Source organism: Leuconostoc gasicomitatum LMG 18811, assembly GCF_000196855.1.
Classification (GTDB): Bacteria; Bacillota; Bacilli; order Lactobacillales; family Lactobacillaceae; genus Leuconostoc; species Leuconostoc gasicomitatum.
The window spans coordinates 1440532-1555874 of record NC_014319.1; the positions used below are offsets into that span (position 1 = coordinate 1440532).

Here is a 115343-nt window from a genome sequence, read left to right on the forward strand (position 1 = left end):
GGTAAATCATCTTTTACTGCAATTGCAGTTGCCGCAATAAGTGACATAATTTCTCCTTTACTTACTGATACGATTCAACGCCTCTGTTACCCATTCATCACGGAGACTTGCAATGGGCTCAAAACCATAATTAAGAACATTATTAGTCCAAAAATGTTTTCGTAAATTTGTACTTTTTTTAAGTATACCCTGTTTTAGCATTATATCATCTTGACGCAATGATAAACTGATTTTATTATTATACTGTTCAATATCTAAAACAGTTACTACCACTTTTTGACCAATTTTTAATTCGTTTTTCAATGCCCGTACAACACCTGTCTTACACTCTGAAATATGTATCAAACCTTGTACATGATCATCTAGCACAACAAAAGCGCCATATGGCTTAATCCCCGTAATATGCCCACTTACTTTTTGCCCAATATGATAATCCATCATTTAAGTTCCTCAATATCATTATAACAAAAAAGCAGACATTTAGTCTGCAATCTCAATTGTTTCAATTTTAACATCTTCTCGAGGCTTATCAGACATGTTGACACTTACCTTACCAATTTTATCAACAACATCGAGGCCCTTAATAACTTGTCCAAACACTGTATGTTTACCATTCAACCATGGCGTTTCTTTGGTTTGTACAATGAAAAATTGCGAACCATTAGTATTAGGTCCTGCATTAGCCATCGACAAAGCGCCACGAACGTTTAATAACTTATCTGAAAATTCATCCTCAAAGCTACCGCCCCAAATACTTTGGCCACCCATACCCGTACCATCTGGATCGCCACCTTGAATCATAAAATCACGAATAACACGATGGAAGATACCATTGTCGTAATAACCATTTTTAGCATGAGTCGTAAAGTTCTCTACTGTTTTTGGTGCAATATCAGCAAACAGTTTAACTTGAATTTCACCTTGACTTGTTTTAAATGTTGCTACCGGACCCACGTAATTTTCTGCGTCTTGTTGTGGATGATCTATCATTTCTACACTCCTATTTGTTGGACTTCATAAGCTTCACTGTTAAAGTAAAGACAAAATAATTGCTTTTTAGCTAATTAAAACTGTCATGTCGGCACTTTGAAATCGAAAAATCCAGTTTATACTTGATCTTCCATATCAGGATCAATAATCACATCACCATTTTCAATTTCTTCTAATGCTTGACCAACTGATTTATTAGAGTTAAATGTTTCCTGTGTGGCAGGTAAACCAGCATCTAATTCTCGAGCTCGTTTGGCACCTAATGCAATTAATTTGTAACGTGAATCAACTTTTTCTAGTAATTTATCAACTGATGGATAAAGTAACATAGCTATTCTCCTTATAATGTTTTTTCAAAAACACGTGCAACACGTAACCGTTCAGCTGTAATAATTGATTTAATTCGCTCAACGGCAAACACAACTTGATCATTTTCTACAGCATAATCGTAATTAATCATTTGTTTCAATTCATCGCGTGCGGCTGTTACACGTTTTTCAATGACCTCTTGTGAATCAGTGCCACGACCAACAAGCCTTTCGCGCAAATTAGTCAAGTCAGGCGGCGTTAAAAAAATATAAACTCCCTCAGGCATTTTTGATTTCACCTGCAATGCACCTTGGACATCAATCTCAAGAAAAACGTCACGCCCACTTGCTAGCGTTTCGTCAATGAAACTTTTTGGGGTACCGTAGTAATTGTTAACATACTGTGCATATTCCAGCATGTCACCATTCGAAATCTTTTCTTCAAATGCCTCACGCGATACAAAGAAATAATCTTCGCCGTTCACTTCGCCAATTCTTGGTTGACGAGTTGTAGCTGAAATAGAGTATTGAAAATCAATGCCATCTTCTTCAAAAATAGCTTTGCGCACTGTACCCTTACCAACGCCGGATGGGCCAGATAGCACAATTAATAAACCCCGCTGTGTCATCATTTATCCTCTTTATGTACTAATGAGAACATTATACCTACTTTTCACAACAGATACAATGGTAACATATAATTTCAAACAACTGAGAATATTTGTTCCCATGGACATATATTGTGGTTATCCACAATATCCACTGTTTTATCAACAATATGATCGAACAACTATTCAAGAAATGGTAAAGAGACTTTTAAAAATTTGCTTTTTTGAACATTTGTTCGTATGATATAGATAACGAATTATTCAAGGAGTATTCTGATGCAAAACTTTCTAACACAACATCCAATTGAATCTCACAGACAACAACTTATAAACTCAATTAAAAATTTTTCAACGCCAAAAAAGCGCTTCCCTGTAAAGCATCAACTCTCAGCTGATGAAATTATTGCTCGGTTAGAATTAGCATTAAACACCAATTCACCAGTAACGATGCAAATTAACAATTCATTATTGAGTGAAGATGTAGCTAATCTATTTGGTTTTATTTACCAAAATAACCAAGGACAAATTTTAGTGCAATCACCCAAAACACATAAGATGACAAGCGTATTACCAGGGACAATACGTCATCTCTCAATTTGATAACCCTTAAAATAACAATTAAACAAAGGATACGCTTAGGCTTTTAAAACCTTAGTGTATCCTTTTTAATTTGTTGTAGTTATTCATTTATGCCAAATTTTCAAGCCTTTCGGATGACATTTGCGCTAATAATTTATTTAACGCCGTAACGTCAATATAACGATCAATATCAGAGGTATCTGTTACCATTTTCCCTAAACCTTGAATCGCTTTTTTTTGACTCAAAAAATTTAAATAGGATTTGACTTCACCACCAATGCCATCTAAACTATCCCAAACTGGTGTCCAATACGACATTAAGTGCGACATAGCAAAAGAATTTAATGTATCTGCGTCCCATAACGTATGTGTTAAATTATATTCTTTTGCCATTCCTTCATGGAAAGCATACAACATGTTCATCACATTTTCACTAACAACCCCTTTTACAGAGGCTTCTTTAAACTGCTTTAAACTTTTATTAGCATATGACAATTCATCCGCTATCTCTGATGATGATAATTCATTTAATTCAAGAATTTTATTTTCAGTTTTTAATGGCTTAATTTTTACTGCTAACGCTTTAAATGTTTCAGCAATAATTGCTAAATTAAAATCATCATCTTTTTCATTTTCCGATAAAAATTTAAATTGCAGGTCATCTATCACTTGCGACGTTTTCATCATTTCAGCAACATCTTTACCCTGCCATTTGAAAAAATTAATTGCCATTACGGTTCTCATAATCATTCGCCAAAAATTAATATCGAATTTAGGCGCTTGTGCAACATAACGTGCGTTCACACTACCTTCTTTTACAATAAATTGCTGCATGTCATATAATACTGGTACTAACAAAACAAAGTAACGCCAATCTTTATCATCACTATTAACCAATGATGCCTGCATCACCTCATTTAACTTCACTACCGCACGTTCATTACTTGTAAATTTTGTGAAATTTTGGTTTACCATCATAGCAATAACATCATCCAAAAAAAATGATGCGACTTCAAAAGTCTCCTGATTGTACTTATCATTGTGCGTTAAGTAGTAACGTGCGCGTAAAAAACCAGCAAATTCATTATAATTGAATTCTGGTAATTTATTCTTAGAAATTAGTTTTTGCTTGCGTTGTACTTGCTTCATTTTTTTAATTTGCGCTGTTTTACCTTGCTTCATAAGTTATAAGTGTACAAAAAATGTACTTCTCCTCTCAAACAATTTATTAAATACTCAAATCTAAACTATACTTTCCATTACCAAATTCATGTAATCGGAATTGGAACACTTGTTCATCACGTTCTAAATTAGCTGTTTTAACAGTTGCCTGTTGTTTCCCCTCTAATTCCGCGATTTCAATTGCGCCATTAACTGCTGACATCACAGTAGCAAATTCTTTAGTATCGGCTGATACGTAAAAAACTTCTGCGTTACCATAAGTTGCTGATTTGCGTACTAGATTTACTGATACTTTATACCGATTCGCTTCAAATATGATATGATTAAAATTAAAATCGTGCGCGTAATGAAAGAGTGAAGATAAAAAAGCTGTTGCGTCAAACTTTTCTTTTGCCATGTTTACCGTGCGTTCTCTGTGGAACGTATTTCCTTTTAATTTAAATTTATTCTATACACCATTGTACCTATAAAAAAGACTTGTTACTACCGCTTTATTAAAAGTCGTGTCAATTATTCTTTAAAGTGAATAATCTAAAAAATAGCATTGCTATATCGTTACAGTAAAAAGATTTAAATTCGTTAGCAAAAAACTAATGAATTTAAATCTTTTGTTTTAAAATATATTTTTTGTATCGTCAATCTGATTTTTTACATCATCTGTTACTTTGTCAACCTTTTCTTCGGCAACGTCTTTCGCATCTTTAGCAGTTGTTGTAACCACTTCTGTTGCTGCTTGAGTCTCCTCTTTTGCCTCCTCGGACAAGTCTTGTAAAGCTTCTTCCAAAGTTAAATCATCTTGTGTCAATTCGATATCTTCATTACTAAACTTTTCACGTAAATCATCTAACGAGTTATGGGCCTTATCAACATAAGTTGTCGCAAAATCTTTGGCCTTATCAACATAGGGCAGCGCTTGATCAGTTAAATTTTTAACATGATCAGCCGCTATATCAATTTGATCCCCATATTTACTTTGACCTTTTGCCTTCAATTCAGAAGCTTTTTCTTTGGCCTTATCAGTAACGTCTCCCGCTAAATCAGCTGTTGCATATGCTACATCATATGCTTTATCACGCAAAGCTTCACCTGTTTGATTTGCTTTTAACTTCAATTCATTCTGCTTATCTTTTGGTAAGGCTTTAAAAGCTGCAATAGCAGCAGCTCCTGCTAAAATTCCTGCTAAAAATCCTTTTACTTTTGACATTTACTATTTCTCCCTCTTAGTTGATTTTTTATTTTTATACCTACCCATGGCAGTTTTTGTTGCCTGTTTAGCAACAGCTGCAGCAACGCCACTAACGCCAAAGCTTGTTGCTGCCTTTGCAGTTGCAAATTTATTGGTAACATTTTGAATAGTCGCATTTAATTGCGACACGGTCACTGACATGTCTGCCACTGCTTGGACTGTTGGATCCAACGTTTTGACTTTACCATTAACATCATTTAATAATGTATTCGCATTCCCAAGAATTTCATTACTTGATCGAGCAATACTATCCACATCTAAAGTAATAATATCTAAAGATCTTGTTAGTCTCAACAAGAAAAAACCAATGAACAATACTAACAATAGAAAGGCAACCGCAAAAATAATGAGCGCTAATTGTCCTGGTTCCATAAAATCCTCCTAATATTTAAACAGAAATTATTAAATTATATGAAAAAACAAACGAGTTTCATATAATCTAATTATAACAAAAAAGTTACTCAACGAGTAACTTTTTGATTAATGTGCATAATCAGTTGCACGTGTTTCACGAACGACTGTAATTTTCACATGACCCGGATATTCAAGTTTCTCTTCGACATCCGTTTTAATATCATGTGCCAAAACTGTTGCTTGTAAATCTGTTAATTTTGTTGGTTCAACAATAACACGTACTTCACGACCAGCTTGAATAGCAAATGATGTCTCAACGCCTTCGTATTGATTTGCAATTGCTTCCAAATCCTTCAAGCGTTGCACATAATTTTCAAGTGATTCGCTACGTGCCCCTGGTCTTGCTGCACTAATTGCATCAGCAGCAGCTACCAATTCTGAAATTGGTGAGGTTGTCTCAACATCCCCATGATGTGATGCAATAGCATTGATAACTACCGGTTTTTCGTTAAACTTCTCGGCTAATCGAACACCCAGCTCTACGTGAGAACCCTCTACTTCAGCGTCAACTGCCTTACCGATATCGTGTATTAATCCAGCGCGCTTCGCAAGCGCGACATCCATTTTAAGCTCTGCTGCCATCATTCCCGCAAGTTTTGCGACCTCGATTGAATGTTGTAGCACATTTTGACCATATGAAGTTCTATAATTCATTCGGCCGATCATTTTAATCAAATCTGGATGAAGACCACGCAATCCTAATTCAAAGACTGCTGCTTCCCCCTTTTCACGTATTGTTTCATCAATCTGTCGACGTGCTTTTTCAACCATTTCCTCTATTCGAGAAGGGTTAATACGACCATCTGCTACTAAGGCATCTAATGCCATTTTAGCGATTTCGCGTCGAACAGGATCAAATCCACTCAAAACGACTGATTCAGGTGTGTCATCAATAATCAGATCTATACCTGTCAATGATTCCAATGTACGAATATTTCGACCTTCGCGGCCAATAATGCGACCCTTCATGTCTTCGCTTGGTAAATGAACAACAGATACAGTAATATCTGCTACTGCATCTGCCGCCGAACGTTGAATTGCTTGCACAATAATGTTTCGTGCCCGTTTTTCAGCTTCACTAGTTGCATCTTCTTCAGCTTCTTTAACTAGCGCAGCACGTTGACGTACCAAACTTTGTTTCGTTTTGCTTAAAATTTGTTCTTTGGCATCAGTAGGCGTTAGTTGGGCAATTTCTTCCAATTTGTCCTTCTGATCCGTTACCAAATCATCTGCTAATTTTTGTTTTTGATTAGCATCATCCAACCGAAGTTGTACTTGGTTTTCTTTTTGAATCAATTGTACATCACGTTGATTCAAGGCCGCATCCTTTTTGTCGAGGTTCAAGACGCGGTCTTCAAGCCGTTGTTCCTGTTGCTGCAACTGTTTCTGACGATCCTTGAAATCAATGTCCACCTGATTACGGTAATCTTGGGCCAATTCTTTCGCGTCAGTTTTTGCTGCACGTGTTAAACTTTTAGCTTCATTGTTTGCTTGTTCAAGAATGTTATCTGCAATTTGTTTCGTTGTGGTGATTTGCTTTTTGTCCTGTGACAAATGTAAATAATAACCAACACCGACACCAATTACAATTGCGAAGAGCGCCGAAATGAGTGTCACTACCATGAGCTTCTTTCCTTTCAGCTTGTGAAATTTTAATACTTCACATATATTAAGTATATCTATAAAATGAGTTGAGGTCAAACAAAAAAAGCCGTTTGGCTCTTAATGTTTTAAACGTCTACCCAACTCACGCTCTTGATCACGCTTTTTGATATCTTCACGTTTATCATATTTCTTTTTTCCACGTCCTACACCAATTAATATTTTAGCAAAACCATGTTTCAAATAAACTTTTAATGGCACAATTGTTACTCCTGGTTCGATTGCAGCCTTGTTAAGCGAGACAATTTCACGTTTATGCAATAATAGCTGCCGTGGACGTAGCGGATCAACATTGAACTGGTTACCTTGTGTATAAGCTGCTATATTAACATTGGTCAGTATCGCATTGCCATTATGAATTGTAATAAAACCGTCACCAATCGTTATTTGGCCAGCACGTACAGATTTTATTTCTGTTCCTGTAAGGGATATACCAGCCTCAAAAGTTTCCTCAATCGCATAATTAAAACGTGCTTTTCGATTTTGAGCCAAATAATTACCAACATTTTTGTTTGTTTTGGCCATAATTTCCAACCTCCATGACTGAATTCAGCGTGACATTATTATTCGCATGATGTCATCAATACTTCGCTAAATGTCAATTAACACCTTGCCTTAAAAATTACGCTTCGAGTCACGTTTTTGACCCTGTTTAGCATCTAATGGACCACGTCTTTGTTTTGGTCCTTCTGATTTACCACGACGCTCATTTTTTCGTCGTTCATCACGATTACGTCCAACGCCAAATTTACCGTTTGACTTTGAGGCAACGCGAATTTCTGTTGTTGGTGCACTATCTGTGTCAATCAAGATAAAATCGACGGTTCTCTCTTCTTTGTTAACACGTAATACCTTAACTCGCACTTTTTGACCAATTTGGAAAATGCGATGTTTTGATCGCCCAATCAATGCAGCATGTGACTCATCATATTCATAATGATCATCAGTTAAATTAGAAATATGGACTAACCCTTCAACCGTATTTTCTAAACTAATGAATAGCCCAAATTTCAAGGCAGAATTAACAACCCCATTAAACTCCAAGCCAACTTTATCCAACATGTATTCAGCCTTTTTCAAAGCATCAACATCACGTTCAGTATCAACTGCACGACGTTCTTTTGTACTAGTATCCTCACCAATTTTTACTAATTTATCAGCATATTTTGCTTGTGATTCAGCACCATAACCATGCTTTTCATACCACTTAATTAAACGATGAACAGTTAGATCAGGATAACGACGAATTGGTGATGTGAAATGTGTATAATATTGCGCGCCTAGTCCAAAATGTCCAACAGGGTCCGAAGAATATTTAGCTTGTTTCATAGCACGAAGCATCATTGTTGAAATCATTTGCTCGGCAGGGTCACCAGCAACATCAGCCATCAATTTTTGCAACATACTTGGTGTCACTTTACTTGGATCACCATAAACTGGATGGCCTAACGCTTTTGAAAATTCAAAGAAAGACTTGGCACGCTCTTCATCTGGTGTTTCGTGAATACGATACAAAAATGGTACTTCTAATTTATCAAAATGTTCAGCAACCGTTTCATTAGCAGCTAACATAAAGGATTCAATCATGCGCTCTGCAGTCCCACGTTCACGCAACTTAATATCAATCGCTTTACCATCTTCATCAACAATAATTTGAGCTTCAGGTGCATCAAATTCTATCGCACCCCGTTCTTTGCGCATTTTGTACAAAATGTCATGAAGTTCACCCATGACTTTAAACATTGGTGTTAACTGTGCATATTCTTCTTGCACAAAGATATCACCTTCTAAAATTTTATTAACTGCATCATATGTCATCCGTGCATGCGATTTCATTACTGATGTGTGCAAGCGATGATTCACTATACGGCCTTGCGGATCAATTTCCATCTCAGCAGACATTGCCAAACGGACAACGTTTGGATTTAACGATGCAATACCATTTGAAATATTACGTGGCAACATTGGTATAACCCTATCTGTTAAATAAACAGAAGTCCCACGTGTATATGCTTCATTATCAATAGTTGAACCTTCAGTCACATAATGTGATACATCTGCAATATGCACACCTAAATGATAATTACCATTATCTAACTTCCAAGCAACCACTGCATCATCAATATCTTTTGTATCGGCTCCATCAATAGTCACAAGTGTTTGTTCAGTGATATCTTCACGTCCCGCCCACTCAGATTCTGGCACTTCTACTGGGATTTTTGCAGCATCATCCAAAACTTCTTTGGGAAAGTCACTTGGCACTTTTTTGGCATAAACAATTTGTAAAATGTCCATTCCTGGTTCATCTTTATACCCAAGCGTCTCTGTCACATGTGCAATGAGTTCACGCGGATGAATTTTGTCAGGGAATCGTGTGACTTCAGCAACCACAACTTGTCCATCATTTGGCATCAAACCATTCGAATTAATTAATACTTTAAAATTCATGGCTTTTTTGTCATTAATTCTAAGTTCACCTATCATCCCTTTGGCTTCAGAACCCATTGAGAACGTGCCAACAATACGCTCGTAGGCATGTTCAATAATTTCTTCAATTTTACCTTCAGGCCCACGATCAGGAGATGGGGATGGTTTGATGGTTGAAACAGATACTTTATCCCCTTGCATAGCTTGTAAAGTATTCTCGGGATTAATAAAGAAGTCAGGTAGTTCAGCATCATATTTTACAAAGCCAAAGCCCTTATCATTCGCCCGATAGTCCCCAATCGTGTGACCTGCATGATTACTATGTTTATATTGCCCATTATCATCAAGCACATCACCATCATGCACCAATGCATTCAATGCATTCACAACTTGTTGATATTGACTTGCTGAATTCATTCTTAGCCCGTCAGCCATATTTTGTGCAGTGAAATGCTGCAACTGATTGGCTTTCAAAAAGCCATTAATTTGAGATTTTAATTGTTCAATTTCCATTTATTTATTCTTTCTAAATTTTTTCAAAATAAAAAGTCAGTCTACAAAAAGAGCAAACTGACCATTGTATTTTTTAATGTGCTGATAAATACATCAACGCAAAACCAATAATAAACCACAGTCCACCTAAAATAGCAGTTGAACGGCGCATAACAGCTTCAAATCCACGTGACTTACGTTCCGCGAATAGATCACCAGCACCACCTGACAGTGCTGATAATGCATCTTGTTGTTTACTTGGTTGCATCATAACTGTCACGATGAGCAAAAAGCCCACGACAATCAAAGCAACAGTGAGTGTTTGTTCCACAGTTATATCCTCTACTCTAAATCGTTAAGTCCTATTATAGCAAAAAACCATATCTTTTGCACAATAGGCTTTTTATTCTAAAGACACCTCATAACACATACCTGTTGAATGTCTTATTTACTGTGACGTCATGTCCAATTTTTCTACTAATTTCCAGATGCTAAACTAAACATTAAAATACCACCAGCAATAGCCACATTCAAACTCTCAGCTTGACCTTGGATTGGAATATATAAATTAGCTGTTGTTTTGGCAGCTAATTCATCTGACATTCCTTGCCCCTCATTACCAACAATTAGAGCAAATTGTGTACTAGATTCAATTTCACGGTATGAGCGTGCCGACTCGTTAAGTTGCGAACCATAAACTGACAAATTATTAGCAGTTAAAGCGTCTGTCCATTCAACCAAATCACCAGTCAAAACTTCTAAATGAAATTGTGATCCTTGCATCGCACGGACAACTTTTGGAGAGTAAGCATCGGCTGTTCCTTCACCAAATACAACACCTTTGAAACCTGCGGCATCTGCTGTACGTACTAAAGTACCAACATTTCCAGGATCTTGAATTTTATCAAGCAACAACCAAGCGCCATCATGCACGTAACTTGGGTCGAATGTTTTATCTGGTAATGAAATTTCTGCAAAAATTCCCTGTGGGGTATTCGTACCTGCAATATGTTTAGCGACTTCCTCACTAATTTCAAAAGCTGGGACACCATGTGGTACATCAGGTAAATGTGTTTGCATCTGTTCTTCTGTAGCCATGACAGCGTGAAACTTAGCATTTGCCTTAACTGCTTCCTCAACTAAATGCCAACCATCTAACAAATACGTACGGTTTTCTTGACGTCCTTTTTTAGTTGCCAATTTGGCCCAAGCTTTTACACGATTATTTTGATTTGATAAAATACGATCCATTTTTTTAATTCTTCCTGTCCTGTTATTAGAACTGACAAAAGTACGTCAAACACTTTGACGTACTTAACCATTAACGTTTTTGTTTTCCAGCGTTACGCTGTTTCTTATTTTTGGTCTCACTAGATTGCACTATTTTCTGCTCACCATCAGTAGATGTCACTGTACTCTTCGTTTTTGAGCTCTCTTGCATTAAATCATCAGCCGTCTTTTTAATTTTGAATTCACGTACAACACGTTTTTCAAGACCTGGTCGCTGGTAATGTTGTATCAGTGTTTGAATAAGCGCAAACAATCCACCGACTACAAAATACAAACCAATTGCGCCACTGGCAATCATAGCAAAAACAAAAATCATTATTGGGCTAATAAACATCATCATTGCCGATGTTTTCTTTTGCTCTTCTGGCATATGCTGCATAGCTAACCATGCTTGAATCAGGTAAATAACACCAGCTGCAATAGCAAAAACAATTTGTGGTTTACCTAGGTTAAACCCTAAAAATTCAGCACCTTTCAGTGCTGGTGCATGTAAAATGGCTGAGTAAAGGCCAGAAAAAATAGGTAACTGCATAGCCATGGTTAAAAACGAAATACCACCAATAACGCTGACATCATTTTCCCGGTATAATGACATCATTGCCATACTAGCTTGCTGCTGTTCTTGTGTTGTCCCTGCTTTACGTGTCAACGCCTGTAATTTGTCAATTTCAGGTTTTAGCGTTTGCATTTTAATTTGGTTAATTGTGGTGTTAACCTGTTGATTCAAAAAGAAAGGTAACAGTATCAGACGTAAAATAGCCGTGATGATAATGATTGCCCAACCAATACCATTTACGCCACCAATGATATGTGCGATATCAGTCATACCATTAGCTAAAGGATGTCCAATCCAACGATACATTTTACTATGCTCGTCATAGCCACCAGTAATTAAAATAATGTCTAATATTACAAAAGCTGCTGTTAGAACCCGCTTTAATTGTTTCATAAGTTTGTTTTTTCTCCTGGTTATTACAGAAGTCCATTATACCAAGATTTCTTACTTAATAGCAAAATTATTCGATTCAAACGGCGCAACTGCATGTTTTAGTACTTTATCGACACGACTGTAATAGCCCGGTCCTTGATTAATGGCTTCAATGAAAGCCTTAACATTGGTTTCTTGTCCCTGTACTCTCATTTCAACAGAGCCGTTAGAATTATTACAAACCCACCCGACGAGGTGATATTTGTTTGCCGTTTGTTGTGCAAACCAACGAAAACCAACACCTTGCACAATACCATAGACATCAATTCGATAACTTTGTATCATTTGATTTTCCTTTATAGAGTGGCAAACGTATTGTAAAAGCTGATCCCGACCCCAGTGCACTCTCTATCGTAATTTCACCACCGTAGGCCTCAACAAGACGTTGCGCAATACTCAAGCCTAAACCATTACCACCCTTTGCGCGCGAACGTGCCTTATCCACACGATAGAAGCGATCAAACACACGCATCGCTTCTTCACTAGACAATCCTTCACCAAAATCTTGAATACCGATTTCGACGCGATTAGTCGTCTGTGACAGTGCAAAATGAATTTCTTTTCGGTCTAATGAATACTTCACCGCATTATCAGCTAGAATGATTAATATTTGTTCCATATGATCTTGACGTACCTTAACATTTGCATCTTGCATCAAATCATCATCAAACGTAAATATGAAATCCGGGTGTATCATCTTAAAATTATCAAAGACCCTGTGAACTAAACCACCAACCTCTGTAATGTCTTTAACATTTTCAATTGGAATTTGTTCTGCCCGGGTTAAATTAAGCATTTCATTAATTAAATTTTCCATACGTTGCATTTCAGATAAAGATGACACAATCGAATCATTCAAAACATCTGGTTCATCTTTTCCCCAACGATTCAGCAAATCCATGTGTCCTTTAACGATTGCTACCGGTGTACGTAATTCATGAGAAACATCTGACACGAACTGTTGTTGGGCAGCAATGAGGCTTTGTAAGCGATCAATCATGCGATTTAGCACACTAATCAAATCAGAAAACTCATCATTTGAGCGTGCTTTTTCTGCACGAATTGTTGTCATTGGATCATCTTCAAAAGCCTCTATTGTTGTTTCAATTGACTTCACTGGGCGTAAAATATAACGTGTTACAATGAATGTAAATATAAAAACGGCAATACCACCTAAAATAACAATAAGCCATAAGTATAGATATAGTTTATTTGGCAGATCACTATAGTAGTTTTTCACCAATTCAGTTACAACAATAGCAAAGACACCAAATATAACAAAAAAACCAGACGCCATCCCCAATGAAAGTTGCCAACTCAATGAGAAACGACGCGAGGCTTTTTTAATTGTTTTTATTTCTTTAGCCATAATATCCTATTAGCTACGCATGACATAGCCAGTACCACGAACTGTCTGGATATAAGATGCTTTACTTTCTGGATCATCAATCTTATTACGTAAGTATCTAATATAGACATCAACAACGTTCGTTTCGACCTCTGAATCAAAACCCCAAACTTCTTTTAGCAGTTGTTCACGTGATTGAACGATGTTAATGTTTTCTACCAATGTCAATAACAAATCATACTCACGTTTTGTTAAATTAATGATTTGATCATCACGACGGGCAATACGATTCTCTTTTTCAATACGCAAGTCTTTGAAATTAATAATTGAGCGATGCTTATCGTTAGACTCCGTCTCAATTGCAATACGACGGAGTAGTGACCGTATTCGTGCTAACAGTTCTTCAATAGCAAAGGGCTTAACCAAGTAATCATCCGCCCCATAATCTAATCCTGAAACGCGATCAATAACTGAATCACGTGCAGTCATCATGATGATTGGCGTTTTCTTAGATTCGCGCAAACGACGAGCAACCTCTAGCCCATTTAGTTCTGGCAACATTAAATCAAGCAAAATAACATCATAGTTATTCTCTAATGCTGCATCCAATCCCGAACGACCATCTAAAACTGTTTCAACTTCATAGCCTTCATGCTTTAATTCAAGGCCTACAAACTTTGCCAAGTTTTCTTCATCTTCAACAATCAATACTTTACTCATTATTTATCCTCAACATTTAGATCGGCGACTACCGAATAAATTTCTTATTACTTCTCTATAGTTTAGAGTAATTTTTGAATTTTTGCAAGTATTTTCTCATTCTTTGAAAAAATCATCTAATTTAGCAAATCTTGGATCAAAATTTGAATTATTATCATCTTTTTTCTCATTTTCAAACGTTTCTTCGCTAACAACATGCCAATCTTTCCCAGAAGGTAATTTATCATCTGCTATTTCTGCCGTTGTCAAAATTTGCAATGGCAATTCTGCAATAATATTATCAAGGATGGCCTCGTCAACATCTAGTGTATCGTTTTCTAATACAAAAACTGCCTCGGTTTCATCAAAATCTTTTAATCGTTGTTCATCTTCAATATAACGTTCGTCAATTATAAGATTAATATCACGAACAACAGGTAGCAATGATCGTGAAGAAGGTACAGTAATTTTTCCAGTAATTTCGGCGTGAAGGCTGAGATCCTCGTTATCATAATAACGAATATACCCTTTTACTTGTACTAACGACAAGGCCAAAACCGTAGTTGGAAAGCGTTTTTTTGCGTTTTCTTCTAGATTAAGTTTTTCATCAAAAGTCAAGGCATTTTGACGATATTTTTGCAATTGGTTTTTATTATATTTCATTTTTTCTCCTAAATATCGCCATTATAAAAATTCATTTATAATCTAAAATGACAGACATTGCAACTAAGTTTATTTTTTAGTGGCGACGTATATTGGTTTACGCGTCACATCTTGTTGCTGACCCGTACTATTTGCTAACATTTGCCATAATTTACCCGCCTTAAAATCTAAACGCAGATTAGTTTTGGTCAAATTTTGATCAACTTTACTAATTAATGGCAATGTAACTGTTTTTTTGATGCTATTTAAATATTGCTGACCAGCATCAGTAAATCCTAAAACACGTAAATACGGCTCTTGCATAGCAGACTGCATTTGATCCACTTTAACATTTAACAACGTGTATAGTAATGTGCGTTGCATCCGTGCAAATGTGTACCGCTTTGATTTCACTGATTTGATAAAATTTTGGTAGTTTTGTGGTCCCGGTTCACTTAATGCTACAGCTGCTAAACGATGTTCTAAGCCTTCACCCATTTGGTAAATTTGACTTAATTGTCCTACAGTATCTGTTATTAAACGGTACTTTAACAATGGCAAAAATTTTTGTTCAAAATTAATTGTATTATTCATTGATTGTACATTTTGTAAAGTGATGTCTGGCACAACACTTTGTATTTTTTCTAACTTATTTTTATGTAGCGCTAAACGAATGGCCGATGCTGAGGCAATTGTTTGCGTATCTGAAAACAGCGTGTCATGATAGCCAGCTGCAACTCTTTGAATAGCATGTAATTTAATATCTGCTGATAAATCTACAACGGCCTTAGCATATCCAAGTGCTAAAATATCGTTAGGATCTTCTAATTTAAAACCTGTTTCTGCTTCTAACAGATGGGCATATGCACTTGCAAAAGTTTGATTTTTATCTTGCAAATCTTTTCCCTGTGACACACTAGGTGCTTGTTTTGCCAAAGATAAAAAATCAACATCAGCATGTTCACTACCAAATACCATATCTTTCACTCCCAGCGCTGCCAATAATTTAACTGCCCCTTCGGCAAATAAATGGCTCGGCTGCACTGCATAAAATATTGGTAACTCAATAACCAAATCAACGCCGTTTTCTAATGCTGCTTGTGCACGTGTCCACTTGTCAAATAACGCTGGTTCCCCACGTTGAACAAAGTTACCCGACATAACAGCCACAACAACATCGGCCCCTGTTTCCTTTTTTGCTTGTTGTATATGGTAAATATGGCCATTATGAAAAGGATTATATTCTGTTACTATACCAACTGCCTTCATGCTTTCACCGCTCTGAAGAACCAACGTTCAGTCGTATCGTTAATATTTTGATTCCCGAAATCAGCTGACACAGATATATCTTCGAATCCAGCTAATTCTAATTCGCGTTGAAAAACAGACAAAGCATAAGTTTGCTCATGATGAATTTCACGTAAAATTCTAAAACCGTCAATATTTTCATCATAAACAAAAAATTTCAAATCATGATCAACGCTGTTAGGTGTTTCTCCTGGATAGCTTGTCCACATAAAAATATTTTCTTCGTCATCATCGTTGTTATAATAATAATTATTATATAATACATTGATTTGGTAAGGCGTAATAACATCAAATAAAAATTGGCCGCCCGCCTCAAGATGATCATATACCTGCCTGATAGTTGCTTTAAAATCAGCTAAATTGGGTAGATAGTTCAATGCATCGGCAAAGCTGACTATTGTTGGATAACGCAACTCCCAATCTGACCATTCTCGCATATCTGCCTGCAGTAATTTCACATCGACATCAGAATCAACTGCATGTTTTTGTGCAAGTGATAACATCTCAGTAGATATATCTAGGACATCAACACTATAATTTTGTTGCGATAGTAAAACGGCCAATCTTCCTGCTCCACCACCTAAGTCTAGTAGGCGACCTGGTTTTGTGTTATTGGCAACATAATTTGCCCATGAATAATACATCTCATCATTAAATAGCGTATCATATTTTTCAGCAAATGTTGAATAATTGTCTTGTATATTTTCATTAGTCATACTGTTTATTTTAACAGAAAAAGAGATGAGCTGCTGCTCATCTCTAATTTTTATCATTCAGTCACAAGGAATTTTGTTAAATCTACATAAGGTGCATCATTCCATAAACGTTCTAAATTATAAAATCCACGTTGTTCTGTAGAAAAAATATGGACAATGACATCCCCTAAGTCGATTAAAACCCAGTCCGCAGCTTGAAATCCTTCAATTAATTTAATTTCACCACCGGCAGCCTGCACTTGGTCTTTCACTTCTGTTACTATCGCCTGTACTTGACGATTAGATGCAGCATCTGCGATGACGAAATAATCAGCCATTAAGCTCACTTTTCGCATATCAAGTGCCACAATATGATTCGCTTGTTTATTATCAACTGCTACTACAGCTGTTTTAAGCAGTGTTGTTACATCTAATGCTGTTGTCAAAATTTTTTCCCATGCTTTCTTAATTCAATTTTTTAATTATGCTCTTGTTAACCAATAATTATACGTTGTAATACTTTTAGGATAGATAGCCATTTCCTTTTGAACAAGCCGCCGTACTGTATGTACAATTTGATACCTGACACCTGCTGCTAAAGATTGGTCTGTAATTTGGCGTGCAATATCAACGCCCGAAAAGTCACGACCTACCTCAAGGTAATCAGCCATAAACAAAACTTGTGATAGCACCGTCATCTCTGCTGCACCACCAGTTGTATGTTCGCGTACCGCATTTAAGATATCTAAATCCGTCACTCCAAGTTCATCACGAACCATTTCAGCACCAACGATGCCATGCCAAATATAATTGCCCCAATTAATTAAATCAGGATCCATATTTTTACGCGCAATAACAGTTAAAAAGTCATCATCTGACCGCTCTTTAGCATAATCATGAACCAACGCCGCAACTTCGGCCTTGTCAGTATCAACACCGTTTTTACGCGCTAGCTTGACTGCGTAATCTCGGACTCGTAGAATATGTTGAAATCGATAGTCCGTTAGTCCAGCTGCAACTTTTGTTTCTAATTCAGTAATACTACCATTAAAATATTTAGTCATATAAACCTCGATACAAATTATACTCTGCTATAAACAGGGCTTCACGCTCTGGTACAAGGTAATTAACACTTTGCTTCATTCGTATCTTTGTTCTGATTTCTGAAGACGTAATTCGAATATCTGGCACATCATACCACAGCATTGGATAAGGGGCTTGTTTTTTTTGATCACCATGAACACCCACTGCAAATTTTACTAAACGTGACAACTCCTCAATATGATCCCATGTTGGCAATTTTTCAATTTTCTCACCACCAATAATAAAATAGTAATCATTCTCAGGGTGCATCTCAACTAACTCACGCATCGTTTGATAAGTATATGACTTACCGCCATTGCGTACCTCAATAAGCTCAATATCAAAAAAAGGATTCCCCATAATTGCCGTTTTAACTAATTGCACACGATTTGATGGAGATATTGCGCTCGCATGCGTGCCATCAATTGGCTGTGCATTCGGCATCCAAAATACCTTTTCCAAACCAAGCTGTCTACCAATCGTTTCAGCCAATACTAACTGACCAATATGTGGTGGATTAAAGGTACCACCAAAAATACCAATTTTTCTTTTTTCTTGGTTGGGCCATACTTCTGATTGTGTTTGAGTTGAGATTGTGTACACACCATTCATTACAATGACCACCTTAAATTAAATTTTAGCTAATTCGACCGAAATTCTCTTATACTTATCTTCTTGTGCTGGTAAAAACAAAACCAATGTCCGTCCAATTGTTTGTGCCACTGTAATATCAGAATGTGATTGTATGAATTCTGCCACATCTTTAGCCGAGTCATCAGCACCTTGTTGTAAACTAATTTTAACTAGTTCTCGTTTTGAGATGGCAAGAACGAGTTCATTAACCCACAATTGCGTTAAACCATTTTTTCCTACCGAAAAAATGGGTGATAGCGTATTTGCTTTTGAACGCAAAAAGCGCTTTTGCTTACCTGTTAGTTGTAACATTAAATCATTGCCTTTCGAATGAGGACTGAAACGCCCTGTGGTGCCCAACCGGCTATTTTAATACCAGCAGGAATAGAAATCCAACCCAAGCCTGCAAAAACAATGTCACTTTTTTCAGTAATATTGAATTCGTGCCTAATTAGATTTGTTATCGTTGATTCTTGTGGAGAAGGTGTTAATAGTTCTCCTGCATGTTTATCATAAAAGTCGTCCGCGCCAATTAATTTAGTACGATGCAAAGATAAATTATTTTCAAAGTAAGCCGTAATGGGGGTACGTTCCCCTAACTCAAAATCAAAACGAGCTAAACCACCAATAAAAATTGTTTGCTCAGCATTCAATTGATAAGTACGTGGTTTAATTTCATTTTTCGGTAACGCATACTTTAAATCTTTATCAGCCAATACATGAGTAATTTGATCACGTTTAACGATTCCAGGTGTGTCAATAAGTTGCCTACCGTCAGCTAATGGGATTTCAATTCGATCTAGTGTAGTTCCCGGAAAACGTGACGTTGTAATCAAATCCTGAACACCTGTCCCAGACTTAATTATTTGATTAATCAACGTTGATTTACCAACATTGGTCACGCCTACGACATAAACATCACGGCCTTCACGATAATTATCAATTGTGTCTAATAAGTCATCAAGGTTTTTTGGATGCGTTGCAGACGTTAAGAAAATATCAACTGGTTTAATTCCTTGTGCCTTCAATTCCACTTGCAACCAATTTTTTAAACGATTTTTATTAAGCAACTTTGGCAATAAATCAACTTTGTTTGCGACCACCAAAATGGGATTATCTTGGCCAACAAAACGAGGCAAACCAGCTATTTCGGAACCTGTTACATCAAAAACATCTATGACATAAACTATCAAAGCTTTTGCATCTGAAATTTGATGTAATAAACGTGAAAAATCGTCATCTGTTAGTTCAACAGGTTGAATTTCATTATAGTGTCGTAATTTAAAACAGCGTTGGCACAATAGTTCCTCGCTATCAATTGATTTTTTTAGTGCACTCATCGGCAAATAACCCGCTTTTGATGAGTCTACTACTTGCATAACTGCCCCACAGCCAATGCAGCGTAATCCCTCATTTAATTGTTCTTGAACGTATTCGTCCGTTATTAATTCAGTTGTCACGAAGTGTTTTCTCCCATTTTAACTGTGGATGTGCTTTGAAAACAATTTTTTTCACTTGCTTTTCAATACTACGATTTATCCACGTTTGCCACATATCTGATTCAATTAAGCGTTGTACTAATACGCTTCTGACACCCGCACCATGTGCAGCCCAAATATCAGTTAACATTTGATCGCCAACCATGATAACTTCTTCTTGCTTCAAGTGATGCGTTCTCAGTACATAGAGAATACCCCGTGGCAGAGGCTTTAATGACCATGACACAAACTTAACCCCAAGTGGTTTGACAGCTTTCGCCACGCGTTTTGTCGTATTATTAGACACAACAATTACCTCAATATTACCGTCACACAAGTCAGTTAACCATTGTCTTAACTCAGGTGTCCCCTCTGGGTTGTTCCACGCAAGTAAGGTGTTATCTAAATCTGCTAACACCGTTTTTATGCCATGCTTTTTCAAATCTTCAACTGTTAAATCATATATTCGTTCAACCATATAGGTTGGCGTAAAGTGCTCTAAGCGCATTAAGACCATCATCCAATTTATTTATTCTATTTTATTATACACTACAATCACACAAAATTTAAAGTGACTCTTAATTTATCTGAAAAAATAAAAAAAGACCAACTATTGGCCTTCATATTATTTGTTAACATATCGCATTTATAATTCTTGTTGAAAGTCGGCTGGTACATATAATTTCAACAGTTTGCTAAAGATATATTGTGCAATAAGTCCTGCCACAATTGGCACAATCAACCAAGCCAGTACAGCAATCATAGGATTAATAAAATGATTCATAACAGTTGCAGGTACATTAGGGTCTTTTACCATTGATTGAATAGGTGAAACTAAACCAATATAACCAAACCCTGCTGTTATTGGTGTTCCTTGAATGTTAAACAAGGCAACTGGTATAGCAGAAATTGCTGCAGCCAATAAAAATGGCAACATCGTCACTGGTTTAGCAAAGACAGAAGGCATCATGCCCTTCATGGCACCTAATGCAATCGCGACCGTGACACCAGGCTTATTAACTCGCCATGAATTAATTAACAACACAATTGTCGTAGCGACAACACCCATAGCTGCAGCACCAGAACCAATGCCAGATAAGGAAATTGCTAAAGCAATTCCCACAGTTGAAACTGGCGTAATAATAATAATTGAAAAAGCCATAGCAATTAAGATTGCCATTGGTATTGGTGCAAATCTAGTAAATGTTTCTACAAGTTTACCTATCCAAGTAGTGACATCCCCAACATATGGTGCAATTGTTTTCCCAACTAAGCCTACGCCACCACCCACGATAATTGGGCTCAATATAATCGCAACAGAACCAAATCCTCGGAGATAACGAGATACCAACCATGTTACCAAGACTGCTATAGCAGAAACAATCATTGCATTAATGACATCTCCAGCACCACTGGCAATATAGATGTTAGCCGGTGCTAATGAACGTATTCCGGTCACTGGGTTCAAAAATCCAGTTGGTGCCTGTGCCCAACGAATTGAACCAGAAGCAACTGCCGTTGCAATTGCCACAACACCAACATCTAAGCTTTTCATTTTAAATTGGAGTGCAACTGCCATACCAATCAAAAATGGGATAAGTGATGTAAACAAAGTTAGAATAGCACTTAAATTTGAACCAAATGCTGTGGTTCCTAAACCAGAATACTGAATAATGTACTTCATGACTGCAGCAGGTAATACACCAATTAGTATTCCTTGCGCTGATCCTGACAATACTTTAAAGAAAAAATCTTTTAGCTTCAGTTCTGTTGTGCCATTAAATGTTACTGGCATGTTTTCTGACGCTTTGCGTGCATATTCTTCATTGCGCACAGCTTGTGACTCTTTTGTGGCCCATTTTTGACCATCTGCTTTAATACTCATAATTTTTCCTTATTGATCCTGCTTACATAGTTACCTAATTGTTTAACAATAATCAGCCATAATAAAGGTCGAATACATCTTACTATCAGTATTTAACAGCGATTGCAGGTGTTTCACCGTTAGCAAAAGCAACAGCAGCATCCATTGATTGATGAACCATCTCAAGAACAGCTTTCGTTGTATAAAAAGCCGTGTGGGGTGTAACCAAAACATTCTCACGTGAAATCAAATCAGCGATTTTGGCATCAGGAAAATCTTTACCTGACCAATCCTCATTGAACAAACCAACTTCTTCTTCATAAACATCCATACCAAAATCAGAAATTTTACCAGAATTTAAGCCATCGATAATAGCATCGATATCCATTAGGTTACCACGTGATGCGTTCATAATAACAACACCATCTTTCATCTTTGAAATGGCTGCTGCATCAATCATGTGGTGATTTTCAGGTACACCTGGTACGTATAGTGAAACCGCATCAGCTTGTGCATATAGTTCATCTAATGAGTCAACATACAAACCCTGTTCCGCAATTTCAGCATTTGGAAATTTGTCGTAGGCAACTACTTTTGCGCCAAAGCCTTGTAAAATTTTAATTGCAACACGACCAATGTTACCAGTGCCAATAACACCAACTGTTTGCATGCGCATTTCGCGACCAATTGTGGGTGCCCAACGTAGATCGTGCTTAGCAATCTTTGCATCAAGTGCTTTTGTACGACGTAATAAGCGTGATAATTGAATCATTGAGTGTTCCGCAATAGCATTTGGTGAATATACTGGAACGTTTGAGATGTTAAAATTAAATTCTTTTGCTGCTTCGAAATCAATATTATCAGTACCAACATTTCTTAATGACAAGTTAGTAACGCCCACCTCAGCCAAAGCTGTCAAAGCTTCACGTGTATAATCAAGTTGTTGATAGACCACAGCTGAAACTGAACCCTTAGCCAACGTTGCTGTTTCAGCTGTTAACAATTCTTGTGTATAGCCAACCTCAATATTTGGATGAGCTGACTTCCAATCTTCAAGTGATGGCTTTTCGTCGTCACGTATGCCGTAAGCAAAAATTTTCATAATATCCTCCATGTTTTATACTGCCATTTAATTTTACCTTATTTTGTGCAGTTTTGCACGTAAATAAACGAAATTATTAAGCTTTTGACATAGATATATTTTATAGTCAAAAAGCCCGGAATACAATCAAAGTATTCCGGGCTAAATAATTAAAATGAATCAATTAAGTTAAATATCACAATAATTTTCTACTGCGATTTATTTTGTGACTGGTTTTTCACCTGCTTTTGATAGAATACCATCAATAAAGCCATATGCTAACGTTTCCTCAGCACTCATCCAATTATCACGTTCTGTATCATGTGCAATTGTTTCCAAATCCTTATCAGATGCATCAGCTAAAATTTTGTTTAATTTAGCACGTGTCTTAGTCAACTGATCAGCAATAATAGCCATATCAGTTTGTTGTGTACCACCAACTGCACCACCCATAGGCTGATGAATCAAGTATTCGGCATTTGGTAACATAAAACGATGTCCTTTTTCACCAGAACTAGCAATGATTGTACCCATTGAAGCGGCTAAGCCCATAACAATTGTTGTCACTGGTGCTTTAATAAAGTTCATCGTGTCCGTAATTGAAAGGCCAGCCGTAACAGATCCACCTGGTGAATTAATATACATTGAAATTTCTTTTGTAGGATCTTGGGCTTCTAGAAATAGCAATTGTGCAACAATTGAAGTTGCCATACTATCTTCAACCTCACCTTGAACCAAAATAATACGATCTTTAAGCAACCGTGAAGGTAAATCATAACTTTCACGTCCGTTAGCTGTTTGTTCTATAACTCCTGGCCACATAGTTGTTAGGCTCCTTAATTTTTAAATTATTGTGTTGCCACATATGCTTACCTAAAATAAGCATATGTGCTTATTACCATTTTAGCACAAACGCGTATAGAGTGCTAAAATTTATTTTATAGTTTTGTTAAATCATATTGCATATCATTTTGAATCATTTGCGCAAGCTCTTTTATTTTACGCATTCGGTGATTAGCGCCAGATTTACTAATTTCTAAACGCTCACCTAACTCTGCTAAGGAATCATCAGGATATTCTAATCGCAATTTGGCAATATCACGTATTTTTTTTGGCAACAAATCTAAGTCGCCAATTTCATTTGCAATAAATAATATTTGCTGTACTTGTTTACTTGCTGCATCTGCAGTTTTTTGAATATTCGCCATTTCTGCATTGGTCATACGATTGACCGAATTACGCATATCACGCATCATACGTATATCTTCAAATCGTAACATTGTTTGCATGGCCCCAATAGTTGAAAGGAAATCAACTATTTTTTCTGCACGTTTAATATAGACAATAAAGCCACCTGAATGATCAGTTATTTTAGCCGGTAAATCAAACTCTTTCATGATATTTAGCAATTGTTCTGCCAATTCTTCATGTGTCGTAAAAATTTCCAAATGATAGTTTGCTTTTTCTGGAGAATTAACAGATCCAGCCGCTAAAAAAGCACCACGTAAAAACGAGCGTCGTTTATCTACTTGATTTAGAATACGTGCTGGAATTTCTGGGTGTAAACCAAATGGATCAACACCCAAATCAGCCATGACTTCAGTCACTTTATTTTTGAGTAACACACCATATGATTTATGTTGTGACATGTGATTATGATCCGCCACTCTAACTTCAACAATAATGTCCGCATAATTTTGTGTCAGTAATGTATATATCCGACGAGCAATGGCGGCATTTTCTGTTTGAACAGACACCGTTTGATCTATTCCTAATGTACTGACGCCATTCATTCGCATTAATGCAGACAGTTCTGCTTTGGCATTACCATTGTGAACCAATAAGCCCGTTAATTCTTTTTTAACATCTGCTGCGTATGACATTATTTTCGCTCCAAAATTTGTAATAATTCTTTCATTATTTTTTCGCCATCATGAAATGCCCCTGCATCACGCAATTGCAAGAAATCACCAGCTATCTGTCTGGCCCCCTGCACACTAACAGCAGCCTCATCCAGTTTAACTTGATTCGAAATTTCATCCCATTTTTGAAAATCAACAAAATCATTTGGCACAACAGCATTATTGGCAACAACATAATCTATTACAGGCGCGCCAATATGCGAATTCAAAGCTAATAAATGTTGTGCATCGGTATAGGCATCTGTTTCACCTTTTTGCGTCATTATATTAGAAATATAAACTTGTTTTGCTTTTGTAATACGCAGGGCCGCATTAACTTCAGGGACCACAACGTTAGGTAAAATAGAAGTGAATAGACTTCCTGGTCCATACACAATCATATCCGCACCTATAATTGCCTCAACAACTTCAGGTGCTGCTTTTGGTTCTTCGCCTGGTTCATCACCGGTTACCCAGACATGATCAATTGTTTTGTGCGCATGCGTAATTTCTGCTTCTCCTGCAATAATATCCCCATTTTTAAATTCAGCATGTAGCACTAAGGGTTCATTAGAAACTGGATAAATTCGACCGCGTACATTCATAAAACGAGCCAAATGTTGCACAGCATCAAAAATGTTACCATGCATTTCTGTCATAGCGGCAATGATTAAATTCCCAACTGCATGCTTAGCAAAAAAATCATCTTTAGCATCAAAACGGTACTGCATGACTTGTGTAATTTTGGGGTCAACATGAGACATTGCAACCAGAATGTTTCGAATGTCACCCGGTGGCACAATGTTAATATAATTTCGTAATAACCCACTAGATCCACCATCATCTGCAACCGTAACAATTGCAGTGAGATCGATATTTTTTTTAACTAGTGGTTTAATAATAACTGGCAAACCTGAGCCGCCACCAATAATAACAATTTTTGGTCTCTTTGGCATATTATTTAAGTGTTTAATTTTTTCAACCAGAACACGGTAAGAACTAATTTTTCTACCGTCATCATTATAAGTAGAAATAAAAACACATTTACTTTCTTAAAATTTCTTATTATTATTTTAACGCATATTTTAGAAGGATGTTTGCATTTTTTAAAAAAATAGGTATACTTATCTATTGTAAGTAAGATTGCTAGTGTTAATGTTGGCTGTATCAGCACATTAACACCGTCCCTATTTGCGAAAAAATCAAATTGGAGATCTCCTATCATGACAGAAAAGTTAGACATTGCTTCAGCGGCTCGGAAACTAAAGAGCCCAAACATCAAGACGCGCAAACGTGCATTGAAGGCTATTCATGATTTAGCCAAACAGGTTAAAATTTCCAAGTAATCAACATATTTATTTTAAAAGCATCTATGAGCAGTTTTATTGACTCATAGATGCTTTTTATATTATTTCAATGCCGCCGCACGTGATAAGTCACGTGCCATAATAGTCTGTAGATATTTTCCGGTATACGACACATCGTTTTTAACAATTTTTTCCGGTGTACCGGTCACCAAAACGTTTCCGCCACCTTCTCCGCCTTCGGGACCCATATCAATTACCCAGTCAGCAGATTTAATGACATCCAAGTTATGTTCTATCACTATAACTGTATTTCCCAAATCAACTAATCGCTGTAAAACCACAAGTAAACGAGAAATATCATCAACATGCAAACCAGTCGTAGGTTCATCCAGTATGTACATCGTTTTACCATTTGTGCGACGATGCAATTCTGATGCTAACTTCATACGTTGTGCCTCACCGCCCGACAAAGTTGTAGCTGATTGTCCTAATCTAATGTATCCTAATCCAACATCATTAATTGTTTGAAGTTTACGAGCAATTTTAGGAATGGGCGCAAAAAACTCTAATGCTCGAGAAGCTGACATATCTAAAATCTGAGAAATATTAAATCCTTTATACATCACTTCAAGGGTCTCAGAATTATAACGTGTCCCATTACAAACTTCACAGGTAACATATACATCTGGCAAAAAATTCATTTCAATTTTAATGACGCCATCACCACGACAGTTTTCACAACGGCCGCCTTTCGTATTAAATGAAAAACGTCCTTTATTATATCCTCTCATCTTAGCTTCATTTGTTTGCGCAAATAAATCACGAATATCATCAAATACGCCTGTATATGTCGCCGGATTAGAACGTGGTGTACGTCCAATTGGAGATTGATCAATGTCAACAACTTGCTCAATATTTTCAACGCCATCAATACTTTTGTACTTACCAGGCTTCTCGGAATTATTATTCAATTTCTGTTTCAAAGCACGTTTTAATATTTGATTGACGAGTGTTGATTTTCCTGAACCAGATACCCCAGTCACTGCTACAAATTTACCTAAAGGAAATTTAGCAGTCACATTTTTAAGATTGTTTTCTTTAGCCCCCTTGATTGTGATATAAGTACCATGGCCCTTACGTCGCTTAGTAGGCACTGGTATAAATTGCTTGCCAGATAGGTACTGCCCGGTTAATGATCTCTCATTACTAGCAACCTCCAATGGTGTTCCCGTAGCGACTATCTCACCCCCAAGTGTTCCTGCACCAGGTCCAACATCAATTAAGTAATCTGCAGCAAGCATTGTATCTTCATCATGCTCAACCACAACTAATGTATTGCCTAAATCACGCATATGTCGCATAGATTGAAGTAACATATCATTATCACGTTGATGCAAACCAATTGAAGGTTCATCCAACACATATAAAACACCAGATAAATTTGAACCAATTTGTGTCGCTAAACGAATACGTTGGGATTCACCACCAGAAAGTGTCCTTGCTGAACGTGACAACGTCAAATATTTTAACCCAACGCTTTCCAAAAATCCTAATCGATCTTTTATCTCTTTAAGTATTGGTTTAGCAATTATTGTATCCTGTTGTCCTAAAGTAATGTCATCAAAAAAAGTCAATTCTTTATCAACAGGCATTTCTGAGACTTCGCCGATATGATGCCCATTAATTTTAACTGAGAGCGCAGCTTCGTTTAAACGATAACCGTCACAGGCTTGGCAAGTTAATTCCGTCATATACTTAGACATTTGGTCACGTGTATAATCTGAATTTGTTTCATTAAACCGCCGTGAAACATTATTAAGGACACCTTCAAAGGGGATGTCTACATCGCGCACGCCACCAAAATCATTTTGATAATGAAAATGAAAATCATTAGTCCCTGAGCCATTGAGAAGCAACTCTTGGTGTGACTTTGGCAGTGCTTCAAACGGCGTATCCAAATCAATGTTATACTGTTCAGCAAACTGGCGCAACATTTCTGGATAGTAATTTGACGAGATTGGGTTCCACGGTGCTATTGTCCCTTCGCGTAGTGTTTTGGTGGCATCAGGCACAACTAAATCAATATCGACTTCACGTGTAACACCCAGTCCTTGACAAACTTGACACGCTCCAAGTGGTGCATTAAAACTAAACAATCTAGGCTCCAACCGGCCAACTCTAAAATCTCGCAATTGACCAAGGTAGTGATCGGAAAACCTTAAAGGTGCTATTTTCTGTTCGTCATCACGCGTGACAACGTCCAATTGAACTAAACCGCCTGTCAATCGGATAGCTGATTCTATTGAATCAAATAAACGCGAACGTGAATCGGCACGTAATACAATCCGATCAATCATCACATCAATGTCATGTGATTTATTTTTATTTAAATGCATATCTTGCGTATCAATTTCTACTATTTCGCCATCAACACGCGCACGAATATAACCTTGTTTTCGCATATTTTCGAAGGCTGTTTCATGTGATCCACGCTTGCCACTAATAATTGGTGCAAATATTAATAATCGCACACCAATCGTTAGCTGTTGGAAAACAGACGTAACCATTTGATCAATTGTTGTCATAACTTTGGTGCCGTCTTGTGGATCTTCTGGTCGCCCAACACGTGCATATAATAATCGGAAATAATCATTAATTTCAGTGACAGTTCCTACTGTTGATCTTGGATTATTAGATGTTGTTTTTTGATCAATTGAGATAGCTGGTGATAAGCCATCTATTGAATCAACATCAGGTTTATCCATTTGCCCCAAAAACTGACGTGCATAGGATGATAAACTTTCAACATAGCGACGTTGTCCCTCTGCGTAAAGCGTGTCAAATGCTAAAGAAGATTTTCCCGACCCAGACAAACCAGTAACTACTGTTAACTTGTCTTTTGGAATATCAACGTCAATATTTTTTAAATTTTGAGCACGCGCACCGCGTATTTCAATATTAGTTTTTGCCATGTATTTAAAGCGATTGTAATCGTATATCATTTTAAATATACTACAATTGCATTTCCTTATCTAAATTTTTTTGATACTAACGTCATTATAACAGTCCTAATAGCCTGCAAATTAAGTTGACTTATAATAATGCTTTTAACGTCATCACACTGTCGCGCAATTGTGCTGCTTCTTCAAAGTCCAAAGACTTAGCTGCAGCTTTCATTTGTCCTTCCATATTAGCAATAATATTTTTTTGTTCATCCTGAGGTAAATCTTTAAAAGCGACTTGAGTAAGATCAATCGTTGTTTTACCATCTGTTGATACTGAACGGACAGATATTAAATCACGTATTTCTTTTTTGATTGTTGTTGGTGTAATCCCATTTTCAGCATTATACTGCATCTGAACTTCACGACGTCTCGCTGTTTCATCGATCGCTTCTTGCATTGATCTAGTTACTTTATCAGCATACATAATCACATGTCCATTGGCATTACGTGCCGCACGTCCTATGGTTTGTATCAATGATCTAGGGTTACGTAAGAACCCTTCTTTATCAGCATCTAAAATAGCGACTAGAGACACCTCAGGCACATCAATACCCTCACGTAACAAATTAATACCAATTAATACATCATATTTACCTAAACGTAAATCTCGTAAAATTTCGGTGCGCTCAAGCGTTTTAATATCCGAATGCAAATATGCCACTTTGATCCCTACGTTTTTAAGATAATCTGTTAGATCTTCTGCCATACGTTTTGTCAGAGTCGTTATAAATACACGTTCATTTTTTTCTGAACGCGCATTAATTTCTCCTACTAAGTCATCAATTTGCCCCATAACGGGACGCACTTCAATTTCTGGGTCAAGCAACCCTGTTGGTCGTATAATTTGCTGAGCGACATGATTATCAGTCACACGCTCCAACTCATAATCACCCGGCGTAGCTGACATATAAATAATTTGATTAACATGTTTTTCGAACTCTGGCAATTTCAAAGGTCGATTATCCAAAGCTGAAGGTAATCGAAAACCATAATTCACTAAAGTCTCTTTTCGTGCACGATCGCCATTATACATCCCACGAATTTGTGGCATTGTGACATGACTTTCATCAGCTACAATTAAAAAATCATCTGGGAAAAAATCTAATAGGGTAAATGGTGGTTCGCCTGGATTTCTACCGTCCATCCAACGTGAGTAGTTTTCAATACCACCAACAAAGCCCATTTCTTCAAGCATGGCTAAATCATACTCAGTTCTTTGCTTGATACGTTGTGCCTCAATCAGCTTACCTTCTGTTTCAAAACGACTAACTTGCTCAGTCATTTCTTGTTTAATACCAGCAAGTGCAGTGCTCATCTGATCGTCGTCAGTCATAAAATGTTTGGCTGGATAAATTGAGACAAAATCACGTTCTGCTAACGTTTCACCTGTTAATGAATTAATATCACGAATACGATCGATTTCATCACCAAAAAATTCAACACGCAAGGCCAATTCATCTTCTGATGCTGGGAAAATTTCCATGACATCACCTCGTACACGAAAAGTACCACGATGAAAATCAATATCATTGCGTGTAAATTGAACATCAATTAAGTCACGCATTAATTGATCACGACCATACTCATTGCCAACACGCAAATTGATAACATGTTCTTCGTACTGATGCGGATCACCAAGCCCAAAAATTGAACTAACCGATGCCACAACTATAACGTCTTTTCGAGACAGAAGCGAACTAGTTGCAGAATTACGCAACTGATCAATTTCATCATTGACTGCTGAATCCTTTTCAATAAATGTATCAGAGCTAGGCACATATGCTTCTGGTTGGTAGTAATCGTAGTAGGACACAAAATATTCAACCGCATTATTTGGAAAAAATTCCTTTAATTCACTATACAGTTGTCCAGCCAGAGTCTTATTATGGCTGAGCACTAATGTTGGTTTTCTAACGGTTTTAACAACATTGGAAATCGTGAATGTTTTCCCCGTTCCTGTAGCACCAAGTAATATTTGTTCTTTGACACCAGCATTAATGCCTTTTACTAATTGACTGATTGCTTGTGGTTGATCTCCAGTTGGTTGATATTGAGAGACAACTTCAAATTCACGATTTGTAACATTTTCAGGCATAGTTTTTTCCTCAGTCTACTTTATTTCATTATACAATAAAACGAACAAACGTTCTATCGTTTGTTCGTTTTATTTTGATGATGTGTCTGCATCACTACTTTGATTGTCAGAAGTTGAAGAAGCATTAACTTCCGGTGCATCTGTTTTATACAAATTTGTTGTTGATTTATCTTTATTTTTAGCTAATATACTTGACGGATTTGTTTGTTGTGCAGCCTTTAATTTAGCCAAACCAGCACTTCTTTTGTAATCAAAATCTTTTTTATTGACTGTATGAAAATCAGAGCGTGATTCATCAAATCGCAATAAGTCACCTGTAATGACTGAATCTGAATAGGCCAAGACTTTATCCACATAATCTTGCGTCTGTGTGGCCATTTTTTTTAGAGCTGCATCTGATGACAAAGTTACTTGTTCACCTGTCTTCGTATTAAAATATTGATTATTATATTTCATATAAGTTGGTGTTACCCAATCACCATCACGAAATGGCACTACACCTTCATATTTCGAAGATAGCATGTCTTGTCCAAACATCGTCATGTTATCATCTGGCACACCAAGGAGATCTAATAATGTTGGTAGCATGTCTATCTCACCACCGTAAGTATGATCGACACCTCCCTTTAAACCGTTTGCATGAATCATAAATGGCACCTTCTGAAATTGTGCTAAATCATAATTTGTTACTTTTTCTTTACCAAGTAATTGTGCAATGGCAGGTTGATGGTTTTCCGAAATACCATAATGGTCCCCATATAATACAAAGACTGAATTATCATATAACCCGGCTTTTTTCAAATAATCAGTTAATTCACCAAATGCTTGGTCCAAATAATGGGCCGTTTGTACATATCCATCAACAGTTTTATCCCCAGTCGTAGTCGCTGGAAAATCAATATTTCCCTTATCTAATTCATACGGATAGTGATTTGTGACAGTCAACAGTTTGGCATAAAATGGTTGTGGTAATTGCTCTAAATAACGCGCGCTGTCCTGAAAAAATATTTTGTCTTTTAAACCATAACCCACATTAAAGCTTGGTTTATTAGCATTCGGATAATATGATTTCGAAAAGAAATAATCATAACCAAATGACTTGTAGGTATTATCACGATTCCAAAAGCTAGCAACATCCCCATGAAAAGCAGCAGTCGTGTAGCCACGTTGATTTAAGATTGCAGGTAATGATTCAAATGTATTATTTGTACCATATTTAACCATTGCAGAACCAGTTGAGAGACCATACAGTGAATTTTCTTGCATCATCTCTGCATCAGATGTTTTTCCCTGCCCAACCTGATGATAGAAATTATCAAAACTCAATGTACTTTGATCATGATAAAATTTGTTAAGATTTGGCGTTACTTCCCGACCTTCAACTTTGTAATCTATCAAAAATTGTTGAAAGGATTCCAAATGAATCATGAAAACATTTTTACCTTTTTGCGTACCGTAATACTGAATATTGTCTGGCATTTTCTGTGTCGAGACAAATTGCTTAATTTTAGCTAGATCAGCCGGTTTAGCACGCTTTCGACTCTCCGTCTGATTATATGTTTGCACCGCATTGAAAACAGCGTACTCGTTAAGTCCTAAATACTTAACAATGTAATTATTATCAAATGACCGTGTCAATAATCCTGTGCGATCAGTTGACGCAATACCATAATCCATTAACATTAAAATCACACCTAAAAGTGTTGTTAAAATCGCAAATCGTTTCTGCACACCTTTTTTGTCGATTGTTAATTGCTTAAACACCACAAGTGCAACAAGGATAATAAGATCAATAAAAACCATATAATCAGACCAGTGAATAATAGCAGCAATTGATTTACTTAAATTATTGCCAGTTGAGCTACCAGAACTCAATATACCCATGGACAGAAAATCAGAAAACTCACGATAATACAATATATTAGCAAATAACCATAAGGATTGAATAAAATTGAACAAAATTGCAATCCAATAACTTAACGCACCTCGAAAATACAACGCAACACTTAAAAATATAATAGCTGTAGGCAATGGATTTAAAAACAACAAAAACTGCTGCGTTGCACCATCAGCCCCAAGGTTAAAATTCATATGATAATTAACAAACGTTTTAAACCACACTAGGACAACGTTTAGGACAAAAAACCACACCAGTGGTGCTGACGTGTCCATTGTTTGTTTAATTTGTCGCCAAAAAAATTTGGGACTCGGGATTTTCTTTACGAGGTTCTTCATTTTATTTTCCTTCATAACATACTGACATTCAAAAACAATAAAGGAGATGCCATTCGTTATTTTATATTGTACATTTAGAATATTAATTTAAAATCATGTAAGACATCATATATTTCAATCGCAACCAAATCAATATTATCAAACTGGAATTGTCTGACTTCACGATGCTCATGGATTGTCCAAATTCCAGTCAATTGATCATAGTCAACTCGCAACGCTTCAATGCCAAATGCTTCAAATCGTCGTGATTGATATTGATTATCATTTGAATCAATCATAGCACGCAAGCGATTTAAGATTTGGTTTAAATCACTCATGCGTGATTCTTCAAGTACCATTTTAACGACCTTCCTTTATTTTTTTAGCAGGCAGCATATACGTAATAATTCCTGCAAATAAACCAAAGTAATATGTAATTAAACGCCACAATAGAATTACCAAAATCATTGTAGCTGGATTATTAACAAAGGGTGAAAAAAGCAGTTGAAAACTCAGCTCAGCCCCACCAACACCACCAGGAATTGGAAACAGTGAAATCACCATTACAATCATAATGTTCATAGTAACAATTAACCACGGATTCACATTTTCGTAACCAAAAGCACGAATGACAAAATACGGAATCATATAAAAAACAACCAATTGCAAAATAGTAAAAATACTCGCACCAACTAGAGATTCCCAGCTGCTAATAACACGACGTGATTCCTCATGAAAAGTATGGATCTTTTGTTTTATCCTCGTAATTAATCGGTCATGACGTTCAGATGACATCATTTTTTTAGTCAATGGTGAGATGATGTCAACTAATCGTAATGTCATTGCTGGCCAAAACATCACTAGTGCGATACCAAGAATAACAAAAGCATGAATTGCAATTGCAAATGGAATAAATTGTGCAAATGTTGGATCGACTTGCGCATAAATAAAATGTTCTGCTGAAAAATAGGCAATAATAAAAAACATAACCACAACAACCTGATATACTAAAAATTTCATAAGAATAACAGACAGTGCTCTACCAGATTCAATGCCAGCTCTTGTCATACCAAATAATTGTGCAGGTTGTCCACCAGTAGCAAATGGTGTGACGCCAGTACCTAAAAGATTCAGTAAAGGGACACGTAATAAAGACAGTACCGAGGTTTGCCTGCGGTCAGCCTTATTTAACATGGCATAAGTTGCTGCTGCTTCCAAAAAAATTGATAAAATCATCATTAACAAACCAAAAAATAACCAGCGCCAATCTAAATGTTTGAGTGCTGCTGCTAGCTGTTTACTTTTACCATGCAACTCATTTGTTAAAAAATAGACGACAACTGCAGTTAATACAACTACGATTATCGTTGAAATTTTATCGATTTTCGACATTATTCCCCCCACTTGTTGATTTACGCTAGCTCTCTAACACTGTTTCGTAAACATGTTGTAATTGTTGCCCAATTTCTGGCAAATCTCTGGCCACTGCCAGTTGATAGCCTGATTCAGTTAAATCAGGTAATTCATTATTTAGAATTTGAACCATTTTAGCGTCAAAATCCTCTAAATCATTGGCTTTATAACTGTTAACACCATCTTCTAGCCATTGATGGTAAACTGGAATATTTCTCACTAACACTTTTTGTTTTGATGCTAAGGCTTCTAGTACCACAATGCCCTCCGTTTCTTCATAAGAAGGATAGAGAAATAAATCAGCGCCCTGATAGGCGCCCTGAATGACATCACCTGTAATATAGCCTGGAAAAATGAGATTTCGTACGTGATTTTCCTTCACTAACTGTCTAATTTTTTTCGGTACTAATCTTAAATCTGTATATCCAAACCAAATGAACAAATATTCTGGATGCCTTTTAGCTAATGCAACAAAATCCAAAATACCCTTTCTTTCAAAAAAAAGACCAACACTCATAATAACTTTTTGATCATCAGATAGCTTAAAATAGGCGCGAAAAGTTGTCACTTTATCGCTATTTTTAGCATACTTTGCTAATGGGATCCCATTTGATATTGGTGTGATTGGCTGACTCAGTTGGTACCCTCGCAATAATTGTTTTGAATAGGGTGTCGGTGTAATTAATGCATCCGCTTTTTGATATAGCGATACCAGATAATATTTGAATAGTGGTGCGATTATATTTGATCCAGTAAATGAATTTCTGAAATCTTCGTACGTTGAGTGACCGTGATAGATAACTTTTTTACCCATTTTATGCGCTTTGTTCACCATATGTTTACTCATAATACCATAAGTATTAATATGCAATATATCATAATCAACACACTTGGGGTTAATTGTTACTTCAATATCAGTATATGCTAACGCTTGTTGTTGTAATTTCAAAGCACGGCCAATACCTGATTTAGCAATTAATTTTTGATTTTCGAAATAGAGTAAAACTTTCAATTAATTTCTCCTAAATGGATTTCGTAAAATACGTTTCATATAACCCACCTCATCAGGTGTTGGGTTTTCATCATCAGGTACATCTGTATCATGGTAATCAGCTAATACCGTCTCGTAAAAATCCAGTACACGATGTGCAAAGGTCGTTGCATCAACATCTTTCATTTTTGTAGCTCGCACGATTGTGTCTAATTCTGAGACCGGACGACGTAAATATTTTTCAATTCCAGCTAGCAATTCATCATAATCTGACACTAACGTCCCAATAGCTTCATGATCCACAAGATTATCTAAATAAGGCGAGTGTATGGCAACAAATGGTCGATTTGCAGCCATTGCTTCAATAAATGTCAGCCCTTGTGTCTCCGTATCTGAAGAACTAACAAACACATTACTCATTTGGTAATAATTAATAATGTCATCATGATTCACCATACCCGCAAATATAACTTGTTTTTCTAAAGCAAGTTCACTTACTTGTTCCTCTAGCGATTTTCTAGCAGGTCCATCTCCAGCAATGACTAGCCTTGCCTCTGGCCAAGTTTGTAATAATTCAGAAAAAACAGAGATTGTTAACGCGACATTTTTTTCAAAAGCTAAGCGACCAAGCGACAAAATAATAGGTTCTTCTGAAGAAAAGCCATATTTTTGTCGTAAATTTTGGTGAGCTACCCCTGTGTTTGGTAATGATACACCTGTTGGGATAATACGTATTGGTGCTTTAACACCATATCGTAGTAACGTTTCTTGAACGAGCTGTGATGGTGCAATGACACCAACCATTCCCGACATATAGGCCTTCATCAATGTACCAACACCCTTAGGCCCAATTAAAAAACCTCTAGCAACATAGTGGGTATAATCTTCATACATCGTGTGATATGTATGAAGCACTGGAATTTTAAGTTGACGCGCCACAAATTTCCCTAATAAACCCAAAGAAAATTCCGTTTGTGTATGTATAATATCAAGTTGCAGTGATTTTGCAATTTCAACAGCTTGAATTAATCCTCGAAATGCCAACCGCCTATCTTTAAATCCAGCGTAAGGTACACTAGAAAAACGATAAATATGCGATTCGAATTTATTTTTCGAAACTTTAGGGTCGGTTGATGTAAATATATATACTTGATGACCTTGCGCCTCTAGCGCTTCTTTTAACGTTTTAATCGAAGTAGCAACCCCACTAACTTGTGGGAAATACGTATCCGTAAAGAGACCAATATTCATTGTGTCCTCCAAAGTTTATATGAACATTAAAGAAAATCCATAATGACAATACTGCTATTATACCATAAATTTAAAAATGTCCCGTAGACGCAAAAAGCATGGTGCAACCCCAATTGATTTCGTTGCCCCATGCTTTTAATTTTCTGTTTAATCAAATACCATCTGATTATGATACAATTCAGAATAAAAGCCACCTTTGCTAAGTAATGCTTCGTGAGATCCTTGCTCTATGACCTTACCATCCTTGAGTACCACAATTTTATCAGCACCTAGAATCGTTTTCAAACGATGAGCAATCACAAAACTGGTCCTTCCAGCAATCACATTATCCATGGCTGCTTGGATACGTGCCTCAGTTACCGTATCAACGTTTGAAGTCGCTTCATCCAAAATCAAGAAAGCAGGATTTGTTAAAATTGTTCGTGCTATCGCAAGTAACTGCTTTTGTCCAGTCGAAAATACCGAATTTTCATCGTCCACTATCGTCTGATAACCTGCTGGTAGTGAGACAATAAATTCATGAATATTTGCCTGTTTTGCAGCATTTATCATATCTTCTTCCGTTGCCTTTGGCGCCCCAAATTTAATATTATCAGCAACAGTCCCACTAAACAAGACTGAATCTTGCAGTACAATACCGACATGATCACGTAATGATTTCAAATCCAAATGACGTATGTCAACTCCATCAAATTTAACTGCACCATCATCAACATCATAGAATCTATTCAATAAATTCATAACAGTCGTTTTACCGGATCCAGTTGGTCCAACTAAAGCGACCATTTCACCCTTGTCAACTTGAATTGACACACCATGTAAAATTTCTTTATCAGCTGTATAGCCAAAATGAATGTTTTCTAGTGTCACACCAGATTTTATGGAACTTAATTCTTGACCATCAGCTGGATTAATTTCTTCGTCTTGATCATGTACATCTGATAATCGACGTGCACCAGTGACAGCTAACTGTAACATGTTATAAATTGATGTAATTTGTGTAATTGGTTGGTAGTATTGCTGTGAATAGTTTACAAATACAACAATTAGTCCTAAACCAACTGCTTTATCCATGCCTTCAGAAACGATTAACCATGATCCAAAAAAAATCACAATTGCCAAATTCAGTAAAGATAATCCTTGCATCAAGGGAAATAGCATCCCAGAATATACTTGTCCTTTAAAAGTCGCTTGTTTCACTTTTTCATTGTGGGGCATAAATCCAGCAATTGATTCTTCCTGTAAGCCTTGGGTGATAATAATTTTTTCACCATTTATTTGTTCATTAATGTAGCCATTCATGCTGCCTGTTGCATCTTGTTGTGCATCAATAAAATGGCGTGCACGTGAAATAATCACCCAAGCAATAATAATGGCTACTGGTGTTGAAGCCATTGTGACCCATGCTAATTTAACATTCTGATCAAACATCATCCAAATAATACCAACAAATAAAGCAAATTGCGATAAAAGTTGGAAAATTGCCTGATTCATTGCATTGAAAATGTTATCTAAATCTGATGTAAATAAAGATAGTATTTCGCCATCGCGATGTGTATCAAAATATTTAATTGTCATTCTTTGCAGTTTAGCAAATAAACCAATACGCATACGCCCAGATGCTTGTGCCGACACACGAGAAGACAAAAAGCTCGAGATAAACATCGTAATTGCGGTCAGAATGAAGAACAACATCATCGATTCAAGTGCGTGGTAAAAGGGCGTTTTACTGGCAATTGCATGTGTAGTTGGATTCATATATTGACCAAGATAATTTGCTAACTCTGTAATTGCTTTGCCCATATACGATGGTGCTTTCACTTGAAAATAAGTTGAAACAATCGTTATTACCACAACAAATGTTAAACTGATCCAATATTGTTTCAAGTAACTAGCAAAATATTTAATGGCACGTTTTACATCAACCATGTTCAGTTACCCCTTTTGGCTTTCTGCGTTTCATAAATTTCAGTATAAATTGGTGATGACACTAACAATTCTTTATGTGAGCCAACACCAACCAATTTTCCACCGTCTAATACTAATATGCGATCTGCATGAATAACTGAGCTGATTTTTTCAGCAATGACAAAAGTTGTTGTTCCAGAAAGTTCATTGTCTAACGCCTCCTGAACAAGTTTTTCCGACCGTGCATCCAAAGCAGAGGTTGAATCGTCTAAAATTAAAATTTTTGGTGAACCGACAACACCACGTGCAATTGATAATCGTTGCTTCTGCCCGCCTGAAAAATTAGCTGAACGTTCTTCTACAAGATGCTCGAAACCATCATCATATTGATCAATAAATTCGGCTGCTTGTGCAATTTCGGCTGCTCTTTTTAAATCTTGATTGCTCGCTGCCTTTTTACCTTGACGTAAATTATCTGAAATATTGCCACTAAACAATATGGCTCGTTGTAAAACAAATGATACGGTAGCGCGTAATGATTTTTCGTTGACTTCTTTTAAGTTGACACCACCAACACGTACTTCACCATCAGTCGGGTCATATAATCGTGGAATAAGTTGTGCTAAAGTCGACTTCCCTGAACCAGTAGCCCCGACAATACCAATCATTTCTCCAGATTTAACATTAAATGATATATTTTTAAGAGCTGGTTGCTCATCTCCCGGATAAGTGAATGATACATTTTCAAACGATACATCACCAGACAACTTTTTTTCTGGTGCATCAGAATGATAAGTGAGATCAGCCTTTGTATCCAAAACTTCTTTTATACGACCAAGTGATACAAATCCACGTGAGGCAAACGTTGACATCATGCCTCCAATCATAATAGCAAAAAATATTTGCATCAAATATGAAATAAATGATGTAATCGCTGCTAAATCATCAGGATTTTGTACAATACCTCGACCGACAAATAAAACTGCCGCACCAATAGCTAAATAAGAAATTAACATAAACATCGGAATCATCGTGGAGAATAAATAACCAATGGTCGTTGTCACACCAGTTAAATTATTTGAATTTTCAGTAAAGCGTTGTTGCTCATTTGTCTCTTGATTAAATGATTTGACAACACGCACACCTTGCAAATTTTCTTTAGCTAATGTATTTGTCTTATCAATTAAATTTTGAATTTGAATAAAATACTTACCCATTTGTTTAAAAACAATTTGAGATGCCAATGCAATGAGAATGACCATTAAAACCACAATCCACCAAAGTTTTGGTAAAGTGATCAATGCCAAAATAAATGCCCCAATAAACAATATTGGAATACGCGTTAAAGATTGTAAAACCATCATAATCAATTGTTGCACTTGGTTAATATCATTTGTCATTCGCACAACTAAATTGCCCGCTGAAAAATTTTCAATATTACTAAATGAAAATGATTGAATTTTTTGATATTCATTTGCTCGTATATCAGCCGCAATACTTTGTGATATCTTGGCGGCAAAAATTGTATTAATGACACCAGCAATCAAACCAATTACTGCTAAAATAATTAACTGTACCCCATATACCATAACCTTGTGTTGATCATCAGCAATAATTGCTTTCATCACGCTTTGCAACAAACGTGGTTGCCATAAAGACGCACCCGCCATAATCACAACAGCAATAATCGAAAAAATGATATCTCGCAAATAAGGCCTCGCGTGTTCCTTTAAAATTTGCATTGTTAACTCCTCTTTAAATGATAATTTTTTAAATATTATAACATGTAATCATTATATCAAACCATTGTGTGACAGATATTTTTTGTAACAAAAAAGCCGCTTTTTATTAATGAATGGTTCAATTAACAAGCGACTAATTTTTTCAAGCACTATTTAATTCACAGATAAATTTAATTTATTAATGTTTAATCAGCAGCTAAAGCATCAATCGTATTTAGTTTTGCTGCTCGTCGTGATGGCACAAAACTGGCAATTAATGCAATTAATATCGAAATAACGACTGCAAAAATAACATTACCAACTGACACCTGTACAATACTGAAATGTATTAACCCATTTAATGCAGTATTCATTAAGATTTGTCCAATATAAGCTATCGTAATACCCACAACTGCTGATATGATTCCTATCAATAATGCTTCATTTGTAAACAGGCCTCGAATATCCTTAGAGCGAGCACCAAGTGCCCGAAGCACACCAATTTCACGTGTACGTTCGGAAACAGACATGTATGTTGTCACGATGATCATAATAGCTGAAACGAGCAATGAGATACCAGCAATCGCAGCCAACACATATGATGCTAAACTGGTAATTGTATTAATGGTACTTAAAATATCAGTCAATGATACACCAGCAAAACTTTGCATACCATTACTTTGTAGTTTATTAATACGTTTCATCGTTGCACTAACTGCTTTAGTATCTTTTATTTCAACTGCAGCATAGTTCGCTTCTGTTACTGCATTATTCTTTTTCAAATCATTTTGCATTGTTGACCAATTTTGAATAAACATTGCGCCTGATTGACCACCATCAGTCATACCAGCAATTTTTGCTGAAGTAGCAATGACAACTGGTCGATTTGATGAATCAAACGCCATATAGCTAAATGAGATTGTTTTCCCAATCAGTGCCTGATAGTTACTTTGAATTTTTTTAGCGTATGCCTGATCAATTAATACTTCACCAGATTTTGCTTGATGTCCAGCTTTAATTGTCTTTTTAGAAAATTGTGGTGACCATGATTGTATTTGCACTGGTTGTGACTTCACATTACCATACGTAAACACAGCATTACTAAACTGACCACCAGCATAAACCGCGTCAACGCCCTGCACATTGTCTAGACGGTTTAGCATAGCTTTATTCATTGTTGTAGACGAATAGTTTGTTGCCCTAGCTTGTGCAGTTGCTTGCATACGTTCTGCCGCACTAGCATCTTTATCCTTAGTCGTATTACGAACAACGGACTGATAATTTGGATTGACAAGAGCATCAACTTGATTGGTAATATATCCTTTAATACCATTACCTAATCCCAAAAAAATTATAACCGAAAATACGCCGATTGCTGAACCTAATATAATTAAAAAATTTTGAAGCTTTTTATACTTTAAATGATCAAATGCCATATCCCAAATTGAAGATGATTTCAAAGGTCGTGAAGTTAAGCGCTTTGTATTTTCCGGCACTAAAAATTTATCCTTCAAATACTTTTCTTCGTCAATCTTCCCATCGGCCATGTGTAGAATGCGTGTCCCGTATTCTGCAACTGACTGTGAATGGGTCACAACAATAACCAGTTTACCCTCTTCAGCAATTTGTTTTAGTAATTCAAGCACTTCAGTCGTATTAACAGAATCAAGTGCCCCAGTTGGTTCGTCGGCAATCATGATATCTGGGTCAGAAGCCAGTGCACGTGCAATAGCGACACGTTGTTTTTGACCACCTGATAATTGCGATGGGTATTTGTGAAGATGCTCGACCAAGCCAACTTTCGTTAACAGTGCTTTTGCCCGATCTTTACGTTCAGCAGCTGATAACGTTGTCATGTTCAAACTCGTCTCAACGTTTTCTAAATTAGTTTGATAATTAATTAAATTAAAGCTTTGAAAAATATAACCAATTGTTTCACGGCGATAAACGTCAAGCTTCTTTTCTTGCCTATGATCAAGTTTATCACCGTTGACTTCAACGATTCCTTCAAAATTACGATCTAGCCCACCAATAATGTTCATTAAAGTAGACTTTCCACCACCCGATTCACCAAGAATCGAAACAAATTCTCCTTTGTCAAACGACAAATCAATGCCATTTAGAACAGGAAATTCTTCCTTACCTAGGTAGTATGATTTTTTAATATTCTGGAGTTCTAAGAATGCCATATTTTTCTCTCTTTCAATTATGTTAAATTAAGTCATTCGCCATGTTCGCGAATCCAAGGTTTGTCACTAACTTCATTTTCTGTCAAAACACTATGTATGGTTTTTTGTGCCTGTGGCACAAACATTTTTGGCTCAGGAACAACAGAAACATATTCTAAATCAACTGTTTCTGTGCCATCCTTACATAAGGTACCACCAAGATATCGCATCTCAAAGCCAATACCAATGCTTTCTTGTGCATCACCCCATGAATTTTCATCTGTAATATTTGTAGACAAACCAAGCATACGTACAACCTCAACATCCAAGCCGGTTTCTTCTTTAAATTCTCGGATAACCGCTTGTGTTGGTGAATCACCATACTCAAGATACCCTCCCGGAAAGCCCCAGCCCTCGTCAGAGTCCCAACGTTTTTCAAGTAAAATTTTATCATGCTGTTCATTCCATAAAATACCATACGCTGACACAAAGATCATGCCTTCGTGCCCAATTTTTTCTCGCATACGTGCAATATAATTCTTTTTTAATACCATTGTTTCCCCACTAACTTATACATTGATATACAATCATTTTTTAATTTTCAACCCAGCATTTCGGTTATTTTTGAGAAGCAGCAAAATCTGGTAACAAACTTTTAGCCAAATCATATAATTGATTTTTACTAATGAAATCTTCCTCAAAAATATCTGGTAGGATGTCTGTAGCAATATATTTAACACTCGCCATATCTTGAAATTCAGCTAGTGCTTCTAAACTGCTCTGGAAAATATTAACAAACACAGGTTCAGGATTGAATTTTTCTAATTCACCATACGCTTCATACATTAAATCTACTTTATCAGATATAGACAAAATTCGTCCCTCAATACTGTCATCCTTTCCTTCCCCTAGACGTCGCATATAGACCGATTGAAATTGACGTGGTATTTCAGTTTTAATAAAATTTTCCGTCATTGAATCTTCTACATCTGCTAGCATAGATCGTAAAGTAGACGTTGCATATTTAACTGGTGTCTTAATATCACCAATAAAACGTTCAGTGTAATCATGGTTCAAAGCCTTCTCATAGACCAGTTGCCAATTAATAGTAGCCCCATTTTGTTCCTCAACGTCTGCTAAAAATTGTGCTACTTGTGCTACTTTCCATGAGTGTGCTGCAACATTATGTGGTTGATACTTAAAAAATCCTGGCGCGCGATTAATTAATTCTAATTGGGTCATCCCCATAAAAAATTCATGCATTGGCATAGTCAATTATCATATATGGCCAGCCGTCTCTCCACGAGATTAAACGGCTAATATATACTTTCCCTCCTCATATTTAAAAATTGTTATCTTTATCATACACGACTTTTATCTCAGGTGCACGTTTAACTCCCTTATTATCAATTTTCAACAAGCCAATCATTACCATCAAAATCCATGATTTTCTAGAATAGGCAATATACATCGGCACCCATTTTTTTGTAAATTTACTCTTATAATGATGTAAACCTTCAAATGAATACACCTTAGATCCAAATTGATAAACCAAATTAGCTAGGCGTTCTCGCCCAAAACTTTGACGGTGCTGTCCGACATTTGCCAATGGTGACATGCCAAGATTAAGTGTCATTAAACCCTGTGCTTTAGCATAAGCAATCGTATTAACAAACAAAACATCCATCACACCATTTGGTGATTTTTTGGTAAAGCGCATCAGATCAACCGCCATCTGCTGCTCTGTATGTGATGTTACAAGTGTTGCGTATGCTTCAATATGACTATTCTTCTCTAAAACAGCAATTGGATATCGTTGGATATATTGATCATCATAGAAACCTAACGAATAACCTTTTTCTTCTCGACCTGCAAGCCATTCATCACTAATTGTACGTAATTGCATCATGATATCTTGACTAAATGGCGGTTGTAATACATTGAACTCAAAACCACCACGCGTTGCTTGATGCATGACTGAACGTATATTTTGCATCTTTTTACCAGATGTTGAAAATTGGTCAAGTACGACGTGTGCCTCCTCACCGAGTTTGAAAAAATCATATCCAAACTCATGTGCCAGCATGGCAATACGTTCACTCACCTCATAGAATACTGGCATGTATCCTAATATATCAGCATCCTCAACAAATTGTTGCATGCCCTCAGCGTAGTAATTAGCATCACCAAATGGATCTCCCATCACCATCGCTTTATTATTAATAATTCTAAATTGTACGGCTAACACATCTTGATTATTGACCTGATAATAGTACAGTCGTTTGTCACCGAGAAACGCCAAATTTGTATAATGCGTGTCCCCAACTGCTAGCATGTTATTTAACCGTTCTTCATCAAAAATAAAACCTAACTGTTGCTGATGCGCATGTAAGTATCTTAATAATAAGACACTAAACACTGATACCATTAGAATAACTGCCACGCCCATAATCCACCAATGTAATGATGGCATAATGCCGGTATGGTTTAAATTATGAAATCGGTGTTGGACAAACGGTGCATGAATAACACCTAATAATAGGTAGCTTATAATTAAGGTCCCCCAGATCACACCATCGACCACTTGTTGTTCCCAAGAATGAATAAACTGCTGACGGTATAATGTTTTTTTACTCAGAATAAACGCAATTAGTAAGACAGCAACGAAAATCACTGGTGCTATATATTGATAACTAATTAATGTGTAAATAACAACTAAAACTAACACTAAAATTGTCGACTTATAGGCACGGATTACTTGATTAGCTACCCCACGTGCACTAATTAACAATAAAAAGCCTAATATAATATTTGGCAACTGATTAGCAATTGCATAAACACTTGGTAATATCCATAAGCGATTTAGGCCCATAACTTTCTGAGCAACATCCGGCATTGTACCAGATAATACCAGTAAAAAGCCTAATAAATAAAGTGTTACAGTAATGATGCGATGTGTTACCATTCCCGCTACATAGTGAGGAACACCACGATAATCTACATTTAATTTACGTGATAATCTATAAAAAAATAAGCCTAATGCACTAAATAACGGTAGTATGTTATAGAATACACGGTACAATATCAACCAAACTACTGCTCGATCTTGGGACACATCAACATTTGATAATAACAGTAACATAGCAACATCAAATGATCCCCAACTTCCAGGTGTCATTGATACAAAGGCAATCGTGCTCGCGATAACAAACAAGAACATCATCATGCTAACCTGAATTGACGATACGCCAATCGTAATGCCAGTAATGACAAACAAGCCCATTTGCAATAGCAAGGCTAAACACGAAATCCCTATAAATTTCTTTGCAATCGCGCGCTTCATACCCAGCCATAAATGTAATTTAGGAATCAATGATATCGTAACAATAATACTAGTTATAATTAAAATTGTAGCTAGCCATACCATAATATCGTCAAATGTCGGAATAATTTTTAAAAATAGTGCTAAAAAAGCGCAAACACTTGTCAATAATAACCCAGTCAAACTTAATACATACATTTGAAAATAAGGTTTTAATTGATTTGGTTTACTTTGGTCAAAAAAAAGTATACGCCTTAAAAGCACACTAACAGTACCTGCAAAACCAGCATTTATATTAAAAACATTGATTAACCATGCACGTTGATACAATTCAACTTTTCCAATACGATAATTTTGCCATTTTGCCAAAATAGTATCATTGAACGTGGTAACTAAAACAGCTAAAAAGCCAAATACTATCAATAACACAGCCTGCCACCAAGCCACGTCATTAATTGTTGATATAATCATTCGCCAGGTAATCTCCCGTGTCATAAAAATCAACTGTATGACTAAAATAATTGTTGTCGTTGGCACAATTAGTCGTGATAAAATATGTTTAATCTTTGTCATTAACTATCCCCTTAAGTAAAAATGGCATGACGAGTTGACTGAATTTTTTTGGATTGGTATATGTTACAAAATGGCTATGTCGCTGTATAACCATAATTTCTGAGTTTTTTATCGCATGTGCAATATAATCGATATGGTGCTTTTTAACTAAATCAAATTCACCAACTACTATCAGTGTAGGTGCTTTTACAAAAGCCAAATCTGTTGATGTGATTTCCAACGATTGACTCATGACATGCAACTGTTCATGACGCCTTCTTGCGTAAGTACTGACGTACGCAAGAAGCCCAGTAAAAAATTGCGCCATATCATCAACAACCCAGAGAATTTTATAAACACCATCTTTTGTTACATTAGGCGCATTTAATACCATTCTCGTGACATTTTTAGGATAAAGCGTTGCATATTTGATTGCAATATTTGCACCGTCACTATAACCCAATAAAAAAATGTGACTAACACCCAGTTTCAAACGTAAAGTATTAATATCTACTATAATATCAGTTATGTTAATGCTATCTTTTTCATTAGAAGATCGACCATGGCCACGTGTATCAATGGCTATCACATGAAATAACGTTTCGTATTGTGTTATTTGACGACGAAAATATCGCGCTGAACTACCGTTGCCATGTAATAAAAATAACGTTTGATGATTTAATTGACCATATTCATCATACACAATTTTAGTGTTATCATCCATAATTACTGATTTTGTTATCATTTTTATATTACCATCCAAAAAAAAGAGAGCATTCTGCTCTCTTAATTATACTGCTTATTTTTCTGAAGGCTTATCAGAATCAACCGTAATTTTTTCAGCAGAATCTTCAGAGGGCTTCAAATCTTCAACAGCTATCTTTGGTTCAGGCGCTTCAACTTTTGGCTTAATTGTTCGAATAGCGGCCATATCGAATGTTAAAATCACACCCTCAGCATCTAAATCAACTGTTTTGTTAGCAGTATCTACGCTACTAACAACCGCATGCAAACCACCAATTGTTACAATTTCTGATCCTTTTTCTAAGCTATTTTGACGTGCTTCTTGTGTCGCACGTTGCTTCTTTTGCTGACGGTTCATAAACCAAAACATACCAACAATTAGAATAACTGGGAAAATCAAACTCAAGTTCATATTAGTATTTCCTACTTTCTTAACTGTGTGAACTATTTACTAATCACACTATACATTAATTATATCAAACTCTGCGACTTTTTTTTAAAATAAACGCGCATTTGGCTTATTATAACCATATTCTTCCATTACAGTCGCTCTAAACGCTAATAATTCGTCATGTTCAATCGCTGTTCGCATATCTTCCATAAACTGTAATAAATAGCGTAAATTATGTTGTGATGCTAACTGTGCGCCTAAAATTTCGTTTGCGTTAAATAAATGATGTAAGTAAGAGCGTGTTAAATTTTGAAATGGATTGTAATTTGGATTATCAAACTGTCTTTGATTGCCAAATTGATTTGTTCGAATTGGATTGGCTGAATAATAACTCAAATCCGGATCTAACGGTGTAAAATCATTTTTATACTTTGAATTTTTAATAACCACACGTCCACGACGTGTCATTAATGTCCCTTTACGGGCAATACGTGTTGGCAACACCGAGTCAAACATATCTACCCCTCGTATGACCCCGTCTATCAAAGAATCCGGTGCAGCCACACCCATTAGGTACCGTGGCTTGTCTTCAGGCAATAATGGCATAGTAAAATCCAATACGCGATTCATTTCTAACTTTGATTCACCAACCGAAAGGCCACCAACTGCATATCCAGGCAAATCCATTCCCACTAAGCCATTCGCTGATTCTGTGCGTAATGCTTTAAATCCTGCCCCTTGAACAATACCAAATAGTCCTTGAGAATCTGTTTTTTTATGAGCTACTTGTGCACGTTCTGCCCAGCGAAGAGAACGTTGCATTGACTCCTTAATATAATCATAACTTTCAAAATAAGGAATTGCCTCGTCAAGTTGCATCATGACATCCGAACCTAAATTGTTTTGTATTCGCATAGCCACTTCAGGTGACAAAAACATTTTGTCACCATTCACATGATTTTGAAAAGTTACACCTTCTTCTTGTAACTTACGAGCATCTGACAATGAAAAAACTTGAAAGCCACCCGAATCTGTCAAAATAGCTTGATCCCAACCCATATACTGATGTAATCCGCCAGCTTGTGCTATCAATTCATCTCCTGGGCGTACCCATAAATGATAAGTATTACTTAAAATGAATTGTGATCCCATATCTTTTAGTTCACGTGTGCCTACACCTTTTACTGCTCCTTGTGTGCCAACAGGCATAAACATTGGTGTTTCAAAGGTACCATGTGGCGTATGAATACGACCGCGCCGTGCGCCTGTATGTTTTTCAGTATGAAGATGCTCATACCATACTGCTGGTTTCTTATTTGTCATTTTATCCTCGTTTATTACGCAATTTCAATCCATTCTATTCTACCAGTTTTATCGACACAAAAAAAGATTTTACCAAAAATAATAGCAAAACCCTTTGACACACAAGTTTTATACAATAATTTTCAATTGCGCATTTTCCGACATACTCCAATAACTATCACGCGTCACGATAAATGAATCTAACATTGGTACTGTCATTTGTTCCCCAAGCAACTTTAATCTTTGACTAAATTGCACATCAGCATCTGATGGTTTCAGATTACCACTAGGATGATTATGAACAATCATAAATCCAAGCGCATTAGCATGCAAAGCACGTTGAAAAATCTCACGCGGTGAGGCCTGCACATGCGTTAAACTACCAACAAAAATGGTCTCCCATCCAATAACACTCAACTGTGCATCAAGCAAAGCAACACACAATTGTTCTTGAGGTAGATGACCAATTTGTCGTTGTGCGTAATACCCAATTTCTTCTGAAAATTTAGCGCTCAAAAGTTTGGGACGTGTTGCCATTGCGATATGTTTCCCAATTTCTACGCCAATCAGTAATGCTTTATTTTGTGTTGGATTTTGAGCAATAAAATCCTCTGCAGCATCATGTGTCATTTCATTCAAATTATAATCATTTGGAAAGTGACGTCGTAATTCTTTTAATGCATCCTTTCCATTCTGACCAAGTACTGTATAAAATTTTTTTATTTGTTCATTTAAAGCCATTGTTCACCTCTAAGAGATGATACGTAACTAACCTTTTTTGTTCACACTTGTCAAAACACGAACAGAAAAAATTGCTGCCAACACAATTAAAAAAACATCTATTCTAAATAACCAAGTTGCCCCCAAGTGAGTCGCTGTAATGAGTCGGTCGGCCGAATCCGCATGTTTTTGGAAAATTGAAATAATGCCTGCAGCTAAAGCAATCCCAACTGCTGCTGAATAATTATTTGTGGCTGTGAAGATCGAATTTCCTGCACTTTGATAATTAGTTGGTACATGACTGATTGCATTGGTCATATTATTACCAAACCAGAAACCAGAGCCGAGTTGAATAACCAAAAAACTAAATAGCATGCCATATAAACTAATTGGCAACACTGCCATCATAATTGTACCAATAAGAATCAGGACTAATCCGATCATTATTGGTAATCTTGCACCATAGCGGTCATAAAGTCGACCTGATATAATCGCCATTAAAGCATAACCTAGGGCTCCTGGTAGCAGGGTCAAACCTGCAACCTGTGAATTTTGAAATAATACCATTTGTATTGTCATTGGTAATGCATAATTAAATGTTAAATTAACAACTTGCGTTATAAATGAAGCCGTAATACTTAACGAAAATATTTTGAATTTGAAAATAGCTGGATTCAACAGCGGATTAACAACATGTGGCGCGTAAAGTAAATAACCGCCAATGCCGCCAAACATCATCAAAAGTAACGCCACACTCGTAATATTTGTCACACCATGCGAACTAATACGCTCAATGACAAAAATACCAGCGACAAAGAATGCACTAAGCAATACCCAACCAATCAAGTCTAATTTTTCTTTTGTTAAACGAGATACTTGTTTAATAGTAAACCAGCCAATAACCAGCGACCCTATTTGAACTGGTAAAACAACCCAAAAGACTGTACGCCAACCAAAATTCTGCGTTAAATAACCACCAAAAGCTGGCCCAATTGCTGGTGCAAATGAAATAATTAGCGACCCGATACCAACCATTGTACCGCGTTTGTTTTCCGGTACTTGTTCAAAAATGACGTTATACATAAGGGGCATGCCTACACCACCGCCGATACCTTGTAATAGTCTACCAAACAGTGTCAATCCAAAATTACTACTCACAGCATCAATTAACACACCAACAATCGAAATCACTGTTGCCACCATAAATTGGCTTCTATTTGTAAAGCGTTGCTTCAACCATGGCGATAAAATAACTACCATACTCGTCAGCAAAATAACGCCAGATGTTAGCCACTGTACTGTACTAGATGTCACATCAAATTCTGTCATCAACAGTGGAAAACTGACATTCAACGCTGTTTCCAGCATGATATCAGAGAATCCCAATAACCCTATCGACACGACACTAAGTATTAATCGTGTTGATAATTCCCCCTCTAATTTTGGCATATCTCTCCTCGTACCTCACTAACAAAATATAAAGAACCAGTAAAAATGATCATATCTGTATGACATTGATGATATGCTTCATGCCAATTTTCAGCTACTTTAACACCATACTTTTGTGCCACTGTTTTAATATCTAAACTGTGTCGACCATTTGGACCAACAAAAGGGACCAACATAATTTGAAAACGCTTGTTTTTTAAAATATCATCAAAAGCCGATACGACGTTTTTATCCATTAAGCTACCAATAATTAACGTCATAGTCATTGTTTGATATAAAGGCGTATTGAGTGCTTGATAAAGTTCTTTTAAACCTTGAGCATTGTGAGCGCCATCAATCATCACATTTGGCTTAATTAATTCAAAACGTGCAGCGAAATGGCTCTCTCTTAATCCCTGTTTAATATCAATGCTTTTAATATTCCTATCAAAAGCCGCGACAGCGGCGACTGCAGTTGCAGTGTTTTGAATTTGATATTTGCCCGGCAACCCTTGTTCAAAATCATTAAGTGATCCTTGAAGCAAAGATACATTTGCGCGATCAGCAATCACGCGACGCGCGTTTTCAGGTAGATTGCCAATGACAACCGACATATTATTATGAATAATGCCGGCTTTTTGCCATGCAATTTCTTCAATTGTATGACCCAACAATACTTGATGATCTAAACCAATGCTTGTAATTACAGCTACCTTAGCATTTGGCATGACATTAGTTGAGTCTAACTGCCCACCAATACCGACTTCAATAACTAATGCGTCTAATTTTTGCTGTGCAAAATAAGTAAACATCACTGCTGTCAATACTTCAAACTCTGTTGGTATATCAGGTGCCAATTGCACATCTACTTTTTTTAAAGTTTCAGCAACTTTTTTTGTAATAGCTACTAAATGTGCTTCCGAAATTAATTCATTATTAATTTGAATGCGTTCACGAAAATCAATAATATACGGAGAAATAAACAAACCGGTTTTGTAACCAGACACACGTAAAATATTACTTGTCATAGTAGCTACGGAACCTTTCCCATTTGTTCCTGTCACATGTATTGCAGGTGGTAGCTGGTCTTGTGGATTTCCTAATGATTTAAGTAACGCATACATGCGGTCCATTGATTCTTTGCGACCACCTTTTGGCCGCCCATGTATAAAGGTAATGGCCTCTGCAGTTGTTTTCATTTTGAGTCTCCATGTTTAAACAATGAAAAACCATCCAAATATTGTTTGGACGGTTTCATCGTGTGTATTTAAACTATCATAATTTGTGAACAAAATATCATTGTTGCGTTTTTCTAATAGGCATCAGATTATACGCTTTTACTGATTAATCTTTTTCACGTACTGTAAATTCGCGACGTTGACGTGGTGCCCCGCCGCCATTGTTTGAACGACGTTCTGTTGAGCGACCATCACGACGCTTGTAATCGCCGAAACGACGTTCACCGTTTGATCCTGAACCACCGTCACGTGATGATTCACGACGTTGTCCTGCACCATTACTAGAGCGTGAATCGCCATTTCCACTTCGGTTGCCACGATAACCACCACCGCTATTACCACGACGACGATCACCACCACGGCTACCACCATTACGTGAACCGCCACCATTACCACGACGTCTTGGTAGTGGTCGTTCACGAGTAATTTCAACTGGTGTATTTTGCTTCTCTAGATCGGCAACTGATGATAACAATGCAGCAGCTAATTGTTCAGATGAATACTGTGCTGTTAACTTATCAACTTCTGATTGAATTTCTTTGGCATTAGCTGCATCAACAATTTTACTAACTTCACCAGCAGCATTTTTAATTTTTCCAACGCGTGCGTCTTGTAATGAAGCAGGTTCCAATGCTGTCATACGTTTCTTTGTTAGATCTTCAACCGCACGCAAGTAATCCATTTCGTTGGGTGAAACGAACGTTACAGATACACCCTTAGCACCAGCACGACCAGTACGGCCAATACGGTGTACATAAGATTCTGGATCTTGTGGAATATCAAAATTATAAACATGAGACACATCTTTAACATCCAAACCACGGGCAGCTACATCTGTCGCAACTAAAATATTAATTTCATGTGACTTAAATTGCGCCAAAACACGCGAACGCATTTGTTGTGTCAAATCGCCATGCAAACCAGAAGCATGATAACCACGTGCTTCTAGGCCACGTGCTAATTCTTCAACACGACGCTTTGTGCGGCCAAACACAATCGCCAACTTTGGTGCTTGCACATCAAATATACGCGTCATTGTGTCAAACTTTTCATTTTCACGCATGCGAACAAAATATTGGTCAACCAAGTCTGTTGTTAATTCCTTGGCTTCAATTTGAATATGTTCTGGATTCGTCATAAACTTGACACCAATACGCTTAATTGCTGGTGGCATGGTTGCTGAGAACAATAACGTCTGACGTTCAGCAGGTGTATTTTTAATGATTGATTCAATATCTTCTAAGAATCCCATGTTCAACATTTCATCAGCTTCATCCAAAACCAATGTTTTAACATGTTCAATCTTCACAGTCTTACGGTTAATATGATCAAGTAAACGACCAGGTGTGCCAACTAAAATTTGTGGATGTGACTTCAAATTTTGAATTTGACGACGAATATCTGCGCCACCAAAAACAACTTGAACATCGACATGTTTATCACGGCCTAACTTTTTTAATTCTTCAGCTGTTTGAATAGCCAGTTCACGTGTTGGTGATACAATCAATGCTTGAATATTTTTATTATCTAAATCAATATGTTCTAATATTGGCAAACCAAAAGCAGCTGTTTTACCAGTCCCCGTTTGTGCTTGACCGATAACATCTTTACCAGCAAGTGTTAACGGAATTGTCTTTTCTTGTATTGGTGTTGCTTCTACATAACCATGTGTTGTAATTGCATCTAAAATATCTTGTGATAAACCTAATTCACTAAACTTCAAAATTTTTCTCCTCTGCGCTCTTTGGCGCGTAAGCAATCAAAATCATTTTATAATTTTGATTGCTGTCATTTGTGCAAACAAGTGCTTAGCCAGTGGTTTCCAGCTTTTATCTCTTGCATTTTCGTTACTCATCAAGATCACAGCATCTTGACCATTTTTTGTCAGTATGACCGTTGGTTCAAACCCTAATTTAAAGCCATGTCCAATACTAGACTCATCATAATGGTACATACCACCTGCATAGTTACTAGTAACCGGATGCTGCCACATCATGTTCAATAATTCTTCATTTAATATCACATGATCAGTTAATAAACGATAAAAAGTATACAAATTTCCGGCAGACATAGCCATATTTCCAGTACCAGTTTCAAACGCATAAGATAATGGTTTTTCTGATGCTAATTGGCTATAATCGGCATTCTTATAACCAATTGTACGATGCGGATCTACCACAAAATCTTTATAATCTAACACATTCAAATGATACTTTTTGTTGAAGGTTTCATTGAACAAATCTGAATAACTTTTATGTGTAATTTTCATCAGAATACCAGACAATAAGCGATAATTAATTGCCTGATATGACCAATTAGATGAATTTAAAACTGTTGTATGTTCAGCATCAAATGCAACATTTTCAGCTTCCGTAGTGAATACATTAGCATCCATTTTTTCTGTTAACCCACTGGTCATTGTAAGCATTTCTTTGATTGTCACTTTATCAGCATCAGGAATGTTTGGATAATATTGACTCAATAGCGTATTAAGCTGTAATTTCCCTGCATGAATCTGTTTCATAATTAAAGTTGCAGTAAAGCCTTTTTGAATGGACGCAATTTGGTACAGCGATTGTGCATCATTCAATCGATTTTCTTTTTTATCAGCATAACCAAAACCTTGTTGTAAAATTACATGATTATGCTGAACAATCAAAGCCGTACCAATAAAACCCGAATCTTTTAATTGTGTATTAAAACTATCCGCCAAATTATTGTTTTTCAAAAGAACATTTTGGTTTAAATTTTTTATAATACCTTCAGATGCCGGTTTGGTCGTATGCTTCACGGCTTTTGGCTCGGAATTCAAAGTCATTGGCTTATATTGTATCACATATAGACTGCAAACACACAAAACAATGACAACCAATATGGCTACAAAAGCACGCCGCCATAGTTGATTTTTCATGCGATAATGCTGTGTACGTTTCATTATTGCATCCCCCAATCCAATAAAAAACTCATTTCATTAATGCGTTAACAACGGTTTCTAAGTGTATGCCATGACTTGCCTTTAACAAAATCACATCACCTTTTTCGCCTAGAGTTTGTAAATCTAAACGTAATTGGTCTAACTGATCTGTTGCATATTGATGAAAATCTACTGAATCAATATGTGCTTGTATAATTGGCGCCATGTTTTTGTTCAATAATGGACCAACCAAATAAACACCGTCAACACCCGAATCCAATACCTTTTGTCCTAAATTAGCATGCAATTTATTTGCTTGATCACCTAATTCTAACATATCACCCAGCACCACATATTTGTGTGGCGCTGGTATTGCTTTCAATGTCGCCAAAACTGCTGCCACTGCCGTTGGATTTGAATTGTACACATCACTAATCAAAACGACACCGCGAGCTGTGACAAGCCTTTCTGTGCGATTTTTAGTCAAATCAAATGTTTGGAGCGCTTTTGCGACTTTTTTTAAGTCAATATGTAATAAGATACCCGCTGAAATTGCTGCGAGCGCATTCATAATATTATACCCACCAATTAAAGGAATTGCAAACTGAGTATTTTGATAAACAAACATTGTATGATCTGAAAACGCTTCTATGTTGTTTACGCCCTGTCCAAATAGGATGACTTGACGTTGTACGATTGCCTCGGTCAATAACGGCTCATCAAACGGGATAAATAACACGCCATCACTTTTCAAACCACTAACAATTTCTAACTTTGCACGTGCAATATTGGCACGTGTTTTAAAAAATTCAATATGTGCTTCGCCAATCATGGTAATCATAGCAACATCTGGTCTAACTAAGCGAGACAAAACAGTTAACTGCCCTGGTCTATCCATTCCTAACTCAACCACTAACACCTCGGTATTTTCTGGCATCATGAGTAGTGTCATTGGCACACCAATTTCATTATTGAAATTTTCTGGTGTCTTAAATGTTCGGTATGTGGTCGCCATAATTGAAAACAGCATATCTTTTGTTGTGGTTTTACCATTAGAACCAGTAATGGCAATGATTGTCGGGTTAATTTGATTACGCTGATATTTTCCCAACTGTTGTAATGCGATTAGTGTGTCGTCAACTATGATTGCTGGTATTTTCGTATTTATGACATGTTTATTGTCAACTAATACTGCAGCAGCACCATTGTCTAATGCATTTTGAATATAATTATGCCCGTCATTATCCATAACCAACGCAACAAACAAGTCGCCTGTCGTTACCTGTTGCGAGTTAAATGCTACACCTGTTATTAACCCATTTCCCTGCGTTGGTGCATTTAATATGTTACCAACTTCTGTAATTTGATAGTTCATTTGTTCTCCAAAATAAAAGCATCTTGTGGACCGAATTAACGATACATAACTCATTGATCGTTAGTCGTCTACCTGCTAACAAATAATATTTTTACTTTATAGTCATGACTTCAAGAATTTTTCTTGAATATTGTAATGCTCTCAATATGAGATGTTTGCGGAAATTGATCAACTGGGACAATAGGACCATCAATGTGGTACCCATTTCGAATAATCTCAACAGCATCACGCACTAACGTTACCGGATTACAACTAATATAGACAAATTTATCCGGTCCCATTTCGGTTGTTGCTTGAATTAACTCACGAGTTAATCCTCGCCGTGGTGGATCGACAAACACAACGTTTGGTCGCAAACGTTCCGACTGCCATTTTGCAAATTGTTTTGGTGCATCAGCAAGAATATAGTCAGCATTATTGATGTTGTTTGCACGCACATTAATCTGAGCATCTGCTACTGCGCCAGGAATTACTTCAACGCCAATTACCTGACGAACTTGATTAGCAATTGTTATGCCAATCGTACCAATTCCTGAATAGGCATCAATGACAAGGTCCGTTGGTTTAAGAGCAGCTTTTTTTGCAGCTAAATCATAAAGCACTTCCGTTGTCTGTGGGTTAACTTGATAAAACGAATTCGGTCCAATAATAAAATCGTAACCTAGTAAGATATCATGAATAGCATCCTCTCCCCAAAGTGTTCTGTTATTTGGGCTTAATAGAACAAAATCTTTCTTTGGACTAAAATTAAATAACAAACTTTTAATTTCCGGTAACTGTGCCACAATATCCTTAACAATTTCTTTTTCGAAATTAAGCGCACTCTCGTTTGATACGAGCACGACCATTAATTCATGAGAATAGTAGCCACGCCTAATCATAATATACCTGATAGTTCCTTTTTCAAAATCAGGATCAAATGCAGTAATGTTATAATTTTCCAAAACCTGACGCACTTTGATAATGGCTTGGTCAATGGCTTGATCATTCACAAAATAATCTGTCATAGGCACTAATTCATGGCTGCCACGGCGGTAAAATCCACTTGTCAAATGGCCTTCCTGCCACTTAACTGGCACAATCGTCTTATTACGGTAATAAGTCGGGTTCTCCATGCCAATCGTGGGTTCAACTGCCACTGCTATATTTTTCTCTTGGAATAGTTTTTTAATTTGAGATTGTTTCAACTCAAGTTGTGCATCATATTTCAAATTGACAAGTGGTGCAGTACCAGCAGCAATTAAATACTGACGATGACTGTTTTGACGTTTATTTGATGCCACAATAATTTCAATAATCTTAGCATAACCAGAAAATTTGTCTACTTGAATCACTTCTAACAATACTTTTTCACCTGGAATGGCATCAGCAATATATAGTGGATATGTCGGTGTTATATAGACAATGCCCATACCATCAATACGTATGTCATCAATTATTACTGTTATTTTTTCATGCAATGTCACTGGGAGACTTGTTCGAGCCATAATATCAATATATCGTGATTAATTTTTTTACGATAACACCATGTACTTCACATAGCCGTTAACTTAATTATCACCAAATATTTTCCCTTCTTAAATTATAATTCAAAAAATAAAAGCGTTCACTTTAGTGAACGCTTTTATTAAGAACACTGACTTACTTTTCTTCGTTGTTCTTGAAGCCAAATCCAGCAAACTTCTTGTTGAACTTGTCGACTGCACCATCCGCTTGTGTAAACTTCTGCTTACCTGTGTAAAATGGATGTGAATCTGATGTGATATCCATACGGATAACTGGGTATTCTGTACCTTCAAAATCAGTTGTATCATTTGATGTCACAGTAGAAGCTGATAAAAACTTCTTACCTGTTGTTGCATCAAGAAAAACAACTGGTTGGTACTTGGGATGGATTTCTGCTTGCATGGTAATTTCTCCTTAGCGCCCTGATACTTCTGTACCAGAGTCAGTCTATAACTAGTATATTTTAGCATGTTAATAATTAAATTGCAACAAACTGCTGTACTAATTATCATCATTATTAACGTTATTTATCTTGACATTAAGGCATGAGATTAATTAAATCAATACCTTCAATTGAAATTTCAGCACCTAAGTGTGTTAGCTTATCTTGAATACGATCATAGCCACGTAAAATATGGTCGGCATCATTAATGACTGTTTCACCCTCAGCCATGATAGCTGCAATGATCAATGCAGCACCTGCTCGAATCTCAGCTGCTTGAACATCTGTTCCAACGAGACGTGGCGAGTAATTAATTTTAATTTCACCCGGTTTTTCAGAATCAACATCTCCACCCATACGTCGCAGCTCGGCAATATGCTTGACACGCTTTGGATAAATTGTATCTTGAATTGTACTTTCACCATTCGCCATCAGTAATAGTGGTGTTATTGGTTGTTGTAAATCCGTTGCAAAACCAGGATAGGGCATTGTCTTAATAGCCACTGGTTTTAAATCATCTGATTTATAAACATGAATCATGTCTTCGCCAATATCCAGGTTAACACCCATTTCTATTAACTTTGACGTATAAGATTCCAAATGTTCTGGAATTACATTTTTAATTGTTACACCATCACCAAAAGCTGCAGCCATACTCATATAAGTACCAGCCTCAATTCGATCTGGAATAACTGTATGTGTGTTCTTTGCCTTTAAACTGGGAACACCTGCAATACGAATTGTATCTGTTCCAGCACCACGAACGTTAGCACCCATATTATTTAAAAAAGTTGCAATATCAATAATTTCCGGTTCGCGTGCCGCATTTTCAATCACAGTTTGGCCTTTAGCGCGTACTGCAGCTAAAATAATATTAATTGTGGCACCAACTGATACAGTATCTAACGCAATTCGAGCACCAATCAAGCCATGAGCAGTCGCATCAATGTGAATAATATCATTACTTTCAGTAACCGTTGCTCCAAGTGCCTCAAATCCTTTGATATGTTGATCTATTGGCCGTCTACCTAAATTATCTCCACCAGGAAATGTAACTGTCGCCCGATTAAAACGTCCAAGCAAAGCACCCATAAAATAATATGACGCGCGAAGCGACTTAATCGCACCACTTGGTAACTCACTTTCTCGAATTTGCGTCGGATCAATATCCAAATTACCATTCGCAAAAACGGAATGAACATTCATCGCATTCAAAATCAATTGTAAATTTTTGACATCGAGAATTTGCGGTACCGTATCAAATTTGACAGGTGTGTCAGCCAAAATAGCAGCTGGAATGAGTGCAACTGTTGAATTTTTTGCGCCACCGATTGTGACCTCACCATGGAGGCGTTTGCCACCGTGTACAATTATTTTAGCCATGAATTTTCCTTGTAAAAGTTATAGTCCAAATTCAATTATACCGTGAAATTAGACTAAACTCAAATTAAATTAGAAAACAACTCAACGTACTTCCACATTAAGTTGCTTTACTAAGGCATCTGTTACGCGCTCAAAGTCTGAGTTAACCTCTGCTTCAACTAATGTCTCATCATTATCTTGATAAGTTAAACTATATGCCAATGATCGTTTACCATGCGGTAAATTGTCGCCTGTATAAACATCAAACAACGTGATATCAACTAGTTTACTGCCCGCAGCACCACGAATAACTGTCTCAATCACTGCATGTTGAACTGATTCGTCCACCAACAAAGCTGCATCACGACTCATTTGAGGAAAACGTGAAATTTTGTTATATTGCACGTCACTTTTAGCCGCAGCCATCACAGCAAATAAGTTCAACTCAAAGCCGAAGACTGCCGCCATTTTTTGTGATTTAGTGAGCAGCGGATGAATTTGACCAACAAAGCCAAGATATACATCTGCCGCATAAATATCCGCTGTTTGACCAGGATGCATGTTGCTATGTCGATCTGTTGCAACATAGCGAACATTTTCAACACCGATTTGATCCAAATAAGCTGACACAATACCTTTAATATCATAGAAATCAACAGCACGTGCCTTTTTTAAATGCTGCCAAGATGATGTTTCATAATTACCAGTCAAAACACCGGCAATATGTTCAATTTCAATCGGTAATTCATCACTATTATCCTTAGCAATAAATACACGTCCTTGCTCATAAAGTGCAATATCATGCACAGAATGATTAATATTGTAAGCAACATCTTCTAGCAAACCTGCTAATAAATTTTGGCGTGCAGTTGTTCGATCAGAACTCATCGGGTAATCTAAAGACACAACTTTTGCTGTACGATCTTCAGCAAATTGTTGCGCTTTCAAAGGTGTTGTCAAAGCATAAGAGATGGCTTGATTTAAACCTAAACTTTCCATAATGTGGCGACTTGCTCTTATTTGTCGTTGTTGCAGTGTCAGTTTCCCAGGTGTTGTAGGACCATAAGGCAGTGTCACCGGCAAATTATCATATCCATACAGTCGTGCAATTTCTTCAATCAGATCTGCTTCTATACTCATATCTGCTCGTCGTGCTGGTAACGTTACATGAAGACTGGCACCATCATTTGTATAATCAAATGCTAATTGTTTGAAAAATAGCGCAATATTCTCTAGCGTTAACTGCGTCCCTAATATTTGATTAACACGTTTAGCGGTTAAGGATAGCACAATGTTATCACGCTTAGTATCAACAGCAGTCACACGTCCACGAGCAACCTGCCCGCCAGCAAGATCATCCACTAAACTGGCCGCATGGTCTAACGCAGTAAATGTGGCATCCCAATTCACGCCACGTTCAAAACGTGCCGATGCTTCCGAATGCAAATTATGTCTACGTGCTGTGGCACGTACCAAACTCGGATTAAAAATAGCCCCCTCTAACACAATATTTTCTGTATTTTCATCAACTTCTGAATTTAACCCGCCCATAACACCAGCTAACATCAAAGCCTCTTCATCCGTTGCAATGACAATGTCTTCACCAGAACGCAAATCACGTTTTTGACCATCTAACGTCACTAATTCTTCGTTTTTTTCGGCGCGACGAATATACAATTTTTGACCATTTAGTTTATCTAAATCAAACGCATGTAACGGTTGTCCATACATCAGCATCATATAGTTAGTAATATCAACTATATTATTGATTGGGCGCATACCAGCATTCCATAATCTTTTTTGCAACCAAAGTGGCGAATCACCAATTTTGACGTGATTAACAACACGTACGGCATATTTAGATGCTAAGCTATCATCGCGAATCATAACAGATACTTGATCGCTTGCTGGCGTTTCATATTCTACCAAATCAAAATCTGGTATCGTCACTGACTGTTTAAGCATGGCTCCAAACTCATAAGCTGTTCCAATCATTGACAACATATCAGCACGATTTGGCGTTAAATCAGTGTCCAAAACAGGCTCTGTCATACCTAAAATGCTTAGCGCATCATCACCAGGATTAAGATGCTCACTATTATTAAATACATATATACCGGTTTCAAAATCTTTTGGGGCAATCTTACTGTCAAATCCTATTTCCTGCAAAGCCACCAACATACCATTAGAATCTTCACCACGCAGCTTGACAGGCTTTAATACGTTTAATTCACCTGTTTCATGATTAATAATGTGTGCCCCAACTTTTGCTAACACTACTAGTTGCCCTTCAGCAACATTTGGCGCCCCAGTAACGACCTTAGTTAATGTTGATTCTCCGATATCTACTTGTGTTATGACCATATGATCTGAATCTGGATGTGGTAAAACGGACACAACTCTTGCAACGACCAGTCCGTCTTGTTGTCTAGCTAAAGTCGTTGTCTCAGAAATTTCAACACTTGTTCGTTCAACACGTTCTGCTAAATCTGCAACCGCATCTGCATTCAAATCAATGCTATTATTTAAATATTCATTTAACCATTTCAAACTCGTTTTCATACTTAATTACCCTTTCGATTGAATTGTGACAAAAACCGGACATCATTTAAGTAGAATTGACGAATATCATCAACACCATATTTCAGCATGGCAAAACGATCTGGTCCTAACCCAAACGCAAACGCTGAGTATTTTTCTGGATCAATGCCGTCCATTCGTAACACATTCGGATGCGTCATGCCAGCTCCTAGTACTTCAATCCATTCAATATCTTCTGGCTTCGTATCGGGTGTGACTTCATTCCATGATACATCCACCTCAACAGAAGGTTCTGTAAACGGAAAATAAGAGGGCCGCATACGAATTTGATGTTTTTCGCCAAATAACGCCTGCATGATAGATAATAAAGTACCCTTTAGATCAGCCATCGTAATATTCTCGCCAACAACCATCCCCTCCACCTGATGAAACTGATGTGAATGTGTCGCATCGTCTGTGTCTCGACGGTAGACTTTTCCTGGTGCAATCATTTTTAAAGGTCCCTTTGAAAAATCATGTTTTTCTAGAGAACGTGACTGCACAGGCGACGTTTGCGTGCGAAGCAATATTTCAGGTGTAATATAAAATGTATCTTGCATATCACGCGCTGGATGATCTTTTGGCAAGTTTTCTCGTTCAAAATTATACTCATCTGTTTCAACTTCTGGTGAATCAACCGTATCGTCAATAATTTCAAAACCCAAGCCTAAAAAATGTTGCTCAATTTCATCAATAATTTGTTGTAACACATGTGGTTGACCAACTTTATGGACACTGCCAGGCAAAGTGACATCTACTGTTTCTGAGGTTAATTGCGCGGCTAATTGCGCGGCTTCTTCGGTCGCTTTCTTTTGAGCTAACATAGCCGTAATTGTTTGACGGACATCATTACCAATTTCACCAACTATTTTACGTTCTGCCGGTAACACGTCTTTCATACCCTTTAATAAAGCAGTTAGTTGACCCTTTTTGCCTAACAAATTGACTCGCAATGATTCAATGTCTGCTCCTGTGGCATTAATGCGTTCAACAGCTTCTGTTTTTAGTGCTGTTAGATCTTCAATCAAACTCATAAATATGTCCTTTCAATTCTAGATTTAATTCTATTTGCTTTTGAACAAATAAACATTAATATCCAGCTAATAAAAACGTCCCATGCTGTCTAAAAGACAACATGGGACGTTAACTACCGTGGTACCACCCAAATTTCTGATTTGCACCAGCTTTAATGACTGTAACATGGCCAAACGTTGACGATTAAGTCAAACACTCCTGACTGAAATTCGTTAGATTCTCAACTATGATACTTTCACCGAAAATATATCACTCGCTTGTGTTAAGAATACAACTACTAGGTCATTCATCGTGCATTTAATTAAAAAATTAATTATTTCTATTGATAACGAGTTATCATTGCGTTATGTCCAGTTGCAACATAGCAAACTGTACACCATTAGTATATCATGCAATACTATCCGTGTCGTTATTTTTTGTTTGCTTCACATTATTATATTTATCAGACCATTCGTGTACAGCTGCCATCATTGGTCTCATTGCTTCACCAGCCGGTGTTAGTTTGTACTCAATTAAACTAGAATCTTCATAAGTTACCCGATTTATCAAGTGTTCCGATTCTAATTCTTTTAATCGCTCAACTAATACGCGGTCAGAACAAACTGGAATAGCGCGTGAAATCTCGAGAAAACGTTTGGGACCGCTAATTAACAATGTCTCAATAATTAAACCATTCCACTTACGCCCGAGAATTTGAAAAGTACTAGTGAAATTCTGACAGAGTAAATCTTCTGTATGTTCTGCTAATTTTGTCATTTTTTATCCTCGAAATTATTATGTGTTAATAATAACATAGAATACTGTCATTAACAAAAAGTAAGCAAATTAAACTAATGTTTTAGCTAAATAGAAGCAACCTAAGATACCAGCGTTGTCCCCATTTGCTACTGGGACAATATAATCATCTAAATCAGGCACTTCAAGATAATCACTCATCTGTTCAGAGAAACTTTCACGAATCAATGGGAACAAAATATCTCGATGTGGTACACCGCCACCCAAAATAATTTTCTCAGGACGTAAAATCATTGTATAGTCCAACGCTGCTTGCGCAATATAATATGCTTCAATTTTCCAAGCAATATCTTCGTCAGGAATTTCTTTAGCACTGATTCCCCAACGTTCTTCAATTGCTGGTCCAGCAGCCAATCCTTCCAGACAGTTATCACCATGGAATGGGCAATGTCCTGCATACTTATCTTCCGGATGTTTTTGTAAGAAAATATGTCCAGCTTCTGGATGGCCATAACCACTTAGAAGATGCCCATTTGAAACAATACCAGCACCAATACCTGTACCAACAGTCAAGTAAACCATATTTTGGACATCTTTTGCTGCACCTGTTTCAAATTCGGCCCAACCAGCACCATTAACATCAGTCGTCCAAAAGAAAGGAATATCACGCCATGCTTTCATACGACCAAGAAAATCATAACCTGACCAGCCACGTTTTGGTGTGTCTAACACATAACCATATGTTTGTGATCCTTTAACAATATCAATAGGTCCAAATGCTGCAATCCCAATGGCATCAATGTTTTCAAATTTATCAAAAAACGCAATCACTTGATCTAATGTTTTCTCACCATCTAGCGTTGGAAACGCAGTACGTTCAACAACGTTATAATTCTCATCCGCAACAGCAACAACAAATTTTGTGCCACCTGCTTCAATTGCTCCTAATAATCCCATGATTTTTCTCTTTTCCTCTGCACTTTTCCAAATTCACATGGCATTTAACTATCGTCGCCACTTATTGGACTAAAGTTAAAACACCGCTAATTAAATGACGATGTGAACTTATATCGCTTTATTTTGAATGAACATGCCTAATGCTCATTTTTAAACATATATAAAGCGCTTACATATCTAGTTTAATCGATTTGAACACTGTATGTCAAGCGCTAAACAGCATTTTTTATGAACTTTATGCTAACCCTTTAATTACAGTTGATCATCTTGACTATAAGCTGTTAAAACAAAATCATAGTAATTAAAAAAACTCCTTAGATAACACACCACAACGCAATGTGTTATCTAAAAGAGGTTCTTTTCACAATCTATTACTTAACAATCTCACAAAATTCAACAATAACAGCATCTGGGCCTTCTATATTAAAGAATTTAATCCCTTTTTCCCAAAAAGCTAAGTGTTGTACTTCAGAATCAATCAACTTAAAGCCTTCTGCTTTTGCTGCAACAAATGCTTTATCAGCGTTTGTTGTATCCATAGAAATGTGGTTAATAGCGCCTGGCTTATCAGCAACTTCATCTTGTTGCCATGTTTCAATCACTAGATTGTCACGTTGCATAAAGATGACATTACCTACCGGAAAATCACCAGTCTTTTTAAAACCTAATTTTGTCCAAAAACTCTCAGCAATTTCTAAGTTTTTTGTTGGGATACCAATATGTTGTACGCCTGAATAATAATCTGAAAATGACATGTGACACTCCTCCTATAATTTAAGTTCATGGCGGCTAAGTAATGTTAGTCTCCGCTCTGTAATCAAATACCTTGATGCTTTAGCCTAGGAAATACAAATTTGTCTCCCCAACCTGTTATACCACCCTGAAATAGGAAGGCAAATATTGTTCCTAACCCATAATTTGAAAAATCAGGTAGCATAAAAATAGCAATAATACCAATGATTGTTGGCGGAATATAAGATGCCCACATAGCTTTTGCTGCAGAGCCCTTGAAATATTTAAATCGTAGAATCTGCATCAAATCATCTGCTGGATGCAATATCAAATTGACACGTTGATAAATTGATATTGCCAATGCAATCATAATGACACCAATAAAATTCAAAGCAGTGTAACCTATCGTCATAGAAATACCATGTGCATCTGGTAGTACTTCTGAAAACATATTAGCAAAAAAACTAATCAATAGTGAAAAAGGTACCATGAAAGCAACATTTCCAACAAATTTGCGCCAATTAAAGTGGCCCTGTAAAAAAACATTTAAAATAGCTGTCAATACACCTACAACAAAGAATATCCAACCCAAACTGGCACTATTCCCACCAAAGGCTGCTTTATTGAACCCTGCCTGTGCAGCAGTCCAATACGCTGACCCTAAGAAAGTTGGATGAATTTTTTGACTGGTAACAACCGTTAGAACATTACCAGCCGCGTTGATTATCAAAGAGAAGACAAAATATGATAAGGAAGCGCCAATCGTAAGCGTACGACCTGAATTACTGGTCGCTTTAATTGTTACGTTTTTAGCGGTCATATTTTTATGCCTCTTCTCCGCCAACCTTCACAACAGCTTTTGAAACAACGCCAAGCTTACCATTCACGAAGTCATCAACAGTCTTGTAATCTAATTCATGAGACATAAGAGATTCTACATCCAATTTTCCAGATGATAGCAAAGCTAATGAATCTTCAAACGCATTTGGATTGATAAATGATCCTTGAATTGTCAATTGCTTTTGGAAAATTTCATAAGTATTCATTTCAAATTTAGCATCAGGTCCACCAACACCAAACATCAAAACTTGTCCACCACGAGCGGCTGCTTCAATAGCGGCTTCCTGTGTTTGTGGCATACCAACAGCTTCAATGACAACATCATATTCTGCGTCAGGAATCTTGTCACCCTTCATTGTGTTATATATGTTTTTAGCCCCGAACTTTTCTTTGTTCATCGCAAGCTTTTCATCAACAATACCAGCCAAATCAACTTGGTGAATACCGTATGCTTGCAAAAGTTGAACAAATAATTCGCCCATGAAACCGTCACCAATAACCAAAGCTTTTTGGTAAGGTGTTACTTTGAGCAATTGAATACCGTGAACAGCACATGAGATAGGTTCAACAACAGCTGCTGACTTTAATGATACATTATCAGGAATTGGATAAACAACTGAGGCTGGTGCTGTAAAGTATTCTTCAAAACCACCATCACGTGTCACACCAACAGCTGATAAGTTTTCACACAATTCTGGACGTCCTGTACGGCAGAATTTGCATTGTCCACAATAAATGTTAGGGTCTACTGTGACGCGATCACCAACTTTAACATTTGTAACTGCTGATCCGATTTCAGCAACAACACCTGAATTTTCGTGTCCCAAAACAATAGGGGGTACAGCAGGTGCTGAACCAGGCAAACCAGCATACAAAGCATGATCTGTGCCACAGATACCTGCAAACGCTGTATGGATTTTAACCTCGTTTGGTTTTACTTCTGGTTGTTGTAGATCTTGTAACTCTAATGATTTGATGCCTGTTAGTACCAATGCTTCCATGATAATTCTCCTTTTTCTATTTGTGATTACTGTAACTTACATGGACAATAATAAACCTTACATTTTTATTTGTCAAGCGTTAACCGATTTAAAATATACTAAAAAATACGTTGAAAAACAGTGTATAATAGGCTATATAAACTCAAAAATGAAAATGAAGAGAATACTCTCTTTGCCCTTGGAGGCCTATAAAATGGTTGCAAAATTAAATGACGTCGCTGAACTAGCTGGCGTTTCTGTTACAACAGTATCTCGTGTTATTAATAATTATGGTTCTCTTAGCAAAAAAACAATTGATAAAGTTCATGCTGCAATGCGCGAATTGCGCTATCAACCGAATGCGATGGCACGTTCACTTCAAGGAAAGTCATCACAATTTATCGGATTAATTTTTCCAAATATTCAAAACCCCTTTTTTACAGCTTTAACTAATGAAATCGAGCAACTGCTGTTTGAAAAAGGCTACAAAGTTATTATTGCCACTAGTGCTAATAATATTGAAAAAGAGCAACAATATCTCCAAATGTTAGCTGCAAACCAAGTTGAAGGCATTATCACATCCTCACATAATCTAGACATTGCAACCTATAAGGATACTTTCTTACCAATTGTGTCATATGATCGTTATTTATCAGACAATATTCCAATCGTATCTGAAGATAATTACCGTGGTGGCTATCTACTTGGTGAGTACCTTGTATCAAAAGGTGCTAAAAAATTACTCATGTTGTCTGATGACGATCACTCTAACTCACCAACAACCAAACGCTATCAAGGCTTTTCAGATGCCGTAAGTGAACATAGTCATTTAACAACTCAAAATCGTAGTTCCAACATTATTTCAACAAAAGATGATATTGAAATGATTGTCAATTATGTCGTTGCTGAAGATATTGATGGTATATTCGCCTATAATGATATTATGGCTATTCAATTGCAAAATGCGCTAAGAGATGCAAACATTCGTGTGCCAGAAGATGTTATTGTCGTTGGTTACGATGGTTCGCCAATTGTGCAATTACTCCACCCAGACTTACCTACAATTATTCAACCAATCCAACAAGCAGCTCAACGTCTAATTGATACCTTATTTCATGAAATTGATAACCAAGTATCTACCGAGTTTAGTATGTTACCAGTGACATTATATGTACCAAAATAAAAGCATTTCCTAAGATAAAGCGGCAGGTTGAGATCATATTAATCTCAGCCTGCCGCTTTTTTATCTTTTTTAATTCACTTGATAACGTGGTGCTTGACCATTTAGTACACGCACAACTTCTTCTGCTGCAGTTAATCCAACTGTATCAAAAGCCTCACGTGACTTTGCTGCAACATGTGGTGTAACAAAAACATTAGGCAAGGACAGTAGTTCATTATCCTCACTAATTGGTTCAACAGCTACAACATCTAAACCAGCACCAGCAATTTCTCCAGACTTCAGCGCATTAATCAGCGCTAGTTCATCAATAACTGTTCCTCTACCAATATTGACTAATACCGCATTTGATTTCATTTTCTTGAAAACGGCCATATCAATCATATTGTTGGTTTCAGATGTTGCGGGTAGTGCCAATACTACAAAATCAGACTGCGTATAAATTTCTTCAAGTGACGCCATACGGCCATTTTTAACCACTTTATTATGCCGAGCATATGCCAATACTTTAACGTTAAAACCTGTCAACAATTGATCAATTTTTTGACCTATTGCACCAAATCCAATTATTCCAACAGTTTTATTCGTGACTTCTTGGCCTATCTGTATGTTGTTAACATCTTCAGTAATACTCAGGCGTTGTTGATAAAATGAACGTCCAGCCATTAGCATATGCATAATAGCAGTTTCAGCTACAGCCGTTGCGTTTGCTCCCGGCGTGTTTGTCACAATAATATTATGTGCATTGGCATCATCTAAGTTTACATTATCATAGCCAACACCATAACGTGCAATCACCTTCAAATTTGGCATTTGAGACATTATTTTTTCTGACACAGGATGCATCATCAAGATCATACCATCAGCATCTGAGTGTGCAATCAAGTCATTATCATCGTTTTGTTTATTTGAAATAACTTCAATACCATTTGCTTTTAGGTAAGTAATAGCTGTCTCTGCAATTTCATCAAATACTAATACTTTTTTCATTGCTATCTCCCTTAATATTCTAAATAATTTCTCACATGTTGCCAACTATTTTAAAGCATTGAAAGATCCCGGCATTAATGCCGCAATAGTGGTCTTAATTTCTTTACCCGCATCATTAATTAACCAAATTGGCATATCAGGTTCAAAAAATTCTACCATTACTTGCCGGCAAGCGCCACAAGGTGCAATTGGTTCATCAGTACGCCCAGCAATAACCAATCCTTTAAATCGTTTGTATCCTGCAGCAATCGCACTAAAAATAGCCGTTCTTTCTGCACAATTTGTTAAGCCAAACGATACATTTTCAATATTAACACCTTTAAATATTGTATCATTGTCTGTTAATAACGCTGCACCCACCGGAAAATGTGAATAAGGTGTATACGTTTGATTAAGTGCCTCAAGTGCCACTTTAACTAACTGTTGTGGCGCCGTTGTCATTTTTATTTCTACTTGCTCATTATTCATGATCACGCCATCCTATTCATCAGATCTTTTGACTCAGTAGTATACACTATTTATTACTTATTATAAAACAATAATAACCGTATTACTTACTTGATTAATAATGATTCCAATTGATTCAATCGTGTCTCAAACACATCGAATGCCTGCTTTAAATAATCTGCTTGACTCATATCCACGCCAGCTTTCAAAATCACATTCAACGGATAGTCCGATGAACCAGCTTTTAAGTATGCCTTATAATCTTCTGCGCCATCATTTTTAATGATACGTTCTGCTAATGTGGTTGCTGCCGCTTCACCTGTTGCGTATTGGTAAACATAGTAATTATAATAAAAATGTGGTATTCGTGTCCATTCATATGCAATTTCTTCATCTGGAAACAAATCTGGTCCATAATATTTTTGGTTAAGTTCACTATAATATGTGCTCATTTGGTCAGCAGTCAAAGCGACACCCGCTGCACTTTGCTCATGAATCCAATTTTCAAATTCCGCAAACTGCGTCTGACGAAAGACAGTCCCTTTAAAACCATCAAGATATTGATTCAAAACATACGCTTGGAATTTAGGATCACTATTTGTTTTTAGTAAATAATTTGTTAGTAAACTTTCATTAGTTGTCGAAGCAATTTCTGCTAAGAAAATTGGATAGTCACCATAATGATAGTCCTGATTATGTCGTGTTAAATAAGAATGAACAGAATGACCCATTTCATGAGCCAATGTATAAACATTGTTCAAATTATTTTGCCAGTTTAACAAAATAAAAGGATTTGTATCATAAGTACCACTCGAATATGCTCCTGAACGTTTCCCTTTGTTTTCAACAACATCAATCCAGCGTTCGTCAAATGCTTTTTTGACAATTTCAAGATAATCTTGACCTAATGGTGCTAACGCAGCTAACACAATTTCTTGTGCCTTTTCATATGTAACATCAAAATCAACTTCATCCACCAATGGCACATACAAATCATAACTATGCACATCTGTTACGCCTAAAATTCTTTTACGCAATGATACAAAGCGATGTAACAATGGTAAATTAGCCGTTACCGTCTGACTTAGCGTATCAAAAACAGTCGTTGGGACGTTGTGTGGCAAGATAGCTGCTTCGCGCGCTGAATTATAATGTCGCACTTTAGCTAAAAAGTTATGTCCTTTAATGTGAGATGATAAAGTTGAAGCAAATGTGTTTTGCAAACCGATGTAACTGTCATATAATGTTTCAAATGCTTCACGGCGTAAATCTCGTGACTTTGATTCCAGTAACAAACTAAATAGCCCATTGGTCAAGGCTACAGTCTCACCAGATTCCGTATGTACATCCCCAAAAGTTATATCTGAATTATCAAGCGCACCAAATGTGTTCTCTGATGCATTAAAAATATCACCTACACCAGCTAATAATTTTTCTTGTTCCGCATCTAACGTGTGTGGCTTTAAAGCACGCAATGTTTCAAATAAATGTGCATACTGTTGTAAACCATCAGTCATTAAGTAAGCTGTCAATTTATCATCTGGTATGTTTAAAACTTCTGGTTGAAAATAGGCTGTTGCTTGACTTACTTCAGCCCAAAGTGCTTGTACGCGTGAATTGAAAGCCGCATACGACTGATTTGTTGTGTCTTGATCATAAATTTGATGTGCATATACATACACTTTTTCCAATTCCCGTTCTATTTTCAAATCTGCCTCTAAAGCAGACTGTAACAATGCAGCTGAATCGCCAACATGTCCAACAAAACGACTCAACATTTCCGCTTCCTGTTTAACAGCAGCAAAAGCGAGTTCCCAATCATTATCAGAATCAAAAATTGTAGACAGATCCCACGTAAGATCTTCAGGTACTTCATTGCGTAATAGTTGTGCCATAATATTAACGTTCAGTTATCGTTTTTAAATAATCCTCACCTTTGCAAACGATAACTGATACTTCTCCTCTACATGATATAATATCTTATTTTATCACTAATTTCTCACTTTACCTAGTTTTTCTTGTATCGATTCATACCATACGGGAACTTGTATCACTAGTATGTATTGCTCTTTTTGGACAATATATTTTTGTTGTACAAGTTCCTTTAAAAGACTCATTGATTGCTGCTTTTTAAAGTCTCTATCACCTAAAACATAATTATTTAATTTAGCTAAAAAAACATCTTGACGCACAACGTTTCCTAAGCCTATGTACTCAATAAGTAATAAAGATAGCATGCGCCAATGCCAATTAGGAATAGATAGACCAAAATGCCAACCTTGATGAATCCAAAGTGGTGCATTAAGCAGTAATCGTTGACGTTGATAAAGATAACACACTATTTTTTCATCTATACGTTTTTGAATCAGCAAGCTTTGTAACTTATAAATTTGCTTTTTAATATTAACATGTGACCTACCATCGCTTGTAACTGTTTCAAATAAATGATGACTATATTTTTCTGTGTAACTGACACGTTCAAAATCGTATTTTTTGAAATTTGTACGATGAATAAACTTTTTAATGTTTGGTAAATAAAACGTTAAATTCCCCTGCACTAAAAATTTTAAAATTGTTGTTTGAATCATATTTTTAACATAGTAGTCGTTGCCTAAAATCCAAATAACATGAATATTTTGACTTTTATACCCTGCATTACGCTGATCAAGTTTATGTTGCGAAATTGGACTGCATTGATATTCAATTGCTATTTGTTGATGCCCACGTTGCATTAAAAGATCAGGTCGTTGGTGAATTTTTGGTATCACTGCTTCAATTTTAATATCACCGAAATGTTGTAAGTATATCGCCAATTGTAATTTCCCTGCTAAATGCTGTGTTGTTTCATTTTCTGAAAATGTTGCACAAGTAGCTTTTGCATAATGAGCGAAATGTTTTTGTTTGATGTCACCACTTTTGAGTACAACCCTTTCTTTGCAACCAGGGCATACAAATTGTTGATTTTTAATCGCATCAGCTGCCTTGACATATTTTTGATTATCATTAAGTGCTATGATCATAAAAAGCGCCTCCAATTCATCATACGAATCGGTGACGCTTTGTTCACAATTACTTCAATTTCTTTTCTACCCAATTACTTAACCAAGTTAATAGTGTGATGACGATTAAATAGATCACAGCAATAATTGCCCACACTCTGAATCCTTGAGAATTGCGAGCAACGATCAATGTGCCAGTTTGAGTCAACTCTAGTAAACCAATGGCTGATAAAATTGACGTATCTTTTAACGTGATAATAAATTGATTGATAAAACTTGGTACCATAATACGTAGTCCTTGTGGCATGATAACGCGACGCATAGCACTACCGTATGGTAAACCAAGTGAACGCGCAGCCTCCATTTGACCCCGATTAACTGCTTCAAATCCACCACGTACAAAAGCACCAGTATAGGCACCCTCGTTTAAAATTAAAGTAATAATTCCTGCTGTAAATGCTGGAATTTTAACACCGGTCACACCTGGCAAACCAATATAAATAAAGAATGCCAACACCATTAACGGTAACCCACGGAAAATATAAATAATGGTTGTAGAGATAGTACGAACCCATCTGTATTCACTGACACCTAAAATTCCTAATAACACACCCCAAACTGAGGCTAAAATGATGGCTATGACCGTGAGTTCAAGGGTTTGCCATAAGCCTTTTAATAAAGCAGCCCGATTTGATGTCATAATGCCCCATATAGAGCTATTATCTTTCTTGTTACCAGAGAAAGTTGCTTGGCTAGCACCGAGGTATTTCGCTACAATTTTATCATATGTGCCATCTTTTTTGATAGCAGCAAAACCACGGTTAAATGAAGCCAATAATATTTTATTTTTGCCTTTTTCAACGGCAAATCCATATGAACCGGCGTTGCCTGGCTTATTAGCATTCATCACCTTTAAAGCCATGCCATTTTTGATAGCATACTGAATCACTGGCATATCCTCAAATGTTGCCGCCGAGTTGCCAACGACAACATCGTTGTACATGGTATCTGTATCATTAAAGTATTTCACTTTAAAACCATACTCTGTCTGCAGAGACTTGCCATACTCTGAAGCGGCTGTCCCAGTTTTCAAAGCAACTGTTTGACCCTTTAAATCACTTAATGATTTAATTTTACTGTTTTTTCCAACAATCCATGCAACGCCAGTTTTGTAATAAGGTGTTGAAAAATCATAAACTTCTTTACGTTCGGGCGTGATTGACATACCCGCGATAATACCATCAGCTTGCCCGTTAGAAACAAGTTGGGCCGCAGAATTATAGCTCATGGGCCGCATAGTATACGTAAAGTTTTCTCTCTTGGCAATAACTTTCATAGTATCTTGCTCTATGCCAACATAGTTACTATTTTTGTCTTGAAAAGTAAACGGCGCATAAGTTGCATCAGTCGTAATTGTATAATGCGGCTCAGCTGCATTAACTGTTGATACAAATGCAAACGATGAAACAAGTGTTGCCAACCCTAGTAAACATTTTTTAAACATTTTATGATATCCTCCCATATCTCACAAAAAAGTCGACCATATGGTCGGCTTTTTTATCTATCTTAACACCATTTCATTTATGCATGCATGACTTTACTTAAGAACTCTTGTAATCGTTCATTTTTTGGTGCATTAAAGATTTGTTCAGGCACGCCAGATTCTTGAATTTTACCTGCTTCGAAGAACACAACGCGGTCTGCTACTTGCTTAGCAAATCCCATTTCATGTGTAACGATAATCATTGTCATACCAGACTCAGCCAAATTCTTCATCACCTCCAACACATCACCCACCATTTCGGGATCCAATGCTGAAGTAGGTTCGTCAAAGAGCATCACATCTGGTTCCATTGCCAAAGCACGAGCAATGGCAATGCGTTGCTTTTGACCACCAGATAGTGAACTCACTGATACATCAGCTTTATCAACCAAATCCACTGTTTTAAGGAGTTCACGTGCTTTTTTCTCTGCAGCAACTTTATCCAATTTGCCAAGTTCCACAGGTGCTAACATAATGTTTTCCAGCACAGTATAATTATTAAACAAATTAAAATTCTGAAATACCATACCTATATTTTCACGCACTTTATTGATATCAGTGGCTTTTTCAGAAATATCAAAACCATCAACTACAATTGTGCCATTATCTGGTGTTTCTAATTGATTTAACATACGTAGAAACGTTGATTTTCCAGATCCTGAAGGACCAATCATAACTACCACTTCATTTTCAGCGATGTCTAACGAAATATCACGTAGCACATGGTTTTCACCATATGACTTATTGACTTTTTCAACATGTACTTTTACTTTTTTTTGTGTTTCGCTCATCATGCACGTGTCCTCTTTTCTACCCAATTACTCAACCATGTCAGCAAAGTAATCACAATTAAGTATATCACAGCCACAATTGCCCACACTCTAAATCCTTGTGAGTTACGAGAAACAATCAAAGAACCCGTTTGTGTTAACTCTAAAATACCAATCGCTGATAAAATAGAAGTGTCTTTCAACGTGATAATAAACTGATTAATAAAACTTGGTATCATGATTTTTAAGCCTTGTGGCACAACTACCTTACGCATAGACTTAGCATAAGACAATCCGAGAGATCTTGATGCCTCCATTTGTCCACGATCCACCGCCGCAAATCCACCTCGAACAAAAGCAGCAGTATAAGCACCTTCGTTTAAGACCAATGTTAACAATCCAGCAGTAAACGCTGGAATTTTCATGCCAATCACACTAGGTAAACCAATATAGATAAAGAATGCTAATACCATTAAAGGTAAGCCACGGAAAATATATATGATCGTTGTTGATAGACTCCGTAAAATTGAATTTTGACTGACACCCATGATGCCAAGTAAAATTCCCCAAACAGACGCCAAGATAATTGCTAAAACAGTCAGAAGCATAGTCTGCCACAAACCTTTTAAGAAAGCACCATCATTAGCTTTTAGTATACCAAGCACAGAACTATTGTCTTGTTTGCTGCCAGTAAATGTTGTCGCACTAGCACCTAAATATTTTGCAACAATTTTATCATACGTACCATCTTTTTTTATCTCTGCAAAACCGCGATTAAAATCCGCTAGTAACTGCGTATTTTTACCTTTTTGAACACCAAAACCATACCACCCAGCTTGAATTGGTGATTTTGAATTCATAACCTTCAATTGTGTGCCATTTTTTACAGCGTATTGAATAACGGGCAAATCACCAAAAGTTGCTTGTGCGTTCCCATTAATCACATCATTGTACAATGTATCAGAATCATTAAAATAAGTGACTTTGAAACCATATTTTTTTTGTACTGACAGCGCATAGTCGGCCCCTGAGGTACCTGTTTTCAAAGCAACAGTCTGTCCTTTTAAATCACTTAATGACTTAATATTTGATTCTTTTTTGACAGCCCAGCCAATACCTGATCGATAATATGGTGTGCCAAAATCAAATACCGCTTTACGTTCATCTGTAATCGACATTCCAGCAATGACACCATCAGCCTGTCCAGAAGATACTGACTGTGTCGCAGCATTAAAGCTCATAGGCTTTAACGTATAAGTAAACCCTTGCCGTTTAGCAATGGTTTTCAAAATTTCTTGATCAATACCTGTATATTGATTATTTTTATCTTGAAAATCAAATGGTGGATACGTCGCATCTGTTGTAATAATGTAATTTGGCGTTTGAGCCGCATTGATATTATTACTCGTAACAAGAAACGTCATTAATGCTAGCAGACCAACAATTAAACTTTTTACTATTTTTTTCATAATAACTCCATTTTACCAAAAAATATGTGATGACAAGTAATCTTATGTTAGGTTTTTTAACACACTTATTATTTTACTAATGACCCATTATAACAATGTGACCACCTTCTAATATAAAAAACACTTCGCAGATTAACCGTTAGCACTGGTTAATCTGCGAAGTGTGCCAATATCTCATTGCCTTTTATACTAAGCTTACTTTAATTATTATTTATGGATGTACTGGTACTTTAATGTCACCTGCAATAATTTTCTTTTGTGCCGATTGCACTGCTGACCATACGTTGTCTGAAGCTGAATCCTTAGCCAAAGCCACGCCCTTCTCTTTTAGACCGTATGTGATTGTTTTGCCACCTGGGAAATTACCCTTACGGCCATCATTTGAAAGTGATTCAACTGCATGATCCACACGTTTAACCGCTGAAACAAGTGTAAAGTTTGACTTTTCGTTGTTTTTAGCCGTATAAGCCCCGTCCTGCTTTTGATCCATATCAACACCAATCACCCAAATCTTATGGTCGGAATCAGCTGTCAACTTTTGATTATTAGCTTTTGCCTCAGAGAAAACACCTGACCCTGTGCCACCAGCTGCTTGGAAAATAACATCCGCACCACCAGCTACCATTGATGCAGCGATTGTTTTTCCTTTAGCAGCATCAGTAAATGAATCAGCATACTGTGATACGATTTTAATATTTGGGTCTGTTGCTGCAACACCAGCTTTAAATCCTGCTTCAAAGGTATCGATGATATCGCCATGAATACCACCAATAAAACCAACTGTTTTTGATTTTGTTTGTTTAGCCGCTGCAACACCAGCTAAATATGATGACTGTTCAGACTTGAACATTAACGAAGCCACATTCTTGTCAGGAATCACTGAGTCTATGATCGCAAAATTTGTCTTTGGGTTAGCTTTGGCAACCGTATTCATTGCCGGTGCCGCTGCAAAACCAACACCGTATACTAATTTATAGCCACCTTTGACTGCTGTTTGTAAATTTGTTTTAATATCTGATGTATCAGTACTTTGAAAATAATTAAATCCTTTTGTGCCTTGTTTGAGATTGTTATCTTTACCATACGCCTTTAAACCAGACCATGCTGATTGGTTAAAAGAGCGGTCATCTACACCACCACCATCAGTCACTAAGGCAACTGTGTAGTTGTTCTTACCCATTGACTGTGAACCACTACCTCGTGTCGCAGCGTAAATACCACCACCAACAACTGCGACTGCAATAATACCAATACCAATTTGTGCTGAACGTTGCATAATTAAAAATGTGTGTAAGTACCCAAAATCGACTTACACCTCTCCTCTCAAAAAGTTATATACTCATTATGCGTCATTTTCTCTTTGAAACCATGATAAAATGATTAAAATTTAGCAAAAAAGGCGAACTTTATATTTTTATTTAATTTTTCGTTCGTATTTTAAAACTTTTTATTAAATATGGTTCGGATTTTGGTAAAATAATCATATGACATATCACATCACACATACAATTGAACCATGGATGCCAGCAGGCGCCTTAAAAGCAAAATCGGATTATGCGACAATTGCGGTCGCTTTAGGTTGGCATAAATTACCCTTAATGCGCTATAACGATGCACGTTTCTCTAATGAGACGCGCTTACAAAAAATTTCCGAATGGTTAACAGATGTTAAACCAAAAGATCTTGTTCTTCATCAATTTCCAACTTATATGAGCGCTGAATTTGAACGTCAATTTGTCCATACGTTAAAACACCTCAATGTTTGTCGTGCTATTGTAATTCATGACATTGAACCCTTGAGATTGGTTAAGCAAGATGCTTGGGAATATCAGATTTTAAACCAATATGATTTTATTATTGTCCATTCCAAAGACATGAAAAATCAGTTACAAGCCAATGGTGTAAAAGCCGCCTTTATTGTGCAACCGTTATTTGACTATCTCAGTCAGCCACGCCCAACTGCTTTATTTAGCCGTAATATAAACTTTGCTGGCACTTTTCAAAAATCTCCTTGGTTACAGAGTTACACTGGTCCAAACTTAACTCTCTTTGGTTCAAAACCAAAAAAATGGCAAAACATTGATTTTTCAACACATATCAATTATCAAGGTAATTTTGATCCCGAAGAAATTGTTAACCACCTGACTGATGGTTATGGTCTCATCTGGGATAGTGATTTCGATGATAAAACTTATCAAACCTACACACGTTATAATACACCTCACAAGGCTAGCTTATACCTACGCGCAGGCTTGCCATTAATTGCTTGGTCTCAAAGTGCTATCGGACAATTTATTGTCAATCACAAACTAGGTTTTGTCATTAATAATTTAACTGATCTCAATCTAAAATTACATGCGATAAATGAGGCACAATATCAATTATGGCAGACTAATATACAAATAATTGCTGATCATGTGGGTCGCGGTGACTACACGAAAAATACATTGCTTCGACTCAGTGCATACCAAAAAGATCATTACTTATCTAAGTAATGATCTTTTTATTTAGAGGTAATAACCGGAGTCGAACCGGCGATGACGGTTTTGCAGACCGTTGCCTTACCACTTGGCTATATTACCATTATTAAAAACTATTGTAACAATAATGAACTTACAAACAGCGAATAACATTAAATAAATCATCTGTTATTTTTTTCATTACAACAACATTTACAATTATATGTGAAAATGATTCAAATTACAAATACTTTGTTACTTTGAATCATTTTCCATGACATCGCCAGCGACAATTTCAATATTTGGCGTCACTGTACCATCTGATAACCAAACAGGTGTATGTGTTTTCGGATCCCACCACCCCTTAACATTCACACGTTTATCAAGCATCAAATCAGTACCATATGGTAAATCTAGCACATTAATTAGACTAGGTTCAATAGCTAGGGCCGTTTCAATTACCAGTGGCATGAAATTTTCAGAATTTTCGTTCCATTGCGCCGTGTCGTTATCAGCAAATAGCAGCCATCCTGAATCTTGTGATGTTGTGGGCGCCAATTCTCGGTATATCCAACGTAAATTACCAGTGCCATCTATCAAATGCTTTGAAGCCAATACAACAGCTTCAGGCTGATTAAATACTGAGCGCATAAGTCATCTCCCTAGCATGTTCAAAAACATGTTTTCTTTCAACAAGAACTACTCTAATTATATCTCATAACTTATTGATTACAAAATAACAAATTTTTAACCTAATTTATTTTCCAATAAAATTTGTGTCATATTCGTATCCATTTCAGGGGTGCGACGCCATTCTTCCCAGCCATCATACTCTAATGGTAATAATTGGTAATGGTCATTGATATAGTTTTCCAATTTTTCAACAGATGACGAACGTGCAATATTCATTTTTAAAATACGAACACGTTTGATGTACCCATGCTCAGCAGCATACTCTGAGCGACCATTATGTGTAATATTTCCGAGTTCAAAGTAAATCGAATCATCATTGCGTGTGATTTCTTCTATGAGATTAAATGTCTCTTTCATGTTTGATTCTCACTTTCTGCTGCTTAACGTTGGTACGTACAATGAACCAACTGGCAATCCAAATACTCAATAAAATCCCAAGCATACCAAGTAACATTGTTACAATTTCTGTCATCAATAATTTGGCATTTACAAACATTGCAATTGGATAGCGTAGGCGAACAAACCAAATAAGTAGCGGTATGTTGGCACCCAACACCCCAAAAAACAGAGTATTAATCGCGGTTCCTAAAATCTGGCCACCGATAATACGTGAATGCGCATACAAACTAGTACTGGTCATATCAGGTGATCGTTCAATTACTTCATTTAGATCTGCCGAAATTGCCATGGCTGCTTCTGCAACAGCACCTAACACTGAAATCACCATCACAACCATGGCGATGTTGTTAAATGATAATCCCACAGTCAAAGATAATCCTTCTAGTTCTTCTGAATTTTCCGTTGTAAACCCTTGAAATTGGCCAAAATATTGTAATATAATTGATAAGGCCATTAAAATAGCCACAACAATAATACTCGTTTTAAAAGCTGTATTGGTTACTTCAATATTATCTGAACCTAGGTAAATAGCAACTGCCAAAATAATAACACTGATAATAGCTGTTACAATATAAGCATTAAATTGCCAATTAATCAAAATAATTAAAATAAAGATAGCAAAAAAATTGCATACTAGTCCCAAAAAAGCTTTGACGCCCTGAATGTGACCGACAATAATCATTAATACAAACAATATAATAACAAGAATTCCGATTGCATTCATAGTTTGGTCACCTTTCTTGCCATGATCCAACCAACTAAAGCGCTCGTAACTGGCACTGCCAAAACAATACCAATACCCGAAATCACTGTTTGTAATATCCCTAAATTCATAGTTTGGTCCATAATATAAGTCCAGTTATTACCGTTACGCAACATTAAAAACACCATTGGCATCGTTTCCGCAATAAATATCATAAACAACACATTAATCAGTGTCCCCATAATTTCACGACCTACAGACATACCAGCATGCCAGTAATCGCTAAAATGACGTGTTATTCCTTCCCGGCGCATACCAAATTGCATCGCCACAATATCTGCCGCTTCATCCATCACAGCTCCCAGTACGCCGATAATCGTTTGAGCCATAAACAGTGTCACTGGCACCTGTGTGACATAAGACATTGTTTCAAAATGGACACCGGCATTATTAGTTAAACGTAAAACACAAAGCAACAAGCCGATGGTTAACGTTGTTGTCAACAACGTTGTCAGTAACGTAATGCCCATTTGCAACGTTTTACCTAATACCAAAGCCAAACTAGCCGTTGCAAACAATATCGCTAGTACGCTAAATAGCAGTAAAACATTTGCATCTTTACTGTGCACATTAATAAAAAGCGCGAACCCAAATAATAAGATATTAATCACTAAACTAAACATTAGCCAGCTTGTTGCTCGCCATTTACTATAAATGAGCAATAAACCAACTAATAAAGTGGCAACCGCACCAACTACTGCATCGCGTTTTAATGATAAAATATGCTTAGTGGCACCAATATTTTCTAATAATAATTGGTCTCCAACACGATATTTATTGGAAATAACCTGTGATTGTGCATAGCTGTTACTCACGTAGATAGTTTTTTTAGCATGATTTAACAATTTAACGGTTAGTTTTTGTGTCATAATAAAGTCTGAATTTTGATGTTCATCCGTTATTTTTTGCGTTTCTTTCTCACTAACTCTTGTGACTTGACCAACTGGATTAGTGTACAAAAACGCATCATGTCGCAAAAATAACCAAGCCATCGCAACTATCATGAGTACCAACCAATATTTTTTTGTTTTCTTAATAAACGTCAATTTTCCAACCGTCGATTTTTGCCATTAACCTCTATTAATCGTGCCAAAAATTTAATACGCTGCATCAAACGTGCAGCCTTCCCTGTATCACGATCGTCACGTGTTTCGGATAAATAGGTGGTCATTTCATTCATATCAAAGTTAGATGTCATAAATGTCGTTAGTTCATTTTGCATGCGATATTCCAAAATAACCCCCAAAATATCATCACGAATCCACATACTTAAATTTTCAGCACCTAAATCATCCAAAATTAATACAGTCGTTGTTTTAGTTTGCATAATGAGTTTTTCTCTCACATCGCTGTTTTTACCAATTGTATTCTTTAAATCAACCGCAAAAGAAGGAAAATGAACAAGCATGACATCAATATTATTAGCCGCTAACGCATTTGCTAAAGCGCCCATTAAATAGGTTTTTCCTACGCCAAATTCACCATATACATATAATCCTTGCACATACGCATCATCTTTTTTAAGCAATTGTGTCAAAATATCTACAATTGCCGTCACCACATTTGCACGACCAGAATCAACTACAATTGTCTGCAAATCAGCATCACGAATAGCCTTTGGCATCTTGTAAGATGTCAATTTTTCAGCCTGCATTAACTGTTTTTGTGTACTTTCATCAGCAACGTAACGAACATGCGGGTACCCCTTTTCAATCGCTAATTGTGGATAATACCCAGGATATAGTGACTTTTCCCCACGTGAAATACGTTCTTTTTGCTGCACAAATTCATGTAGGTCCATCATCTTTAATTGGAAAGCGTCTTGGCGTAATTTTGTTTGATTTTCGGCCCAAAAATGGCGAACATCTTCGTCATTAGCAATTTGTTTCACGACTTCAGCCAGTGAGGTTTCTTCAATTTTAGAATATTTTTGTTGCAATTGTTTTAGTATTTCTGATAAGTTTTGCATATTAGTTTTTCGTCTTTATATTTTTCAACTTTGCCAAAGCAGCAGCAGCTTCGTCATTATTAGCATTCGTCTCTACTTTGGCTTTAGTTTGCGGTGGGTTCGCATTTGCTTTAACAAATTTTGGTGTCGTCTTTTCCGACTTTTGACTACGACTAAATCGTTTTTCTTGTCTCGCTTGATTGGCTTTCTGCCGTTGCTGAATTTGTATTAATGCTTTTTCTGGTGAATCAACACGATTTTGAGTCCAAGAATCAGCAATCGTCGTGACTAATGCGGCTTTTAAACTATCGTTTTGTAAGCCAATCAAAACATAATGCACTAAAATATTGACAACTGACATAGATAATGTACTCTGTGAAATGAGATAATCGACTAAGTCACGTTCATTTTTTAACACAAGCCCATTTTTTAAGGTTGTCTTTACATAACCCAAAAAATCTTGTGCATTCGTTGTACTGGCAATTTCAATTAACGCCCGTGCCTCAGTGTTTTTTATTTCTGGTACAGTTACCTTGGGTTCAGACTGTTTGTCAACAGTTTCTATCGCCACTTTTCGTGTTATTTGCTTCCGCAAGAGACGCTGAATTTCTTGTTCATTAATCTCATGTGTATCTAGTGTAACACTTTGATTCACAAAACCTGCTAATGTGACTTCATCAACGCCATATGTCATATGCATCGCTACCAGAAAGTTGCGATGTTTGTTTACTTCTGTTAGATTTGTGCCACGAATCATAGCCGAAAAATCATCAAATTTAAAATCGCTTTCATCGATTTGTAATGTCGCTTCTTGATAAACTAATGGTGTGGTTGGTATGCTTAAATCATTTTGATGTTGAAAAACCTGTAGAAAGCGTGCCGAAATATCAGTTCCTATTAATTTTTCCTGCCCTTGTATATCATAACGATTTTCAAGTATTAAATATCGTTCCTCACCAACAAATTTATATAGCAAACCAGACAATAATTGTTCTTTAAAAAATTTATCTGCTGACAAGGGCGTTAAAATCCGATAGCCATAAACTTCACCTCTTGCATCCTGCTCATAAACTGTTCGAATTAAGCCTGCTGCCTCTAAACGTCGACGACATTTAACAAAATTTGGCAAACTAATATTTAAACTATCTATTATAAAATTATGATCTTGTCGCTTAAGATGCTCTTTAGTAAAAGGTAATTCATTCACCAATAAATGATACAGTGCATAACTCGTTGCACCAATAAAAGGTAAGTATAAATTAAATACCCGATCTAAATCATCAACAGTGATTAAATGATCGCTTCTAAAAAAAGCGCCAGCTGTCGCATGGAATTCAATTGTTTCATTATTTTGTGCCATATTTGGGAGCAATTTCCTTGAGTTCTGTCATCAAGTTTTTGATTTGTTTTTCTAAAAATGCCTGATCGCCATTATTATCTAATACGTAATCTGCGCGTGCGATTTTATCTGCGAGCGGCATCTGTGAATTAATACGATTTTTAGCCTTGGCATCATCTAAATTATCTCTTGCTTTAACACGGTTTATTTGTGTTTGTGAATCGGTGGTTACAACTACAACTTTATCGATGTAATCGTTATTTTTATAGCCACGCTCAAATAAGAGCGGGACATCAATTATCAGCACAGGTACTTTTTGTGAACGCCAAAAAGCAATTTTATCTGCCATTGCTGAATTAATTACTGGCTGCATGATAGCGTTCAATCGCGTTAATTCAGCTTTGTTACTAAATACAATATCACCTAATTTATGTCGGTCCAGCATCCCATTTTTAATAATATCTGGTCCAAAAGTTAATTTTATATTTTCTAACGTGTGCGTTCCTGGTTCCACGACTTCTCTAGCTACCACATCAGCATCTACAATCGGAAACCCTGCATCGCGCAGTATTTTACTAACAGTCGATTTGCCGGTACCAATACCACCTGTTAAACCAATGATTAACATTATACAGCCACGCTTTCCGACATAGCCAGCGTGAATAGATGACGGGAATAAGAAACACGAGTGGCGTTAAGATAGGGAACAATATAGATATAAGCCAGTCCACCAGTCAAAATCCCTATTATGTGCCAACCTATAAAACTTAATTCTAATAAAAATAATTCCCATTTACGACCAGCCATTACTCGCCGACTAACCTTAATATAATCTGTTAATTGTCCTTGTCGTGTGCCATTTTCAATATCAATTTTATATGCAAAATAAGTTTGTGAATACGAAAATAATTTAACAATTCCAGGAACAATAAATAACAGCGTCCATAAGAATATCAACATACTCTGAACAATTGTTAACAACAAAGTATGTAAAAAATTGCCACGATTAAAAATTTGAAGAGCATCTTTAAACGTTGGTAGTTCTTTTGGATTCTCATACCATTCAATCAATGTCCAACTAGCAGTCCAAATAAATATCAGTTGAATTGCATCACTTAAAACACTCTCGACAATGGAAAAAACTTGTTGTAAAGCACTATCATTATCATTGGTCACAGCCGTACTACTTGGCATTTGTGATAAACCTCTGAAACTCATGATAATCGCATACATCATCATGAGTAGTGTTATGACGTTTAAAATGGTGAAGATAATTGGTGCAATATTAATTTTAATGGCAGTTTTAAAATGACCATGATATAAATGACGTGCCTCACGTTTCACTTCGCGGATACTAATTGGTTCTGTTGATTTCATCGATTCTCCTATCATGAGTCATTTGACAAGCAGGGCAAAAGGTTGTGCCCCGTTGGCCAACCTTTATTTTTACCATTGTCGTGCCACAACGTAAACACGGCTGTCCCACACGACCATAGGCCTGTAATTCATTTTGAAACTGGCCAACTTCCCCAAACACATTGCTAAAACTATGCACTGTTGTGCCATGATGCGCAATAGCACGTTTCATTTCTGCGATAATATTTTCTCGAAGTAGCGACAGTTCACGCACTGTTAACGTTTTTGTCGGTGTTTCTGGATGAATTTTACTTTGCCATAACACTTCGTCAGCATAAATATTGCCAATGCCTGCAATCTGATTTTGATCTAACAAAAAACTCTTGACCGGTTTTTTAGATCGCGAAAAAATGTCTACCATGTAGTCTAAAGCCAAATCTTTTTCTGTTGGTTCTGGTCCAAGTTTAGCAAGAGATGGGACATCATTTATCTCAAAATGCGTATTTGTGAGCGTCATTCGACCAAAACGACGCGTGTCATTATAAAATACGCGACGCTGATCTAATAATTCAAAGATGATTTCCGTATGTTTATACGGCCTCGTCTCAATTGATTCAACAGAATATTGTCCCTCCATCCGTAAATGTGACACAATAGTATGGCCGTTGGACAAGCGTAATAACAAATACTTGCCACGGCGATCAATTGCTGTAAATGAAGCATTTGTTACGCCCGTTATAAATGCTTGTGAATCGCCGTTGATCAACTTAGGATATAGTAAGTGAACCTGCGTAATTTGACCACCAACAATTAATTTTTCTAAACCGCGACGAACCGTTTCAACCTCAGGTAATTCTGGCATAATACTCCCTAAATACTTTTAACTAAGTGTTTTGAATTAACAAAGCTAACTTTTGGGCTAACTTTACTTCATGAAAATAACATGAAAATGTATAGTACTAATTTTACCACACTCCCGCTGTACCATTTTCGATAACCGTATAAAAAAGAAGCATATATTGTTCAAACAATATATGCTTCTTTTTTGATATAAGCAAATATTATGCTAACTCAGCGATGGTGGCCCCATCACCACCAGCATTAGCACTAGCAAAATGAAATGATTTCACCCGACGGTCTGAACGAAGAAACTCGCTTACACCTTTTCGAAGCGCACCTGTTCCTTTACCATGGATAATTTCTACCGTACCAAGATTAGCTAAAACAGCTGTATCTAAATAACGATCAAGTTCTGCTAATGCCGCTTCATAACGTACACCGCGCAAGTTTAAGCTAGCACTGGCATTGCCACGTGCAGCACTAGTCATCGTACTTGTTTTAACAAATTTTTTCCTTTTCTGCTTAGTTTTAACTTGCTGCGCCTTGGCAGTTGCTTCAGTTTTGACAATGTCATCTTCGTCCACAAGCATTTTTAAAATACCCATTTCGACTTCCCATTGCCCGTTACTATGCTGTTTAACTAATATTCCTTGTTGATTATATGATTTAACTACTATTTCATCGCCCGTTGCCAATGCTTTAGCAAGTTTAGCTTTTTGTAAGACTTTATTTTTTTCTAAACTGTCATTTTGACGTAGTTTATCAAACTGCCCCTTCTTAACCTGCAAATCTTGTTCACTTAAACTGCCAGCCTGCTGACCCACATTCAGACGTTCCTTACGAATTTCAGATATCAGTTGTTCAGCTTGCTTCTTAGTGGATGCTACAATATGATTTGCTTCGTTTTTCGCTTCTAAAACAATTTGGGCACGTTCTTTATCCAACTTACGTTGTTGTTCTGCCAATGATTCTGACCGCTCTGCAGTTGTTTTTAACCGTAACTCTAGTTCAGCGTTATTTTTTTTAACAGCGTCGCGTTGCGTGACTAAATCAATAATCATATCATTTAAGTCTTGATCAGATTCATCAGTTAATGCAGTAGCTGCACCAATAACATCCTCACCAAGACCTAGGCGCTTAGCAATGGCTAATGCATTTGATTGTCCTGGTACGCCCATCAAAAATTGATAAGTTGGTTTTAATGTTTCGACATCAAAAACCATAGAAGCATTCAATGTTTCTGGCCTGTTATAGCCATATAGTTTCAACTCAGGATAGTGAGTTGTTGCAATGACATAACCACCCAAACTAGCTACTTTATCTAAAATAGCAATCGCTAACGCGGCGCCTTCTGCTGGATCTGTGCCTGCACCCAATTCATCAAAAATAACTAGACTATTACCATCAATATCATCAATCATTGATATAATATTAGCCATGTGCGAACTAAATGTGGATAAACTCTGTTCGATAGACTGTTCATCCCCAATATCAGCAAAAATTTCATGAAAAACGCCAACTGTTGATGGTCGTTTGGTTGTGATAAACAACCCAGACTGTGCCATGAGTTGTAACAGGCCAAGGGTTTTAATTGTAATCGTTTTACCACCCGTATTGGGACCAGTAATAATAATTGATTTGTACTGATCGCCTAAGGTAATATCATTAGCCACAGCTATCTTTTTGTCCAAAAGTGGATGCCATGCTTGTTGTAAATCAACATGATTCTCTATATTAACAACTGGTTGCATCGCATCTAATTGTGCAGCCAATCGTGCTTTAGCATTGACAAAATCAAAATGCCCCAAAATATTAACATTTTGTGCAATTTCATTTGTGTATGGTTCAAGCGCTGATGATAGTATTTGAAGAACGTGTTGCTCCTCAGCTTGTTCCTTAACACGCAATTCACTTAATTTATTATTGAGCTCAACGACTGCTTGCGGCTCAATGTACAATGTTTGGCCTGTTTGGCTCTGATCATGAACCACTCCACCAAATTGATTACGATATTCTGCTTTAACCGGCAATACATAGCGCTCTGCACGAATTGTTATAATAGGATCGCTTAAATATTGAGCAGATTTTCCACGCGTGTAACTTTGCATTTTACTTTTAACAGCATGTTCGTTACCAGTAATTTTGCCACGAATTGATTTTAAATCAAAAGATGCCTCATCATTGATACGGCCCGTCGCATCAATAGCAATCTCTATTTGCCGTGTCACATCTGAAAGGATTGCCAATTTTTCTGCTTGTTCTGGTAATACTTTAAGAGACTCGCCAATAATCTCATCAGCCATCTGCTTAAAGAAATTAGCAATGGCAGTCGTATTACGTAATACTGTACCAATTTCTGATAATTCTGTCGCACTTAAACTTGCACTAATATTGAGACGTTTTAAATGTGGTGTGATATCGGCTAATTTGGCCAAAGGAATGCCACCTTTTAAACGGTCAATTAAAACACCATCAGCCGTCTCAAGCAACCAATAATTGATAATGTTCACATCAGTTTCTGGATGTAATTTATCTGCTTCTAGTCGACCAACCGGTGTAGACAAAAAGCCACGCAATTGTGACTTGATCTTATCATATTCTAACGTTTGTAATACTTTTTTGTTCATGCTTTTTATGCGCACCCGCGCTCATTTCTTTCATATTTTAAAATAATCAAGACCAATTAACACGTCACAGCCACCAATTATAAATTTGTTCCGCAAAAAACGGAGCATTATCTAATAACTCATTCAACTGATGTGTATTTAAAAACTGATCCTGTACCCAAACATTTGGTATAACTGACAGTACTTGTAAACTAAAAAACGCAATAACTATACCAATAACACCATATAGTAAAGCACCAAGTACACCATCAACCCAGCCTAATAACGGTATATGACGAATAACTTTTAAAGACCGCAGCACATAATGGCTAATGGCACCACCCAGCATCAATAAAATACAAAAACTAATGCCTGAAGCTAAAAATTGTGAGCCATGACTAACCAGATCTTGTGGTACACTCGTCCGAATAAACTGCCCGTCGACAAAATTTGATATAACTGTACCAAATGGCTTAGAAAATTTAATCGCAATATACCAAACCACAAGCCATAACGCTAACCGCAGCAAGCCATTTACAAACCCGTGACGGTATCCAGACAGCAACCATGCCAGCACAAAAAGTATCGCAATTCCTAATAATATCATAAGTTTGTTGTTCCTTGATTAAATAGCTTATCTGTTATGCGTGCTTGACTATCATGTTTGGCATCATCAATAATTGAGCCAATAGCGTTTTTAGGCTCACGCCTCTTTTTTAGCTTTTGCATGTTTTTTAATTCGGATTCTAATCTGGCAATTTTCGCCTGTAATTCATCAATTTCAGCTTGTTTGTGAAGCTGATCAGAAAGTGCATTAAATGTTAATAATACTGTTTGATCACCTTGAGATAAATTTGGTGCAACCGTTTTTATTTGAATCAATTGTTTATTGAATAAAGTTTCAGTGGCTTTAAAATGTGGCAAACTAGCATTGCCCGAAATTGTATAATTTTTGCCAGCCAAATTAGCCTTGTAATGCTTTTTCTCGTTTTGAGTAACCATTGTTTTTTCCCTTGTTATGTCTAGTCAATTATACACTATATTTCCTTTAACCAAAACTGATATACTTAATAGTATGCAAACAGTCATACAAGTTACACCATCACAATTACTGCTATATCAACGTTAATAACACATTATAAAACATAATAAAAAAGAGATGGAACCAAAAGCTTTCCAAATCCTTTCCAAAATACTATAAAAACGCTGTAGAGGCACACATCAGATGAAATCCGTGGATAACGTTTTTCATCTTTTTTAGTCATAATTTCAATTTTTTATCTGGTGTATTTAGATACTTTATCTAGCCAACTATCATTATGATAAATTCTTTCGACCGCTAAGTCTCCTTGAATTACTTCCTTTTTTGATTTTTTTGAAAGTTCTTTCCAATTTTTTGAAAAGACATAAGTAGCATTTGCATAAATTAAAGATTCCATCACAACGTAATGTTCATACACAAATACTTGATAACCCGCTAGTCCCTCCACTCCCTCATATATAGCTTTGGGATTTTGAGCATTCAAAAAATCCAGTTTTCTCTTCGTATGGCTTATCCTAGATGGCTTGTAACCTAAATCATGATGTAAATAATTTTCAACCATATCCCAACTATCAGCAGGAAGTATCCGCCACTTTAGTTTCGGAACTTTTGGTTTTAACACCTGAAAATCTTCTTTAAATATATTTGCACCTTTAAATATACTCATAACCAAGTTTACAGCACGCTTAATTTTATCATAATCAGCAGCAGTATTTTTAAATGACTCTGTAATGATAACCATATCTTTTTTATCGTGCCTTATTAATGATAAATTATATTCATCGCCAAGGATATATTCTTTAACTTTAACTTCTCTTGTTCTGGATACTTCATGATAGCCATTATGATTATAGTTAGGAACGTCCCAAGAGTACGTTCTAAACTCTTTTCGCTCTGGCTTAACAATGCGCTCAAATCCAAATCTATTTTCATACGCCTTTTTATTTTTTGTAACAGGCAAGAAAGGGTTAACCAATGGTTCATTACCACCATATTCAATCAGTATTTTTTTAAGAGCCCCTAAACCTCCACTAAGGTCTTCAGATGTTATTCCCACAAATATTTTTTCATTCTCCTTGAAATCAGCCAAGTATTTCTTAGGACCAATTATGTAGTTATTTTTTGTAGTAATCATTTTTTATATTCCTCATTGTTATATTAGTTTTATCCTAATACTTTTCACTTTAAATTACAATAAAAAATACGTAAATTTTTTATAAACAAAAAAGCACCCAAACACAAATTAATGTGTCTGAGTGTATAGTCATTTTTTAAATTATTATGTTTTAATCCGTATGATTTGTGAGTGTCAAAATGTGATAATCATTGGGCTCTGTCGCTCTTTGAATGTTATACTTTGTATTTTTATCATCATCAACATGCAATACAATGCTAGTATCAAAATTAAAGGATTCAAAAGAGTCATTAGTTATTTTTCTCACTGCTAATTGAAAATCATATTTAGCGTCATAGCCCTCTATACCTGCTGTACTAGTCATGTTTGTTAAATATACTGCTGCTGGTCTGCTCCACGTTTCTACTTGAACTGTTCCGCTCATTCCGTTTGGATAATCTACCCTTTTAGATTCTATGGCTGTTATCTTATGTGTAAACCGATAGGGGCTGTTTAATAATTTAGCTGACTTACTTTGATACGCCATTATTCTCCCCCTTGATACATATTTCTGATTGAATTAAGTAGTACCATGCTCTGAATCCCAAAGCCTGACTGTTCCACGTTACCAAAATATAAACTTGAGACAATACTTCTAACTGCTTGATTAAAGATATTTTCATCAGTTCCTGATACAACGTCCGCCACCGTTTCACCTTTAACGGTTGTTGATACAATGTAGTCCTGTGCAAAATTGATTAGTGATTGAATTTGTGCTGTTTCTGATATGTTTAAATGTAGCTCATTAATAATTGTGTCCGCTGTTACGATTGCCATATTTTCACCCCTTTTAATATAAATAAAATCCTTCTTTTATTGCTCATATTTTGAGCTATGTACGCCCTAGATACGGCTAGGACTTTTTAATTACTTACCTGAATCACCAAATGTAATAAATACACCAGCGTCTGAATCAGCTACCTTAGTGTCAAAGAAAACACCACCAACTGCTACGGTTGATAAGTTACGATTCTCTTGATAAGTGAAAATCATATTTTCATTGATAGCTTCAACAATGAACGCCTTAGCGTCACCAAAGAATGCTACTTTACCAGCTCCCAATACATCACTTGAAACTACTTCAACTGGATAACCACCGATTGACTTCTTTGTAGCGTCCGTAGCCAATGGTTGCAAAATGTATGCACCTGTTGAATCCTTAGCCTTATCAAGTTCACCAAACAATTCTGCTGTCATAATAAATGACTTGTTAGTGTCTAGATAGTTCACAAATGAATCAACATTGTAAACGTCCTTAATGTCATCAATTGACTTTACTGCTTTAGGTGTGGCTGTCTTCAACAATGCCCCCACCTTTTGCAAACGTGTCAAATCACGCATAGCTGTAATGTGTTGCAAAATAACACGTTGTGCTGACTTTGAGCTGTGAGCTAATTGATATGACATTGGCAAGGCACCGCTATATAGCTTCAAATCAAAGTTCACTTCTTGAATTGCTGGGGCGTCTACTGAGACCGTGTCTGCGTTTTCTGCTGATACTTCTGTGAACCCTGCTGTTGCGTGCTTAACAACTGGAAGTGTGACGTTGTTGCTATCAACTGATACCGTATTAATCAATGACAATACACCAGTTGAGGCTTGTGGTTGGGGTATTGCTCGCTCAATAGCTCTTGTGGGATAATTGGCGCACCGTTTACCGTTGTAAGGTCACGCTTTTCAATTTTTCCCTCTAAATAAGCATTAAAGTTGCGTACTTCTTGTGATTCTGTGTCTTGTGCTTTGTTAAATGTTTGCATGTTTCTCTTTTCCCCTTGTTGAATGTTTGAATTTTCTTCTTGTGTCTCTTCTGTTTTTTCTGACATATCTAATTCTCTCTTAGCTACAATGTCCGTACCCTCATACGCTGGTACTACTGGTACCAATGAAATTTCTTGCAATGACTTTAATTTTTTAATTGTTCTGTGTGTCTCATCTTGCCAATCGTCATCTTGAACAATGAAACCAAAACTCATTTTGTTTATGATTCCGTCTTGCACCAATTCAAAAATATGATCATCTGAGGGCAATAATTCCAAACTAAAAGACAAGCCTTTTTCATCAACATTTAGTGATAAATTTTTACCTGTCTTCCCTAGAACGTTATTAAAATCATGATTGTATAAAGCAAATACATTGGTTAAATCAACATCATCAAGTGCATGAACGTCAACCGTTTCAATGAATCCCATATTTTCACTAGGACTATTAAATACAATTGCCTACCCACTCAATAAGTGTCTTTTTTCATCTGTCTTTGCTCTTATTTCAACTGTTTGTGTCAATGTGTCACTCATTTAAAACGCCTTTCTTAACTAAAATTGTATGTGCCTCATCTGCTGGCACAATACCAGTACCCACTAAATCAATAACTTGCTGAATCAGCTTGCTATTATCAAAATCAGTCAATAGTCTGAGTTCTAACTCAATTGAATCACTAATCTTTGCATGTAATTCATTTAAAATGATTGATAGATAGTTATGAATCAGTGAATCTAAATATTGCTTTTCAATCATATCTACTGAACTTTGAGCGTCATCTTGTGAGGTTACCCCAACCTTTGAGCTTGGTATGTTAAAAGCTGTGGCAACACTATTTACTGAATCACTGAGTGTCTTTGATAGATTAATCAGATTATCATTACTTGAATCATTGGTAAATAACTTTGATACCTTGACTTGTGAATCTGAAATAATCACGCTGTCATTTTCGTTAACATTCATAAACGCTTGTTTAATCTTTGCTTTTTTTCGTCTGTGGCGTCTGCCATTATCTCTAAATGTAGCTTAGGTGAGATAGATTCTTTTAGCACTGATTCAATCTGTTTGTTAGCTAGTTGTGACTGTTTTAACACTGTTTTAAGGCTCTCAATAGGTGAGTGACCGATATATCTTTCAATGCCGTATATGCCCCGACTCATAACAAAAGCTAACACTTGAGAATCGTCATAAATTCCTGAATTGTAAGGCTCATCTCCACTAGTGTTATTAATTGTGTACGTGACTTTACCTTTTTCATAATTGATAGTGACATCTGAATTATTAATCGCTGTAAGCCCTGTAACAACGCCATTAGCACCCTTTTGAATCAACATGTAAGCATTGCCGTCAATCAACAACGCGCGGTAAACATCTGTAAAATCTGTCTTGCTTAACATTTTTGATTGTCCGCCCGTGAATCGTACCGCATTCATATCATTACTAATTGTTGATACTGCCGATTGTAGCGCTGGCGTTACATTCTCTGCTTGCTCACCACTTGTAACTAATGTAAAGCCATTTTGTGGTACAAAAATAACGGGTTTCGTTGGTGAAATTCTTGAACGCTCTTCTTTTTTGAATAGTCCCATGACTCTCCTTTTTAAAATTTATATTGTTTGTAATACTCATCTATTTGTTGCTGATTCATACCACTGAAAAAATTGTTATCTGTATTATTTGTGTAGTCTTTCAAGGCATATTGTGACTCAAACATTGCTATCAGTAATGAATATAAGTTGTCTATCTTGTTGCTGTATGTATCTTTAACCACCTTGATACCATAATCATTTTTAGTTGTTCTGGCATTCAATAAAGCTGATTCCAGAACATTATCATCAGCAACAAAATGTAACTTGTTTTCAACTAATAACTGTTGTGTAAATAGGCTTGGTGGCGACATAAAAGGCGTTGTCTGTTTCACTGGTAACATGATTAAATCTGGTAACGCTTTATCAATTGAATCAGCTATGTAATCAACTCCCTATGAATCATATAAAAATATTACGGTGTATTTTTCTTGTAGTTTTTGAATATGATTCACTAACCAACTGATAACCTCATCTTCATCAATAATGCCGTTACCTGTTGCAATTGTGGCACGTCCTAATTTTTCGGCTTGTAAGTAGTCTATATCGTCATGTTCTGATTTCTTTAAAATGTCATGCTCTTGCTGATAGGTGGGTACAAACGTAGATGAATCAACATAATAATGACCGTCTGGCTGAACATATAACGTTGATATTGCTGTATTATCACCAGTCTTTGAGAGGTCTAAGCCAACATAAACAGATTCAATCACGTTAGGAGGCAACTCATTAACTTTAGCTTGTTCAATTAATTGAGCCGTTGTAAAGCTCTCATCTGTGGCGCTATTAAGCACGAATCTGTTCATAGATTTGACCACGAACTCACTTGAACCACTATTTATATTTTTTTGTCGTTCAATCTTTAAGCCTGATATACGTGATTGTTTAATAGATTCAAGTTCTAGTAAGGGATTACTCTTGACCCACAAATCAAAATCATCTGTTAGTATTTCATCATCTGAATCTTGTTCCCAAACTAGAACTAAATCACGTTCATAGTTATCAAAATCATTTAATTCAATAGCTTTTGAGTATTCTTGATAACATTCAAAAAAAAATACGGCTTTGAGGATTGCTCTGAGCCGTTGTGATTGCAATAAATTGTGAATTAGGTAGCCCCGTTTGTCCTGAGGTAACTGAATCTAGCCAATATTTATCTTTTATAGTCAAAAGCATAGCCTCATCAAGTACAAAAGTTGTAAAATGTCGGCTGTCTATGGGTGTGCTTTTAGCTGAAAATTTATTCAATACTGAACTCGTTGCTGTTACTCTCATCTCTTGCTTATTAAACTCAACTCCCAACTCTTTAAATAAGCTATTAAATATCCCTTTTTCAAGTAGTTCAAAGTTGTATGACATATAACGATACAAAACTTTTGTGTGTTCGCTGTCTAAGCTACCTAAGCCAATGTCTTTGCTGACACCTTTGGCAAAAAGTAATTGAAACATGAGATAAACAGACAACACTTGTGACTTGCCTTGTGACCGTCCCATACTTATGTATGAATATTTGTATTTAACAGTACCGTCAACATGCCACCAGCCCACTACCTGACTTAAAATAAATTTTTGAAATGATACAAGTTTAAAATTCTCACCAGTTGAGACATCTTTGAGTAGTGAGCTAAACTTGAGTATTTTAGTGACTAATTTAAGCTTATAAACATATTGAAATGTATCACTTTGTATAGTCTTCTGTAAGTCATTCATGTGGCGCTTAACTGCAAATTTTATTTTTTCACCTACAATAATCTCACCACTCAAAACTTTTAAACAATACTCAATGCTAGGCTCATTAGCATCGTATTTTTGAATGACATCACTATAATCATTCATCATCTGAGAACATCTCCATTAGCTTTTGAGCTGAGTCTTCTGAATCAACTTGTGCTAAATTAATTAATGAGGCTCTTGAGGCTGGACTGAATCCCAAAGCACTAGAGGCGCTTAATATTTCCGTTGTTGTATTTGTGATAATATCAACGGCTGGATTCTTTTTGATATATCCTTTTGTCTCATACACTGAGTCAACTTCATCTAGGCTCTTGTAGCTATCTTTTAGTGCTTGTATATTAATCACTAAAGTTAAAAGAATGCTTGAATCCGTGTTATTTATGTAGCCTGACTTGTTTAACTGTTTAGCTAGATATTCATACGAGATACGTGTGCTTTCATCTGTGATAAACTCTGGCGCTTGAGTACCTAATTCATCAAATGAGCCGTTTAAATCTTTAACTTTCTCAGTTCGTTCACGTTGGTATTTTCTAGCGCCCTTTGAATCATCTAACTTAATATTTTGTGTCATTATTCTCCCCCTTTGTTTGTTTTTTCGTGATTATATGTTATAATTTATTTATAATAAAAGTAATTAGATAGCCCGTCCACAAAGGATAGGGCTATTTTTGTGTGACCATTTTTTTATAGTTGAGTGAACACTAGCTATCAGAAAAAACATTAATATAACGCCCCCACTATAAATTTTATGTACGCTGAGAGGAAATCTAGAAGGAAACCCCCTCAACATTGTTTAACCGTGTAAAAAACCAACATGCCATCGCACAAAAGCGCGACATATCAGAAAACTTTAGAAAATAAAAAGATAGAATAAAGAAAATAAGTCTTTTGCTGTATTCAACAAGTTACATGAATCATGTTGACCCATTAAATTACACTTCGTTCAATCAATATATTTCATCAAGTCATTTCGATCAATTCATCTCAATTAACTCATACGTTTGCGCACTACGTATTCACATCAATCAACTCATCTCAATCAAATCGTGTCATCAATATACTTACTAACTGTTAGTAAATAATGCTCATAAGTCAATAATTCAGACTATTTTTTATCTAGGGCTGAATTGATTAGGCTACTTTTGTTTTTCGATTAGCAACACTGATTCTTTCGTCGTTGAACCAATGAATATACTTGGACACATCTAAAATTAGATGAGCAATCGATGGAAACCGGAATTGATAAATCATTTCACGCTTTAATAGTGAGTGGAAACTTTCAATTTTTGCATGATCGTATGGATGCCCTAGCGTTGAATACGAATGATCAATTTTGTGTCGATTTAACAAATTTTCAAAGCCAAAACTAGTGAACTGACTGCCCATATCAGTGTGTCAATAATTTGGTTTTTTATGGGTTGACAGCGCTCTTTGTAGTGTTGTAACTACTAATTTGGTATCCATCGTGGCACTGATTTGATGGGCTAATATCTGATGCGTTCGTAAATCTAAAGTCGACGCTAAATAAACCCACTGACCATTACTCAACTTTAAATAAGTGATGTCCATGCTCCAGGCATTGGCTTCTGGTAAATGCCTGATTAAGTTGAGACGTTGACAATAATCAACGGTTGTCGTTGGTTTGTTAAACCGACGACTCATAACAGAGTATATGCCAGCTTCTCGCATTAAACGACGAACTCGGTTGGTCCCATGATGAAAATTCAGATCAGCTAATGCTAGTCGCAGACGTGGCTCCCCATAAGCGCGGTGGTTATTTTGCCAAATATCATGCAATAAAGCTTTTAACATCGTATCTTCGCGGTACCCCTTGGGCTCGACATAGTGAACCCAATCTAAGTAAGTACTTTTAGGTATTTTGAGCAGTCGAAGCACCATACATAATGAGTTTAAAATGCTGTTTTAGCAATGACTGGGCAATAGGAAAATGGGTCTTACGTGTTACTTGCGATGTTCGCCTAGTAAAACGGCCGCAATTGCTTGTCAGGCTAAGCGTGATAAAATTTCATTTTCTTCTTTGAGACGTGCAACTTCTTTCTGCATCGCATTAAATTCAGCACGAGTCACTGGTTGACCCTTAACATCAGTGCCAACGATTTGGGATTTTTTGACCCAACTCGTGGCGGTTTGCACAGCCAAGTGGTATTCATTGGCTAGAGAATTAGCAGAACGTCCCTCGTTATACAAGGCAACAATCGATGATTTAAATTCTGTTGCGTATCGCGTAGCATTCATAATATAAAAAACTCCTATACTTGATTATCTCGGATTATGCCCTAGAAATAAAGCAGTCCGAATTTTCAGTATACGAGCAAAGTGTTTGCACACATGATGAGGCATCACTTTGCTACCATTGCAATTGATAAAGGAGCCAACATACGTGATGTGGCTAACTATTTAGGACATGAAAATATAGACATGACCATATTATACAATCTTGGTACATCAGAGGGAATGAAAAAACTTTCAAATACCATAAATGTATAGCAGTAAAATCCGAACATCCTTTCCAAAACCTTTCCACAAAACCTAACTTTTTAGAAATTAGGAGGCTTGAAACCCCTTTGTTATCCACCTCAACCATGAAAACTGATATACTTAATAGTATGCAAACAGTCATACAAGTTACACCATCACAATTACAAAAAATGGTAACATTTTACAAACAAGCTAGCACACCGCGCTTACCTAATGGTGCTATTTTTGCAGCAAAAAACAACAATGCATCAATTATTGGCTATAAATCTGGCAAAGTATTATTTCAAGGGTTGGGATTTGCTCAAGAAGCGGCACTTTGGCAAACTAGCACTGTTTCGACTGCCGCCAAAGCGATTGGCAAAAAATCAACAACTCCTGGCGTTAATATACCAAATGATTTCTCAAATTGGTCAGTTCTTGGTTCCGACGAGGTCGGTGCAGGCGCCTATTTTGGACCATTAACAACTGCTGCCGTTTTTGTTGCCAAAGAAAATATCAGTTGGGTGCGTCAACTCGGAATTGCAGATTCAAAAACGCTAACTGACGCTAAGATGCGTCAAATTGCCCCTGACATCATAGCAAAACTACCACACCACGTTGTTAATTTAATGCCTGAAAAATATAATATCTTGCAAAAAAACAACAATGTGAATCAAATGAAAGCCATCTCTCACAATTTCGCTCTTGGAAAAGTATTAGAAAAAATTGCTCCCACCGTTCCTACTGGTATATTAATTGATCAATTTGCACAAGAAAGTACTTATTTTAAATATTTAAATAACGCTAACCAATCAAACATTGTACAACAAAATGTCTATTTCACAACTAAAGGTGAGCAATATCATCTTAGTGTTGCTGCAGCCTCAATTTTAGCACGTGTTGTTGAGTTAGACTCGCTTGACAAGCTAAGTGATGAAGCAGGCATGCGTTTGCCCATTGGCGCAGGTAAAGCAGTTGATATGGTAGCTGCTCAATTGCTACAACAGGGCGCTGATTTAAATCACTATGCTAAGTTGCACTTTGCTAATACATTGAAAGCTGAAAAATTAAAGCGTTGATGCAATAATTGTCATTTTATAACTCACCTGAAAATTCATGAAGACGGAGGTCTATCACATGTTAACCCTACTTTTAATACCAGTCCTTATTTTATTTTTGATTATTTATTTCTTTGCTTCATTATTTACGAGTACATTTGGTGTTATACCAAGATTGATTCTAGCAATTGTTTTGGTTCTTTTAGTATCTTTCATTATTAAAAACTTTTTTGCAGTGGTTGGTGTCATCATCTTAATCTCACTCGCTTTCTGGATTAGAGTGCAACTTATCAAAAGACAAACACGGCACCACCAAAATGACAATACTTTTGATGGCCATTTTGAAGAAGTTGATAAAGATAAATAGTACGTCATTATGGTACAACATTGGTTGTCTCGTCGTACCAGTAACAATGTGTAATCAACAATAATAAAGGAGCAAACTTGGAAACTGTTATCAAGCAAAAAATAGTTATTGTTGGTGGTACAGGATTTATTGGCCAAGGACTCGTCAAAAATTTGTCCCCAGCGTTATTTGAAATTCATAGTTTATCTCGTCATGCATTTATGCCTAGTAAAAATGACATCACAATTTACCATGCTGTTGATCTTGATAAACCTGAGCAATGGCAGGCAATTATAGCTGATGCTGATTGGGTTATTGATGCCGTTGGTATTCTGTTTCCAAACCCTTTGAAACATCAAACATATCAAAAAAACAGTGTGAAGCCTGCTAAACAATTGATCGCTATTTTGAAACAAGAAACACAGCCAAAATTTCTTTTTGTTTCAGCAAATACTGGTCCTTTTTTCATGAAGCCTTACCTAAAAGCGAAATTAACCGTCGAAACATTAGCCAAAACACAATTAGGCAGCCGTGCTTTTATTGTATATCCAGGTATTGTTTTTGACAAAGACAGACGATCATCCTATTTTATAGGTATTCTCATCAAAAAATTCAGGCGCGTACCCTATTTTGACCACTTACGTTCAATTAGTAGACTTGAATTTGCAACAGAAATAGCACAAATTTTACTTGGATTTCCCAGTCATTTATTGAAACGAACTGTTACCATCAAATGAAAAACACCATCAACAATGAATTGTTTTTACACACAGTAGCAACAGAAAAGAAGAAAATATGAAAAAAACGCATGCCATTGCAAATCAATTATTACATCATCCAAGTACCATAGTTATTACTTTACTCAGTACTATGGTAGCCATCATGTTAAGCTATAACATTATTATGCGTTACGGTATTTCATGGCACGTATTTTCAACCATTTTGATATTGTACCCCTTTGTGGTGGTGTTTATATACAGTTTACGCAGGTATGTGACGTTACCTTTAGTCACATACTTACATCAATACTTTCCAAAAATATTTAAAACATGGATATCTGCCCATGTTAGTGTGCCATTTTTCGTTATTGCAGCTAACGTGACTGTTATGATGTCGATATTTACAGAAACACACCGTCATATGTATCCCGTCTTTTTTACCGGATTTCTATCAAATTGGGCAAAAACTTTTTTTGTTGCTATTCCAGTCTTTTTCTTCATTGCTCGCCCTACCGTTGTATATATTTTCAAGCGATTACAAATTAAATATCCTTTGCCAACTGTATTAGCGCCTGAAATTACCGTCATAAACACAAAAAAGTAATTCACTTTATATCAATTTTTTTACCAAATAAAACAGCAGTAACATCTAATCAATCAGATGTTACTGCTGTTTTAACATACCAATTACTAAAAATATAACCCTCAGTGAACAGCACAAACTAACGTTAACCCACGCGTATTAGTTTCTGATAAAAAACCATGTTTAAGATAAAAATATTCTGCTGGTGTCTCTTTATTTGTCTCCAAAATGATATTTCCAACACCGATTTTGTGCATATCAGCTTTAATTGCTTTCAAAAACTCAGAACCATAACCTTTTTTCTGAAAGGCTGGCGACACAAAAAAATTGTCAAGCTGATATTCAATGCCTTGATGCCATGGTTTAACAAAACCTAATGCAGCACCAATTATTTGATCATCTTGTTTATACAAATAGCAATGATTTGTATTCATTTTATTCAAACGTTCAATATAGCGTCTGATATCATCATACTTATTATTTTCATTCCAGGGCTGTTGCGCAAATACGTCGATATATAATTGTGTTACAACGTCTATATCGTTACACTCCAGTTGACTAATCTTAATACTCATTTTTATTACCCCTTACTTTTTGATGATAAATGCCTTCGTAAACAGGTATTTAAATTAATGATATAATATATGTGTATTATATCAACTTGCCATTTTAATATATTACTCTAAATAAGGTGTTCATACAATTGCCGATCTTACACGCTAGCCAAGCCTTCCAAAAAACACAAAGAAAACAAATCGGTCAGTTCAGATATTGCTTTTGTAACGCTTGCTAAATTATCACCTTTGTTCATAGTTTTTGCTAATGACATACCACATGCACGTGTATTGAATCACGTTAAAAGCATAAAGGAGAACTATTATGGATGAGAATGGCATCAATGTACCAGCAGAGGTTAAAGGTTGGAACTGGGGCGCCTTTATGTTTAACATTTTTTGGGGTATTGGCAATAAAACCTACCTGCCCCTACTTTGCTTGATCCCAATTTTTAATCTTGTTTGGTTCTTTGTTTGTGGCTTTAAGGGAAACGAATGGGCTTGGCAAAAAGGCGACTATCAAGATATTGCAACTTTTAAAGCCGTACAAGCAACATGGAATCGCGCAGGATTAGTACAATTCATCATCACCATGGCTGTTATGGTTCTATACTTCTTGTTTATAGGCACAATTATCACCTCTATTTTGAATAGCACTCATGGCTAAATTAATGTACTCACGTTAAAAATTAGCTATCAATTCAGACCTGTTTGAAGGAATCACTATTTTAGACAGATTTAGTATGCCAGTGTTACTCAAGAACGATGCTTTTTAAATATTCGAAAGGACTCTATACCTACAATGCAATCATATTCGAGTAAAGAAGCGCTCATTCAAGCAATTGAAATCAATTATAAAAAATATATAGACGAATTTATAAATATCCCCAATGAATTAAAAAATACACGAGTAGATAAAGTTGATCGTACACCTGGCGAAAATCTTTCATATCAATTAGGCTGGATTACTGCCTTACTAAATTGGGAAAAAGATGAAATTGCAGGTGAAAAAGTACATGTTCCAGCAGAAGGCTATAAGTGGAATAATTTAGGGGGGCTGTATCAATCCTTTTATGCAACATACGACACATACACACTCTCTAAGCAAGTAAATTTACTGAATCAAAAAGTGGCTGAGCTTTGCGAATGGCTATCCACGCTACCTGACGACATTTTATTTGAACCAAACAAACGTCAATGGGCAACAACAAATGCACAATGGCCGGTATGGAAATGGGTACATATCAATTCGGTCGCCCCTTTCAAAACATTTAGAACGAAAATACGTCAGTGGAAAAAATTATTACCAGCCTGTCAGTAGCAGTTTAAAAATCCAATTAATGTAGAGACAATATCAAAATTTTGTATGCGTATAAACAGTTATCCGCGTAAAGGGCATTGCATATGATTGCAATGAGAAATAATTAAGTCCCTTTACTTCATTAATTTGACAGACTGAATTAAAAAGCCTCCGATGATTATGATGTGTACCTTAAATATAAAGTAAAATAGTTTGCTCATTAAACCAGGAACTGTTATTGTGAATCATGATGTCAATTAGGGTTTAATATAACTATATCCCTGCTGTTGTTTAAGTGCTAACTCTACAACACCAACTGGCACTATTGAAGTTACTTCTTGTAAATCATCATTTGATATGTGACGTTGTGTCAGTGAATTGTTACAAACAACCATATTCACATTAGGCGCATGTATGTCATTCAAATTAATATTTGCTGTTTTGACAGTTTGCTTTACTGCCTCGCCATTTATTAATAGTTCTATATCACCCTGTATGCCGGTTTTTTGATACCAATCAACCATGTGTTTAATATTCGATAAAACTGTCGGCCATTTATCAGTCTCGTCAATATGAAAGATTACATTCATGTGCTTTCTCCTTATGAATAGATTATATACCAGTTATTGATACTTGTCGGCTTAGTGGTCGGTTATTTTACAAAAGCAATACTTGAATTAACACCTATTGGCTTTTTAGCAGGGTTTGCATTTTATGAATGGTCTGAAAATCGCAAATAAAAAGTTGAGACTCAAATGACATTCTTAATAAACTTAATATTAGTATTTTCGACTAGTAGTGTGTGGTTGATTGTCATGTTGGTTTGGTATTTGACACACCAAAAGAAATAAGCACTCACAAAGTGGCATACGTGCAGAACCACGTTAAAAGCATTACAGGGGATGACACATATGAAACACAAAATCATTAATATATTAATAGTAGTAATTAGTTTGTCTATAACCATGACTTTAATGATAGTTTCTATTGCGACAGGTACCCATTTATATTCAAAAATAGGCTCATCATTTATTGGTATTGTCATGTGTTTGGTCGCTGTTATAGAAATAAAAAAAGACGGCAAAATTATTTGGTCAAACGTTGCTCCCTATTTACCGGGTGTTTGGTTCCTATTAAATCCTTGGATTCAGTACCTTTAATAATTTTTCCTTTTTCTTATGAAAGTTATCAAGATAAAAAATGGTTGCCTTTTACAGGTCACTCTTCAGTGATTGTGTTATCTATATTGCTAACAATACAAAATATTTACCGTTTTTATATCATATCTCATTCATTGAAAAATATGATCTCTTTTTGAAGTTCTCCGAAGCTTTTTTATTTTCTAATATTCTCCTTACCTATCTTTAAATAGTTATGCTTGTCTGATATGATGTGTGTATATTAATCAGTTACAAACTATTTGGATATTAAATAAACATTCAATATCCAAACTATAAACAATGATTAGTTACTAAATAATACGGTTTAAAATTTTTTAACTGACTTTCTGGGTTATATGCTTTTGCTACTGTTCCAGTTAGGAATAATTTTGTAGTGATGGTTGTCACTTTATTCTTTGGCGCGCCTAAAAATTCCGGTAAAAATGTGTCAACTCTTTTCACACTGTCCCACTCACTTTTGGCCTCATCAAAATAACCAGTGGCAGGATTATAAGGGTTCAAACGACATACCATACTGAAAGCTCGATATACTAGTTCTGGTCTTACTGTGAAATCGTATTTACGTTGTATATACTCAACAATAAAATCGTCTGCTACATCTTCAATAATTCCTGCTTTTATAGTTCCACCTGCTATGATCATCTTGTCAATTATCTCATTGTCTCGTGTGAACTCATTAAAATGAAACTTACTGACAAACAATGGGTCATTATTAAATATTAGCGTGACATTATTTAAAACATTTTCTTTGATGCTACCTGATTTAGTTCTAACAAATTTTTTCTGCCAAGATGGGCTATGTTCTATTTTTTCAAATGTCTCTGTCATGCAATCCCCCTTTTAGCCCGCTGTCGTTCTTTGTTATAAACTGATCTAAATAAAGCATTAATTTCTTTATCTGGCAATAGCATATCACTTTCACTGTTTATTTTTTGTATGATTTGATAAGCAATATTTGGATCAACTTCAATACGTAATAAGTAACCAGACAATGACACAGCTTGCATATTCCTTTGTCCCTCAGTGAAGCCGTTAATCATCATTTCCCAACGTTCCTGAACTGTGTACCGTGCTTGCCTATACTGCTTTCCATGCCCATTAGTAGATATGCTCGTTGCTAGATCAATTAACCATTGTGCCATGATATTTGCATCAGAGAAATTGCTACCGAAATGCTGATAACCGATTGAGCCACCATCTAAACTTTTAACACTTGGCGTAACAGTGATTTTATCTGTAATTAGCTCCACACCGTCCATTAGATCATGTTTGAATGTCTTAATGTCAACCGTCAGGCACGCGGTAAAATACACGTATTCCTTGTCTTGGCGTTGTTTCAAACATCTCACTATCAAAGTTGGCATTGATGCCCGCTTGCTTTAATGAACGCAACCCATTCTTATGAGGTGTGTGCCTGTCAATATCCAAGACAACTAAATTTGTATCTTTCAGTGAGATGCCTATGTTGCTATTAGCACCATATTTCAAGAACATATCAGTAAAAAGTAAAAGTACCTTAACATCAGAAGTGGCATCTAAATGCCCGTTACTGCCTTTATACGGAGCATTTGTTCCCTGTGCCAGCAGATATACTTTAAACCCCTGCTCTATCAAATCATGACTTTTTATGATACAATCAGACTTGATAAATTCTTTATTCGCCTCTTGAACATTTGCCGTCAAACTCGTGTTCATGGGCTTTTTTTGTGTCTCATTCATTTAAATGTCCTCTTTCTTTTTTCATCGTCTTGCCCAAAGGCAACACCAACACTGAACGCCATAAAAATTATCGCTAATAATATAAATACTTCCGACAGCCACATAATCATTTCTCTTCCTCCTTTAGCAACCAATCATTCAACTTGTCAAACGTGCGCTCCTGTACAATGACCGTTTTTCCTTTAATGATGTCAGACAATGTAGAACGATTCACACCCGTAATAACAGCTAGCTGTTTTATTGTTATTCGCTTTTTAGCTTTGCTGACAAGTAGGTCTTCCGTAAATTTCTGATTAATATACTTCATGTTTTCTCCTTTTTGACAATTAGTAATTGTCTTTATGTCACTAATTATAGACAATTGCTAATTGTCTGTCAACTATTAATTGTCTTATTGTCTCAAAAATTGTATAATACATATATAAATCAAGTCTAAAAGGTAGTAAATCATGAATGAAATATGGGCATCTCGCTTGAAGTCTGAGCGATTGAAAAAGAAAAAAACTCAAAAAGATATTGCTGACTTTTTAGGAATGACCAAACAAGCTGTCCAACGCTATGAATCTAGTCTAAGCATTCCAAAATTAGCAACTTGGGAAAAACTAGCTGATTATTTTGATGTTCCTGTCTCATATTTGATGGGAATTGATGAAATGCGTAAGAGAAGCAAAGATAGTATCCAACGTATGAAACGCGATCATGGAATAGTTCTACAAACACAACTTGACAGGTTACAGAACACAGACCTAAACCCTATGCAACCGCTGACAGTAGCCAAGGCGATAGAGCTAGTAATGGATCTATACGATAAATATGACTTCAATTCAGAAGAAACTACAGAAATATCAACCATTTTGAATGCGCTAACTTTTATGATTAACAATTCCATTGATGACGATGATGACTATCAAAACACAATTGACGGCTTCACAAAACTAGTTAATAATTTAAAAGAGCAAAATAAAAAAGCCTCCGACTAAACGGGGGCTTTTCTTGTGCATATTTAAATTAAACTTTGGAAAGCATAAATAAGGCTTGCTTTACCTTCTTATCTTTAAAAATCTGTTCGTTAATATTTTCATAAAAGTGATCACTTTTTAATTCAATCTCTTTTTCATTTAGGTCTACTGTTTTAGAAAAGTTAATTTTTGAGCTTTTCGGTTGGTTATTTAGTGTAAACATATATTTGCCTCCTAATGTTTAATAAGTCTATATTATTATAACATACACATATATAATACACATATATAATACAAATTTATTTTTTCAAAGGTCTATCCATTCAAATATTTCGTATATTTCATTGAACTTTTTCATGTTTTCTAAATGAAGAGAGGAATTATTAAGTATAAACTGTTTCAATTCTGATTCACTCATTCTTTTTTCTGCGATTTTCACAGTTATATCATACAGTTCTTTAGAAGTATGGATATTAAGACTGATGAAATTTATAGCAAGAAATTGTAATCCAGTTAACATGGCTGTTCTTTTATTTCCGTTATGAAATAATTGTTTGGTAGCTATTGTATACCACAAATACGTTGCTTTATCAATTATCGTTGGATGATACTCTCTTCCAAAAGTGTATTGATCACTCAAGGCTAAAATTTGTTCCAAGCCACCCCTATCTTTTAATCCATAGTTACTGTCTTCTTTAAATAATTTTTCTGCTTGAGCATTGATGTCAACCATGTGATCTACAGATATATTATTGGTTTTCACAGTTATTAGTGCATAATAATATTTTTTTGTTTTAGTATTTACTGTTAACCGCCTATACCCCGCTCGTTGAACTGTGTGTAGGCTAATGATCGCGCTATCAAATACTTTACTTTGCACTAACAGTTTTTTAAACTCAAAAAGTTGTTTTCTATTATCATGAGAATATATATATGCACCATTAACAATCAGATCTTTTGACAAAGTGATTTATCCTTTCGGGTCATTATATATTTATCATACAATTAAATTATTTTCTGTGCAAGCACGCCCCAATTCAGGGCACTCTATCTGACGCACTGATTTGGTGCATCAGCATACAACACCTGAAAGTACACTTGTAGAGCTATGTACCAGAAGTACACCCCTAAATCTCTCTTTCGCAGATAGTTGCGAACTGCTTTCCGCACATGTGAGGAATATTCGACATATCTGTCGAAACTTGTTTTCCACACTGGAGAACTATGTATATATACATCATTAAGTGTATATTATTGAAATATGTACCACATTTTTATTTATGTGTTATTTGCTCAAACAAAAAACGGCTTGAATGCCGTCCTGTCGCTCAATCATCATTATTTTTTTGTGTTATTTTTGTGTTATTTCGCTTGAAATACCGTGCAATGTAATGAAATACTTTTTATAATAAAAGGCGCTACATCAAGGTTTTTGCAACCTTATGCAACGCCATGAAATGCTTAGTGGAGCCGAGGGGAGTCGAACCCCTGTCCAAACCACCCGGTACATAAACTTCTACGCTTATAGTATTGTCATTTAAATTTCATGATATGTTACGCCACAACACAAGGCCACTACACACCACTAACCTGATTATTTTGACAAACATGTTCCAGATGTAAGCATATTTGCGATCTGACCTTTTATGACCTAATCTCAGATGTCAGCAACCAAGACTAAGTTACGCTTCACTGTTTTTTAAGCAGCGATTGCGAAAGAGTTTTCGTTTTTTGCAGTTAAAATGTCTGCCCGTTTTAACGCCCGGATGGCGAAACGCAGTCCATGCCCTAAGCAACCTGTCGAATTCCAAAAACGACCCCAAAATGTGAATCTTATCGTACAACCACTTTTTTATTAAGTCATTTAAATAAAAAAGTTACCGACAAATGTCAATAACTTATTATAACATATTAAAATGCTCTGAAACGTGCACGCCTTTGTTTAACCAAATCTTGAGGTGATAAAGCATTCAACTGCTTAAATTCATCATCTAACCGTTTGCGCATTAAATTAAATACACGGGTATGGCTGCGTGACTCCGGAATGACATATTCAATGACTTTTTTTGCTAATAAATCCTTTGGTGTCAATCCCATAACAGCTGCCGCCTCATCAGCGCGTTTACTATCTTTCCATAAAATGGAAGCAAACCCTTCTGGAGACAAAATTGAATAGGTGGCATTTTGAAACATCCATACTTGATCACTTGTTGCTAAGGCTAAAGCTCCCCCTGAACCACCTTCACCATATATAATAGCAATCATTGGTACAGTAAGCTTCATAGATTCTAAAATAGATGTGGCAATGGCTTCACCTTGTCCTTGTGCTTCTGCCGTCTTGCCTGGAAAAGCACCCGGTGTATTAATAAACGTGATAATTGGCCGATGAAACTTATTCGCCTGTTGCATTAAACGTTGTGCTTTTCGATAACCCCATGGTTCTGGTGAACCATTACGTTTACTTAATTTATCATGAATATCAATGCCCTTATCAATTGCAATCACCGTCACGGGTGTGCCATTCAATGCTGCAATGCCACCTATTACGGACATATCATCGCCGCTTAAACGATCACCATGTAATTCCACGAAATCTGTAAATATGCCATCAATTATTTCGCGTGCTAAGAAGCGATCTTCTCGAGATTTTTTAACGACTTCTGCAGGCGTTAATTCATGTTTAAAGAGATTCAATCCAATATTTACCATGTTAAACCTCCGTCACATGATGCAATTTCACTATTTTTGCAATTACTTGGTTCAGTTCTGAACGCGGCACAATCTGATCTACAAAACCATTTGTCATCAACGTTTCTGCACGTTGAAAATCTTTAGGCAATTTTTCATGAATAGTTGATTCAATTACACGAGCACCAGCAAAACCAATTAATGCATGCGGCTCAGCTAAAGTAATGTCGCCTTGCATGGCAAAGCTTGCTGTGACACCACCTGTCGTGGGATCAGTTAGGACAACAAGATATAACAACCCAGCCTCTTGATGTGCTGCAACAACTGCAGAAACTTTGGCCATTTGCATAAGTGAGTTGATACCTTCTTGCATGCGTGCACCACCAGATGCGGTGAATAATACAACAGGCAAAAAATTTTCAGTAGCATATTCAAAAAGACGTGTAATTTTTTCCCCAGTCATTGAACCAAGCGATCCCATCATAAAGTATGAATCCATAATACCAAGGGCTACTTTTTCACCTTCAATTTTTGCAACGCCTGTTAGGACTGATTCACCTAACTCGGTTTGAGATTTAGCTCGTGCAAGTTTGTCGGCATAGCCAGGAAAATCAGGATTCATCATTTCAATTTCTGAATCCATTTCTTCAAATGAATCTGTCAGAAGTTCAACTCGTTCACGTGCCTGCAAACGAAACCCATAACCACAATGGTCACAAACACGAAAAGCCCCAAGCTGTTTGTTATACATTTGCACACCACAATAAGGGCATGCTAGAAATAAACCATCCGGTATACGATCGTTTACTGACGCATCCCGCTTAATTTTTGAGGTTGATTTTTGATTATTATATAAATCCATATTGTAAAGTGCGCTCACTCATTAAACAACGATTATTCATGTATGACATCATTTTTAACCAGTAGTAAGCACAAGCCTCCCCTTCATTTTCATCAAATACTTTCTGCAATGAATATAACAATACCGCATATGTCTGCCATACGCGGTATTGTGTCTCACTCACTCTTGGGTAAACTTTCTATCCATCGTGGTAAAAATTCACTTTCTAGATAACGCGTATCAAACTCCCCACGTTGAACTTGGGGGTCATCTAATAATGCTTTTTGAAAATTACGGCTGGTATCCACACCACGTATAACTGTTTCGTCTATAATACGTCGTATTTTAGACATAGCTTGTGAGCGATCAGCGCCATGTACAATTAATTTTCCAATCATTGAATCATAAAATGGTTGGATTTTATCACCTGTAAATAACGCTGAGTCAATTCTAATACCAGGACCACCTGTAGGTAAGAAAGCAAAGTCGACAGTCCCAGCACTTGGTGCAAAGTGCCTTTCAGGCTGCTCTGCTGTCAAACGCACCTCTATAGAATGTCCACTCACTTGTACATCGTCTTGTGATACAGGTAGATCTTCGCCAGCAGCAACTGAAATTTGTAACTTAATTAAATCTAATCCTGTTACCATCTCAGATACTGGATGTTCAACTTGAATACGTGTATTCATTTCCATGAAGTAAAATGAACCATTGCGATCCTGCAAAAATTCAATTGTGCCAGTATTAACATACCGTAATGCTTGGGCAGCACGTGTCACAATATCACCCAAATGCGCTCGCATTTCTGGTGTTACGCCAGTTGCTGGTGACTCTTCCATAACTTTTTGATTATTTCGTTGTAAAGAACAATTTCGTTCTGGCAAATAAATCACATGCCCATTTTCATCACGAAATACTTGCATTTCGATATGACGCACACGTTCCATGACCTTTTCGATATACATATGATCGTCGCCATAAGATGATCGCGCTTCATTCTGAGCATCATCAAATTTGTCAGATAATTCGTCTTCACCATAAACAAAGCGCATGCCCTTACCGCCACCACCAGCTGCTGCTTTAAGCAATAATGGATAACCAATACGATTTGCTACTTCTTTTGCCTCGGTAAAATTACGTATAAAACCGTCTGATCCCGGAATAATCGGCACATTTGCGCGGCGCATTTCTTCACGAGCGTTAGCCTTGTTTCCCATTAATTCAATTGTTTCTGGTCGTGGGCCAATCCATTTTATCCCAACTTCGCCAACCATTTCAGCAAATAATGAATTTTCCGCCAGAAAACCGTAACCTGGGTGAATTGCTTCTGCTCCTGAAAGCAATGCTGCGCTTAGGATATTTTTCATATTAAGATATGAATCTTTTGGTCTTGGTCCACCCACTGAAATTGCCTCATCAGCAATCTGCACGTGTAAACTATCTTTGTCGGCTGTTGAATAAATAGCAACCGACGCAATACCCATCTCTTTTAATGTTCGGATAATGCGAACGGCAATTTCACCACGATTCGCAACCAATACTTTTTTAAACACGACTAATCTCCAATAATAAATGTCAGTTCAGCTGTCGTGGCTTTTTTATCACCAATCCAGACGATACCCTTACCAGTACCAATTGGACCACGTAAACGTTCGATTGTTACTTCCAATCGTAGCCGATCACCAGGTCGTACCATTTGACGATAGCGCGCTTTTTTAATACCACCAAAATAGGCTGTCTTGCCTTTATATTCCGGTAATGATAATAAAGCCACAGCACCTGTTTGTGCTAATGCTTCAACAGTTAATGCACCTGGGAAAGTTGGATTTCCTGGAAAATGCCCCTGAAAAATCTCTTCATTAATTGTGACATTTTTATAAGCTACTGCTTTTTCACCAGGTACCAATTCTTCAACTGTATCTAACATTAACATTGGATAACGGTGTGGAATAATTTCCATAATTTGTTGGGTATTTAAAACGCTCATTTGTTTTTTAGAACATACAACAATGTCACGTTGTATGTCTTTCCTCCTATTCAGGTATGTACGCGGAAAATCCGCATATATTAATCAGATATAATAACATATAATGGCTTATTGTAATCTACAACTTCTTCATTCTCAACCAAGATTTCAGACACAGTACCTGCAACATCACTATGAATTTCAGTCATTAATTTCATTGCTTCAATAACAGCAACTGTTTCACCAACAGACACTTTATCACCAACAGCTTTAAACATAGGCGCATCTGGTTTAGGTTGTAAATACACCGTGCCAACCATCGGAGCAACAATCTCTGTTCCAACTTTACTTGGTTTAGCCAACGGATGTTCTTCTATTTCTGGTGTAGTAGTTGCTTCTTGTATTGGCGTTTGAACAGGAGCTAACGGCGTATTCATAATTGTCGCATGATCATTTTTTGACAAATGTAGACTAAAATCACCATCCATAATTGTAAATTCACGCAATGAGCTATTTTCTAAATCTGTCATTAAATTACGGATTTCATCAATATTTAAACTCATGATTTAAACCTCTTCATGCCATTTCTTGAAAATCACAGCTGCATTATGGCCACCAAAACCATAATTTGCACTCAAAACATATTCAGGCACTTGCTTTTTGGTTGCTGTCGTTACTAGATTAATTACTTTTGTATCTTCATCTTGTTCATCATTACCAACGTTAACTGGTAGTTCACCACGAACAAGTGCACCAACTGATATTAATGCTTCAATTGCGCCAGCTGCACCCAACAGATGACCAGTCATACCCTTTGTGGATGATACTGGTAATGTGTTTTCACCAAAAACAGTCGCAATTGCGTGTGCTTCCCCAGAATCATTAGCCCCAGTTGCTGTACCATGTGCGTTAATGTACGAAATTTTTTCTGCTGGCAAGTTTGCATCTTGAAGCGCATCTAACATTGCTCGTGCAGCCCCTTCGCCATCAGGTGATGGGGAAGTCATATGATAAGCATCTGATGATGAACCATAACCTACTAATTCAGCTAGTATATGTGCACCGCGTGCTTGTGCATGTTCCAAACTTTCGATAACCAAAATACCAGAACCTTCACCAAGAACAAATCCGTGACGATTTTTATCAAATGGCTTTGAAGCTTGCGCTGGATCTTCTTCTTTTGACAAGGCAGTTAATGCCGCAAAGCCAGCAATACCAATCTCGTTAACTGTCGCCTCTGCACCACCTGTTAACATGACGTCAGCTTTCCCAGATTGAACACGCCAGAATGCTTCACCAATAGCATTAGTTGCTGAAGCACAGGCTGTAACAATGGTGTAGTTAACCCCTTTTGCACCAAAACGTAATGACACATTACCAGATACCATATTTGGAATTGATTCTGGTACAAATAATGGACTCACGCGTTGTGGTCCCTTATCATGCATTTTGATCACTTGATCTTGAATAGTTGTCAGTCCACCAATACCATTACCTAAAATGACACCAAATCGTGTTGGATCTTGAACCGTTGTTGGATTTTCTGAACCTTCTGCTGATTTTAGCCCAGCATTTTCCAAAGCCTGATCAGCTGCATCAACAGCATATTGAGAAAATAAATCCATTTTACGTGCATCGCGTTTGCCAACGCGTTGTGCTGGATCAAATCCATCAACTTGACCAGCTACCGTAATACCAGTTTCTGACGCA

123 protein-coding genes, 1 tRNA gene, 1 other RNA gene and 1 pseudogene (2 of these 126 only partly in view) are annotated in these 115343 nt (G+C 36.5%); 13 read left to right on the forward strand and 113 right to left on the reverse strand.

Going from position 1 to position 115343, the window contains the following annotated elements; translation table 11 throughout:
• The 5 genes from LEGAS_RS06895 to gmk form a co-directional block, all read right to left on the reverse strand.
• Window positions 1-47: the 5' end (the start) of a hypothetical protein gene (locus LEGAS_RS06895; RefSeq protein ID WP_013231805.1), read on the reverse strand. The gene continues 322 nt to the left of window position 1, outside the view; 47 of the gene's 369 nt are visible here — the first part of the coding sequence; it begins with the start codon at window positions 45-47; its stop codon lies beyond the left edge, outside the window.
• A 10-nt stretch (window positions 48-57) separates the two neighbouring features.
• Window positions 58-438, reverse strand: coding sequence for a CvfD/Ygs/GSP13 family RNA-binding post-transcriptional regulator (locus LEGAS_RS06900; protein ID WP_010382008.1), 381 nt, complete (start codon window positions 436-438; stop codon window positions 58-60).
• A 42-nt stretch (window positions 439-480) separates the two neighbouring features.
• On the reverse strand, window positions 481-990 hold the full coding sequence (locus LEGAS_RS06905) for a peptidylprolyl isomerase (RefSeq protein ID WP_010382020.1): 510 nt from the start codon (window positions 988-990) through the stop codon (window positions 481-483).
• A gap of 116 nt (window positions 991-1106) precedes the next feature.
• Window positions 1107-1319: a DNA-directed RNA polymerase subunit omega gene (gene rpoZ / locus LEGAS_RS06910; RefSeq protein ID WP_010015270.1), complete on the reverse strand. Its 213-nt coding sequence runs from the start codon at window positions 1317-1319 to the stop codon at window positions 1107-1109.
• A gap of 11 nt (window positions 1320-1330) precedes the next feature.
• A complete protein-coding gene (gmk, locus tag LEGAS_RS06915; RefSeq protein ID WP_010382029.1) occupies window positions 1331-1927 on the reverse strand; it encodes a guanylate kinase in 597 nt (198 codons plus the stop codon).
• 255 nt (window positions 1928-2182) lie between these two features.
• Between gmk and LEGAS_RS06920 the strand changes: the two genes are divergently transcribed.
• On the forward strand, window positions 2183-2506 hold the full coding sequence (locus tag LEGAS_RS06920) for a hypothetical protein (protein ID WP_010382032.1): 324 nt from the start codon (window positions 2183-2185) through the stop codon (window positions 2504-2506).
• A gap of 87 nt (window positions 2507-2593) precedes the next feature.
• Here the strand turns inward: LEGAS_RS06920 and LEGAS_RS06925 are convergent, their stop codons facing one another.
• From LEGAS_RS06925 to LEGAS_RS07055, 27 genes are all read right to left on the reverse strand, one after another.
• Entirely contained in the window at window positions 2594-3667 is a 1074-nt protein-coding gene (locus tag LEGAS_RS06925) for a hypothetical protein (protein ID WP_013231808.1), read from the reverse strand.
• Window positions 3668-3713: 46 nt separating this feature from the next.
• Entirely contained in the window at window positions 3714-4064 is a 351-nt protein-coding gene (locus LEGAS_RS06930) for a hypothetical protein (RefSeq protein ID WP_010382037.1), read from the reverse strand.
• 216 nt (window positions 4065-4280) lie between these two features.
• Entirely contained in the window at window positions 4281-4871 is a 591-nt protein-coding gene (locus tag LEGAS_RS06935) for a hypothetical protein (protein WP_010382040.1), read from the reverse strand.
• Window positions 4872-4874: 3 nt separating this feature from the next.
• Entirely contained in the window at window positions 4875-5285 is a 411-nt protein-coding gene (locus tag LEGAS_RS06940) for a DUF948 domain-containing protein (protein WP_013231809.1), read from the reverse strand.
• Between the two features lie 108 nt (window positions 5286-5393).
• Window positions 5394-6950 (reverse strand): ribonuclease Y, encoded by a 1557-nt coding sequence (rny, locus tag LEGAS_RS06945; RefSeq protein WP_010388636.1) that lies wholly within the window; start codon window positions 6948-6950, stop codon window positions 5394-5396.
• A 99-nt stretch (window positions 6951-7049) separates the two neighbouring features.
• Entirely contained in the window at window positions 7050-7514 is a 465-nt protein-coding gene (gene smpB / locus LEGAS_RS06950; RefSeq protein ID WP_010388639.1) for an SsrA-binding protein SmpB, read from the reverse strand.
• 90 nt (window positions 7515-7604) lie between these two features.
• Window positions 7605-9929, reverse strand: coding sequence for a ribonuclease R (rnr, locus tag LEGAS_RS06955; protein ID WP_010388641.1), 2325 nt, complete (start codon window positions 9927-9929; stop codon window positions 7605-7607).
• 73 nt (window positions 9930-10002) lie between these two features.
• Complete coding sequence (gene secG, locus LEGAS_RS06960) at window positions 10003-10239, reverse strand: preprotein translocase subunit SecG (protein ID WP_010388644.1); 237 nt, start codon at window positions 10237-10239, stop codon at window positions 10003-10005.
• A 146-nt stretch (window positions 10240-10385) separates the two neighbouring features.
• Window positions 10386-11159 (reverse strand): TrmH family RNA methyltransferase, encoded by a 774-nt coding sequence (locus LEGAS_RS06965; RefSeq protein ID WP_010388647.1) that lies wholly within the window; start codon window positions 11157-11159, stop codon window positions 10386-10388.
• A 70-nt stretch (window positions 11160-11229) separates the two neighbouring features.
• Complete coding sequence (gene yidC, locus LEGAS_RS06970) at window positions 11230-12147, reverse strand: membrane protein insertase YidC (RefSeq protein WP_010388649.1); 918 nt, start codon at window positions 12145-12147, stop codon at window positions 11230-11232.
• A 51-nt stretch (window positions 12148-12198) separates the two neighbouring features.
• Window positions 12199-12471 carry an acylphosphatase gene (locus LEGAS_RS06975; RefSeq protein WP_010388652.1) on the reverse strand — a complete coding sequence of 91 codons (273 nt, stop codon included), beginning with the start codon at window positions 12469-12471 and terminating at the stop codon, window positions 12199-12201.
• Complete coding sequence (locus LEGAS_RS06980; RefSeq protein ID WP_013231810.1) at window positions 12449-13555, reverse strand: sensor histidine kinase; 1107 nt, start codon at window positions 13553-13555, stop codon at window positions 12449-12451. Before LEGAS_RS06980 ends, LEGAS_RS06975 begins: the two co-directional genes overlap by 23 nt.
• Window positions 13556-13564: 9 nt before the next feature.
• Window positions 13565-14254 (reverse strand): response regulator transcription factor, encoded by a 690-nt coding sequence (locus tag LEGAS_RS06985; protein ID WP_010015289.1) that lies wholly within the window; start codon window positions 14252-14254, stop codon window positions 13565-13567.
• 96 nt (window positions 14255-14350) lie between these two features.
• A complete protein-coding gene (locus LEGAS_RS06990) occupies window positions 14351-14896 on the reverse strand; it encodes a DUF177 domain-containing protein (protein WP_013231811.1) in 546 nt (181 codons plus the stop codon).
• Window positions 14897-14965: 69 nt separating this feature from the next.
• Window positions 14966-16144: a nucleotidyltransferase gene (locus tag LEGAS_RS06995; RefSeq protein WP_013231812.1), complete on the reverse strand. Its 1179-nt coding sequence runs from the start codon at window positions 16142-16144 to the stop codon at window positions 14966-14968.
• A complete protein-coding gene (locus LEGAS_RS07000; protein WP_013231813.1) occupies window positions 16141-16899 on the reverse strand; it encodes a class I SAM-dependent DNA methyltransferase in 759 nt (252 codons plus the stop codon). Before LEGAS_RS07000 ends, LEGAS_RS06995 begins: the two co-directional genes overlap by 4 nt.
• 53 nt (window positions 16900-16952) lie before the next feature.
• A complete protein-coding gene (gene rsfS, locus LEGAS_RS07005; RefSeq protein ID WP_010390379.1) occupies window positions 16953-17324 on the reverse strand; it encodes a ribosome silencing factor in 372 nt (123 codons plus the stop codon).
• Between the two features lie 36 nt (window positions 17325-17360).
• Window positions 17361-17942, reverse strand: coding sequence for a bis(5'-nucleosyl)-tetraphosphatase (symmetrical) YqeK (gene yqeK / locus LEGAS_RS07010; protein WP_010390377.1), 582 nt, complete (start codon window positions 17940-17942; stop codon window positions 17361-17363).
• Entirely contained in the window at window positions 17935-18573 is a 639-nt protein-coding gene (locus LEGAS_RS07015; RefSeq protein ID WP_013231814.1) for a nicotinate-nucleotide adenylyltransferase, read from the reverse strand. The genes yqeK and LEGAS_RS07015 overlap by 8 nt, the downstream gene beginning before the upstream one ends.
• Window positions 18574-18591: 18 nt before the next feature.
• Window positions 18592-18906, reverse strand: coding sequence for a ribosome assembly RNA-binding protein YhbY (gene yhbY / locus LEGAS_RS07020; RefSeq protein WP_013231815.1), 315 nt, complete (start codon window positions 18904-18906; stop codon window positions 18592-18594).
• Complete coding sequence (gene yqeH / locus LEGAS_RS07025) at window positions 18906-20054, reverse strand: ribosome biogenesis GTPase YqeH (RefSeq protein ID WP_010390376.1); 1149 nt, start codon at window positions 20052-20054, stop codon at window positions 18906-18908. Before yqeH ends, yhbY begins: the two co-directional genes overlap by 1 nt.
• The gene (locus LEGAS_RS07030; RefSeq protein WP_010390374.1) at window positions 20044-20580 is read right to left on the reverse strand and encodes a YqeG family HAD IIIA-type phosphatase; all 537 of its coding nucleotides are present in this window, start codon (window positions 20578-20580) and stop codon (window positions 20044-20046) included. The genes yqeH and LEGAS_RS07030 overlap by 11 nt, the downstream gene beginning before the upstream one ends.
• A 138-nt stretch (window positions 20581-20718) precedes the next feature.
• The gene (locus LEGAS_RS07035; protein ID WP_013231816.1) at window positions 20719-21957 is read right to left on the reverse strand and encodes a PTS sugar transporter subunit IIC; all 1239 of its coding nucleotides are present in this window, start codon (window positions 21955-21957) and stop codon (window positions 20719-20721) included.
• Window positions 21958-22042: 85 nt separating this feature from the next.
• On the reverse strand, window positions 22043-23038 hold the full coding sequence (locus LEGAS_RS07040) for a D-2-hydroxyacid dehydrogenase (protein WP_010390372.1): 996 nt from the start codon (window positions 23036-23038) through the stop codon (window positions 22043-22045).
• Between the two features lie 198 nt (window positions 23039-23236).
• Window positions 23237-23839: an ATP-dependent Clp protease proteolytic subunit gene (locus LEGAS_RS07045; protein WP_010390370.1), complete on the reverse strand. Its 603-nt coding sequence runs from the start codon at window positions 23837-23839 to the stop codon at window positions 23237-23239.
• A 116-nt stretch (window positions 23840-23955) separates the two neighbouring features.
• Window positions 23956-24900, reverse strand: a complete 945-nt coding sequence (whiA, locus tag LEGAS_RS07050) for a DNA-binding protein WhiA (RefSeq protein ID WP_013231817.1) — start codon at window positions 24898-24900, stop codon at window positions 23956-23958.
• Window positions 24900-25874: a gluconeogenesis factor YvcK family protein gene (locus LEGAS_RS07055; protein ID WP_013231818.1), complete on the reverse strand. Its 975-nt coding sequence runs from the start codon at window positions 25872-25874 to the stop codon at window positions 24900-24902. The genes whiA and LEGAS_RS07055 overlap by 1 nt, the downstream gene beginning before the upstream one ends.
• 267 nt (window positions 25875-26141) lie before the next feature.
• Between LEGAS_RS07055 and LEGAS_RS09970 the strand changes: the two genes are divergently transcribed.
• On the forward strand, window positions 26142-26264 hold the full coding sequence (locus tag LEGAS_RS09970) for a putative metal homeostasis protein (RefSeq protein WP_010015310.1): 123 nt from the start codon (window positions 26142-26144) through the stop codon (window positions 26262-26264).
• Between the two features lie 62 nt (window positions 26265-26326).
• On the opposite strand, the gene uvrA is transcribed toward LEGAS_RS09970, so the two are convergent.
• The 32 genes from uvrA to LEGAS_RS07220 all read right to left on the reverse strand — a co-directional run bounded on the left by uvrA (window position 26327) and on the right by LEGAS_RS07220 (window position 68167).
• Entirely contained in the window at window positions 26327-29197 is a 2871-nt protein-coding gene (gene uvrA, locus LEGAS_RS07065; RefSeq protein ID WP_013231819.1) for an excinuclease ABC subunit UvrA, read from the reverse strand.
• Between the two features lie 121 nt (window positions 29198-29318).
• Entirely contained in the window at window positions 29319-31325 is a 2007-nt protein-coding gene (uvrB, locus tag LEGAS_RS07070; RefSeq protein WP_013231820.1) for an excinuclease ABC subunit UvrB, read from the reverse strand.
• Between the two features lie 69 nt (window positions 31326-31394).
• Entirely contained in the window at window positions 31395-33560 is a 2166-nt protein-coding gene (locus LEGAS_RS07075) for an LTA synthase family protein (protein ID WP_013231821.1), read from the reverse strand.
• Between the two features lie 74 nt (window positions 33561-33634).
• Window positions 33635-33898: a YkuJ family protein gene (locus LEGAS_RS07080; RefSeq protein WP_010390584.1), complete on the reverse strand. Its 264-nt coding sequence runs from the start codon at window positions 33896-33898 to the stop codon at window positions 33635-33637.
• Window position 33899: 1 nt separating this feature from the next.
• Window positions 33900-34931, reverse strand: coding sequence for a lysylphosphatidylglycerol synthase transmembrane domain-containing protein (locus LEGAS_RS07085; RefSeq protein ID WP_013231822.1), 1032 nt, complete (start codon window positions 34929-34931; stop codon window positions 33900-33902).
• A 25-nt stretch (window positions 34932-34956) separates the two neighbouring features.
• Entirely contained in the window at window positions 34957-35964 is a 1008-nt protein-coding gene (locus LEGAS_RS07090) for an LTA glycolipid anchor biosynthesis glycosyltransferase, IagA/BgsA family (RefSeq protein WP_013231823.1), read from the reverse strand.
• Entirely contained in the window at window positions 35965-37194 is a 1230-nt protein-coding gene (locus LEGAS_RS07095) for a glycosyltransferase family 4 protein (protein ID WP_013231824.1), read from the reverse strand. It abuts the gene before it with no gap.
• A 147-nt stretch (window positions 37195-37341) separates the two neighbouring features.
• Complete coding sequence (locus LEGAS_RS07100) at window positions 37342-39123, reverse strand: ABC transporter ATP-binding protein (RefSeq protein WP_010387682.1); 1782 nt, start codon at window positions 39121-39123, stop codon at window positions 37342-37344.
• A gap of 2 nt (window positions 39124-39125) precedes the next feature.
• A complete protein-coding gene (locus LEGAS_RS07105) occupies window positions 39126-40844 on the reverse strand; it encodes an ABC transporter ATP-binding protein (RefSeq protein ID WP_010387684.1) in 1719 nt (572 codons plus the stop codon).
• A gap of 185 nt (window positions 40845-41029) precedes the next feature.
• Window positions 41030-43012, reverse strand: a complete 1983-nt coding sequence (locus LEGAS_RS07110) for an ABC transporter ATP-binding protein/permease (RefSeq protein ID WP_013231825.1) — start codon at window positions 43010-43012, stop codon at window positions 41030-41032.
• A 32-nt stretch (window positions 43013-43044) separates the two neighbouring features.
• Window positions 43045-43545 (reverse strand): NUDIX domain-containing protein, encoded by a 501-nt coding sequence (locus tag LEGAS_RS07115; protein ID WP_010382350.1) that lies wholly within the window; start codon window positions 43543-43545, stop codon window positions 43045-43047.
• Between the two features lie 64 nt (window positions 43546-43609).
• On the reverse strand, window positions 43610-44260 hold the full coding sequence (locus LEGAS_RS07120; protein ID WP_013231826.1) for a YfbR-like 5'-deoxynucleotidase: 651 nt from the start codon (window positions 44258-44260) through the stop codon (window positions 43610-43612).
• Window positions 44261-44333: 73 nt separating this feature from the next.
• Window positions 44334-46886 (reverse strand): bifunctional lysylphosphatidylglycerol flippase/synthetase MprF, encoded by a 2553-nt coding sequence (gene mprF / locus LEGAS_RS07125; RefSeq protein WP_013231827.1) that lies wholly within the window; start codon window positions 46884-46886, stop codon window positions 44334-44336.
• Complete coding sequence (locus LEGAS_RS07130) at window positions 46873-47610, reverse strand: alpha/beta fold hydrolase (protein WP_013231828.1); 738 nt, start codon at window positions 47608-47610, stop codon at window positions 46873-46875. The genes mprF and LEGAS_RS07130 overlap by 14 nt, the downstream gene beginning before the upstream one ends.
• Window positions 47611-47664: 54 nt before the next feature.
• The gene (gene yajC, locus LEGAS_RS07135; protein WP_013231829.1) at window positions 47665-48021 is read right to left on the reverse strand and encodes a preprotein translocase subunit YajC; all 357 of its coding nucleotides are present in this window, start codon (window positions 48019-48021) and stop codon (window positions 47665-47667) included.
• 84 nt (window positions 48022-48105) lie between these two features.
• Complete coding sequence (gene tgt, locus LEGAS_RS07140) at window positions 48106-49323, reverse strand: tRNA guanosine(34) transglycosylase Tgt (RefSeq protein ID WP_010385784.1); 1218 nt, start codon at window positions 49321-49323, stop codon at window positions 48106-48108.
• A gap of 108 nt (window positions 49324-49431) precedes the next feature.
• Window positions 49432-50043 (reverse strand): JAB domain-containing protein, encoded by a 612-nt coding sequence (locus LEGAS_RS07145; protein WP_013231830.1) that lies wholly within the window; start codon window positions 50041-50043, stop codon window positions 49432-49434.
• 27 nt (window positions 50044-50070) lie between these two features.
• Window positions 50071-51471: an MFS transporter gene (locus LEGAS_RS07150; RefSeq protein WP_013231831.1), complete on the reverse strand. Its 1401-nt coding sequence runs from the start codon at window positions 51469-51471 to the stop codon at window positions 50071-50073.
• Window positions 51459-52649: a bifunctional folylpolyglutamate synthase/dihydrofolate synthase gene (locus LEGAS_RS07155; protein WP_013231832.1), complete on the reverse strand. Its 1191-nt coding sequence runs from the start codon at window positions 52647-52649 to the stop codon at window positions 51459-51461. The genes LEGAS_RS07150 and LEGAS_RS07155 overlap by 13 nt, the downstream gene beginning before the upstream one ends.
• Window positions 52650-52794: 145 nt before the next feature.
• A complete protein-coding gene (gene cshA / locus LEGAS_RS07160; protein WP_010386486.1) occupies window positions 52795-54411 on the reverse strand; it encodes a degradosome RNA helicase CshA in 1617 nt (538 codons plus the stop codon).
• A 42-nt stretch (window positions 54412-54453) separates the two neighbouring features.
• The gene (locus LEGAS_RS07165; protein WP_010386484.1) at window positions 54454-55623 is read right to left on the reverse strand and encodes a serine hydrolase domain-containing protein; all 1170 of its coding nucleotides are present in this window, start codon (window positions 55621-55623) and stop codon (window positions 54454-54456) included.
• A gap of 28 nt (window positions 55624-55651) precedes the next feature.
• Entirely contained in the window at window positions 55652-56977 is a 1326-nt protein-coding gene (locus LEGAS_RS07170) for a UDP-N-acetylmuramoyl-tripeptide--D-alanyl-D-alanine ligase (RefSeq protein ID WP_010386481.1), read from the reverse strand.
• A gap of 110 nt (window positions 56978-57087) precedes the next feature.
• Complete coding sequence (rlmD, locus tag LEGAS_RS07175) at window positions 57088-58464, reverse strand: 23S rRNA (uracil(1939)-C(5))-methyltransferase RlmD (RefSeq protein ID WP_013231834.1); 1377 nt, start codon at window positions 58462-58464, stop codon at window positions 57088-57090.
• A 154-nt stretch (window positions 58465-58618) separates the two neighbouring features.
• Window positions 58619-58885 (reverse strand): type B 50S ribosomal protein L31, encoded by a 267-nt coding sequence (locus LEGAS_RS07180; RefSeq protein WP_010383574.1) that lies wholly within the window; start codon window positions 58883-58885, stop codon window positions 58619-58621.
• Between the two features lie 136 nt (window positions 58886-59021).
• Window positions 59022-60308 carry a UDP-N-acetylglucosamine 1-carboxyvinyltransferase gene (locus LEGAS_RS07185; protein WP_010383576.1) on the reverse strand — a complete coding sequence of 429 codons (1287 nt, stop codon included), beginning with the start codon at window positions 60306-60308 and terminating at the stop codon, window positions 59022-59024.
• Window positions 60309-60389: 81 nt separating this feature from the next.
• Window positions 60390-62849 (reverse strand): phenylalanine--tRNA ligase subunit beta, encoded by a 2460-nt coding sequence (gene pheT / locus LEGAS_RS07190; protein WP_013231835.1) that lies wholly within the window; start codon window positions 62847-62849, stop codon window positions 60390-60392.
• A gap of 2 nt (window positions 62850-62851) precedes the next feature.
• Complete coding sequence (gene pheS, locus LEGAS_RS07195; RefSeq protein WP_010389330.1) at window positions 62852-63901, reverse strand: phenylalanine--tRNA ligase subunit alpha; 1050 nt, start codon at window positions 63899-63901, stop codon at window positions 62852-62854.
• A 388-nt stretch (window positions 63902-64289) separates the two neighbouring features.
• Window positions 64290-64658 (reverse strand): winged helix-turn-helix transcriptional regulator, encoded by a 369-nt coding sequence (locus LEGAS_RS07200; RefSeq protein WP_013231836.1) that lies wholly within the window; start codon window positions 64656-64658, stop codon window positions 64290-64292.
• Between the two features lie 69 nt (window positions 64659-64727).
• Window positions 64728-65594 (reverse strand): ROK family protein, encoded by an 867-nt coding sequence (locus LEGAS_RS07205; RefSeq protein WP_013231837.1) that lies wholly within the window; start codon window positions 65592-65594, stop codon window positions 64728-64730.
• A 371-nt stretch (window positions 65595-65965) separates the two neighbouring features.
• Complete coding sequence (locus LEGAS_RS07210; protein WP_013231838.1) at window positions 65966-66349, reverse strand: VOC family protein; 384 nt, start codon at window positions 66347-66349, stop codon at window positions 65966-65968.
• Window positions 66350-66411: 62 nt separating this feature from the next.
• Window positions 66412-67146 carry a DUF6198 family protein gene (locus LEGAS_RS07215; protein ID WP_013231839.1) on the reverse strand — a complete coding sequence of 245 codons (735 nt, stop codon included), beginning with the start codon at window positions 67144-67146 and terminating at the stop codon, window positions 66412-66414.
• A 4-nt stretch (window positions 67147-67150) separates the two neighbouring features.
• Window positions 67151-68167 (reverse strand): zinc-dependent alcohol dehydrogenase family protein, encoded by a 1017-nt coding sequence (locus LEGAS_RS07220; RefSeq protein WP_010015354.1) that lies wholly within the window; start codon window positions 68165-68167, stop codon window positions 67151-67153.
• 193 nt (window positions 68168-68360) lie between these two features.
• On the opposite strand from LEGAS_RS07220, the gene LEGAS_RS07225 reads away from it, so the two are divergent.
• The gene (locus LEGAS_RS07225) at window positions 68361-69329 is read left to right on the forward strand and encodes a LacI family DNA-binding transcriptional regulator (protein ID WP_010383002.1); all 969 of its coding nucleotides are present in this window, start codon (window positions 68361-68363) and stop codon (window positions 69327-69329) included.
• Between the two features lie 69 nt (window positions 69330-69398).
• Here the strand turns inward: LEGAS_RS07225 and LEGAS_RS07230 are convergent, their stop codons facing one another.
• From LEGAS_RS07230 to LEGAS_RS07265, 8 genes are all read right to left on the reverse strand, one after another.
• Complete coding sequence (locus LEGAS_RS07230; RefSeq protein ID WP_010383004.1) at window positions 69399-70316, reverse strand: phosphoglycerate dehydrogenase; 918 nt, start codon at window positions 70314-70316, stop codon at window positions 69399-69401.
• Between the two features lie 45 nt (window positions 70317-70361).
• Window positions 70362-70757, reverse strand: a complete 396-nt coding sequence (locus tag LEGAS_RS07235) for a cytidine deaminase (protein WP_013231840.1) — start codon at window positions 70755-70757, stop codon at window positions 70362-70364.
• A 113-nt stretch (window positions 70758-70870) separates the two neighbouring features.
• Entirely contained in the window at window positions 70871-72658 is a 1788-nt protein-coding gene (pepF, locus tag LEGAS_RS07240; protein ID WP_010383008.1) for an oligoendopeptidase F, read from the reverse strand.
• A 96-nt stretch (window positions 72659-72754) separates the two neighbouring features.
• On the reverse strand, window positions 72755-73783 hold the full coding sequence (locus tag LEGAS_RS07245) for a competence protein CoiA (protein WP_013231841.1): 1029 nt from the start codon (window positions 73781-73783) through the stop codon (window positions 72755-72757).
• 49 nt (window positions 73784-73832) lie between these two features.
• Entirely contained in the window at window positions 73833-75266 is a 1434-nt protein-coding gene (locus LEGAS_RS07250; RefSeq protein ID WP_013231842.1) for an ABC transporter substrate-binding protein/permease, read from the reverse strand.
• A 77-nt stretch (window positions 75267-75343) separates the two neighbouring features.
• On the reverse strand, window positions 75344-76096 hold the full coding sequence (locus tag LEGAS_RS07255) for an amino acid ABC transporter ATP-binding protein (RefSeq protein WP_041771847.1): 753 nt from the start codon (window positions 76094-76096) through the stop codon (window positions 75344-75346).
• The gene (locus tag LEGAS_RS07260; protein WP_372452426.1) at window positions 76096-77499 is read right to left on the reverse strand and encodes an ABC transporter substrate-binding protein/permease; all 1404 of its coding nucleotides are present in this window, start codon (window positions 77497-77499) and stop codon (window positions 76096-76098) included. Before LEGAS_RS07260 ends, LEGAS_RS07255 begins: the two co-directional genes overlap by 1 nt.
• 256 nt (window positions 77500-77755) lie before the next feature.
• Window positions 77756-78820: a BMP family lipoprotein gene (locus LEGAS_RS07265; protein ID WP_010382824.1), complete on the reverse strand. Its 1065-nt coding sequence runs from the start codon at window positions 78818-78820 to the stop codon at window positions 77756-77758.
• 208 nt (window positions 78821-79028) lie between these two features.
• Between LEGAS_RS07265 and LEGAS_RS07270 the strand changes: the two genes are divergently transcribed.
• On the forward strand, window positions 79029-80039 hold the full coding sequence (locus LEGAS_RS07270) for a sugar transferase (RefSeq protein WP_010382825.1): 1011 nt from the start codon (window positions 79029-79031) through the stop codon (window positions 80037-80039).
• Between the two features lie 16 nt (window positions 80040-80055).
• On the opposite strand, the gene LEGAS_RS07275 is transcribed toward LEGAS_RS07270, so the two are convergent.
• From LEGAS_RS07275 to LEGAS_RS07400, 26 genes and pseudogenes are all read right to left on the reverse strand, one after another.
• A tRNA-Cys gene (locus LEGAS_RS07275) sits at window positions 80056-80126 on the reverse strand.
• A gap of 132 nt (window positions 80127-80258) precedes the next feature.
• On the reverse strand, window positions 80259-80654 hold the full coding sequence (locus tag LEGAS_RS07280) for an immunity protein Imm33 domain-containing protein (protein WP_010382826.1): 396 nt from the start codon (window positions 80652-80654) through the stop codon (window positions 80259-80261).
• Window positions 80655-80750: 96 nt separating this feature from the next.
• The gene (locus LEGAS_RS07285) at window positions 80751-81053 is read right to left on the reverse strand and encodes a hypothetical protein (RefSeq protein WP_010382827.1); all 303 of its coding nucleotides are present in this window, start codon (window positions 81051-81053) and stop codon (window positions 80751-80753) included.
• Window positions 81037-81819: a YibE/F family protein gene (locus LEGAS_RS07290; RefSeq protein WP_010382828.1), complete on the reverse strand. Its 783-nt coding sequence runs from the start codon at window positions 81817-81819 to the stop codon at window positions 81037-81039. The genes LEGAS_RS07285 and LEGAS_RS07290 overlap by 17 nt, the downstream gene beginning before the upstream one ends.
• Window positions 81816-82904, reverse strand: a complete 1089-nt coding sequence (locus LEGAS_RS07295) for a YibE/F family protein (RefSeq protein ID WP_013231845.1) — start codon at window positions 82902-82904, stop codon at window positions 81816-81818. Before LEGAS_RS07295 ends, LEGAS_RS07290 begins: the two co-directional genes overlap by 4 nt.
• Window positions 82901-83827 (reverse strand): primosomal protein DnaI, encoded by a 927-nt coding sequence (gene dnaI / locus LEGAS_RS07300; RefSeq protein ID WP_010382829.1) that lies wholly within the window; start codon window positions 83825-83827, stop codon window positions 82901-82903. Before dnaI ends, LEGAS_RS07295 begins: the two co-directional genes overlap by 4 nt.
• Window position 83828: 1 nt before the next feature.
• Window positions 83829-85166, reverse strand: a complete 1338-nt coding sequence (locus LEGAS_RS07305; protein WP_010382830.1) for a replication initiation and membrane attachment family protein — start codon at window positions 85164-85166, stop codon at window positions 83829-83831.
• On the reverse strand, window positions 85153-85773 hold the full coding sequence (coaE, locus tag LEGAS_RS07310; RefSeq protein WP_010382831.1) for a dephospho-CoA kinase: 621 nt from the start codon (window positions 85771-85773) through the stop codon (window positions 85153-85155). The genes LEGAS_RS07305 and coaE overlap by 14 nt, the downstream gene beginning before the upstream one ends.
• Window positions 85773-86522, reverse strand: a complete 750-nt coding sequence (locus LEGAS_RS07315; RefSeq protein WP_010382832.1) for a DUF975 family protein — start codon at window positions 86520-86522, stop codon at window positions 85773-85775. Before LEGAS_RS07315 ends, coaE begins: the two co-directional genes overlap by 1 nt.
• Complete coding sequence (gene mutM / locus LEGAS_RS07320) at window positions 86500-87363, reverse strand: bifunctional DNA-formamidopyrimidine glycosylase/DNA-(apurinic or apyrimidinic site) lyase (protein WP_010382833.1); 864 nt, start codon at window positions 87361-87363, stop codon at window positions 86500-86502. The genes LEGAS_RS07315 and mutM overlap by 23 nt, the downstream gene beginning before the upstream one ends.
• Before the next feature lie 199 nt (window positions 87364-87562).
• Window positions 87563-89968 carry an endonuclease MutS2 gene (locus tag LEGAS_RS07325; RefSeq protein WP_013231846.1) on the reverse strand — a complete coding sequence of 802 codons (2406 nt, stop codon included), beginning with the start codon at window positions 89966-89968 and terminating at the stop codon, window positions 87563-87565.
• 64 nt (window positions 89969-90032) lie between these two features.
• A complete protein-coding gene (locus LEGAS_RS07330) occupies window positions 90033-90554 on the reverse strand; it encodes a CvpA family protein (RefSeq protein ID WP_010382834.1) in 522 nt (173 codons plus the stop codon).
• Window positions 90551-90949: a cell division protein ZapA gene (gene zapA, locus LEGAS_RS07335; protein WP_010382835.1), complete on the reverse strand. Its 399-nt coding sequence runs from the start codon at window positions 90947-90949 to the stop codon at window positions 90551-90553. The genes LEGAS_RS07330 and zapA overlap by 4 nt, the downstream gene beginning before the upstream one ends.
• Window positions 90950-91224: 275 nt before the next feature.
• Window positions 91225-92124: a hypothetical protein gene (locus tag LEGAS_RS07340; RefSeq protein ID WP_013231847.1), complete on the reverse strand. Its 900-nt coding sequence runs from the start codon at window positions 92122-92124 to the stop codon at window positions 91225-91227.
• Window positions 92125-92275: 151 nt separating this feature from the next.
• Complete coding sequence (locus tag LEGAS_RS07345) at window positions 92276-92650, reverse strand: hypothetical protein (RefSeq protein ID WP_010382838.1); 375 nt, start codon at window positions 92648-92650, stop codon at window positions 92276-92278.
• Complete coding sequence (locus tag LEGAS_RS07350) at window positions 92650-92940, reverse strand: head-tail connector protein (protein ID WP_010382839.1); 291 nt, start codon at window positions 92938-92940, stop codon at window positions 92650-92652. Before LEGAS_RS07350 ends, LEGAS_RS07345 begins: the two co-directional genes overlap by 1 nt.
• Before the next feature lie 90 nt (window positions 92941-93030).
• Window positions 93031-93741 carry a phage major capsid protein gene (locus LEGAS_RS07355; protein WP_010382840.1) on the reverse strand — a complete coding sequence of 237 codons (711 nt, stop codon included), beginning with the start codon at window positions 93739-93741 and terminating at the stop codon, window positions 93031-93033.
• Complete coding sequence (locus LEGAS_RS07360) at window positions 93738-94379, reverse strand: HK97 family phage prohead protease (protein ID WP_224132616.1); 642 nt, start codon at window positions 94377-94379, stop codon at window positions 93738-93740. Before LEGAS_RS07360 ends, LEGAS_RS07355 begins: the two co-directional genes overlap by 4 nt.
• 70 nt (window positions 94380-94449) lie before the next feature.
• Window positions 94450-94884, reverse strand: coding sequence for a phage portal protein (locus tag LEGAS_RS07365; protein ID WP_010382842.1), 435 nt, complete (start codon window positions 94882-94884; stop codon window positions 94450-94452).
• On the reverse strand, window positions 94881-95510 hold the full coding sequence (locus LEGAS_RS07370) for a phage portal protein (RefSeq protein ID WP_013231848.1): 630 nt from the start codon (window positions 95508-95510) through the stop codon (window positions 94881-94883). The genes LEGAS_RS07365 and LEGAS_RS07370 overlap by 4 nt, the downstream gene beginning before the upstream one ends.
• An 11-nt stretch (window positions 95511-95521) precedes the next feature.
• Window positions 95522-96604: pseudogene (locus LEGAS_RS10265) on the reverse strand (terminase TerL endonuclease subunit).
• On the reverse strand, window positions 96555-97346 hold the full coding sequence (locus LEGAS_RS10270; RefSeq protein ID WP_143471069.1) for a terminase large subunit domain-containing protein: 792 nt from the start codon (window positions 97344-97346) through the stop codon (window positions 96555-96557). The pseudogene LEGAS_RS10265 and the gene LEGAS_RS10270 overlap by 50 nt, the downstream one beginning before the upstream one ends.
• A complete protein-coding gene (locus LEGAS_RS07390; protein WP_010382850.1) occupies window positions 97336-97812 on the reverse strand; it encodes a phage terminase small subunit P27 family in 477 nt (158 codons plus the stop codon). The genes LEGAS_RS10270 and LEGAS_RS07390 overlap by 11 nt, the downstream gene beginning before the upstream one ends.
• Before the next feature lie 560 nt (window positions 97813-98372).
• Window positions 98373-98627, reverse strand: coding sequence for an integrase core domain-containing protein (locus LEGAS_RS09975; protein ID WP_089885580.1), 255 nt, complete (start codon window positions 98625-98627; stop codon window positions 98373-98375).
• 9 nt (window positions 98628-98636) lie between these two features.
• Window positions 98637-99053, reverse strand: a complete 417-nt coding sequence (locus LEGAS_RS07395) for an IS3 family transposase (RefSeq protein WP_167343929.1) — start codon at window positions 99051-99053, stop codon at window positions 98637-98639.
• Between the two features lie 192 nt (window positions 99054-99245).
• Window positions 99246-99497, reverse strand: a complete 252-nt coding sequence (locus LEGAS_RS07400; RefSeq protein ID WP_010389838.1) for a transposase — start codon at window positions 99495-99497, stop codon at window positions 99246-99248.
• Window positions 99498-99578: 81 nt separating this feature from the next.
• On the opposite strand from LEGAS_RS07400, the gene LEGAS_RS10365 reads away from it, so the two are divergent.
• The 5 genes from LEGAS_RS10365 (at window position 99579) to LEGAS_RS07420 (ending at window position 102446) form a co-directional block, all read left to right on the forward strand.
• Complete coding sequence (locus tag LEGAS_RS10365; protein ID WP_089896353.1) at window positions 99579-99749, forward strand: tyrosine-type recombinase/integrase; 171 nt, start codon at window positions 99579-99581, stop codon at window positions 99747-99749.
• Window positions 99750-99868: 119 nt separating this feature from the next.
• Window positions 99869-100798 (forward strand): ribonuclease HIII, encoded by a 930-nt coding sequence (gene rnhC, locus LEGAS_RS07405; protein WP_013231853.1) that lies wholly within the window; start codon window positions 99869-99871, stop codon window positions 100796-100798.
• Between the two features lie 58 nt (window positions 100799-100856).
• The gene (locus tag LEGAS_RS07410; protein ID WP_010389831.1) at window positions 100857-101144 is read left to right on the forward strand and encodes an AFWIR motif membrane protein; all 288 of its coding nucleotides are present in this window, start codon (window positions 100857-100859) and stop codon (window positions 101142-101144) included.
• 77 nt (window positions 101145-101221) lie between these two features.
• Window positions 101222-101860, forward strand: a complete 639-nt coding sequence (locus LEGAS_RS07415) for an NAD-dependent epimerase/dehydratase family protein (protein WP_010389829.1) — start codon at window positions 101222-101224, stop codon at window positions 101858-101860.
• A gap of 58 nt (window positions 101861-101918) precedes the next feature.
• On the forward strand, window positions 101919-102446 hold the full coding sequence (locus tag LEGAS_RS07420) for a hypothetical protein (RefSeq protein ID WP_013231854.1): 528 nt from the start codon (window positions 101919-101921) through the stop codon (window positions 102444-102446).
• Window positions 102447-102547: 101 nt separating this feature from the next.
• On the opposite strand, the gene LEGAS_RS07425 is transcribed toward LEGAS_RS07420, so the two are convergent.
• Window positions 102548-103000, reverse strand: coding sequence for a GNAT family N-acetyltransferase (locus LEGAS_RS07425; protein WP_013231855.1), 453 nt, complete (start codon window positions 102998-103000; stop codon window positions 102548-102550).
• A 304-nt stretch (window positions 103001-103304) separates the two neighbouring features.
• Here LEGAS_RS07425 and LEGAS_RS07430 point away from each other — a divergent pair, with 304 nt between their 5' ends.
• Both LEGAS_RS07430 and LEGAS_RS07435 read left to right on the forward strand, forming a co-directional pair.
• Entirely contained in the window at window positions 103305-103646 is a 342-nt protein-coding gene (locus LEGAS_RS07430) for a hypothetical protein (RefSeq protein WP_010389822.1), read from the forward strand.
• A 135-nt stretch (window positions 103647-103781) separates the two neighbouring features.
• Window positions 103782-104300: a ClbS/DfsB family four-helix bundle protein gene (locus LEGAS_RS07435; RefSeq protein WP_010389818.1), complete on the forward strand. Its 519-nt coding sequence runs from the start codon at window positions 103782-103784 to the stop codon at window positions 104298-104300.
• A gap of 236 nt (window positions 104301-104536) precedes the next feature.
• On the opposite strand, the gene LEGAS_RS07440 is transcribed toward LEGAS_RS07435, so the two are convergent.
• Window positions 104537-104869: a DsrE family protein gene (locus LEGAS_RS07440; protein WP_010389816.1), complete on the reverse strand. Its 333-nt coding sequence runs from the start codon at window positions 104867-104869 to the stop codon at window positions 104537-104539.
• Between the two features lie 321 nt (window positions 104870-105190).
• On the opposite strand from LEGAS_RS07440, the gene LEGAS_RS07445 reads away from it, so the two are divergent.
• Window positions 105191-105439 carry a hypothetical protein gene (locus tag LEGAS_RS07445; protein ID WP_010389814.1) on the forward strand — a complete coding sequence of 83 codons (249 nt, stop codon included), beginning with the start codon at window positions 105191-105193 and terminating at the stop codon, window positions 105437-105439.
• 291 nt (window positions 105440-105730) lie between these two features.
• Here the strand turns inward: LEGAS_RS07445 and LEGAS_RS07450 are convergent, their stop codons facing one another.
• The 4 genes from LEGAS_RS07450 to LEGAS_RS07465 all read right to left on the reverse strand — a co-directional run bounded on the left by LEGAS_RS07450 (window position 105731) and on the right by LEGAS_RS07465 (window position 107486).
• On the reverse strand, window positions 105731-106288 hold the full coding sequence (locus tag LEGAS_RS07450; protein ID WP_010389811.1) for a VapE domain-containing protein: 558 nt from the start codon (window positions 106286-106288) through the stop codon (window positions 105731-105733).
• Window positions 106285-106719 carry a primase alpha helix C-terminal domain-containing protein gene (locus tag LEGAS_RS07455; RefSeq protein WP_010389810.1) on the reverse strand — a complete coding sequence of 145 codons (435 nt, stop codon included), beginning with the start codon at window positions 106717-106719 and terminating at the stop codon, window positions 106285-106287. The genes LEGAS_RS07450 and LEGAS_RS07455 overlap by 4 nt, the downstream gene beginning before the upstream one ends.
• Window positions 106720-106744: 25 nt before the next feature.
• Window positions 106745-107179, reverse strand: coding sequence for a bifunctional DNA primase/polymerase (locus LEGAS_RS07460; RefSeq protein WP_010389808.1), 435 nt, complete (start codon window positions 107177-107179; stop codon window positions 106745-106747).
• 106 nt (window positions 107180-107285) lie between these two features.
• The gene (locus tag LEGAS_RS07465) at window positions 107286-107486 is read right to left on the reverse strand and encodes a helix-turn-helix domain-containing protein (protein WP_010389805.1); all 201 of its coding nucleotides are present in this window, start codon (window positions 107484-107486) and stop codon (window positions 107286-107288) included.
• A 142-nt stretch (window positions 107487-107628) separates the two neighbouring features.
• Between LEGAS_RS07465 and LEGAS_RS07470 the strand changes: the two genes are divergently transcribed.
• Window positions 107629-108159 (forward strand): helix-turn-helix domain-containing protein, encoded by a 531-nt coding sequence (locus LEGAS_RS07470; protein ID WP_010389803.1) that lies wholly within the window; start codon window positions 107629-107631, stop codon window positions 108157-108159.
• 28 nt (window positions 108160-108187) lie between these two features.
• Here the strand turns inward: LEGAS_RS07470 and LEGAS_RS10085 are convergent, their stop codons facing one another.
• The 9 genes from LEGAS_RS10085 to fabF form a co-directional block, all read right to left on the reverse strand.
• On the reverse strand, window positions 108188-108361 hold the full coding sequence (locus LEGAS_RS10085) for a hypothetical protein (RefSeq protein WP_010389800.1): 174 nt from the start codon (window positions 108359-108361) through the stop codon (window positions 108188-108190).
• Between the two features lie 84 nt (window positions 108362-108445).
• Window positions 108446-109102, reverse strand: a complete 657-nt coding sequence (locus LEGAS_RS09765) for a type II toxin-antitoxin system death-on-curing family toxin (protein WP_013231860.1) — start codon at window positions 109100-109102, stop codon at window positions 108446-108448.
• 498 nt (window positions 109103-109600) lie between these two features.
• Window positions 109601-109959: a transfer-messenger RNA gene (gene ssrA, locus LEGAS_RS09805) on the reverse strand.
• Between the two features lie 90 nt (window positions 109960-110049).
• Window positions 110050-110847 carry a carboxyltransferase subunit alpha gene (gene accA / locus LEGAS_RS07480; RefSeq protein WP_010389794.1) on the reverse strand — a complete coding sequence of 266 codons (798 nt, stop codon included), beginning with the start codon at window positions 110845-110847 and terminating at the stop codon, window positions 110050-110052.
• Window position 110848: 1 nt separating this feature from the next.
• Window positions 110849-111688, reverse strand: a complete 840-nt coding sequence (locus tag LEGAS_RS07485; RefSeq protein WP_010015410.1) for an acetyl-CoA carboxylase carboxyltransferase subunit beta — start codon at window positions 111686-111688, stop codon at window positions 110849-110851.
• 155 nt (window positions 111689-111843) lie between these two features.
• Entirely contained in the window at window positions 111844-113220 is a 1377-nt protein-coding gene (locus LEGAS_RS07490; RefSeq protein WP_010382720.1) for an acetyl-CoA carboxylase biotin carboxylase subunit, read from the reverse strand.
• 2 nt (window positions 113221-113222) lie between these two features.
• A complete protein-coding gene (gene fabZ, locus LEGAS_RS07495) occupies window positions 113223-113654 on the reverse strand; it encodes a 3-hydroxyacyl-ACP dehydratase FabZ (protein ID WP_010382722.1) in 432 nt (143 codons plus the stop codon).
• An 80-nt stretch (window positions 113655-113734) separates the two neighbouring features.
• Window positions 113735-114196 (reverse strand): acetyl-CoA carboxylase biotin carboxyl carrier protein, encoded by a 462-nt coding sequence (gene accB, locus LEGAS_RS07500; RefSeq protein ID WP_010386671.1) that lies wholly within the window; start codon window positions 114194-114196, stop codon window positions 113735-113737.
• Window positions 114197-114199: 3 nt separating this feature from the next.
• Window positions 114200-115343: the 3' portion of a beta-ketoacyl-ACP synthase II gene (fabF, locus tag LEGAS_RS07505; RefSeq protein ID WP_010386672.1), read on the reverse strand. Its footprint extends 119 nt past the window's final position; 1144 of the gene's 1263 nt are visible here — the last part of the coding sequence; its start codon lies off the right edge, out of view — the gene reads right to left on this strand; it ends in the stop codon at window positions 114200-114202.

Bases quoted from the DNA above. Each gene is read 5' to 3' on its own strand.
- LEGAS_RS06900 (WP_010382008.1), bottom strand. From the start codon at position 438: ATGGATTATCATATTGGGCAAAAAGTAAGTGGGCATATTACGGGGATT.
- LEGAS_RS06905 (WP_010382020.1), bottom strand. From the start codon at position 990: ATGATAGATCATCCACAACAAGACGCAGAAAATTACGTGGGTCCGGTA.
- rpoZ (WP_010015270.1), bottom strand. From the start codon at position 1,319: ATGTTACTTTATCCATCAGTTGATAAATTACTAGAAAAAGTTGATTCA.
- gmk (WP_010382029.1), bottom strand. From the start codon at position 1,927: ATGACACAGCGGGGTTTATTAATTGTGCTATCTGGCCCATCCGGCGTT.
- LEGAS_RS06920 (WP_010382032.1), top strand. From the start codon at position 2,183: ATGCAAAACTTTCTAACACAACATCCAATTGAATCTCACAGACAACAA.
- LEGAS_RS06925 (WP_013231808.1), bottom strand. From the start codon at position 3,667: ATGAAGCAAGGTAAAACAGCGCAAATTAAAAAAATGAAGCAAGTACAA.
- LEGAS_RS06930 (WP_010382037.1), bottom strand. From the start codon at position 4,064: ATGGCAAAAGAAAAGTTTGACGCAACAGCTTTTTTATCTTCACTCTTT.
- LEGAS_RS06935 (WP_010382040.1), bottom strand. From the start codon at position 4,871: ATGTCAAAAGTAAAAGGATTTTTAGCAGGAATTTTAGCAGGAGCTGCT.
- LEGAS_RS06940 (WP_013231809.1), bottom strand. From the start codon at position 5,285: ATGGAACCAGGACAATTAGCGCTCATTATTTTTGCGGTTGCCTTTCTA.
- rny (WP_010388636.1), bottom strand. From the start codon at position 6,950: ATGGTAGTGACACTCATTTCGGCGCTCTTCGCAATTGTAATTGGTGTC.
- smpB (WP_010388639.1), bottom strand. From the start codon at position 7,514: ATGGCCAAAACAAACAAAAATGTTGGTAATTATTTGGCTCAAAATCGA.
- rnr (WP_010388641.1), bottom strand. From the start codon at position 9,929: ATGGAAATTGAACAATTAAAATCTCAAATTAATGGCTTTTTGAAAGCC.
- LEGAS_RS06965 (WP_010388647.1), bottom strand. From the start codon at position 11,159: ATGGATCGTATTTTATCAAATCAAAATAATCGTGTAAAAGCTTGGGCC.
- yidC (WP_010388649.1), bottom strand. From the start codon at position 12,147: ATGAAACAATTAAAGCGGGTTCTAACAGCAGCTTTTGTAATATTAGAC.
- LEGAS_RS06975 (WP_010388652.1), bottom strand. From the start codon at position 12,471: ATGATACAAAGTTATCGAATTGATGTCTATGGTATTGTGCAAGGTGTT.
- LEGAS_RS06980 (WP_013231810.1), bottom strand. From the start codon at position 13,555: ATGGCTAAAGAAATAAAAACAATTAAAAAAGCCTCGCGTCGTTTCTCA.
- LEGAS_RS06985 (WP_010015289.1), bottom strand. From the start codon at position 14,254: ATGAGTAAAGTATTGATTGTTGAAGATGAAGAAAACTTGGCAAAGTTT.
- LEGAS_RS06990 (WP_013231811.1), bottom strand. From the start codon at position 14,896: ATGAAATATAATAAAAACCAATTGCAAAAATATCGTCAAAATGCCTTG.
- LEGAS_RS06995 (WP_013231812.1), bottom strand. From the start codon at position 16,144: ATGAAGGCAGTTGGTATAGTAACAGAATATAATCCTTTTCATAATGGC.
- LEGAS_RS07000 (WP_013231813.1), bottom strand. From the start codon at position 16,899: ATGACTAATGAAAATATACAAGACAATTATTCAACATTTGCTGAAAAA.
- yqeK (WP_010390377.1), bottom strand. From the start codon at position 17,942: ATGACTAAATATTTTAATGGTAGTATTACTGAATTAGAAACAAAAGTT.
- LEGAS_RS07015 (WP_013231814.1), bottom strand. From the start codon at position 18,573: ATGAATGGTGTGTACACAATCTCAACTCAAACACAATCAGAAGTATGG.
- yhbY (WP_013231815.1), bottom strand. From the start codon at position 18,906: ATGTTACAACTAACAGGTAAGCAAAAGCGCTTTTTGCGTTCAAAAGCA.
- LEGAS_RS07030 (WP_010390374.1), bottom strand. From the start codon at position 20,580: ATGCGCTTAGAGCACTTTACGCCAACCTATATGGTTGAACGAATATAT.
- LEGAS_RS07035 (WP_013231816.1), bottom strand. From the start codon at position 21,957: ATGAGTATTAAAGCAGATGGTCAAAAATGGGCCACAAAAGAGTCACAA.
- LEGAS_RS07040 (WP_010390372.1), bottom strand. From the start codon at position 23,038: ATGAAAATTTTTGCTTACGGCATACGTGACGACGAAAAGCCATCACTT.
- LEGAS_RS07045 (WP_010390370.1), bottom strand. From the start codon at position 23,839: ATGTGGCCAGGAGTTATAGAACAAACAGCTAACGGACGTGAAAGTTAT.
- whiA (WP_013231817.1), bottom strand. From the start codon at position 24,900: ATGTCATACGCAGCAGATGTTAAAAAAGAATTAACGGGCTTATTGGTT.
- LEGAS_RS07055 (WP_013231818.1), bottom strand. From the start codon at position 25,874: ATGCCAAAGAGACCAAAAATTGTTATTATTGGTGGCGGCTCAGGTTTG.
- LEGAS_RS09970 (WP_010015310.1), top strand. From the start codon at position 26,142: ATGACAGAAAAGTTAGACATTGCTTCAGCGGCTCGGAAACTAAAGAGC.
- uvrA (WP_013231819.1), bottom strand. From the start codon at position 29,197: ATGGCAAAAACTAATATTGAAATACGCGGTGCGCGTGCTCAAAATTTA.
- uvrB (WP_013231820.1), bottom strand. From the start codon at position 31,325: ATGCCTGAAAATGTTACAAATCGTGAATTTGAAGTTGTCTCTCAATAT.
- LEGAS_RS07075 (WP_013231821.1), bottom strand. From the start codon at position 33,560: ATGAAGAACCTCGTAAAGAAAATCCCGAGTCCCAAATTTTTTTGGCGA.
- LEGAS_RS07080 (WP_010390584.1), bottom strand. From the start codon at position 33,898: ATGGTACTTGAAGAATCACGCATGAGTGATTTAAACCAAATCTTAAAT.
- LEGAS_RS07085 (WP_013231822.1), bottom strand. From the start codon at position 34,931: ATGTCGAAAATCGATAAAATTTCAACGATAATCGTAGTTGTATTAACT.
- LEGAS_RS07095 (WP_013231824.1), bottom strand. From the start codon at position 37,194: ATGAATATTGGTCTCTTTACGGATACGTATTTCCCACAAGTTAGTGGG.
- LEGAS_RS07100 (WP_010387682.1), bottom strand. From the start codon at position 39,123: ATGGTTGATGTAAAACGTGCCATTAAATATTTTGCTAGTTACTTGAAA.
- LEGAS_RS07105 (WP_010387684.1), bottom strand. From the start codon at position 40,844: ATGCAAATTTTAAAGGAACACGCGAGGCCTTATTTGCGAGATATCATT.
- LEGAS_RS07110 (WP_013231825.1), bottom strand. From the start codon at position 43,012: ATGGCATTCTTAGAACTCCAGAATATTAAAAAATCATACTACCTAGGT.
- LEGAS_RS07115 (WP_010382350.1), bottom strand. From the start codon at position 43,545: ATGGTATTAAAAAAGAATTATATTGCACGTATGCGAGAAAAAATTGGG.
- LEGAS_RS07120 (WP_013231826.1), bottom strand. From the start codon at position 44,260: ATGCCAATGCATGAATTTTTTATGGGGATGACCCAATTAGAATTAATT.
- mprF (WP_013231827.1), bottom strand. From the start codon at position 46,886: ATGACAAAGATTAAACATATTTTATCACGACTAATTGTGCCAACGACA.
- LEGAS_RS07130 (WP_013231828.1), bottom strand. From the start codon at position 47,610: ATGATAACAAAATCAGTAATTATGGATGATAACACTAAAATTGTGTAT.
- yajC (WP_013231829.1), bottom strand. From the start codon at position 48,021: ATGAACTTGAGTTTGATTTTCCCAGTTATTCTAATTGTTGGTATGTTT.
- tgt (WP_010385784.1), bottom strand. From the start codon at position 49,323: ATGACAAATAAGAAACCAGCAGTATGGTATGAGCATCTTCATACTGAA.
- LEGAS_RS07145 (WP_013231830.1), bottom strand. From the start codon at position 50,043: ATGGCTTTAAATGAACAAATAAAAAAATTTTATACAGTACTTGGTCAG.
- LEGAS_RS07150 (WP_013231831.1), bottom strand. From the start codon at position 51,471: ATGCCAAAATTAGAGGGGGAATTATCAACACGATTAATACTTAGTGTC.
- LEGAS_RS07155 (WP_013231832.1), bottom strand. From the start codon at position 52,649: ATGAAAACAACTGCAGAGGCCATTACCTTTATACATGGGCGGCCAAAA.
- LEGAS_RS07165 (WP_010386484.1), bottom strand. From the start codon at position 55,623: ATGAAACGTACACAGCATTATCGCATGAAAAATCAACTATGGCGGCGT.
- LEGAS_RS07170 (WP_010386481.1), bottom strand. From the start codon at position 56,977: ATGAACTATCAAATTACAGAAGTTGGTAACATATTAAATGCACCAACG.
- rlmD (WP_013231834.1), bottom strand. From the start codon at position 58,464: ATGGCTCGAACAAGTCTCCCAGTGACATTGCATGAAAAAATAACAGTA.
- LEGAS_RS07180 (WP_010383574.1), bottom strand. From the start codon at position 58,885: ATGCAAGCAGAAATCCATCCCAAGTACCAACCAGTTGTTTTTCTTGAT.
- LEGAS_RS07185 (WP_010383576.1), bottom strand. From the start codon at position 60,308: ATGGCTAAAATAATTGTACACGGTGGCAAACGCCTCCATGGTGAGGTC.
- pheT (WP_013231835.1), bottom strand. From the start codon at position 62,849: ATGAAAACGAGTTTGAAATGGTTAAATGAATATTTAAATAATAGCATT.
- pheS (WP_010389330.1), bottom strand. From the start codon at position 63,901: ATGAGTTTGATTGAAGATCTAACAGCACTAAAAACAGAAGCTGTTGAA.
- LEGAS_RS07200 (WP_013231836.1), bottom strand. From the start codon at position 64,658: ATGACAAAATTAGCAGAACATACAGAAGATTTACTCTGTCAGAATTTC.
- LEGAS_RS07205 (WP_013231837.1), bottom strand. From the start codon at position 65,594: ATGGGATTATTAGGAGCAATTGAAGCAGGTGGCACAAAATTTGTTGTT.
- LEGAS_RS07210 (WP_013231838.1), bottom strand. From the start codon at position 66,349: ATGTCATTTTCAGATTATTATTCAGGCGTACAACATATTGGTATCCCA.
- LEGAS_RS07215 (WP_013231839.1), bottom strand. From the start codon at position 67,146: ATGACCGCTAAAAACGTAACAATTAAAGCGACCAGTAATTCAGGTCGT.
- LEGAS_RS07220 (WP_010015354.1), bottom strand. From the start codon at position 68,167: ATGGAAGCATTGGTACTAACAGGCATCAAATCATTAGAGTTACAAGAT.
- LEGAS_RS07225 (WP_010383002.1), top strand. From the start codon at position 68,361: ATGGTTGCAAAATTAAATGACGTCGCTGAACTAGCTGGCGTTTCTGTT.
- LEGAS_RS07230 (WP_010383004.1), bottom strand. From the start codon at position 70,316: ATGAAAAAAGTATTAGTATTTGATGAAATTGCAGAGACAGCTATTACT.
- LEGAS_RS07235 (WP_013231840.1), bottom strand. From the start codon at position 70,757: ATGACAACGGCGCCACAACAGTTAGTTAAAGTGGCACTTGAGGCACTT.
- pepF (WP_010383008.1), bottom strand. From the start codon at position 72,658: ATGGCACAACTATTACGCAATGAAGTACCTGAAGATCTTACGTGGGAT.
- LEGAS_RS07245 (WP_013231841.1), bottom strand. From the start codon at position 73,783: ATGATCATAGCACTTAATGATAATCAAAAATATGTCAAGGCAGCTGAT.
- LEGAS_RS07250 (WP_013231842.1), bottom strand. From the start codon at position 75,266: ATGTTTAAAAAATGTTTACTAGGGTTGGCAACACTTGTTTCATCGTTT.
- LEGAS_RS07255 (WP_041771847.1), bottom strand. From the start codon at position 76,096: ATGAGCGAAACACAAAAAAAAGTAAAAGTACATGTTGAAAAAGTCAAT.
- LEGAS_RS07260 (WP_372452426.1), bottom strand. From the start codon at position 77,499: ATGACGTTTCTTGTTACGAGTAATAATATCAATGCGGCTCAAACGCCA.
- LEGAS_RS07265 (WP_010382824.1), bottom strand. From the start codon at position 78,820: ATGCAACGTTCAGCACAAATTGGTATTGGTATTATTGCAGTCGCAGTT.
- LEGAS_RS07270 (WP_010382825.1), top strand. From the start codon at position 79,029: ATGACATATCACATCACACATACAATTGAACCATGGATGCCAGCAGGC.
- LEGAS_RS07280 (WP_010382826.1), bottom strand. From the start codon at position 80,654: ATGCGCTCAGTATTTAATCAGCCTGAAGCTGTTGTATTGGCTTCAAAG.
- LEGAS_RS07285 (WP_010382827.1), bottom strand. From the start codon at position 81,053: ATGAAAGAGACATTTAATCTCATAGAAGAAATCACACGCAATGATGAT.
- LEGAS_RS07290 (WP_010382828.1), bottom strand. From the start codon at position 81,819: ATGAATGCAATCGGAATTCTTGTTATTATATTGTTTGTATTAATGATT.
- dnaI (WP_010382829.1), bottom strand. From the start codon at position 83,827: ATGCAAAACTTATCAGAAATACTAAAACAATTGCAACAAAAATATTCT.
- LEGAS_RS07305 (WP_010382830.1), bottom strand. From the start codon at position 85,166: ATGGCACAAAATAATGAAACAATTGAATTCCATGCGACAGCTGGCGCT.
- coaE (WP_010382831.1), bottom strand. From the start codon at position 85,773: ATGTTAATCATTGGTTTAACAGGTGGTATTGGTACCGGCAAATCGACT.
- LEGAS_RS07315 (WP_010382832.1), bottom strand. From the start codon at position 86,522: ATGAAATCAACAGAACCAATTAGTATCCGCGAAGTGAAACGTGAGGCA.
- mutM (WP_010382833.1), bottom strand. From the start codon at position 87,363: ATGCCAGAATTACCTGAGGTTGAAACGGTTCGTCGCGGTTTAGAAAAA.
- LEGAS_RS07325 (WP_013231846.1), bottom strand. From the start codon at position 89,968: ATGAACAAAAAAGTATTACAAACGTTAGAATATGATAAGATCAAGTCA.
- LEGAS_RS07330 (WP_010382834.1), bottom strand. From the start codon at position 90,554: ATGATATTATTAGGAATTGCGATACTTTTTGTGCTGGCATGGTTGCTG.
- zapA (WP_010382835.1), bottom strand. From the start codon at position 90,949: ATGGTTACTCAAAACGAGAAAAAGCATTACAAGGCTAATTTGGCTGGC.
- LEGAS_RS07340 (WP_013231847.1), bottom strand. From the start codon at position 92,124: ATGATTACTACAAAAAATAACTACATAATTGGTCCTAAGAAATACTTG.
- LEGAS_RS07345 (WP_010382838.1), bottom strand. From the start codon at position 92,650: ATGGCGTATCAAAGTAAGTCAGCTAAATTATTAAACAGCCCCTATCGG.
- LEGAS_RS07350 (WP_010382839.1), bottom strand. From the start codon at position 92,940: ATGGCAATCGTAACAGCGGACACAATTATTAATGAGCTACATTTAAAC.
- LEGAS_RS07365 (WP_010382842.1), bottom strand. From the start codon at position 94,884: ATGAATGTTAACGAAAATGACAGCGTGATTATTTCAGATTCACAAGTC.
- LEGAS_RS07370 (WP_013231848.1), bottom strand. From the start codon at position 95,510: ATGGGACTATTCAAAAAAGAAGAGCGTTCAAGAATTTCACCAACGAAA.
- LEGAS_RS10270 (WP_143471069.1), bottom strand. From the start codon at position 97,346: ATGATGAATGATTATAGTGATGTCATTCAAAAATACGATGCTAATGAG.
- LEGAS_RS07390 (WP_010382850.1), bottom strand. From the start codon at position 97,812: ATGACACAAAATATTAAGTTAGATGATTCAAAGGGCGCTAGAAAATAC.
- LEGAS_RS09975 (WP_089885580.1), bottom strand. From the start codon at position 98,627: ATGGGCAGTCAGTTCACTAGTTTTGGCTTTGAAAATTTGTTAAATCGA.
- LEGAS_RS07395 (WP_167343929.1), bottom strand. From the start codon at position 99,053: ATGTTAAAAGCTTTATTGCATGATATTTGGCAAAATAACCACCGCGCT.
- LEGAS_RS07400 (WP_010389838.1), bottom strand. From the start codon at position 99,497: ATGAATGCTACGCGATACGCAACAGAATTTAAATCATCGATTGTTGCC.
- rnhC (WP_013231853.1), top strand. From the start codon at position 99,869: ATGCAAACAGTCATACAAGTTACACCATCACAATTACAAAAAATGGTA.
- LEGAS_RS07410 (WP_010389831.1), top strand. From the start codon at position 100,857: ATGTTAACCCTACTTTTAATACCAGTCCTTATTTTATTTTTGATTATT.
- LEGAS_RS07420 (WP_013231854.1), top strand. From the start codon at position 101,919: ATGAAAAAAACGCATGCCATTGCAAATCAATTATTACATCATCCAAGT.
- LEGAS_RS07425 (WP_013231855.1), bottom strand. From the start codon at position 103,000: ATGAGTATTAAGATTAGTCAACTGGAGTGTAACGATATAGACGTTGTA.
- LEGAS_RS07430 (WP_010389822.1), top strand. From the start codon at position 103,305: ATGGATGAGAATGGCATCAATGTACCAGCAGAGGTTAAAGGTTGGAAC.
- LEGAS_RS07435 (WP_010389818.1), top strand. From the start codon at position 103,782: ATGCAATCATATTCGAGTAAAGAAGCGCTCATTCAAGCAATTGAAATC.
- LEGAS_RS07440 (WP_010389816.1), bottom strand. From the start codon at position 104,869: ATGAATGTAATCTTTCATATTGACGAGACTGATAAATGGCCGACAGTT.
- LEGAS_RS07445 (WP_010389814.1), top strand. From the start codon at position 105,191: ATGAAACACAAAATCATTAATATATTAATAGTAGTAATTAGTTTGTCT.
- LEGAS_RS07450 (WP_010389811.1), bottom strand. From the start codon at position 106,288: ATGACAGAGACATTTGAAAAAATAGAACATAGCCCATCTTGGCAGAAA.
- LEGAS_RS07455 (WP_010389810.1), bottom strand. From the start codon at position 106,719: ATGGACGGTGTGGAGCTAATTACAGATAAAATCACTGTTACGCCAAGT.
- LEGAS_RS07460 (WP_010389808.1), bottom strand. From the start codon at position 107,179: ATGAATGAGACACAAAAAAAGCCCATGAACACGAGTTTGACGGCAAAT.
- LEGAS_RS07465 (WP_010389805.1), bottom strand. From the start codon at position 107,486: ATGAAGTATATTAATCAGAAATTTACGGAAGACCTACTTGTCAGCAAA.
- LEGAS_RS07470 (WP_010389803.1), top strand. From the start codon at position 107,629: ATGAATGAAATATGGGCATCTCGCTTGAAGTCTGAGCGATTGAAAAAG.
- LEGAS_RS10085 (WP_010389800.1), bottom strand. From the start codon at position 108,361: ATGTTTACACTAAATAACCAACCGAAAAGCTCAAAAATTAACTTTTCT.
- accA (WP_010389794.1), bottom strand. From the start codon at position 110,847: ATGGTAAATATTGGATTGAATCTCTTTAAACATGAATTAACGCCTGCA.
- LEGAS_RS07485 (WP_010015410.1), bottom strand. From the start codon at position 111,688: ATGGATTTATATAATAATCAAAAATCAACCTCAAAAATTAAGCGGGAT.
- fabZ (WP_010382722.1), bottom strand. From the start codon at position 113,654: ATGAGCGTTTTAAATACCCAACAAATTATGGAAATTATTCCACACCGT.
- accB (WP_010386671.1), bottom strand. From the start codon at position 114,196: ATGAGTTTAAATATTGATGAAATCCGTAATTTAATGACAGATTTAGAA.